The organism is Natronosalvus vescus, assembly GCF_023973145.1.
GTDB classification, from domain to species: domain Archaea; phylum Halobacteriota; class Halobacteria; order Halobacteriales; family Natrialbaceae; genus Natronosalvus; species Natronosalvus vescus.
On the sequence record NZ_CP099546.1, the window covers coordinates 3,470,277 to 3,585,019 of the forward strand.

106 protein-coding genes and 4 pseudogenes (1 of these 110 only partly in view) are annotated in these 114,743 nt (G+C 61.7%); 68 read left to right on the plus strand and 42 right to left on the minus strand.

The window, feature by feature from the left end:
- Both NGM68_RS16430 and NGM68_RS16435 read left to right on the plus strand, forming a co-directional pair.
- On the plus strand, positions 1-1,354 hold the 3' portion of the coding sequence (locus NGM68_RS16430) for a S9 family peptidase (RefSeq protein WP_252699304.1). 527 nt of this gene lie to the left of the window's left edge; the window shows 1,354 of its 1,881 coding nt (coding positions 528-1,881); the start codon falls outside the window, past its left edge; it ends in the stop codon at positions 1,352-1,354.
- A 126-nt stretch (positions 1,355-1,480) separates the two neighbouring features.
- Positions 1,481-2,536 (plus strand): lysylphosphatidylglycerol synthase transmembrane domain-containing protein, encoded by a 1,056-nt coding sequence (locus NGM68_RS16435; protein ID WP_252699305.1) that lies wholly within the window; start codon positions 1,481-1,483, stop codon positions 2,534-2,536.
- Positions 2,537-2,704: 168 nt separating this feature from the next.
- Here NGM68_RS16435 and NGM68_RS16440 read toward each other — a convergent pair whose 3' ends face one another.
- Positions 2,705-3,766, minus strand: a complete 1,062-nt coding sequence (locus tag NGM68_RS16440; protein WP_252699306.1) for an NAD(P)-dependent glycerol-1-phosphate dehydrogenase — start codon at positions 3,764-3,766, stop codon at positions 2,705-2,707.
- Between the two features lie 102 nt (positions 3,767-3,868).
- On the opposite strand from NGM68_RS16440, the gene NGM68_RS16445 reads away from it, so the two are divergent.
- Both NGM68_RS16445 and NGM68_RS16450 read left to right on the plus strand, forming a co-directional pair.
- Positions 3,869-5,992: a hydantoinase/oxoprolinase family protein gene (locus NGM68_RS16445; protein WP_252699307.1), complete on the plus strand. Its 2,124-nt coding sequence runs from the start codon at positions 3,869-3,871 to the stop codon at positions 5,990-5,992.
- Complete coding sequence (locus NGM68_RS16450) at positions 5,989-7,740, plus strand: hydantoinase B/oxoprolinase family protein (RefSeq protein ID WP_252699308.1); 1,752 nt, start codon at positions 5,989-5,991, stop codon at positions 7,738-7,740. The genes NGM68_RS16445 and NGM68_RS16450 overlap by 4 nt, the downstream gene beginning before the upstream one ends.
- A 174-nt stretch (positions 7,741-7,914) precedes the next feature.
- Here NGM68_RS16450 and NGM68_RS16455 read toward each other — a convergent pair whose 3' ends face one another.
- The gene (locus NGM68_RS16455; RefSeq protein ID WP_252699309.1) at positions 7,915-8,904 is read right to left on the minus strand and encodes an NAD-dependent epimerase/dehydratase family protein; all 990 of its coding nucleotides are present in this window, start codon (positions 8,902-8,904) and stop codon (positions 7,915-7,917) included.
- 108 nt (positions 8,905-9,012) lie between these two features.
- Here NGM68_RS16455 and NGM68_RS16460 point away from each other — a divergent pair, with 108 nt between their 5' ends.
- On the plus strand, positions 9,013-9,942 hold the full coding sequence (locus NGM68_RS16460; RefSeq protein ID WP_252699310.1) for a branched-chain amino acid transaminase: 930 nt from the start codon (positions 9,013-9,015) through the stop codon (positions 9,940-9,942).
- 375 nt (positions 9,943-10,317) lie between these two features.
- Here the strand turns inward: NGM68_RS16460 and NGM68_RS16465 are convergent, their stop codons facing one another.
- From NGM68_RS16465 to NGM68_RS16480, 4 genes and pseudogenes are all read right to left on the minus strand, one after another.
- On the minus strand, positions 10,318-10,488 hold the full coding sequence (locus NGM68_RS16465; RefSeq protein WP_252699311.1) for a hypothetical protein: 171 nt from the start codon (positions 10,486-10,488) through the stop codon (positions 10,318-10,320).
- A gap of 237 nt (positions 10,489-10,725) precedes the next feature.
- A complete protein-coding gene (locus NGM68_RS16470) occupies positions 10,726-12,081 on the minus strand; it encodes a sodium-dependent transporter (RefSeq protein ID WP_252699312.1) in 1,356 nt (451 codons plus the stop codon).
- Between the two features lie 175 nt (positions 12,082-12,256).
- Positions 12,257-12,613 (minus strand): annotated as a pseudogene (locus tag NGM68_RS16475) (DUF5789 family protein).
- 248 nt (positions 12,614-12,861) lie between these two features.
- Positions 12,862-14,229, minus strand: a complete 1,368-nt coding sequence (locus NGM68_RS16480; protein WP_252699313.1) for a metallophosphoesterase — start codon at positions 14,227-14,229, stop codon at positions 12,862-12,864.
- 397 nt (positions 14,230-14,626) lie between these two features.
- Between NGM68_RS16480 and NGM68_RS16485 the strand changes: the two genes are divergently transcribed.
- The 10 genes and pseudogenes from NGM68_RS16485 to NGM68_RS16530 all read left to right on the plus strand — a co-directional run bounded on the left by NGM68_RS16485 (position 14,627) and on the right by NGM68_RS16530 (position 23,606).
- Positions 14,627-15,406, plus strand: a complete 780-nt coding sequence (locus NGM68_RS16485; protein WP_252699314.1) for a basic amino acid ABC transporter substrate-binding protein — start codon at positions 14,627-14,629, stop codon at positions 15,404-15,406.
- Positions 15,407-15,413: 7 nt separating this feature from the next.
- On the plus strand, positions 15,414-16,130 hold the full coding sequence (locus NGM68_RS16490; protein ID WP_252699315.1) for an amino acid ABC transporter permease: 717 nt from the start codon (positions 15,414-15,416) through the stop codon (positions 16,128-16,130).
- Positions 16,127-16,861, plus strand: coding sequence for an amino acid ABC transporter ATP-binding protein (locus tag NGM68_RS16495; protein WP_252699316.1), 735 nt, complete (start codon positions 16,127-16,129; stop codon positions 16,859-16,861). The genes NGM68_RS16490 and NGM68_RS16495 overlap by 4 nt, the downstream gene beginning before the upstream one ends.
- Positions 16,858-17,880, plus strand: coding sequence for an amino acid ABC transporter permease (locus tag NGM68_RS16500; protein WP_252699317.1), 1,023 nt, complete (start codon positions 16,858-16,860; stop codon positions 17,878-17,880). Before NGM68_RS16495 ends, NGM68_RS16500 begins: the two co-directional genes overlap by 4 nt.
- Positions 17,881-18,007: 127 nt before the next feature.
- Entirely contained in the window at positions 18,008-18,646 is a 639-nt protein-coding gene (locus NGM68_RS16505) for a hypothetical protein (protein WP_252699318.1), read from the plus strand.
- Positions 18,647-18,763: 117 nt separating this feature from the next.
- A complete protein-coding gene (locus NGM68_RS16510; RefSeq protein WP_252699319.1) occupies positions 18,764-19,213 on the plus strand; it encodes a universal stress protein in 450 nt (149 codons plus the stop codon).
- 365 nt (positions 19,214-19,578) lie between these two features.
- A complete protein-coding gene (locus tag NGM68_RS16515; RefSeq protein WP_425493627.1) occupies positions 19,579-20,322 on the plus strand; it encodes an ABC transporter ATP-binding protein in 744 nt (247 codons plus the stop codon).
- A 239-nt stretch (positions 20,323-20,561) separates the two neighbouring features.
- Complete coding sequence (locus NGM68_RS16520) at positions 20,562-21,893, plus strand: ATP-grasp domain-containing protein (RefSeq protein WP_252699321.1); 1,332 nt, start codon at positions 20,562-20,564, stop codon at positions 21,891-21,893.
- A gap of 170 nt (positions 21,894-22,063) precedes the next feature.
- A pseudogene (locus tag NGM68_RS16525) lies at positions 22,064-22,273 on the plus strand (HTTM domain-containing protein); the annotation flags it as partial.
- A 181-nt stretch (positions 22,274-22,454) separates the two neighbouring features.
- On the plus strand, positions 22,455-23,606 hold the full coding sequence (locus NGM68_RS16530) for an acyl-CoA dehydrogenase family protein (RefSeq protein WP_252699322.1): 1,152 nt from the start codon (positions 22,455-22,457) through the stop codon (positions 23,604-23,606).
- A 263-nt stretch (positions 23,607-23,869) separates the two neighbouring features.
- Here the strand turns inward: NGM68_RS16530 and NGM68_RS16535 are convergent, their stop codons facing one another.
- Positions 23,870-24,457 (minus strand): glycosyltransferase, encoded by a 588-nt coding sequence (locus tag NGM68_RS16535; protein WP_252701445.1) that lies wholly within the window; start codon positions 24,455-24,457, stop codon positions 23,870-23,872.
- Positions 24,458-24,709: 252 nt separating this feature from the next.
- Positions 24,710-25,348 carry a metal-dependent hydrolase gene (locus NGM68_RS16540; protein WP_252699323.1) on the minus strand — a complete coding sequence of 213 codons (639 nt, stop codon included), beginning with the start codon at positions 25,346-25,348 and terminating at the stop codon, positions 24,710-24,712.
- Between the two features lie 259 nt (positions 25,349-25,607).
- Here NGM68_RS16540 and NGM68_RS16545 point away from each other — a divergent pair, with 259 nt between their 5' ends.
- Positions 25,608-26,882 (plus strand): DUF2238 domain-containing protein, encoded by a 1,275-nt coding sequence (locus tag NGM68_RS16545; protein WP_252699324.1) that lies wholly within the window; start codon positions 25,608-25,610, stop codon positions 26,880-26,882.
- A 42-nt stretch (positions 26,883-26,924) separates the two neighbouring features.
- Here the strand turns inward: NGM68_RS16545 and NGM68_RS18265 are convergent, their stop codons facing one another.
- Complete coding sequence (locus NGM68_RS18265) at positions 26,925-27,470, minus strand: DUF7344 domain-containing protein (RefSeq protein WP_311136042.1); 546 nt, start codon at positions 27,468-27,470, stop codon at positions 26,925-26,927.
- Between the two features lie 340 nt (positions 27,471-27,810).
- Here NGM68_RS18265 and NGM68_RS16555 point away from each other — a divergent pair, with 340 nt between their 5' ends.
- The gene (locus NGM68_RS16555) at positions 27,811-28,260 is read left to right on the plus strand and encodes a universal stress protein (protein ID WP_252699325.1); all 450 of its coding nucleotides are present in this window, start codon (positions 27,811-27,813) and stop codon (positions 28,258-28,260) included.
- A 97-nt stretch (positions 28,261-28,357) separates the two neighbouring features.
- Here the strand turns inward: NGM68_RS16555 and NGM68_RS16560 are convergent, their stop codons facing one another.
- Positions 28,358-29,575: a CBS domain-containing protein gene (locus NGM68_RS16560; protein ID WP_252699326.1), complete on the minus strand. Its 1,218-nt coding sequence runs from the start codon at positions 29,573-29,575 to the stop codon at positions 28,358-28,360.
- Positions 29,576-29,782: 207 nt separating this feature from the next.
- Between NGM68_RS16560 and NGM68_RS16565 the strand changes: the two genes are divergently transcribed.
- The 9 genes from NGM68_RS16565 (at position 29,783) to NGM68_RS16605 (ending at position 38,958) form a co-directional block, all read left to right on the plus strand.
- Positions 29,783-30,910, plus strand: a complete 1,128-nt coding sequence (locus NGM68_RS16565; protein WP_252699327.1) for an ion channel — start codon at positions 29,783-29,785, stop codon at positions 30,908-30,910.
- A 304-nt stretch (positions 30,911-31,214) separates the two neighbouring features.
- Positions 31,215-31,691, plus strand: a complete 477-nt coding sequence (locus NGM68_RS16570; RefSeq protein WP_252699328.1) for a DUF2267 domain-containing protein — start codon at positions 31,215-31,217, stop codon at positions 31,689-31,691.
- Positions 31,692-31,777: 86 nt separating this feature from the next.
- The gene (locus NGM68_RS16575; RefSeq protein ID WP_252699329.1) at positions 31,778-33,568 is read left to right on the plus strand and encodes a gamma-glutamyltransferase family protein; all 1,791 of its coding nucleotides are present in this window, start codon (positions 31,778-31,780) and stop codon (positions 33,566-33,568) included.
- Between the two features lie 281 nt (positions 33,569-33,849).
- On the plus strand, positions 33,850-34,683 hold the full coding sequence (locus tag NGM68_RS16580; RefSeq protein WP_252699330.1) for a universal stress protein: 834 nt from the start codon (positions 33,850-33,852) through the stop codon (positions 34,681-34,683).
- An 89-nt stretch (positions 34,684-34,772) separates the two neighbouring features.
- Positions 34,773-35,084 carry a lycopene cyclase domain-containing protein gene (locus NGM68_RS16585; RefSeq protein ID WP_252699331.1) on the plus strand — a complete coding sequence of 104 codons (312 nt, stop codon included), beginning with the start codon at positions 34,773-34,775 and terminating at the stop codon, positions 35,082-35,084.
- Positions 35,085-35,144: 60 nt separating this feature from the next.
- Complete coding sequence (locus tag NGM68_RS16590; protein ID WP_252699332.1) at positions 35,145-35,909, plus strand: CAP domain-containing protein; 765 nt, start codon at positions 35,145-35,147, stop codon at positions 35,907-35,909.
- A gap of 72 nt (positions 35,910-35,981) precedes the next feature.
- Entirely contained in the window at positions 35,982-36,803 is an 822-nt protein-coding gene (locus NGM68_RS16595) for a YihY/virulence factor BrkB family protein (RefSeq protein ID WP_252699333.1), read from the plus strand.
- Positions 36,804-36,879: 76 nt separating this feature from the next.
- A complete protein-coding gene (locus NGM68_RS16600) occupies positions 36,880-37,866 on the plus strand; it encodes a hypothetical protein (protein ID WP_252699334.1) in 987 nt (328 codons plus the stop codon).
- Between the two features lie 357 nt (positions 37,867-38,223).
- Positions 38,224-38,958 (plus strand): hypothetical protein, encoded by a 735-nt coding sequence (locus NGM68_RS16605; protein ID WP_252699335.1) that lies wholly within the window; start codon positions 38,224-38,226, stop codon positions 38,956-38,958.
- A 105-nt stretch (positions 38,959-39,063) separates the two neighbouring features.
- Here the strand turns inward: NGM68_RS16605 and nreA are convergent, their stop codons facing one another.
- Positions 39,064-40,365 (minus strand): DNA repair protein NreA, encoded by a 1,302-nt coding sequence (gene nreA, locus NGM68_RS16610; RefSeq protein WP_252699336.1) that lies wholly within the window; start codon positions 40,363-40,365, stop codon positions 39,064-39,066.
- 135 nt (positions 40,366-40,500) lie between these two features.
- On the opposite strand from nreA, the gene NGM68_RS16615 reads away from it, so the two are divergent.
- The 3 genes from NGM68_RS16615 to NGM68_RS16625 all read left to right on the plus strand — a co-directional run bounded on the left by NGM68_RS16615 (position 40,501) and on the right by NGM68_RS16625 (position 42,772).
- Complete coding sequence (locus NGM68_RS16615; protein ID WP_252699337.1) at positions 40,501-40,848, plus strand: winged helix-turn-helix domain-containing protein; 348 nt, start codon at positions 40,501-40,503, stop codon at positions 40,846-40,848.
- Positions 40,845-41,153, plus strand: coding sequence for a DUF7521 family protein (locus NGM68_RS16620; RefSeq protein WP_252699338.1), 309 nt, complete (start codon positions 40,845-40,847; stop codon positions 41,151-41,153). Before NGM68_RS16615 ends, NGM68_RS16620 begins: the two co-directional genes overlap by 4 nt.
- Before the next feature lie 491 nt (positions 41,154-41,644).
- Positions 41,645-42,772, plus strand: a complete 1,128-nt coding sequence (locus tag NGM68_RS16625) for a LolA family protein (RefSeq protein WP_252699339.1) — start codon at positions 41,645-41,647, stop codon at positions 42,770-42,772.
- Positions 42,773-42,938: 166 nt separating this feature from the next.
- Here NGM68_RS16625 and NGM68_RS16630 read toward each other — a convergent pair whose 3' ends face one another.
- The gene (locus tag NGM68_RS16630) at positions 42,939-43,901 is read right to left on the minus strand and encodes a transcription initiation factor IIB (protein ID WP_252699340.1); all 963 of its coding nucleotides are present in this window, start codon (positions 43,899-43,901) and stop codon (positions 42,939-42,941) included.
- A 162-nt stretch (positions 43,902-44,063) separates the two neighbouring features.
- On the opposite strand from NGM68_RS16630, the gene rnhA reads away from it, so the two are divergent.
- Entirely contained in the window at positions 44,064-44,657 is a 594-nt protein-coding gene (rnhA, locus tag NGM68_RS16635; RefSeq protein ID WP_252699341.1) for a ribonuclease HI, read from the plus strand.
- A 66-nt stretch (positions 44,658-44,723) separates the two neighbouring features.
- Positions 44,724-45,362 carry a DUF7108 family protein gene (locus NGM68_RS16640; protein ID WP_252699342.1) on the plus strand — a complete coding sequence of 213 codons (639 nt, stop codon included), beginning with the start codon at positions 44,724-44,726 and terminating at the stop codon, positions 45,360-45,362.
- 22 nt (positions 45,363-45,384) lie between these two features.
- Here NGM68_RS16640 and NGM68_RS16645 read toward each other — a convergent pair whose 3' ends face one another.
- Positions 45,385-45,744 carry a PadR family transcriptional regulator gene (locus tag NGM68_RS16645; RefSeq protein ID WP_252699343.1) on the minus strand — a complete coding sequence of 120 codons (360 nt, stop codon included), beginning with the start codon at positions 45,742-45,744 and terminating at the stop codon, positions 45,385-45,387.
- A gap of 188 nt (positions 45,745-45,932) precedes the next feature.
- Between NGM68_RS16645 and NGM68_RS16650 the strand changes: the two genes are divergently transcribed.
- The 6 genes from NGM68_RS16650 to NGM68_RS16670 all read left to right on the plus strand — a co-directional run bounded on the left by NGM68_RS16650 (position 45,933) and on the right by NGM68_RS16670 (position 53,759).
- Positions 45,933-46,466 (plus strand): inorganic diphosphatase, encoded by a 534-nt coding sequence (locus NGM68_RS16650; protein WP_252699344.1) that lies wholly within the window; start codon positions 45,933-45,935, stop codon positions 46,464-46,466.
- Between the two features lie 149 nt (positions 46,467-46,615).
- The gene (locus NGM68_RS18225; RefSeq protein WP_256469899.1) at positions 46,616-46,750 is read left to right on the plus strand and encodes a hypothetical protein; all 135 of its coding nucleotides are present in this window, start codon (positions 46,616-46,618) and stop codon (positions 46,748-46,750) included.
- Between the two features lie 152 nt (positions 46,751-46,902).
- On the plus strand, positions 46,903-48,246 hold the full coding sequence (locus NGM68_RS16655; protein WP_252699345.1) for an alkaline phosphatase family protein: 1,344 nt from the start codon (positions 46,903-46,905) through the stop codon (positions 48,244-48,246).
- A gap of 131 nt (positions 48,247-48,377) precedes the next feature.
- Positions 48,378-48,797, plus strand: coding sequence for a DUF371 domain-containing protein (locus NGM68_RS16660; protein ID WP_252701447.1), 420 nt, complete (start codon positions 48,378-48,380; stop codon positions 48,795-48,797).
- A 280-nt stretch (positions 48,798-49,077) separates the two neighbouring features.
- Positions 49,078-51,234, plus strand: a complete 2,157-nt coding sequence (locus NGM68_RS16665) for a PQQ-dependent sugar dehydrogenase (RefSeq protein WP_252699346.1) — start codon at positions 49,078-49,080, stop codon at positions 51,232-51,234.
- Positions 51,235-51,524: 290 nt separating this feature from the next.
- A complete protein-coding gene (locus NGM68_RS16670) occupies positions 51,525-53,759 on the plus strand; it encodes a DUF6517 family protein (RefSeq protein ID WP_252699347.1) in 2,235 nt (744 codons plus the stop codon).
- A 208-nt stretch (positions 53,760-53,967) separates the two neighbouring features.
- Here NGM68_RS16670 and NGM68_RS16675 read toward each other — a convergent pair whose 3' ends face one another.
- The gene (locus tag NGM68_RS16675; protein ID WP_252699348.1) at positions 53,968-55,080 is read right to left on the minus strand and encodes a transposase; all 1,113 of its coding nucleotides are present in this window, start codon (positions 55,078-55,080) and stop codon (positions 53,968-53,970) included.
- Between the two features lie 162 nt (positions 55,081-55,242).
- Entirely contained in the window at positions 55,243-56,568 is a 1,326-nt protein-coding gene (locus NGM68_RS16680) for an aspartate aminotransferase family protein (protein WP_252699349.1), read from the minus strand.
- A 116-nt stretch (positions 56,569-56,684) separates the two neighbouring features.
- On the opposite strand from NGM68_RS16680, the gene NGM68_RS16685 reads away from it, so the two are divergent.
- Positions 56,685-57,209 (plus strand): winged helix-turn-helix domain-containing protein, encoded by a 525-nt coding sequence (locus NGM68_RS16685; RefSeq protein WP_252699350.1) that lies wholly within the window; start codon positions 56,685-56,687, stop codon positions 57,207-57,209.
- Here NGM68_RS16685 and NGM68_RS16690 read toward each other — a convergent pair whose 3' ends face one another.
- The 5 genes from NGM68_RS16690 to NGM68_RS16710 are packed head-to-tail and all read right to left on the minus strand — an operon-like array spanning position 57,210 to position 62,316.
- Positions 57,210-58,028 (minus strand): ABC transporter permease, encoded by an 819-nt coding sequence (locus NGM68_RS16690; protein WP_252699351.1) that lies wholly within the window; start codon positions 58,026-58,028, stop codon positions 57,210-57,212.
- The gene (locus NGM68_RS16695) at positions 58,025-58,957 is read right to left on the minus strand and encodes an ABC transporter permease (protein ID WP_252699352.1); all 933 of its coding nucleotides are present in this window, start codon (positions 58,955-58,957) and stop codon (positions 58,025-58,027) included. The genes NGM68_RS16690 and NGM68_RS16695 overlap by 4 nt, the downstream gene beginning before the upstream one ends.
- Before the next feature lie 9 nt (positions 58,958-58,966).
- Complete coding sequence (locus NGM68_RS16700; protein ID WP_252699353.1) at positions 58,967-60,160, minus strand: M24 family metallopeptidase; 1,194 nt, start codon at positions 60,158-60,160, stop codon at positions 58,967-58,969.
- Entirely contained in the window at positions 60,157-61,269 is a 1,113-nt protein-coding gene (locus NGM68_RS16705; protein WP_252699354.1) for an ABC transporter ATP-binding protein, read from the minus strand. The genes NGM68_RS16700 and NGM68_RS16705 overlap by 4 nt, the downstream gene beginning before the upstream one ends.
- 39 nt (positions 61,270-61,308) lie before the next feature.
- Positions 61,309-62,316, minus strand: a complete 1,008-nt coding sequence (locus tag NGM68_RS16710; RefSeq protein ID WP_252699355.1) for an ABC transporter substrate-binding protein — start codon at positions 62,314-62,316, stop codon at positions 61,309-61,311.
- 294 nt (positions 62,317-62,610) lie between these two features.
- On the opposite strand from NGM68_RS16710, the gene NGM68_RS16715 reads away from it, so the two are divergent.
- From NGM68_RS16715 to NGM68_RS16735, 5 genes are read left to right on the plus strand one after another with little or no spacing between them, the layout of a single operon-like run.
- Entirely contained in the window at positions 62,611-63,915 is a 1,305-nt protein-coding gene (locus NGM68_RS16715; RefSeq protein WP_252699356.1) for an ArgE/DapE family deacylase, read from the plus strand.
- Complete coding sequence (locus tag NGM68_RS16720) at positions 63,908-64,789, plus strand: creatininase family protein (protein ID WP_252699357.1); 882 nt, start codon at positions 63,908-63,910, stop codon at positions 64,787-64,789. The genes NGM68_RS16715 and NGM68_RS16720 overlap by 8 nt, the downstream gene beginning before the upstream one ends.
- The gene (locus NGM68_RS16725; protein WP_252699358.1) at positions 64,786-65,751 is read left to right on the plus strand and encodes a CoA transferase subunit A; all 966 of its coding nucleotides are present in this window, start codon (positions 64,786-64,788) and stop codon (positions 65,749-65,751) included. Before NGM68_RS16720 ends, NGM68_RS16725 begins: the two co-directional genes overlap by 4 nt.
- Entirely contained in the window at positions 65,748-66,719 is a 972-nt protein-coding gene (locus NGM68_RS16730; protein WP_252699359.1) for a CoA-transferase subunit beta, read from the plus strand. The genes NGM68_RS16725 and NGM68_RS16730 overlap by 4 nt, the downstream gene beginning before the upstream one ends.
- A 37-nt stretch (positions 66,720-66,756) precedes the next feature.
- Positions 66,757-68,169 (plus strand): aminotransferase family protein, encoded by a 1,413-nt coding sequence (locus NGM68_RS16735; RefSeq protein ID WP_252699360.1) that lies wholly within the window; start codon positions 66,757-66,759, stop codon positions 68,167-68,169.
- Positions 68,170-68,210: 41 nt separating this feature from the next.
- On the opposite strand, the gene NGM68_RS16740 is transcribed toward NGM68_RS16735, so the two are convergent.
- The 6 genes from NGM68_RS16740 to NGM68_RS16765 form a co-directional block, all read right to left on the minus strand.
- Positions 68,211-68,462 (minus strand): UPF0058 family protein, encoded by a 252-nt coding sequence (locus tag NGM68_RS16740; RefSeq protein WP_252699361.1) that lies wholly within the window; start codon positions 68,460-68,462, stop codon positions 68,211-68,213.
- A gap of 6 nt (positions 68,463-68,468) precedes the next feature.
- The gene (locus NGM68_RS16745) at positions 68,469-68,786 is read right to left on the minus strand and encodes a HalOD1 output domain-containing protein (protein ID WP_252699362.1); all 318 of its coding nucleotides are present in this window, start codon (positions 68,784-68,786) and stop codon (positions 68,469-68,471) included.
- A gap of 324 nt (positions 68,787-69,110) precedes the next feature.
- Entirely contained in the window at positions 69,111-70,736 is a 1,626-nt protein-coding gene (locus NGM68_RS16750) for an AMP-binding protein (protein WP_252699363.1), read from the minus strand.
- A 201-nt stretch (positions 70,737-70,937) separates the two neighbouring features.
- Positions 70,938-73,847, minus strand: a complete 2,910-nt coding sequence (locus tag NGM68_RS16755; protein ID WP_252699364.1) for an ATP-dependent helicase — start codon at positions 73,845-73,847, stop codon at positions 70,938-70,940.
- Positions 73,848-73,941: 94 nt separating this feature from the next.
- A complete protein-coding gene (locus tag NGM68_RS16760) occupies positions 73,942-75,012 on the minus strand; it encodes a zinc-dependent alcohol dehydrogenase family protein (RefSeq protein ID WP_252699365.1) in 1,071 nt (356 codons plus the stop codon).
- A 108-nt stretch (positions 75,013-75,120) separates the two neighbouring features.
- Positions 75,121-75,774, minus strand: a complete 654-nt coding sequence (locus NGM68_RS16765; RefSeq protein ID WP_252699366.1) for a DUF7504 family protein — start codon at positions 75,772-75,774, stop codon at positions 75,121-75,123.
- A gap of 155 nt (positions 75,775-75,929) precedes the next feature.
- On the opposite strand from NGM68_RS16765, the gene NGM68_RS16770 reads away from it, so the two are divergent.
- Positions 75,930-76,772: a DUF7547 family protein gene (locus tag NGM68_RS16770; protein ID WP_252699367.1), complete on the plus strand. Its 843-nt coding sequence runs from the start codon at positions 75,930-75,932 to the stop codon at positions 76,770-76,772.
- 126 nt (positions 76,773-76,898) lie between these two features.
- Here NGM68_RS16770 and NGM68_RS16775 read toward each other — a convergent pair whose 3' ends face one another.
- Complete coding sequence (locus NGM68_RS16775) at positions 76,899-77,270, minus strand: PhlB family protein (protein WP_252701448.1); 372 nt, start codon at positions 77,268-77,270, stop codon at positions 76,899-76,901.
- An 86-nt stretch (positions 77,271-77,356) separates the two neighbouring features.
- Positions 77,357-78,520, minus strand: a complete 1,164-nt coding sequence (locus NGM68_RS16780) for a thiolase family protein (RefSeq protein WP_252699368.1) — start codon at positions 78,518-78,520, stop codon at positions 77,357-77,359.
- 163 nt (positions 78,521-78,683) lie between these two features.
- Here NGM68_RS16780 and NGM68_RS16785 point away from each other — a divergent pair, with 163 nt between their 5' ends.
- Positions 78,684-79,142 (plus strand): universal stress protein, encoded by a 459-nt coding sequence (locus NGM68_RS16785; protein ID WP_252699369.1) that lies wholly within the window; start codon positions 78,684-78,686, stop codon positions 79,140-79,142.
- 92 nt (positions 79,143-79,234) lie between these two features.
- Here NGM68_RS16785 and NGM68_RS16790 read toward each other — a convergent pair whose 3' ends face one another.
- The gene (locus NGM68_RS16790; protein ID WP_252699370.1) at positions 79,235-79,780 is read right to left on the minus strand and encodes a CDP-2,3-bis-(O-geranylgeranyl)-sn-glycerol synthase; all 546 of its coding nucleotides are present in this window, start codon (positions 79,778-79,780) and stop codon (positions 79,235-79,237) included.
- Between the two features lie 118 nt (positions 79,781-79,898).
- Here NGM68_RS16790 and NGM68_RS16795 point away from each other — a divergent pair, with 118 nt between their 5' ends.
- From NGM68_RS16795 to NGM68_RS16820, 6 genes are all read left to right on the plus strand, one after another.
- Complete coding sequence (locus tag NGM68_RS16795) at positions 79,899-80,735, plus strand: proline dehydrogenase family protein (RefSeq protein WP_252699371.1); 837 nt, start codon at positions 79,899-79,901, stop codon at positions 80,733-80,735.
- Between the two features lie 230 nt (positions 80,736-80,965).
- The gene (locus NGM68_RS16800; RefSeq protein WP_252699372.1) at positions 80,966-81,694 is read left to right on the plus strand and encodes a DUF502 domain-containing protein; all 729 of its coding nucleotides are present in this window, start codon (positions 80,966-80,968) and stop codon (positions 81,692-81,694) included.
- Between the two features lie 153 nt (positions 81,695-81,847).
- On the plus strand, positions 81,848-82,429 hold the full coding sequence (locus NGM68_RS16805) for an SHOCT domain-containing protein (protein WP_252699373.1): 582 nt from the start codon (positions 81,848-81,850) through the stop codon (positions 82,427-82,429).
- A 95-nt stretch (positions 82,430-82,524) separates the two neighbouring features.
- The gene (locus tag NGM68_RS16810) at positions 82,525-83,388 is read left to right on the plus strand and encodes a ZIP family metal transporter (RefSeq protein WP_252699374.1); all 864 of its coding nucleotides are present in this window, start codon (positions 82,525-82,527) and stop codon (positions 83,386-83,388) included.
- Between the two features lie 643 nt (positions 83,389-84,031).
- Positions 84,032-85,519 (plus strand): sensor histidine kinase, encoded by a 1,488-nt coding sequence (locus tag NGM68_RS16815; RefSeq protein ID WP_252699375.1) that lies wholly within the window; start codon positions 84,032-84,034, stop codon positions 85,517-85,519.
- A gap of 9 nt (positions 85,520-85,528) precedes the next feature.
- The gene (locus tag NGM68_RS16820) at positions 85,529-85,990 is read left to right on the plus strand and encodes a response regulator (protein WP_252699376.1); all 462 of its coding nucleotides are present in this window, start codon (positions 85,529-85,531) and stop codon (positions 85,988-85,990) included.
- A 33-nt stretch (positions 85,991-86,023) separates the two neighbouring features.
- On the opposite strand, the gene NGM68_RS16825 is transcribed toward NGM68_RS16820, so the two are convergent.
- Positions 86,024-86,905: an amidohydrolase family protein gene (locus NGM68_RS16825; protein ID WP_252699377.1), complete on the minus strand. Its 882-nt coding sequence runs from the start codon at positions 86,903-86,905 to the stop codon at positions 86,024-86,026.
- Positions 86,906-87,214: 309 nt separating this feature from the next.
- On the opposite strand from NGM68_RS16825, the gene hflX reads away from it, so the two are divergent.
- From hflX to NGM68_RS16860, 7 genes are all read left to right on the plus strand, one after another.
- Positions 87,215-88,543 carry a GTPase HflX gene (gene hflX / locus NGM68_RS16830; RefSeq protein WP_252699378.1) on the plus strand — a complete coding sequence of 443 codons (1,329 nt, stop codon included), beginning with the start codon at positions 87,215-87,217 and terminating at the stop codon, positions 88,541-88,543.
- Between the two features lie 156 nt (positions 88,544-88,699).
- Entirely contained in the window at positions 88,700-89,371 is a 672-nt protein-coding gene (locus NGM68_RS16835; protein WP_252699379.1) for a helix-turn-helix domain-containing protein, read from the plus strand.
- A gap of 530 nt (positions 89,372-89,901) precedes the next feature.
- The gene (locus NGM68_RS16840) at positions 89,902-90,414 is read left to right on the plus strand and encodes a halocyanin domain-containing protein (protein ID WP_252699380.1); all 513 of its coding nucleotides are present in this window, start codon (positions 89,902-89,904) and stop codon (positions 90,412-90,414) included.
- Between the two features lie 61 nt (positions 90,415-90,475).
- On the plus strand, positions 90,476-91,759 hold the full coding sequence (locus NGM68_RS16845; RefSeq protein WP_252699381.1) for a 4Fe-4S ferredoxin N-terminal domain-containing protein: 1,284 nt from the start codon (positions 90,476-90,478) through the stop codon (positions 91,757-91,759).
- Positions 91,756-93,135 carry an NrfD/PsrC family molybdoenzyme membrane anchor subunit gene (nrfD, locus tag NGM68_RS16850; RefSeq protein ID WP_252699382.1) on the plus strand — a complete coding sequence of 460 codons (1,380 nt, stop codon included), beginning with the start codon at positions 91,756-91,758 and terminating at the stop codon, positions 93,133-93,135. Before NGM68_RS16845 ends, nrfD begins: the two co-directional genes overlap by 4 nt.
- Entirely contained in the window at positions 93,132-93,341 is a 210-nt protein-coding gene (locus NGM68_RS16855; RefSeq protein ID WP_252699383.1) for a hypothetical protein, read from the plus strand. The genes nrfD and NGM68_RS16855 overlap by 4 nt, the downstream gene beginning before the upstream one ends.
- 101 nt (positions 93,342-93,442) lie before the next feature.
- The gene (locus NGM68_RS16860; RefSeq protein WP_252699384.1) at positions 93,443-94,540 is read left to right on the plus strand and encodes an Mrp/NBP35 family ATP-binding protein; all 1,098 of its coding nucleotides are present in this window, start codon (positions 93,443-93,445) and stop codon (positions 94,538-94,540) included.
- A gap of 183 nt (positions 94,541-94,723) precedes the next feature.
- On the opposite strand, the gene NGM68_RS16865 is transcribed toward NGM68_RS16860, so the two are convergent.
- Both NGM68_RS16865 and NGM68_RS16870 read right to left on the minus strand, forming a co-directional pair.
- Positions 94,724-96,208 carry an outer membrane protein assembly factor BamB family protein gene (locus NGM68_RS16865; RefSeq protein ID WP_252699385.1) on the minus strand — a complete coding sequence of 495 codons (1,485 nt, stop codon included), beginning with the start codon at positions 96,206-96,208 and terminating at the stop codon, positions 94,724-94,726.
- 184 nt (positions 96,209-96,392) lie between these two features.
- Positions 96,393-96,737: a cupin domain-containing protein gene (locus NGM68_RS16870; protein WP_252699386.1), complete on the minus strand. Its 345-nt coding sequence runs from the start codon at positions 96,735-96,737 to the stop codon at positions 96,393-96,395.
- 147 nt (positions 96,738-96,884) lie between these two features.
- Between NGM68_RS16870 and NGM68_RS16875 the strand changes: the two genes are divergently transcribed.
- Together NGM68_RS16875 and NGM68_RS16880 are read left to right on the plus strand one after the other, a co-directional pair.
- Entirely contained in the window at positions 96,885-97,481 is a 597-nt protein-coding gene (locus NGM68_RS16875) for a DUF7998 family protein (protein ID WP_252699387.1), read from the plus strand.
- Between the two features lie 72 nt (positions 97,482-97,553).
- A complete protein-coding gene (locus tag NGM68_RS16880) occupies positions 97,554-98,930 on the plus strand; it encodes a hypothetical protein (RefSeq protein WP_252699388.1) in 1,377 nt (458 codons plus the stop codon).
- 128 nt (positions 98,931-99,058) lie between these two features.
- On the opposite strand, the gene NGM68_RS16885 is transcribed toward NGM68_RS16880, so the two are convergent.
- The 4 genes from NGM68_RS16885 to NGM68_RS16900 all read right to left on the minus strand — a co-directional run bounded on the left by NGM68_RS16885 (position 99,059) and on the right by NGM68_RS16900 (position 102,495).
- Positions 99,059-100,087 carry an LLM class flavin-dependent oxidoreductase gene (locus NGM68_RS16885; RefSeq protein WP_252699389.1) on the minus strand — a complete coding sequence of 343 codons (1,029 nt, stop codon included), beginning with the start codon at positions 100,085-100,087 and terminating at the stop codon, positions 99,059-99,061.
- A gap of 160 nt (positions 100,088-100,247) precedes the next feature.
- Positions 100,248-101,120, minus strand: a complete 873-nt coding sequence (locus tag NGM68_RS16890; protein ID WP_252699390.1) for a DMT family transporter — start codon at positions 101,118-101,120, stop codon at positions 100,248-100,250.
- A 174-nt stretch (positions 101,121-101,294) separates the two neighbouring features.
- Positions 101,295-101,951: a metal-dependent hydrolase gene (locus tag NGM68_RS16895; RefSeq protein WP_252699391.1), complete on the minus strand. Its 657-nt coding sequence runs from the start codon at positions 101,949-101,951 to the stop codon at positions 101,295-101,297.
- A gap of 184 nt (positions 101,952-102,135) precedes the next feature.
- Positions 102,136-102,495 carry a rhodanese-like domain-containing protein gene (locus NGM68_RS16900; RefSeq protein ID WP_252699392.1) on the minus strand — a complete coding sequence of 120 codons (360 nt, stop codon included), beginning with the start codon at positions 102,493-102,495 and terminating at the stop codon, positions 102,136-102,138.
- Positions 102,496-102,842: 347 nt separating this feature from the next.
- Here NGM68_RS16900 and NGM68_RS16905 point away from each other — a divergent pair, with 347 nt between their 5' ends.
- Complete coding sequence (locus tag NGM68_RS16905) at positions 102,843-102,998, plus strand: rubrerythrin-like domain-containing protein (RefSeq protein ID WP_252699393.1); 156 nt, start codon at positions 102,843-102,845, stop codon at positions 102,996-102,998.
- A gap of 73 nt (positions 102,999-103,071) precedes the next feature.
- Here NGM68_RS16905 and NGM68_RS16910 read toward each other — a convergent pair whose 3' ends face one another.
- Entirely contained in the window at positions 103,072-103,389 is a 318-nt protein-coding gene (locus NGM68_RS16910) for a CGCGG family putative rSAM-modified RiPP protein (RefSeq protein WP_252699394.1), read from the minus strand.
- Positions 103,390-103,500: 111 nt separating this feature from the next.
- The gene (locus tag NGM68_RS16915; RefSeq protein WP_252699395.1) at positions 103,501-103,728 is read right to left on the minus strand and encodes a DUF2249 domain-containing protein; all 228 of its coding nucleotides are present in this window, start codon (positions 103,726-103,728) and stop codon (positions 103,501-103,503) included.
- A 138-nt stretch (positions 103,729-103,866) separates the two neighbouring features.
- Here NGM68_RS16915 and NGM68_RS16920 point away from each other — a divergent pair, with 138 nt between their 5' ends.
- A complete protein-coding gene (locus NGM68_RS16920) occupies positions 103,867-104,190 on the plus strand; it encodes a winged helix-turn-helix domain-containing protein (RefSeq protein WP_252699396.1) in 324 nt (107 codons plus the stop codon).
- 3 nt (positions 104,191-104,193) lie between these two features.
- Here NGM68_RS16920 and NGM68_RS16925 read toward each other — a convergent pair whose 3' ends face one another.
- Both NGM68_RS16925 and NGM68_RS16930 read right to left on the minus strand, forming a co-directional pair.
- A complete protein-coding gene (locus tag NGM68_RS16925) occupies positions 104,194-104,595 on the minus strand; it encodes a MoaD/ThiS family protein (protein WP_252699397.1) in 402 nt (133 codons plus the stop codon).
- 93 nt (positions 104,596-104,688) lie between these two features.
- Positions 104,689-105,906 (minus strand): hypothetical protein, encoded by a 1,218-nt coding sequence (locus NGM68_RS16930; RefSeq protein ID WP_252699398.1) that lies wholly within the window; start codon positions 105,904-105,906, stop codon positions 104,689-104,691.
- Between the two features lie 210 nt (positions 105,907-106,116).
- On the opposite strand from NGM68_RS16930, the gene NGM68_RS16935 reads away from it, so the two are divergent.
- Positions 106,117-106,371, plus strand: coding sequence for a hypothetical protein (locus NGM68_RS16935; RefSeq protein ID WP_252699399.1), 255 nt, complete (start codon positions 106,117-106,119; stop codon positions 106,369-106,371).
- 326 nt (positions 106,372-106,697) lie between these two features.
- Here the strand turns inward: NGM68_RS16935 and NGM68_RS16940 are convergent, their stop codons facing one another.
- Complete coding sequence (locus tag NGM68_RS16940) at positions 106,698-107,900, minus strand: hypothetical protein (protein WP_252699400.1); 1,203 nt, start codon at positions 107,898-107,900, stop codon at positions 106,698-106,700.
- Positions 107,901-108,181: 281 nt separating this feature from the next.
- On the opposite strand from NGM68_RS16940, the pseudogene NGM68_RS16945 reads away from it, so the two are divergent.
- Together NGM68_RS16945 and NGM68_RS16950 are read left to right on the plus strand one after the other, a co-directional pair.
- Positions 108,182-108,673: pseudogene (locus tag NGM68_RS16945) on the plus strand (CapA family protein); the annotation flags it as partial.
- Positions 108,649-108,768: pseudogene (locus NGM68_RS16950) on the plus strand (YjbQ family protein); the annotation flags it as partial. The pseudogenes NGM68_RS16945 and NGM68_RS16950, both read left to right, overlap by 25 nt.
- A gap of 100 nt (positions 108,769-108,868) precedes the next feature.
- Here NGM68_RS16950 and NGM68_RS16955 read toward each other — a convergent pair.
- On the minus strand, positions 108,869-110,518 hold the full coding sequence (locus tag NGM68_RS16955) for an outer membrane protein assembly factor BamB family protein (protein ID WP_252699401.1): 1,650 nt from the start codon (positions 110,516-110,518) through the stop codon (positions 108,869-108,871).
- Positions 110,519-111,245: 727 nt separating this feature from the next.
- Here NGM68_RS16955 and NGM68_RS16960 point away from each other — a divergent pair.
- The 3 genes from NGM68_RS16960 (at position 111,246) to NGM68_RS16970 (ending at position 114,697) form a co-directional block, all read left to right on the plus strand.
- Positions 111,246-112,055: a helix-turn-helix transcriptional regulator gene (locus NGM68_RS16960; protein ID WP_252699402.1), complete on the plus strand. Its 810-nt coding sequence runs from the start codon at positions 111,246-111,248 to the stop codon at positions 112,053-112,055.
- Between the two features lie 167 nt (positions 112,056-112,222).
- Positions 112,223-113,056: a class I SAM-dependent methyltransferase gene (locus tag NGM68_RS16965; RefSeq protein WP_252699403.1), complete on the plus strand. Its 834-nt coding sequence runs from the start codon at positions 112,223-112,225 to the stop codon at positions 113,054-113,056.
- A 120-nt stretch (positions 113,057-113,176) separates the two neighbouring features.
- Complete coding sequence (locus tag NGM68_RS16970) at positions 113,177-114,697, plus strand: SagB/ThcOx family dehydrogenase (RefSeq protein WP_252699404.1); 1,521 nt, start codon at positions 113,177-113,179, stop codon at positions 114,695-114,697.
- The last annotated feature ends 46 nt before the right edge of the window (positions 114,698-114,743 follow it).

Below are 114,743 nucleotides of genomic sequence, written 5' to 3' on the forward strand. Positions count from 1 at the left end.
TCAGGACCTCTACAGCCTCGACCTCGAGAACGGCGACTGTACTCACCTCACCCCCCACGAGGGGGACGTTCGCTATCAGAGTGCGTCCTGGGCACCCGACGGCGACGGGTTCTATCTCGTTACCGACGAGGGAGCAGACACCCTCTACCTGGCGTATCTGGATCTCGAGACCCTCGACCTCGAGACCGTCATCGACGGCGGCGAGTGGAACGTCGACGGGATCGCCCTCGACGACGAGACCGGGCGATTCGTCACCTCCCAGAACGTCGACGGCTACACTGAACTCACCGTCGGCGAACTCGCTCACGACGACCCGACGGCGTTCGAAACGCTCCCCGAACCCGACCTTCCCGGCGGTATCTCGGGTGGCGTGAGCTTCGGCCCCGACGCCGAACTGTTCGCGTGTTCAACGACCGGCAACACGGTCAACACGAACGTATTCGTCGTTGACGCCGAAAGCGGCGAAACAGAACAGTGGACGCTCGCACCGACGGCTGGCATCCCACCCGAGACGTTTCGATCGTCCGACCTCGTCCACGTCGAGAGCTTCGACGGCCTCGAGGTACCAGGCTTTTTGACGCTTCCCGACGGTGGTGGTGCAGCCGGAAGTGGCTTCCACGGGGACGTGGGCGGGGACGGCGACGGTGAGAGCGAGGACGAGAGCTACGACGACCGCCACCCCGTCATCGTCGACATCCACGGCGGCCCCGAGAGCCAGCGACGCCCCTCGTTCTCGAGCGTCAAGCAGTACTTCTTGAACCGCGGCTACGCTTACTTCGAGCCGAACGTCCGGGGCTCCTCGGGCTACGGCAGCGAATACGCGAGCCTGGACGACGTCGAAAAGCGCATGGACTCGGTTGCCGACATCGCCGCCTGTGTCGACTGGCTGGGCGATCACGAGGCAATCGACCCCGACCGCGTGGTCGCCATGGGCGGCTCCTACGGCGGCTTCATGGTACTGGCGTCGCTCACCGAGTACCCCGACCTGTGGGCGGCAGGCATCGACATCGTCGGCATCGCCAACTTCGTCACGTTCCTCGAGAACACGGGCGACTGGCGGCGCGAACTCCGGGAGGCCGAGTACGGCAGCCTCGAGGACGATTGTGAGTTCCTCGAGTCGATCTCGCCGATCAACACCATCGACTCCATCGACGCGCCGCTATTCGTTCTCCACGGCGAGAACGACCCACGCGTACCCGTCGGCGAGGCCGAACAGGTCGTCGAGGAGGCCCGCGAACAGGGTGTCCCCGTCGAGAAATTGATTTTCGACGACGAGGGCCACGGCTTCACCAAACTCGAGAACCGGATCGAAGCCTACGGGGCGATCGCCGAGTTCCTCGAAGAGCACGTTTAATCGACACGCCTCGGTTCCGGGTAGTTAAACAGCGACACGAACACGTCGCACCGCTATCGGACAACATTATGATACTAATCGTCTCGTTCCGGTTACTTCACGTCGGTCGACGCCGTCCGTGTCGGTATGCACTATCGGCGCGCGATCGCTGGCCTCTCGATCGCGCTCGTTCTCGTCGGGTTACTTGTCTACGGCGTTGGCTGGGAAGACGTCCTCGAGGCGCTTCGGGCCGCCTCCCCGGCCTACGTCGGTGCCGCGTTTCTCTCGGGTGCGCTCGTGTTGGCACTCCGTGGTGCCGTCGTCGATCGCTTGCTCAGGCCAGTGGCCGGTAGCGCAACCGGAATCGCCTTCGTCGCCGCGTTCCTGTCGGGGTATTTCGCTCGGAGTGCGCTCCCCTGGGGGCGTTCGACGGGATCGCCGGTCATGGCCTTTCTTCTCGCGAAAAACTCCGATTCGCGGTTCGAGGACAATCTCGCCGTCGTCGCACTCGCAGAACTCTTCGTCTTCGTCGGTAGCCTCCTCGTGGCACTCGTCGGCGCGGTTGCCGTCTTCGGCCACGCCGAATACGATCTCTGCTGGACGATCGGTGACGGCCTCTCCCCAGCGGCCATCAGCGACACGACGACCGGTATAGTACTCGTGCTCGGAACGGTGCTCTTCGCCGGCGTCGTTTTAATTTATGCACGCAGCGGCAGCGACCTCGAGACCGTCGCCTACGCGTTCACCCGGCGGGTGGACGACGTCGTACAACCAGTTCCGCGCGTCTCGAGGGCTGACCCTGTGAGCTACCGTCTGGACGGATTTATCCGGACGCTCGAGACGGTGAGTGCTGCACGGCGGACGCTGGTGATCGCTCTCACCATTGGGTTCGTTAGCTGGCTCGTCAACGTACTCCCGCTGTATTTCGCGTTGCTGGCGCTCGGCGTCGAGGGATCGCTCCCGCTGGCGATGCTCTGTGCGCCGCTGGCGGCGTTCGGTGGCGTTATCCCCCTTCCCGGTGGCACCGGTGGAATCGAGGCCGCACTCGTCGTGTTGCTCGTCGCGATCGGGGGCCTCCCGGCCGATCTTGCCACCGCCGTCACCCTCCTCTATCGGCTGACGACCTACTGGCTACACCTGACACTCGGGGGCTCGGGGGCGCTCTTTCTGTCCGTTCGTGGCGATCGGACGCTCACGGTGTGACCGAGATCAGCTGTCGGCTCTCCCAGGCCCAACCCTATACCCACACCCACACTGACGTCGACTCGAGCGACCACAACCACCTGTTCGGAGCCGGATATACATCCAGGAACGCCTCCAAGGCGATGTGCACTCGACAAACAAAAACGAAAAACGAAATCGGACAGGCGATCACTCGATGACGCCCGTTTTCGTCGCCACCTCCCGAGCAGCCCGTTCGTCCATCCCGTCACCCAGAATCGTGTATCGATCGCGGATCGCGTGACAGGTTGTCAGCGCCTCGATCACCGTTTCGTCGTCGATGTCCAGTTCCGCCGCCGTCGTCGGAGCGTCGATGCTCGCGAGGGCGTCCCGAATGTCGACCCAGATACCCCGCTCTCCCCCGTGAAGGTAGGCGATCATGATCGCGCCGACGCCGACCTGGTGGCCGTGCAAGGCTGCCCCCGGCGCGAGCCGATCGAGCTGGTGTGAAAAGAGGTGTTCCGCGCCGCTCGCCGGTCTCGAGGAGCTAGCGATGGACATCGCAACCCCAGAGGAGACGAGCGCCTTCGTGACGATCCACGCCGAGTCCTCGAGACCCGGTTTGATCATGTCCGCGTTGCCGACGAGAATTTCGGCGGTCATCTCCGCGAGCGCAGCGGCATATTCGGAGTACTCGACGTTCTTCAGGCGGTGAGCCAGCCGCCAGTCCATCACGGCCGTGTAATTCGAGATGATGTCCGCACAGCCGGCCGTCGTGAGTTCCCAGGGGGCATTCGCCAGTATCCCGGTGTCAGCGATGACCGCGAGCGGCGGTTCGGCGGCGACGCTGTGGCGGGTGTCGCCGTCCGGAACCGATCCGCGGTTGCTGACGATTCCGTCGTGGCTCGCCGCCGTCGGAACCGAGATGAACCCGGCGTTCAGGTGGTCGGTCGCCATCTTCGCGATGTCGATCGCCTTCCCACCGCCGACGCCCATCAGGTACGACACGTCTTCGGCCTCGGCCGTCTCCAGGACGGTTTCGACCGCGTCGAAACTGGCCTCTTCGACGGTGACGATCGCCGGCTCGATACCCCGTTCCCGGAAGTCCGCCGCAATCGGTTCGGCGGCGAGTTTCCGCGGGGTGGGGCTGGTCACGAGCAGCGGTCGGCCCTCGAGGTGGAGGTCGTCGACGACAGCGACGGTCTCTGAAAGGACGTCGTGTCCGACGACGACGTTCCGCGGGAGTCGAATCCACGTCGACTTCTCGAACATGGTTCAGACCTGGTTCGCCACGGTATAAAGGCGTTCCCTCCCACGACGTCTCAGCGGATTCCGACGGACGGTTTTTAGCCCCCTCCCCTCCACGGGAGTGATATGACCACACCCACCGGCTGGCGCGTTGGCGTCGACGTCGGCGGTACTTTCACGGACGTCGTCACCGTCCGCGATGGGACGATCCACGTCACGAAGACGCCGTCGACCCCCAATGTACCCGACGAGGGCGTCGTCGACGGCCTCGAGGCGCGACGCCGACACGGCGTAGCGAACCGTGATACCCGCCAGGACGCCCAGGACGCCCAGGACGAATCGGGCCTCGAGTACGGCGACATCGACTTCTTCGCGCACGGGACGACCGTCGCGACCAACGCCGTCCTCGAGGGCGAGTGGGCCGACACCGCGCTCGTCACCACCGGGGGCTTTCGGGACGTCCTCGAGATCGGCCGCCAGGCACGTCCCGACATCTACGATTTCGACGTGACGAAACCGGAACCGATCGTCCCCCGCGACAGGCGCTACGAGGTCACCGAACGACTCGACGAACGCGGGCGCGTCGAGACGCCGCTCGAGCCAGAGAGCGTAAACGCTGTCGCCGACGCACTCGCGGATACAGACGTCGATAGCATCGCCATCTCGCTGCTGTTCTCGTTCGAAAACACCGACCACGAGCGACGGGTTCGTGACCGCCTCGAGGATGTGGGTATCGACGCCTCGTTCTCGCTCTCGAGTGACGTCCTCCCCGAAATTCGGGAGTACGAACGGACGCTCGCCACGGCCCTGAACGCTGCACTCAAACCCGTGATGGACGCCTACATCGGTCGCCTCGCCTCGAGCATCGACGACCTCGGGGTTCCCGCTCCGCTCCGTATCATGCAGTCGAACGGGGGACTCATCGACGCCGACCAGGCCCGTAACCGACCGATCAACACGCTCCTTTCGGGACCTGCAGCGGGCGTCCAGGGGGCGGCCCACGTCGCCGGACTCCAGGGTCTCGAGAACGTCCTGACCCTGGACATGGGCGGCACTTCCTGTGACGTGTCGATGATCCGTGACGGCGAGCCCGTCGTCTCGACCGACGTCACCGTGGGCGACTATCCCGTCGGCGTCTCCATGGTCGACGTCCACACGATCGGTGCTGGCGGCGGTTCCATCGCCTGGATCGACGCTGGCGGTGCGCTCCGCGTCGGCCCGAGGTCGGCGGGTGCGGTACCCGGCCCGATCTGCTACGGACGAGGCGGCGAGGAGCCGACCGTGACCGACGCCCATCTGCTCCTCGGTCGGCTCGATCCGGAAGCATTTCTGTCGGACGCTCTCGAGGTCGACGTCGACCGCGTCGAATCGATCGTCGCCGAACGGATCGCCGATCCGCTCGGGATGAGCATCGAGGAGGCCGCCCAGGGGATCCTCGATGTCGCCAATGCGAACATGGAACGCGCCCTCAGGGTCGTGAGCGTCGAACGGGGACACGACCCCCGCGAGTTCGTCCTCGTCGCCTTCGGCGGCGCGGGCCCGCTCCACGCGAGCGCTCTCGCCGATGGACTCGATATCCCGAGAGTGGTGGTTCCCAGAACCGCGGGCGTCCTCTCCGCACTGGGTCTGGTGCTCACCGACCGCATCCACGACGCCAGCACCTCGATGGTCAGACGGCTCGCGGACGTTTCGTCAGAGACCCTCGAGGCCACATTCGAACGGCTCGAGCGCGAGGGGTACGACCGATTGGCCGGTGACGGAACCGCGGACGACGGCACTGACGAGAACGGTCGAATCGTCCTCGAACGCGCCATTGACCTACGATATGTCGGTCAGTCGTTCGATCTGACGATTGCGCTCCCCGACGAACCGGTGACACAATCGGTACTCGAAGTCGCCACCCGACGGTTCCACGAGCGACACGAGCAACGATACGGTCACGCCTCACCCGACGAATCGATCGAACTCGTCACCGTCCGACTGCGAGCTCGCGGCCTCGTCGATACGCCGACGCTCACAGCATCCAATCGAGACGGTGATCCGGACGATGCGATCCGGGAGGAACGGCCAGTCGGATTCGACGAACGAACCCACGACACGCGAATCTACGATCGCGATCGACTGCCAGCCGATGTAGCTCTCGAGGGGCCGGCGATCGTCGAGGGGGCAGAGAGCACCGTCGTCATCCGGCCGGGCCAACACGCGACCGTCGACGAGTACGGCAGCCTTCTCGTGGAGGGAGAGCGATGAGCGACTCTACCGACCCCACCACTGACTCGAGCGGCAGTCGCCGCATCGACGCCGTCACCCTTGAGGTGATCCGCAACGCCTGCAGCGCCATCGCCGAGGAGATGAACGCGAACCTCATCAGAACGGGGTACTCCCCGAATATCAAAGAGCGGCGTGACTGTTCGTGTGCCGTCTTCGACGACAATGGGAGACTGCTCAGTCAGGCTGAGAACATGCCCGTCCACCTCGGCGCGATGCCCTTCTCCGTCGAGGCTGCCCTCGAGCGTTACTCCCCGGAGTCGCTCTCGCCGGGCGATGCGATCCTGGTGAACGACCCGTTCCGTGGCGGAGCGCACCTTCCGGATCTGACGCTCGTGACGCCCGTGTTCGCCGACGACGATATCCCTGAAGACTCAAGCGGTGACGACCGACTACCGCTCGTCGGCTTCGCCGCCAACCGCGCTCACCACGCCGACATCGGCGGCTCAACGGCCGGCAGCGTCGCCGCCGACTCCACGGAGATCTACCAGGAGGGGCTCCGAATCCCGCCGGTGAAACTGTACGATGGGGGCGACCTCGTCGAGGACGTTATGGAACTCCTTCTCGCGAACGTCAGAACGCCCGACGAACGACGAGGCGACATCCGGGCCCAGCAGGCCGCGAACGAAACCGGTCGGGAACGATTGCAGGAGCTCGCGAGTAAATACGGGCTCGAGACGCTTTCAACAGCCATTGCCGAGATTCACGACTACTCGGAGCGGCGAATGCGGGCCGAGATCGACCACCTGCCTGACGGCACCTACGCATTCTCTGACGTCCTCGACGACGACGGCCAGGGAACGATCGACATTCCGATCGAGGCGACCGTCACCGTCGACGGCGACACGATCGGGGTCGACTTCGAGGGGACGGCTCCCCAGACCGCGGGGGCGGTGAACGCGGTGTTTGCGGTCACCGCCTCGGCGACGTACTACGCCGTTCGGTGCGTGACCGATCCGGACGTTCCGCCGAACGACGGCGCCTATCGGCCGATCGAGATCGACGCTCCCGAGGGAACGGTCGTCAACGCGAGTCCGCCCGCTGCGGTCGTCGGGGGAAACCTCGAGGTCTCCCAGCGAGTGACGGACGTAATCCTCGGTGCGCTCGCGGCCGTCGCGCCAGAACGGGCGGTCGCTGCCGGACAGGGGACGATGAACAACGTCACCTTCGGCGGTACCGATCCGCGTGATGGCACCCCCTACGCCTTCTACGAGACCCAGGGTGGCGGCTTCGGCGGTCGGTCGAGCGGCGACGGGATTGACGGCGTCCACGTCCACATGAGCAACACGATGAACACCCCGGCAGAGGTGCTCCAGACGGCGTACCCACTCGCAGTCGAACGGTACGAGTTGCGCCAGGATACCGGCGGTGCCGGGAGACACCGGGGCGGGCTGGGACTGCGTCGTGATATTCGTGTCCGCGACCACGAACCAACGTTCAGCCTCCTTGCCGACCGCCGCCGACACGCTCCGTACGGAATCGACGGCGGTTCCAGGGGCGGGCGCGGCGACGACAAACTGATTCGAGACGGCGAAGAGTACGACCTCGAGCCGAAGATCAAACGGGTTCTCGAGGCAGGCGATATCGTGAGCATCCGAACTCCGGGTGGCGGCGGGTACGGCGATCCGGCTGAGCGCGATCGCGAGGCGATCGAACGTGACCTCGACCTCGAGAAGTGTTCGCTCGAGGCGGCTCGAGACGGGTACAGGTTCGAAACCTCGAGCGAATAACCGCCCGTGGGTGAGATCGGTGGAGCCCAGAGATGAGCGGACAGGTGACCGAAGGTTGGGCCGGGCCGGCTGGTCACGCACTCGCTGCACCGAACCCGGACAACGGACTATGTCATAGGCGGTTTGGCCCCGCTATCGCATATAAACAATTGGGTCGGCTGGAACGTGACGTGCTCAGAGCGTATCGAGGATATCGAGCACGCGCTCTTCGGCCTCGCGTCCAGGGTCGTGCTCGCTGCCATCGCGCTCGCTTTTCAGGTGTTCCTCGAGCGTCCGGGCCATCGCCTCCTCGAGCGGGGTGGACTCCCAGTCGAGTGCGGCGAGTTTGGCCGTCGAGAGGACGTGCGGGTAATCCCGGTAGAAGATGTAGTCGTCCGTCAAGAGGCCGCCAGCCTCGAGTTCGCGGGGGCCGGCGTGGACGAGTTCGACGTCCGCATCGGCGACGTCGGCGATCAATTCGACCATCTCCTGGAGGGTGACGAGACGGCGATCGCCGATGTTGTAGAATTCGCCTGGGTCGCCGCGCTCGGCGACGATTCGAAGCGCGCTGGCGACGTCCTCGACGTAGGCGCGGTGCCAGATGTTGGTTCCGTCGCCGGGGACGATCAGTCGGTCGTACTCGAGGACGCGGTCGAGCCAGAAGTCGAGCCGTTCGGTGTAATCGTGGGGGCCGTAGACGATGCAGGGGCGAACGGACATCGCGTTGACTCCCCGTTCGGCGGCGGCGACCACCGCTCGGTCACCCTCGGCCTTGCGGTTGCCGTAGGTGTCCCCCGATTCGTCGGTCTCCTGTTCGGTCGTGCACGGACGCATCGGCGTCTCGTCCTCGCGTTTCGGGATCTCCTCGCGGCCGTAGGCGTCGCCGCTCGAGATGGAGACGTAGGCGTCGCAGTCGGCGAAAATCTCGGTCGCTGCACGAACGTCCCGCGGGTAGTAGGCCACGCAGTCGAACACCGCGTCTGGGTTCACGTCGGCCGCGGCGGCCTCGAGCGCCGAGTCGTTCGTCCGGTCGCCCTGAACCTGGGTGACGCGGTCGTCGTCGGCGAACGGATTATCGTAATTCCCCCGGTTGAAGATGGTGACGTCGTAGTCGTGGGCGAGCAACTCCTCGACCAGGTGGCGGCCGATGAATCGGGTGCCGCCGATGACGAGTGCGGTGTCCATAGGTGACTCTCGTCCGTCCCCCGCAAAACGGTGACGGAGTCGGCCAACCGCTCGAGTTGGCTCGCGGAATCGCGAACGTTCATTACGGAGGGTTCCGTCTCCCCGGGTATGGGATTTGACGAGATGGACGTCGAAACGATCTGGATGGACGGCGAGTTCGTCGACTGGGACGACGCCCAGGTGCACGTGCTCACCCACGCCCTCCACTACGGAAGCGGCGTCTTCGAAGGCGCACGCTGTTACGAGACCGAGAACGGGCCAGCGCTCTTCCGCTGGGAGGAGCACCTCGACCGGCTCTTTGCCTCCTGTAAGCCCTACGAGATGGAGATTCAGCAATCCCACGAGGAGTTGACGACGGCGACAAAGGAACTCATCCGACGACAGGATCTCGCCTCCTGTTACGTCCGCCCGCTCGCCTTTTACGGCTACGAGAGCCTCGGCGTCAGTCCAGGGGACTGCCCGACCCGGACGATGATCGCCGTCTGGCCCTGGGGTGCCTACCTCGGGGAGGACGCACTCGAGAACGGCATCGACGTGATGGTGTCGTCCTGGCGGAAACACGCCTCGAGCCAGATTCCGACGAACGCGAAGACGACGGGGTTGTACGTCAACAGCATGCTCGCTGGCGAGGAAGCCCGTCGCAACGGCTACGCCGAAGCGATCGTCCTCAACAAGGAGGGGAACGTGGCCGAAGGGCCGGGCGAGAACCTCTTCCTCGTTCGTGACGGCGAGATTTTCACGCCCGGGCTCTCCGAGTCGATCCTCGACGGCATAACGCGCGATTCGGTGATCCGGATCGCCCGCGACCTGGGGTATACGGTGCACGACACCGTCTCGATTTCACGCGGGGAACTCAACACTGCCGACGAGCTGTTCTTCACCGGCTCGGCCGCCGAAGTGACGCCGATCAAGCGGGTCGACAACGTGACGATCGGCGAGGGCACTCGTGGGCCGATCACCGAGGAGATCCAGACGCGGTTCTTCGACATCGTCGAAGGGCGCACCGACGAGTACGAGGAGTGGTTCGAGTACGTCTAGACGCTCTTTAACTAGGGTTCTGCCAGTGACCGGATCGACCTACGATCAATCTGGGCCTACTGTGACCGGCCTCTTCATCTTCGACAATACCGATGCACTACTGGCGAGAGCGTCCACTCGAGCAGTCGATTCCGCTTTGCGACCATCGTGTGAAATGCTCGGGTACCGGCCGATTGCTCGAGCAGTGAGCCACTGTTCCGATCACCGTCGAAGAATTTCGTGAGGCTCTGTTGAACCCTTAGCTGGTGATCGGTTTCAGGAGTCGTGCTGAATACAGAGCGCGAATGTGGCACAGACTGAGGCGGGATCTGCGAGGGTTAGTGATCGGTCAGTACAGGGTATACAGTAGCCAGTATCAGAACTCATCTAGGAGGTCTACTTATCCATAGCGGACATTACCTCAATCCCGAAACCAAAAATCCCAATAATGAATCCGATCAGCATGATCGTCGCTGCAGTCTCCATTCCAGATGGACCAATAAACACGGAGAAGCCCCCAAACAGCACAGTGAGGATACCAAATCGTTGTAATGCTGCTCCAGCCATTGTAGGTTCAGTAAGACTGACTAAGTAAGTACATTCTGGTTGACCTACGCATGACTTTGGTTTCAGAATCCTACATTGGATACTGCTGTTCAACAAACAGCTGTATGTACCGGTTGGATTCGCCTGAAGGTGTGAAATGAACGTGGGCGCCGTGCTGAACTCACCCTCTAAATTCAGCACCCAATTCGTATCAACCGTTGAAGATTACACAGACCAACTCGAGGTGTTCCGATCAGGTCACAGATCCTCGAGCCACTCTGCGAAATCGGTCTGGAGGAACTCGACGTAATCGAGCACGCCGAGGAGCAGTGAGACGAAGAGGACGATCAAGACTGGGACGCGAACGGCCCAGATCCAGTACGTCCCGAGGTTCCCGAGCGGGCCGATACCGCGTCCGAGTTCCTCGATTGCGTCGTCGGCCCAGAACCAGGCGACGTATGCCGAAATGAGCAGGCCACCCAGCAACAGCAGGATGCCGTCGGCGAACCCGTCCAGGAGGTCGAGGAGAACGAGATCCCAGGCGGGGAGCAGGCCGAGGACGAACAGGCCACCGCAGACGGCGAGGGTGGCTGTCAGTCGATCCATGCCGCGTTCGTCGATGGCGTAGGAGACGACGACCTCGGTCAGACTGATCGCGCTCGAGAGCGCTGCGATGGCGACGGTACCGAAGAAGATGGCACCGATGATGCCACCGAGCGGAAGTTCACCGAAGGCCGCAGAGAGGCTGATGAAGATCGCACCGGCACCTGGATCTCCCGGGTCGACACCGGCAGTGAAGAGAATCGGGAAGACGACCAGGCCGACGACGACCGCGATGGCGGTGTCGAAGCCGATGATCACCACCCCGTCTTCGGCCAGGTTTCGGTCAGAGCCGAGATAGGAGGCGTACGTGATCATGATCCCGAAGCCGAGAGACAGCGTGAAAAACGCCTGTCCGGCAGCGGCGGGCAGGACGGTCGTCCAGTCGGCGGCGAGTTGCTGGAAGTCGGGTGAGAGATAGTAGCTGTACGCTTCCGAGGCCCCCTCGAGGGTGAACGCCCAGAGGGCGAGGCCGACGGTGATCGCGATGATCGCCGGCACCATCACCTTCACCGCGAGTTCGATCCCGCGACGGATGCCGAAGCCGACGATGGCGACGACGATGAGCAAGAACAGCGCGTGGAAGGCCATCGCCTCGACGCCCTGTGCGAGCTCGAGGAACTGCCCACCGGCCCCGTCGACGTCGCTCACGTAGTCTCCCTGGAGACCGAGAATCGTATAGCGGATCGTCCAGCCGGCGACGACGCTGTAGTAGGACATGATGACGAACGTCGTGACGACGAAGATCCAGCCGACGTATCGCCAGGCACCGCTCCCGATTTCTCGGAGCGCTCCAACCGGATTCCGCTTGGTGTGCCGCCCAATGACGAACTCCACGAGAATAACCGGGAGTCCAATTAGCGCGACGAACAGCAAATAGATCAGGAGAAATCCGGCCCCGCCGCTTTCGCCGGTGACGAACGGGAATCGCCAGATGTTTCCCAGTCCAACTGCGCTGCCGACGGCTGCCAGGACAAAGCCCGTCCTGGTGGCCCAGGTTTCGCGTTGACCCATATGCTGGCCACCACAATGGGCCTTTTAAACGCTTTGGGACCTGTTAATTCTTCACATTCAACCAACAGTCTCGAGTGTGAGAATGTGTTGTGTGCACCACGACCGCTTCGATCGACCTGCGTTCTGACGTACGAGAACGCGCTCTCTGAACCGCGCTGGATCGCCCTCGAAAACGTCATGACTGATCGGCACTGCCCTCGTCGAGGGATCCCTGTTTCTCCGCCCCGAGTCGCTCGAGGTCGCGTTCCGGATTTGCCTCGTTGCGACCGCCTGCCTTCCCGGTGAGTTCCCCCTAGACGGCCTCGCGAACCTCGACAGGGGACTCGAAGGTTTCGCCGGCGAGGCGGTCGAAGACGCTGCCGAGGGACTCCGTCTCGTTGGGAAGGTCGATCGAATCCAGGGCGTACTCGGTCGCGCGTTCCTCGCTGCTGACGGGGTATTCGACCTCGCCAAGGTGACGCTCGACGTCCTCGAGGATCGATTCGACGGTGTCGGCTCGGTCGCGTTTCCGGGCTTCTGCTCGATCCTGCACGCGGTCTCGGCTGGGTTCCTCGTCATGGCCAGCGCTATGACGGTCGGTCGGAAAAGCGAGTGGCTGGCAAGCGCGTGTGTGGGTCACGGTCTCGAGATACCGCTGGTGCTCGACGCCTCGAGCCCCTATCTGGTGTGTTTTCCTCGAGCCGTCACTGGTACGTTCCCGACACAGCTGCTCGGGCCATCATCGATTCTCGAGATAGCAGGAAGGGATGGAAGAGGAAGCAACACTGGACGAGAACGGTCTCAGCGAGACTGTTCCGTGGTGGCCTCTGCGGTAGCCGCTCTGGTGCCCGATTTTGACGTTTCGACGACGTACCGACCGGGGAGTTCGGGGTTGGGCTCCCTCCCGACGGTGAAAAAGCGCTCGGTGCGTGTCAGTTCCTCCGAGGCCGGACTCGATTTCGTGAACTGTTCGAAGCCCACGGCAACGCCGTCGGCATCTGCTTCGGCTGCGGGCGCGATCCGAACGGCTGCGAGCTGGTAGGACGGATAGAACACCGGCGGCAGGATACCGATGATCCCGTCCCGACGGTGGAGTCGTTTGAGCCACGTTCCCGAATTGACGAGGACGCCGCCATCGACCTCCTGAATCCCCGGTCGGTGGGTGTGGCCGTAACAGAAAATCGTCGTCTCCGGACGCTCGGTAAAGATCTCTCGAGCGGCTTCCTCGTAGGGGGCTTCGGGGTCGACGGTGAGGTCGGTTTCGAACACGCCAAAGCGGTTGACGGTCTTTCTGACGTCCCGGCGGATGAAATACAGCGGAATTCCCACGAGCAACAACAACCCGGCGACGGCGATGTTGATCGCGAAGAAGAACCACGCGGCGGTGCCGGCTCTGCCGAACTGCCCGAGGAACGTCGTCGTCTGCTCGATCGGTGCCGACCAGACGCCGGCCAGATCCAGTCCGACGAGAATCGCGAGGAGGGCGCTGATGTTGAACAACAGCAAGAACGGCACCAGCGAGTAGCGCAACAGCGGATTCATCTCACGGTAGAAGTACTTCGAGAAGAGCCAGACGGGCATTCGTTCGGTCGGGGTGACCGCCTGGACGTCCTTCAGCCAGTTGTACCGTCCACGATCGGAGAGCTGACCGGCACGGCTGGTGACGAGGGTGTTGTAGAAGTAGCCCAGGGGCGTCGCGTGTGGGTTCCCCCAGTCCTCGATCCGGTTGTTGTCATCGCGCTGGTGGCCGTGTTCGAAGTGGATCACCTGCTCGCCAACCGCCCGCGTGGTCGACTGTTCTTGCACCAGGTCGACGTTGTACGCAGCAAACCGATCGACGTACTCGTCGTACGCCGCCAGTTCGTGGTCGTGATTGCCCGGCATCAACGTGATGTGTACGTTCTCCCCGGTTGCCCGAAACTGCTCGAACAGCTCCGGATACGTCCGCTCGAGGACGTCGAACTTCTCGAGACCGTCGACTGTCGTAAACTCCCAGAGACCGAACGCGTCGCCGTTGATGATCAACTCGGCGTCTTCGTCGGTCTTCTCGAGTCGCTCGAGGAAGGCGAGCAGTTCGTCGAGAAACTCGACGTCCTCGAGTTGCTCGTCGCCGCCGATGTGGAGGTCGCTGATGACGTAGTAAACCCGGTCATCGGTATCGGGGGCCATTACGTCCACATCTCCGTTCCCATTCAAAGAATGTTGCCTTCGATAGTGGTTCGAGTCAGCCCGTACACAGGATGTCCCTCGTACTGGATGGGTAGTGACCGACGTATCCCACCCGGTGGACTCGAGTGATGCTGGTGATCGTGTGCATCCGGCTGTTGCCCGGGTCGTTTCAGGGGCACTCTTCGAATTTCAACGGGCGTACGAGTCTGGGCACCGGTTCACGACCGCCGTCGTGTCTCCAGTGGCGTCTCCTCTAACGGCCACTCCGAAGATGTCGTGACACACGCGTCTCGAGAAGCTTTGCAGATCGGTCGGACAGGGTGATATTGTTCGATACCACGCAATTAGGGGCGTGCTAGTGCGAAACGTTGAAACGTGACTCATACGACGTTAGAGTATGACTCGCAGATTCCAGATGGATCGTCGCGCCTACCTGCAGACCGTGGGTGCCGCTGGTGCAACGGCCGTCGTCGCCGGCTGTCTCGGAGACATCGGCGGCGGCGAGGACGTCATCGTCCCGGGAACCGCCTCGGGCTTCCCACCGTTCGAATTCACCGAAGACGGTGAACTGGTCGGGTTCGACATCGACCTCGCCGAAGAGGCCATCGACCGAGCGGGCTACGAGGTCGGTGACTGGACCGACATCGAGTTCGACTCGCTCATCCCGTCGCTCACGGAAGACGATATCGACCTCATCGCGGCCGCGATGACGATCACCGACGAGCGAGCCGAGACGATCGCGTTCTCCGACCCGTACTACGAATCCGACCAGGCAGTCCTCGTCCACGCCGACGGCGACCTCGATCCGAACGACGTCGAGGATCTCGAGGGAGCCATCGTCGGTGCCCAAAGTGGCACGACCGGTGAGGGCGAAGTCGAGGCGCTCATCGAGGACGGCATCGTCGACGGCGACGACTTCCGCCAGTACGACAACTACACCCTCGCGGTGCAGGATCTCGAGAACCAGAACGTGGACGCCATCGTCGTCGACATCCCCGTCGCCGAAAACTTCGAGGAGGGACGGGATGTCGAAATCGCGTTCGTCATCGAAACCGGCGAGGAGTTCGGCCTCGGCATGCGCCAGGACGACGATCGAATCGGGGACATCAACGACGCCCTCGCCGAGATTCAGGACGACGGAACCTACGAGGAGCTCGTCGAAAACTGGTTCGAGTGAGGCATAGATGGACGCCGTCGTACTGGAAGTGAGCGACTGGGAGTTCGTCTTCGCCAACTGGGAATTTCTCCTGGAGGGGACGATCGTCACCATCTTGCTCACGCTCACCAGCCTGTCTCTCGGCTTTCTCGCGGGCTTTCCCGCCGGTGCCATCGAGGTGTACGGATCGGGCTGGCTCCGCGAGGTCGTGAGTACCGTCGGCGTCGTGCTTCGGGGGACGCCGATCGTCGTTCTGATCGTCCTCTTTTACTTCGGACTGCCGATCCCGCGTCTGGGATCGATGCCGCTGCTGGACTTCGACCTCAAGGCGTTCGCCGCGGCAACGCTCGCACTGGGGCTCCGGAGCGCCGCCTATCAAGGGCAGGTGTTCCGTGGGGCAATCCAGTCGATCAGTTCCGGGCAGATGGAGGCCGCCCGCTCGGTCGGCATGAGCGAGCGACAGTCAATTCGCCACGTCATCTTCCCGCAGGCGATCCGGCGGTCGATCCCCGGCTTCCAGAACGAGTTCACGATCGTCCTCAAGGATACGAGCGTCGCCTTCGCAATTGGCCTCGCCGAATTGCTTACGCGAGCAGAACGGCTGTACCTCCAACCCGGTCGAGATACGGCGGTGATGGAGGTCATCATCGTGATCAGCGCGATCTACTTCGTGTTGACGTTCACGACCAACCGGACGCTCGATCGGCTCCACGAACGCTACGCGGTTCCCGGAGGGAACGAATGAGTCTCTTACGTGTCGAACACGTCGACAAATCCTACGGCGACGAGGCGGTACTGCACGACGTCAGCTTCGAGATGGAGCGCCAGGACGTCGAAGTGATCGTCGGCCCGAGCGGGTCGGGGAAATCGACGATGCTCCGGTGTATCAATCGGCTGACCGAGATCGACGACGGCGCGATCTACCTCAACGACGTCGAGATTCACGACATCGACGAGAACGACCTGCGGCGTCGCGTCGGGATGGTCTTCCAGGACTTCAGCCTGTTCGCCCACCGGACGGCCCTCGGGAATATCACGCTGGGGTTGACCCAGGTGCTCGAGCTCTCTTCAGAGGAAGCCGACGCCAGAGCCCACGACTACCTCGAGCGCGTCGGTCTCGGCGACCAGGTCGACTCCTACCCGGCAGAGCTATCGGGCGGGCAACAACAGCGGGTCGGCATCGCGCGAGCGCTGGCGATGGATCCCGAACTGATCCTCTTCGACGAGCCGACGAGCGCGCTGGATCCGGAGCTGATCGGCGAGGTACTCGAGGTTATGCGGGATCTCGCCGAGGAGGGGATGACCATGCTCTGTGTCACCCACGAGATGGGCTTCGCCCGCTCGGCCGCGTCGACGCTCACGTTCCTCGATAAGGGCCGGATCGTCGAGCGTGGGCCGCCAGAGTCATTGTTCGACGACCCGGAACACGATCGCACTCGAGCGTTCCTCGGCGACCTCACGAGCGTTCATCAATGACGATGGAGGAGGCGTATCGCGGCAGGGCGGTCGGCACCCTTCCGGGACGGAAGCGGCTCGTCGTCGGGGCGGTCGGCGTTCTCTTCTGGGCGTGGCTGCTCGCTCGCTGGGCCTACCACAACTCGATCCTCGATTGGGTGTTCTCGGGTCTTGGGCTCCCGAATCTCATCCGATCGGATCTGGGCGTTCGCCAGCGAGAGCCCTGGATACCCGCCGCTCCGTTCGAAGCCGCAGCTGAGTCGGTTGCTGGCGTGGCGGTGACGCTCGGCCCCGCGGGAATTCCGCTCGAGTGGGTCGCGTGGCTGTTCGAACTCGCCGCGTTCGCCGCGGAGTCGGCACCGGCGCTGGCCGCAGGGGCGTTCATCACGGTCTACCTCACCGTCCTCTCGATGTTCTTTGGCCTGTTCATCGCCGTGCCAGCGGCCGTGGCGCGGATCTACGGCGGCCCCGTTCTGAGCCGCGTGTCGCTGGCGTACACCGAACTCATTCGGGGAACGCCGCTGCTCGCTCAGCTCTTTTTACTCTACTTCGGGCTGCCGCTGGCGGGCTTTTTCGATAGCTTCGGATTCGTCGGCTACGGCGGGATTCCGCGGGCCGCCATCTTCGTCGCCATCGTTGGCTTCACGATCAACTCCTCGGCCTACCAGGCGGAGTACATCCGGTCGGCCCTCCAGTCGGTCGACCCCGGGCAGCTGACGGCCGCCCGTTCGGTCGGCCTCTCGAGGCTCCAGGGAATCCGCCACGTCGTGTTACCCCAGGGACTTCGCTTCGCCATCCCGGGCTGGACCAACGAGTTCGTCTACCTCATCAAGTACTCCTCGCTCGCGGCGTTCATCACCGTCCCCGAACTCTTCCGCCAGGCCAGAAACATCGGCTCGAGCACGTTCCAGTTCACCGACATCTACATCATCGCCGCGCTGTTTTATCTCGCACTCGTGTTGACGACAGCGCTCGCGATGGGGCGACTCGAGCGCGCGGTGTCAATTCCGGGGCTCGGAACCTCCTCTCGACGGGGGTGAACGCGCCTCGAGCGGCCAAGGCAAATCGATGCTCCGAGCGCAGTAGCGCCAACTGGTTTGGTCATCGATTCAATTCCTGTTGGTGAGAACGAAAGAACCAAACACGACCTGTTCGAATCGGTACAGTATGCCCTCCAGACGCACCCTTCTCGCCACCGCCACGGCAACGGTGGCCGCCGCGTTCGGCGGCTGCACGGTGGTTACCGGCAGCGACGGGACGCACACACTGAAGCCTGACCGGCCGGCACTCCCAACTGTCGACGCGACGGTCGCTGCGAGCGATTCCGTCGAGTGGCGACCGGACGAAGGATACGTCGAAGTCACTGCGCTCCTCTTCGAGCACGACGACGGCTCAGGGTTCACCCTCTCGACCCGGTGTCGCGTCGAATCCCACGACGAGGATCGACCCCACAGCCGATTCCGTGCGACTCACGACTGGTCACGCATTCTGGGTGAGATCACGGCGTTCGATTCGAACGCACAGCGAACGGACAGCAATCCAGCGTTCACGTACGCGAATCGAGAACAGCGGGACGAGCTCGAGTGGGAACTGTCGATCGACGACCCGGAGCCGTACCCACGGGTGTATCGATTTGCCAGCGAGTTCGATCCGGTAGTCGTTTCCGCGGGCGATCGTATCGCGCGAACGACGCTGGTTGCGGAGTACGAGAAGGATCGGTTCTTCGGCGGGACGTGCCAGACGGGAACGACCCTTCAGCTGGAGTACGGGGAAGGGGCGGCCGAGGACTGGGAACCCAGTGAGTAGTGCCAGCTACCGTCGCGTCTCGAGGCGCAGTACGGTACTTCGCGGTCGAGACCTCACCATCGTCTCTCGCTCTGTTCCTGGCGTTATATGGTGTTAGACGCCGTATAGAGCACTGCTATGTACGATAATATCGTGATCCCCACCGACGGAAGTACCCCGGCTCGGGCGGCCATCGACGAAGGACTCGCCCTGGCCCGTCTAACCGACGCGACCGTCCACGCGCTGTTCGTCGTCGAACCGATTCCGCTCGGGGGGTTCGGTGCCGGGAGCTCACCGGCCAGTGCCGAGTGGGACACCGTCGTCGAGAAACAGGAACAGGAAGGGCAGACGGCCGTCGACGAGGTCGTCGAGCGTGGCGCGGAGCTGGGCGTCGACGTACGGACATCGATCGAGTACGGCAAGCCAAACGAAGAGATCCTCGACTACGTCGAAGGAAACGGCATCGACGCCATCGTCATGGGTACCCACGGTCGCTCCGGTGCCGGTCGGCTCGTGCTCGGGAGCGTGACCGAAAAGGTCGTCCGCAAAAGTGACGTGCCGGTGCTTACAGTGCGAATGGGTGACTGAGCGAGAACTCGAGGGGATGAGACGAGGTGGAAAGGGAACGCAGAGAGAAAGGATCATTGGCCGGACGGTACTAGCCTCGAGTGGCCGATGACGACCCACTCGCTCCGAACCGGACTCGGCATCCGGTAATGACGAGCCCTATGAGTGCCGAGGCCAGTTTTCTATCGATTCATTCCTGAGAGAAAGTAATCGGCCGCCAGTCAAGCGACGTCCCTCCCCCATCTTCGTTGCAAGCAATCTCCTGTGGTTGTACTCGCCTGACTCTGACGCTCGCTCGAGGAGGGGTGCCCTGTTAAATCACGTGAAACGTCTCTTCGTCGCTCACTGCCGTTCGCGGTCACTCTCACGGACAATGACCCAAAAATATAAGTCATGGAAGTGGCTGGCCGGAAGTGGTACCGGACGATGCGGTGCTCGCACTGGAGGGAGTCGACAGCGGCTACGGTGATCTGCAGGTGCTGTACGATCTTACACTCCACATCGAACCCGGGGAAATCGTCTGTCTCATCGGACCGAATGGGGCGGGAAAGTCGACGGTACTCCGCACGGCCTTCGGATTGAACCAGCCCTGGGTCGGCGACGTCCGGTTTCGGGGTGAGTCAATCGGGGGCGTCGAGCCGGCGGAACTCGTCAGAAAAGGACTCGGATTCGTTCCCCAGACCGAGAACGTGTTCGGGTCGCTGACCATCGAAGAGAACCTTCGGATGGGTGGGGTCGCTCGAGATTCGGGGCTTTCAGCCGTTATCGGGTCATTGTACGAGCGATTCCCTATGCTCGAGGAGAAGCAACAGGCAAAGGCCAGAACGCTATCGGGCGGCCAACGACAGGTGCTCGCCCTCGCGCGGGCACTCGTTATGGAACCCGACGTGTTGTTCATCGACGAACCGTCAGCCGGCTTAGCACCGTCGATCGTTGCGGACGTCTTCGATAGCGTTCGGACGGTAAACGAGATGGGGACGGCTATCCTGATGGTCGAGCAGAATGCCCGCGACGGACTCGGCATTTCCGATCGTGGGTACGTTCTCGATCAGGGGACGGTTCGGTTCGAGGGAGCCGCGAACGAACTGCTCGATCATCCCGAGGTCGCCGAACTGTATCTCGGTGGGTAAATGATTCGCGATTGGGTTTCGGGAGAGCAATGTCCAGGATACCCGCCCCTGCGGACGTTGGACAAGAGGATCCTGACCACTGAACGCTCCACTCCCTCGAGTGATTTCTCTCGAACGGCCCAGTAGGGTCAACTTGTTCGTGTCGAGTGGGATCGACCCTGATTCGACGCGAGCGTTCGATGGCGGCCAGGTGGTCAGGTGAATACGTTATGCCCGTGAAACACGTATAGTAGAGCACCATGGCCGAACACCCGGTTCGGGTCGGCGTCCTGAGCTTTCACGATAGCAAGGAGTCGAAGGCGATTCTCAACGCCGTGGAGGATTTCGGACACGAGCCAGTCTGGCTTCGCGAAAAGAACGTCCTCATCAGGTTCACGAACGGTCAATTCGTCCTCGAGCCCGACGTGGACGTAGTGGTCAACCGGTTACTGTTGTCGACGGCGAAACAACCGACGGAAGCAGTTGGATTCGCAAACACCATCGCCCGGTTTCGGCCGATGGTAAACGACCCCGATGCGGCGGCACTCGCATCCCACAAGATCGCGTCCGCCGCGGCGATGGTCGACGACGACGTGCCGGTACCCGAAACGGCCCTCGCACTCGGGACGACCATGCTCGGACAGATCAGTCCCACGTTCGGCGATGAGTTCGTGTACAAAACAACCGTCGGTACGCACGGTGGCGGCGCGTGGAAGGTTCGCCAGACCGATCTGATCACCGGAACCGTCGGCACGCGACGGGCGTTCCTGCAGGAACTCGTTCACACCGACCGCGAGCGTCCACGAGATCTCCGGGTCTACGTGGTTGATGGCTCGATCGTAGGCGCGATGTACCGCTACGCCGCCGACGACGACTGGCGGACGAACATCGCTCGAGGCGGCCATGCGGAGGACGCGACCGAAACACTTCCCGATGGAGTCGATACCATCGCGAAACGGGCGACGGACGCAGTCGGTCTGGACTGTGCCGGTGTGGATCTCATCGAAGGGAATGACGGGTGGTTCGTCCTCGAGGTGAACCCAACCGCTGGATTCAAAGGCCTCTTTCAAGCGACGGGACGGAGTCCGGCCCCTCACATCGCGAAACTGGCGATCGAGCGGGCCGGCGGGTCAGTCGACACCACGTTGGTAGCGATGTTGCAATCGACGCTCGATGACTCAATCCCATCGTGTGTGCCAATGACCGTCGAGCCGATCGAAGGCGAATCACCGACGATCGGGCTCACGGAACGGGTCGTCATTAGCGGCACCACCGATACGAAGACGGTGATCGGTCGCGCTGAACCGGTGGCGTCGCAGACGCGTATCGATCTCCAGCTCGCCGCCGCAATTGGGGCCGGCCCCATACAGGTCAGCGACGCCGGTAGCGATCAAGACGGGCGGAACGAACGGAAGCCGATCGTCGACGTGGTCGTCGGGATAGCGGGAACCGAGCAAACTGTAAACGCACAGGTCGAAGATAGAGCCGAGGCAACGTATCCACTGTTGCTCGGCCGAGACGTGCTCGCCGACTTTCAGATCGACGTCGGGACTCGGTACCAGGACGGATCCACGGAAACGCTCGGGAAATGATCGAGATGGGCGGGAGGAACCGCTCCGCTCATTACTCGATTGGGCTAAACCACCACTCGATTGGGCTGAAACTGACTCTCAGCTAACGCTCACTCGAGTCATCGGGTCGCCGGATCCAACGACCTGCAGACGGCAAAGCATATGACACCCGACGAGACGGTTACACACGAATGACGGAGTCGGTGCGAGCCAGCGTTCACCGGACGGGAGCCAGTTTTCGCGCGTTCCTGGTAGGATGCGTACGGATCGACACGCGGACACTGGCCGTCTTTCGAATCGGTGTGGCTCTCTTGATTCTGGCCAACCTGCTGCTCCGGGCGCGAAACTTTTCGTTCTTCTACACCGAGAACGGCGTCGTTCCACAGGCCCTCGCAACGCAAAATCGCCACCAACGGTTTTCTCGTCTCGGATCGTCGGAGCGCCGACTCGAATGAGAGCAGAAGCGATAGCATCCCGCGAGCTAGGATGCAGGAGAAAAACCCGACAACCGCTTTGCCTTCTTCTCGATACATTCACCCTCGGTTCCAATATGCACTTCCCGCCTGGAACCGACAACCGGATATGGACGTCCTGGATGAGAGCCTCGTTCCGGAACACGCCCGCGACGTTAAAGCGGAGGCTCGAGACTTCGCAACGGAGTACATCGAACCGAACGCCGAGGAGCACTTCGTATCCGGGGAGTACCCGACGGAAATTCTCGAGGCGGGCCAGGAGGCAAATCTGGTCGCACAGGATATCCCGGAGGGGTGGGGCGGACGCGGACTCGACTTAGCCCAGTTGCTGGCGGTAACCGAGGAGTTCTATCGTGCTGACGCGGGGATCGCACTCACGCTCCAGTTGGCGAGTTTCGGGTGTGAAATTACCTACAAGTTCGGCAGCGAAGACCAGTGTGAGGCGTACGTGAAGCCGGTAGCACAGGGCGACCAGATCTCCGGCTTGGCCGTCTCCGAGCCCGAAACGGGCAGCGACCTCGCCGGGATGCAGACGAGGGCGGAGAAAGACGGCGACGAGTGGGTGCTCGACGGCGAGAAGTACTGGATCGGGAACGGCGTCGAAGCCGACTGGGTGACGGTGTACGCGCGTACCGGTGACGACGAGGACAACCGCTACGGGAACCACTCGATGTTCATCGTCCCGACCGACAGCGACGGATACCAGGCCGAACACATCCCCGAAAAGATGGCGATGCGGGCCTCGAAACAGGCACACATTTCGTTCGACGACTGCCGCATACCCGGGGAGAACCTCGTTGGCTACGAGGGAGCGGGCTTCATGATGCTCGCGGATTTCTTCAACCACGGCCGGGTCATCGTAGCGGGGCACGGTCTCGGAATCGCTGCCGCCGCTATCGAGGAAGCCTGGTCGTTCACGCACGAGCGCGAGGAGTTCGGTCGGACGATCAACGAGTTCCAGGCCGTTCAGCACGGGCTCGCTGATATGCTCATGGAGTTCGAAAGCGCCCGAGCGCTCGCTTGGCGGGCCTGTGAAAAGGTGCAGGCCGACGATCACCCCGGCTACTGGGCCGCACTGACGAAAACCAAGGCGACGGAGGCTGCGGTTTCGATCACCGAGCAGGGGATGCAGTTCCACGGTGGTCGCTCCGTCCTGAACGATCGGCGAATCGCCCGACTCTACCGCGACGCCCGGGTGCCGGTAATCTACGAGGGGGCGAACGAAGTCCAGCGGAACCTGATTTACCGGCAACGGCCGTGAGTCGGAGTTGGAAAGATCCTCATTTCTGAGGGCAGTGGTTCCGCAAAACCCGTCAGGACGGATGTTTCGTCCGAGAGTTCGCGTTCTAAAGTTCGCCTTCACTGCGGGGGCTCGAGAAGCATCGACATCCGACTCAGTTCCAGTGTACACACGAAATGGGGCAACTCGAGCGGTAGGAGGCGTCTCGACGTGAGAGATGGCCCGAGCGGTATGAGTCGTCTCGAGCGGTAGGAACGGAAATATCGTAGGAGGGACTGCCGCCATCAGTACTCGGCTCGGACGCGCTGAGCGTCGAGCCGAGTGTAATACCACAGCGTTCCGGTCAATCCCTGTTCGGCGATTCGTCGGCCCGACGTTTCCACCAACACTTCGGGACAGTACTCCGTCGACACCGTCGCGCCAAGCTCCCTGCTCAATGCCGTATCCTCGTTCGGCACCGTCGGAAAGCCGTCGAACCGGTCGAACGTCCGGTGGTGGACGAAGAAGTTGAATCCCGGGAGTACCGGTCGCTCGAGTCGGGGAAAGACGTGATTGATCGTCAGCTCCACGAGCTTGGCTCGACTGGGGCCGGTTACCCGACATCGGGCTGAGGCCACAGTCAGGTCGTTCGCCTCGACGAACTCGAGCATAGTCGGGAGGTAGTCCGGTCGGACTCGTGTATCGGCGTCGACGAACGCGAACCACTGACCGCTCGCGTATTCCGCCCCGCGATTCCGTCCGGCGGCGATACTCGAATCGGATCCCTCGATCACTGTGGCGTCGTACTCACGAGCGATCGCCACGGTGTCGTCGACCGAGCCACCGTCCACGACGATCACTTCAATCGGGACGGTCGTCTCGAGGCTCTCGATGCTCGAGAGCGCACGACCGAGGTACGGTGCTTCGTTTTCGCCGGGATGATGAAACTGACTACTGGTTCGGTCATCGTCATCAGGTTGTCGTCACCACACGTGTGATTTGTCGGTGACATTGAGACCGTAATTCGAGTCTTGCTAAACGGATCGAAGAGATCCAGTGCCAAGGAGTTCTGGAAGCTTTATCCGCCGGGTGGCTCAGCGGAGCGACCCGACTCGATGCAGTGGTTCTGGTTTCATTTTCCATGTTCATCTCTCGCGAAAGCGTTCGAGATCGGCCTCGTCCATCGGGAGCACCTGATCCGGAATGGCGTCAAATACCGGTTCCGGGATTCGCTCGAGCACCCTCTCGGCAACGACGACCAGCGGCTTCCGAACCAGCACGTACCCGACCGACACCGCGAGCAGTCCCAGTACGACCGTATCGATCGGGTCGCCGAAAACCAGTGCTGCCGGGATGACGAGCAGGCCCGACAGCAGCAGATCCTCGGGTGCACCGTCGTACCGGATCCAGCGTCGGGGCTCGAGCCACCGATCGTGGTAATGGCTGTACACTGCCCGATCGGACGTCCCCTCCCAGGGTTTGAGCTCGAGTCCGCCGCCGAAGACGTCCATGGTGGAGTGCATACCGGCTGCGAGGACGAAGATCGAGAGTCCGATCGTCGTCGGCGTTGTGACGAGGATTGCAACGACGGCGCTCACGGCTCCGAGAACCCAGTAGTAGATCGGGAAGTGGAGGTTTCGCCGGTGTCCCGCGTAGAGGTCGAGATCGGGAAATATGCCCCCGGCGATCGCGGCGACGGCGATCACGAACGCGAACTCCGGCAGGACGATCGCAACGATGGCGGCGACAGCGAGGGCGGCGAACGCGTGAGTCGTGGCCATCATCGTCGGGTAAACTGTCTTCGAACGGGAGTCTTAAAGGAGTCTCGCGTGATCGCGCAAGCGAGCAACGGGTGGCTCACGGTACACGTCGCACCACCAGTTTCACGGTACACGTCTCGCAACCAGTTTCAGCGTACACGTCTCGCCACCAGTTCATCACCCCTACTCTGCAAGCCTCGGGCTTTACCCACGACGGACGGTACGAGCGTATCATCGGTCGTACTGCCCGTCGGATTGAACGAACCCATTGTCAAGCGAAGCGATGTCACGTACTCCATCTCGAGCCTTACACGGCGAAAAATCGAACGCCTACCTCTCCTGGGTCGCGATCGCCGTCGTCCTCCTGATCGGCGGCTACGCGATACTCGAGCAACTCGTCCACGAAACGCTGTTCGCAGCGACCGTCGTCACCGTCGCACTCGTGCCAATGATCGTCCTCGAGACGAGACGGGCAGCCCTCCCCTGGGAGGTGACTGTGGTCGCCGTTGCACCGTTGCTTGCGGCGATCGCTGCCCCCGACCTCTTGACTCGACAACTCGTCATCTATGCCGGGGCGGCGATACTCGCACTCGCACTGACGCTCGAGGTGCACGCCCTCACCGAGGTTCGCTTCGAACGATGGCTCGCCGTGACCGTGGTTGCGATGGTCTCCGCGGCGATCGCGGCCATCTGGGCGATACTCACCTGGGTACAGGATCTCGCTGCGGGGACGACAATTCTAGCCGGGAATACGGAACTCATGTGGCTACTGATCACGGCGACTGTCGCGGGGATCATCGCTGGCGTCTGTTTCGACCTGTACTATCGGGGGTTCCCCGGCGAAGAACTCGTCTCAGCGCCCGTCGATGGCGTCGAGGAGCATGTGTTCGCGATCGAAGCGGACATCGACGGTCACCCGCCGCTGGAAGAACGCCTTCCCCTCTCCGGGCGCGTCCAGTTCGGCCTCATCCAGACGCTCCGTCTCGGTATGGTCGCTATCTTCGTCTATGGGCTCTTCAACCTCGACGTCGGTGTGATATCTAATGCCGGCGGGATGCTCGCGATCACGTTCGTGCCCACGATGCTCCGTCGTCGCTACGACCTACCGTTCGACGCGGGGCTCACCCTCTGGATCACGCTCGTCGTCTTTTTGCACGCGATCGGCTCGTTTTACATCTACGATCGATCGTTCTGGTGGCACAACCTCACGCACCCGCTTTCGGCGACGCTCGTCGGTGGACTGGGATACATCGCGATTCGTGTCATCGATGAACACCGTGACGAGATCCACGTCCCGCCAGAACTGGTACCTGGATTCGTCGTCGTCTTCGTCCTCTCCTTCGGCGTGTTCTGGGAGATCGGCGAGTTCGGGTTCGACCTCATCGCAAATGCCACCGGCCTCGAGATGCCCCTGGCCCAGCACGGCCTGGACGATACGATGACGGATCTCGTGTTCAACACGTTCGGCGCCGTCGTGGTCGCCGTCTGGGGGCTCCCCTACCTCACCAATCTCACCGACGTCGTGACCGACCGACTGGAGGACTGGGTCGATCGGTGAGACGCTCGGTGGTACGATGGTTTCCTGCGCGCCTCACCGCGGTTAGCTTTTGTCGGGTTGCTCGAGCATACGGGCGACCGTCACGAACGCCTCGAACTTTGGCGGCGCACCCTGCACCTGCACGACCTCTTCGTCCGGGCAGTACTGGATGAACTCCACCTCGTCGGTTTTAGGGAGGTGCGTGTGTTTCAGATCGATCGCGATATTGTCGAACTCGTCCCACGATAGTTCCGACCCGGGTGGGTTCTCTTCCCAGTCAGCGATCACAGCGACCAGTTCTTCGACGGCGACTGGGCCGTCTTGTTCGTGCAGATAGTAGAGCGCATATCGACGCCGCTCGTCGCTGAGAAGAGTGAAGACGGTGTCCAGCGTGACCATTTGCCGGTAAGAGGCAGACAACCAATTTAGCCCCATCGGTTTATAAAGTATAATTGTCACCATCTCACAACGAGAGGCCGACCGGGCAGTCCATACAAGTGCAAGGTATACCCGTCTCGTCGTGTCGTAGGCCTCCTTGAAGTGCACGCCGGTTGTCGGATCGACGGCCAGCGGATAGTACTCCAGATCGACGATGAATGGAACGAGCACCTCGTGAAAACGGCTGCATTCGATGGCTTACAGAACTCACCGAACGGCTGCTCGGGGCTGACGAGCGACGATGCACGTTTGGACATCGTGCTCGACCACCTACGGGATTACTTTTACGTCCAGGACAGTTCGTGATTATCTCGAGTGTTCGTCGACCTCGTGGATCGCACTCAGCAGTACTCTCGAGAGTCCCACAGTCGGCCCGAGTGACTGGACGACCACCAGGTGGCTCAGGGTGGTTGACGACCACCAAGCGTCCCAGGTGCTGGGCGACCACCAGGGGTTCGAAGTGTACGAAGGTGTGTACGAACTTTAACTCGCTACACCTCGTTCGTCTCTCATGGAGTTCCTCGTGGCTGTCGACGGCTCTAAAGCGGCCAGAAACGCGCTCACCTACGCTGGCGATATTGCGGAAGCGATGGACGCCTCGATCACTGCCGTCCACGCCATCGACCCGGCGGTTTTCGAGGAGGGTGGCACCGAACCGATCACTGGGTTCGCAGATGCCGGTCGGCGTCTGGTTATCGAAAGCATCGAAGCTACCGAAGAACGCGGGCTCGCCCTGCTCGATGAATTCGAGGCGGTCGCCGAAGACGAAGAGATCTCTATCGAGACGTCGTTGCTCTACGGCGACCCTGTGACGGCGGTCACCGATTACGCCGAGGACGTCGACGCCGACACCATCTTCGTGGGCCATCGTGGTCGATCGGAGCGTACCGACCTCATGCTCGGAAGCGTCGCCAAATCGATCGTCGAACGGGCAACCGTCCCGGTCACGGTCGTCAGATAACGGGGGAACGAAGGGGGCTCAACTGTCGGTTGTAGTCTCTTACCGATGAGGCCCGATACGGTCTGGTCTCACTGGTAAACAGTTACAACCGATCGTATCACGCCTCGAGCAGCCAGCCGAAGCGTTTCTCCCAGAACTCCGGGGCAGGTGGCTTTTTCGTTCGGCCGTAGGTTTTCTTGTCCCTGATCTGGCGCTCGAGGGTATCTCGGGCCTCGTTGATCGCCTGACTCGCACCATATCCTTCACCTGAGGCGATGTACAGACCGCTATCGGTGTAGAGACGAATGCGCGCGAGCAACAGCGGGACGCCACGACGAGTCTCGTCGTGTTCGTGGAGGTGTACTTTCGCGTCAAGCACGTTCATTCCGTGATCTCGATCGTCGAACTTCTCGATCACGGCGACGATCCGATCGTAACTCACGTCGTCGATGAGGTCAGTTCCGTAGATCTGGACGCCGCGGTTCCCGCCGGCCTCCCACGTGAGCGAATCGAGGACGTCGGTTTTCGTAACGATGCCGTGGGGTAAACCGTCCTCGGTGACGACCAGCGACGAGGTGCTAGCGTCGAACATCTCGGCGACGGCAACGTCGAGTGTTTCACTCGGGTCGATCGTTCGCACCGGGGAGGCCATGACGTCTCGAACCGGGAGGTCGAGCATCCGGCTCTGTTCGCCCTCTCGAGCGCCGAATCCCCCGCCTCGGGTACGAGCGGCGCTGGATGAGATCTTCCCGCCGAAGGGATCAGTTCCGCTGGCGTCCCCACCCTGGCTTTTCATCTCGGCGCGAACCGTGAGGTCGGTAACGTCGTATAGGCTAAGGACACCGACTGCAGCATCGTCCTCAACGACGGGGAGGTGGGTGATTCTGTGTTCCCGGAAGACGTTGAGGGCTTCCCCCAGGCGTGCATCCGGCTCGAGCGTGACGAGATCCGATGATTGAGCCTCGGCGACCGTCGCGGCATGGAGGAACGATTCGACTTTCCGCAGGATTGCATCGACGGTGACGACGCCGATCAGCTCCTGGCCCTCGAAAACCGGCAGCAGCTGGGAATCGCTGTCGATCATCAGTTGTGCCACCCTGCGGATGTCCTCCCCAGGCGCTAGCTGCGGGACGTGCCAGACGAGTGAGCCGAGTTTTTCGCCAGGTTGCCGGTGGGAGGTCGCGAGCTGTCTGCGGGTAACGATTCCTTCGTACCGTTCCCCGCGGACGACGACCCCTCTGACGCCCGACTCTTCGAACGTTCCGACGAGTTTCGAAACGGGTGTCTCCGGGGTGAATTCGATGTAGTCCTCCGAAATGATATCTGTAATCTCCATGGTTTGTTTGGTGTGTCCGGCTACTCAGGGGGCAGTACGACCGATGCCGTGACAGCAGGTGTGTCTCCGCCACTAAGAAGTAGGGCCTGAACAATCGTTATCGTTGTGCTCATTCCCGAATTCTCGGAACTGTAACGGGACGGGCCGGGAACGGTGACGAGGTCGGCCACCGTCTATCCTTTAATCTGGCTGATGTAGACGTACACTATGAACCGCTTCGTCCGCCACTCGAGACTTGACAGCCACGGTACTGTACTGGTCGTCGTCATCATCGCCGTCGTGTCGATCGCCACAGGGCTCGCGGCGATGGTAACCGAACCGCTTCTTGCCGGCGAAGGCTACGTCGGAACGCTCCAAACCGCCACGGGGTTTAGCGCCGTACTCGTCGGGTTTCTACTCCTCGCAGCTGCCTGGGGGATGCGTCAGGGATATCGTATCGCCTACGTCGTCGCCCTCCTCATGATTCTGCTTTCGGCGGCACACGGCATCGCACAGACGCGTCCCATTTCGATTCCGCTCGTCGTCCTCTCGACTATCGCCATCGTGGTGCTCCTCCGACGACAGCGACGCGAGTATACGCGCTCGTTCTCTTTCACACCAACCCAAATCGGCGCACTAATCGCAATCAGTGGGGTCGTCGTGTACGGAACGGTCGGTGCCTACGTCCTCCGAACCGACCTGGAAGGGGTGGAAACGGTGCTGGATGGATTGTACTTCACGCTCGTCACGGCGAGTACCGTCGGGTATGGCGACGTATACGCGACCAGCGAGGCGGGACGGCTGTTTGCCATTACGCTGATCCTCCTCGGGCCGGTGAGCATCGTCGCCGTCGCCGGGACGCTGTTCGGCCCGGCTCTCGAGTCCCGTCTCAGGCGCGCCGGTACCCGGATACGGGCGACTCAAGCAGAACGAGTGACGGACGGAGAGCGCGTCCTGTTGCTGGCACACGTCGAGAATGGCGAGCAAGTCGTGAATCACCTCGCGGATCAGGCGTCGCTCACGGTTGTCACGCCGGGGGAAGACTGGGCGCACGAACTCGAGGCCAACGGTATAGAAGTACACGTCGGTAACCCGGCAGACGACGATGTCCTCGAGCGAGTCACGGACGCAAAACAGGTTGCCATCGTCATTGCAACCGACGCAGAGACAACCCCGTACGCCGTGCTTGCTGCCCGCCGATTCGACCCCGATGCTCGAGTGGTTGCCGTCACGACAGTCGGTCACGAGGCGGATCTGGCCGAGATGGGGGCTGACGTGACGATCGATCCAGTGGGTCTGCTCGCCAGAACGACGGCCACCGCTGCGCTGGGAGGAGACGCGGATTCGATCCGGTGAGGTTCCCGCTCCTCGAGCGACCCCGGCCAGTACCAGCGCTTCATGAGGGTCGGTGGCGTCCCGCCGAACCGATCGCCAATTCTGTACCCGGACGATAGATGGGAAGCGATTACAACTCCGACAATAGGATTGCTGTACGTCATATTCGTCGTAACTACCTCCCGTTGTCGGGTGCGTCGGGAAACCGGTTCCACAAACCGTAACAGTGGAAAGGGTGTTCAATAGCCACCTATTGTGCGCATACTCGGCCTTGCACAACGTGCCATCCGGATTGACGGTGCTGCCTCCCGAACGAATGGACGCCATGAATTTCGACGAGTTCACGGGTACGATCCAGCACCGTCTCGAGTTTCCGGACACTGGCCGAACGCTCCGGGCGATTCGGGCGACGCTCATGACACTGGGCGAGCGAATACCCGAAGGGAACGCCGACGATTTCGCTGCCTCGCTCCCAATGGAGATAAAGTGGTACATGACTGGAGCCGTCCACGACCACGGCCAGCGATTCGACTGGAACGAGTTCCTCGACCGAGTCACCGAGATCGAAGGTGAGGGCGTCGACAAACCCGAGGCCGCCTACCACGCTCGAGTCATCATCGACCAAGTGGAAACGCTGGTACCGCCCTCGGATTTCAGGCAACTCCGCGATCAACTCCCGGAGAGCGAGGACGACGAGAACTGGCGCAAACTGTTCGAGGTCGTCGATGCAGGGGGATGGGGCGATGCTGAAGAAGCCCAGACCGGTGGTGGCCCACAACCCGATGCGGCGACTGAGGAATAGCCCGTTCCTGTCGTCGAGGTGTTTGCAGACGGGGTCGGACACACCACCCCGCACCATTTTACCCTCGGTGCTGGTAGGCCGTTCGCATGGATTCGACTCTCCGCCGACGTGAGTTTCTGGCTGGGAGCGGTGGGATTGGAGTCGTGAGCGTGGCCGGACGTGTCGGGCACTCGAGATCGGAAGCGGACGACGCCCCCTCTGGAGACCCCAATTCCGTCGCGGTCGTCTCGCAGCATCACCTCGCCACCGAGGCGGGCCTCGAGGTACTCGACGAGGGTGGGACGGCTGCCGATGCCGCAATCGCCGTCGCTTGCACCCTGAGCGTCGTCGAACCCTGGTTTTCCTCCGCGTTGGGCGGTGGCACCTGGGCACTGTACTACGATACGGAATCGAACGAGGTCACCAGCGTGGACGGCGTCGGCCCAGTCGGTTCCGAGGCGACACCTGAGGATTTCGAAGCCCGGGCCGATACCGCTGGGATACACCAGTCGATCGTTCCCGGTGCCTGGGATGGATGGATGCAGTGGCTCGATCGGTACGGTGTTCTGGAACTCGAGGACGTGCTGGCTCCCGCGATCACGATCGCCCGGGACGGGTACCCCGTCAGCCCGGAGATGGAACGCTGGCTCGAGCGACGGGCCGACCTGATCGACGACCGACCAGCGGCGGCGAGTATCTACAAACCGAACGGTGACATCTTCGAAGAAGGTGAGACGGTCACCCAGCACGAGATGGCGGACACGTTCGAGACCCTCGCCGATGTGTACGCCGACCATCGTCAGAAAGGGCGGAGCGACGCGATCCAGGCGGCGAGAGACCACTTCTATCGGGGGCCGATCGCGGAGGCGATCGTGGCCTACTCCGACGAACACGACGGCTATCTCACGAGTTCGGATTTCCACGAGTTCGAGTCCGAGATCGTCGATCCGATCTCGATCGAGTACCACGACGACGTTCGCGTGTACCAGAACCCCCCGAACAGTCAGGGGATCACCCAATTGCTGGCGCTGAACGTCCTGACGGAGTACGACCTCTCCGAACTGGATCCGGACGATCCCGATGCCGTGCACCTCCAGGTGGAGGCCATAAAGCTCGCGTTTGCCGACCGATACCAGCACGTCGGCGATCCCAATCGGGTCGACGTTCCCGTTGCCCAGTTACTAGACGACGACTACAGGCGAAGCCAGGCTGACCGAATCGACATGGAACGGGCAATGGAGTGGCCGATCGACTCCGGTCTGTCCGATGCATCCGACGAACTCGACGAACTCGACGAGCGCAGCGAGTTCGACCACACGACGACCTTCCACGTCGTCGATGCGGACGGGAACGCCGCCGCCGTGACGACCAGTCTGGGCGCGCAGTTCCTCGTTATCGGGGATACGGGGATCCACATCAACAACCGCATGCGGATGGTCGCCCTCGAGGACGATGACCCCAACCTGCTGACGCCCGGGTACAAGGTGCGCCACACGTCCAATCCATACATGGCTCTCCGGAACGGTCGACCCTACATTCTGGGCGGAAACACCGGCGTGGATACGCAACCGCAGGGACAGACTCAGCAGTTTCTGAACGTCGTCGAGTTCGGACTGAACGCACAGGAAGCAGTTTCCCGTCCACGGTTCGTGAGTACAGCGTTCCCGTCCACACAGTATCCCTACGAGGTCGAAAGCACCCTCCAGATGGAGTCGGCGTTCCCCGCGGACGTAATCGAGGAACTCGAGGAACGTGGTCACGACGTCGAAGCGGGGAATATCTCCGTCGGAACGGCGACGATGATCGTGGTCGACGACTCTCGAGAGCGGATTCACGTCGGCGCAGAACCACGAATCTCGACCGCTGCGGGGAGCGTGCCGGCGTCGGTCGACGAATAAGCGGTGCGTACGGTGGACGGTTCGTCTTTCTCGCTCGAGTATACCAACCCAACTGCCTCACGGAAGCACGATCACGGAAATGAAGACGAGGATACTGACCAGGCCAACCAGGCTGACCAGGCCAACCAGGCCAACTAGGCCAACCAGTGCCATCGGTAGCCCCCCGTTCGTTCGCAGTGGATCAGTTCAGTACGGATCGCTTCGGAAGGCCCGATCCAATCGACATAAACGAGATGTTACACCTGAACAGAACCAATAGCGTGGTCGACGTAGGAACTGCCATGTACGATGACGTCCTCATCGCGGTCGACGGCAGTGACGTTTCAGCGACGGCGGCGACGGCGGGTATTGCACTCGCCAACACCCTCGAGGCACGGGTACACGTCCTCGCAGTCGTGCAGGACGGACGAGACGACGTCGAAACGCGACGAGCACAACGGACGGCCGACGTCGAGGACATCGCCGCCGAAGCAACTGCGGCTGGGTGTGAAGCCGAGTGGGCCGTCCGAACCGGTCGACCCGCAAACGAAATTCTGGCCCACGCCGACGAATACGACGTGGACGCGATCGTCGTCGGCACCCACGGCCGTACCGGTTTCAGGCAGGTACTCCTCGGGAGCGTCGCCCTCGAGGTGATCCGCGATGCTCGACAACCGGTGGTGACAATCGGCCCCGAAGCGACGTTGGCCGACGACCGGTGGCAACTCGACGAGATTCTCCTCGCAACGGACGGTTGGCCGGGATCGGCGGCGGCGACGAACCACGCGCTTTCGCTTGCCGAGGCGTTCGATGCTACCCTCCACGTGCTGTACGTGACCGCCGCCAGTTCCGACCTTCCGGAACTGCAGTCGGCGTTCGAGGAACACGGCGAGAGAGCGACGATGGACGTCCTCGAGCGGGCCGACGCTCGCGGCATCGAGGCGAAGCGAACGATCGCGGAGGGGTCGGCACACGAGACGATCCTCGAGCACGCCGGTAGCGACGCAGTCGACCTGCTCGTGATGGGAACGGAGAGCAAATCACGTCTCGATCGATTTGTCGTCGGCAGCGTCTCCCAGCGTGTGGTACCCACCGTACACGCCCCGGTTCTCACCGTGCGAACGATCGAGTCCTGACCCTCGTAATCGACTCGTCGTGACTGAACGCAGGTCGACGATCCCGGGGGGGGGGGATACTTTTGACTTACAGCGTGATTGTGCGAGGTATGGCTCGAGACATCACCGTGTTCGGTCGCTACACGTACCTCGCCACCGAGGTGTTCTGGGGAACGATCGCGTTTCTCCTGCTCCGTCGGGCGGGTGCGCTCAGACGCGCCGCTGTAACGATCCTCACGCTGTACCCGATTGCCTACGTCTGGGACTGGTACACCCTCGAGGTCGGCGTCTTTGACATCACCCTGCGAACGGGGTACGAGGTGGGTGGCATCCCGATCGAAGAACACCTGTTTGCGGTCGTCGTCCCGGGACTCGTCATCGCCTTTCACGAGACCCTGTTCGGGGCGACCGCGTCAGAGTGACCGAGCAGGGACACGTTTACCAGTCGACTGACTTATCACGGGCTGTGACGGAGTACGCGTATGACCCGTGATTGTCGAACCGATCCAGCGAGCGGATCGAAGTCGTCCATCACTGTCGGTAGCCCCACTTCTCGAGGGAGTTCGGGTGTTGGATCGATACTGATTGCCATCGGTTTCATCGGTGCGCTCGTTCTCGCGGGCATTTTCGTCGCGCCACAGGCGCTCGCCTACGTCGAGGACGAACTGGGTGGCTCGGCGATCGATCCACCGGCGTTGGGTGACCGTACCCCTGAACACGTAGATCAGAACGATCCGGGCGAGACTCGTTACAATACTGAGGCCGAGACGGTGTCATCGGTCGCCGTCGAAGATCGGGTTCACGAGCTGGTCAACGAACGGCGGGCCGAACACGGACTCGAGCCGATCGGCTTCGACGGGACGATCGCGTCCGTCTCCCGTGCCCACAGCCAGGACATGTACGAGCGGGAGTTCGCCCACGTCAACCCCGACGGGGAGACACCGCACGACCGGTTCGACGCCGTCGCCGACTACTGCCAGGTTTACAGCGAGAACATCGCGCGGACGAGCGTCGGGACGCTGGTCGAACGATCCTACGACGGCGAGCGAGTCGAGTACCACACTGCCGACGAACTCGCAGAAGGGCTCGTCGAGCAATGGATGAATTCGCCCGAACACCGCGCGGCGATTCTCGGAGAACAGGAGGCAGTCAGGGAGGCTGGTGGCTGGGATCGCGGCGGCGTCGGCGTCTACATCACCGACGAGGGTCGCGTGTTCGCCACCCATAACTTCTGTACGGTTCGGTGAACGGCCGGATGCGTTCGTCCTCGTGCCTGATGACTTCGAATACTCTTAGTAGCGGACGTTGAAGCCAGGCGTATGGCCAGTCACTCGGATCGAGACGTACGTGAACTACTCACTGCAGTCGCACGGACGGCCTCCGACCGCGACATCACGTTCTTCGCCGCAGGATTCGCCTACTACGCCTTCGTGTCGCTGATCCCACTCGTCCTCCTCGCGATCGTCGTCGGCTCGTTTCTCGGCGGTGAAGCGATTGCCGAACGCCTCATCGTCCTCGCCGGCGACTTTCTGCCAGCTGCCGGCGAAGACCTCGTGCTCGAGATCCTGACGACGGAATCGGGTCGTGCAGAAGCGACCGTCGTCGCCCTCGCGGTGGCGACCTGGGGTGCCCTGAAGGTCTTCCGGGGACTCAGTCTCTCCTTCGACCAGGTGTACGACACCCCCGTCGAGGATTCCTTCGTCGAGCAGATCATCGAGGGGGTTACGGTGATTCTGGTCGGTACCCTGGCGCTCTTGCTCATGATCGTTCTCGGTGCGTTCATCGGTCTCGTCCCCGATTTCGTTCCGTTCGCGGGCCTGCTGGGCTGGCTGGCGCTGCTCGTTGGCCTCGTCCTCGTCTTCGTGCCGATGTACTACGTGTTGCCGCCGATCGACATTCCCCTGAGGGAGGCGCTTCCGGGCGCGATCTTCGCCGCTATCGGCTGGGTGATTCTTCAGGGGGGCTTTCAGCTCTATGCCGCCAACGCAGGACAGTATCAGGCCTACGGGGCGATCGGAGCCATCCTCCTGTTCGTCACCTGGCTGTACTTCGCCGGTATCTTGATTCTGCTCGGGGCCGTGATCAACGTCGTTCTGTCGAAGCGAGAGGTGGCAGTCGGCGACGGAGGAACCGACCGGTAGCGAGTGACGATTGTCCGATAATTTCTGCACTTCCCACGGAGAAACCTTATGGTCGCTCGAGCAACACACGCCTATCATGAGCGAACACGGTGCTGAGTCGACGGGGGAAGGAACTGAACGCGAGTCGGCAGGGGAACAGGCCGAACGCGAGTCGGCAGGGGATGAGCCAACCGACGGTTCCGGAGAGGCCACTCCAAACAGTCCGGGTGGCGGGCCGAAACGGGTGGTCTCGAAGACGAGCGTCGACGACATTCTCGCCTCGTTGGACGACACTGCGAGCAGCGATCCATCGCCGGCCGTGTCACGGAGGTCAGCGGCGGAACCGACGACACTCGAGTCGACCCACGAGGACACCGACTCGAGTAGCGAGGCGAACGCCGACACAGCGGCTGCCGAAGCTGACGGTGATCCAACGACCGATGCTGAGACGGACGTCGACGAACCGTCGGGGGGCTCGAGCGGTCTCGGCGGCGAGGCACCGGGATCGAGTGCAGTCTCAGCGGAGACGGACTCGATCGTCGATCCATCCGGTGAGCTGGATTCGGGATCAGGGTCTGGATCGACATTCGCTGTCGAGGACGAGCCGACAGTCGAAGTCGATGGCGAGTCCGGAATCGACACTGGGGAAGTCAGCGGGGAGCCGAAACCATCATCGGAACCGACACCGCCAGTCGAAGACGAGCCGGAGGCAGACGCTGCACTCGCGGATCGGATCGATCGCGGGTCGGTCACGGGTGCAGACGTCCGGGCTGCCGAGGCCGGCGAGGGTCGGGAAGCCACGCCAGAAATCGACGACATCGACCTCTCCCTGGACGACCTCGAGGGGTCGGGGTCGGCGTCGGTTTCTGACGCTGCCGACAGTGGCTCCGATGCCGGCCCACTCGCCGGAACACTCGAGCCATCCGTCGACCGAGATGACGACGACTCCGCGGAATCGAATTTCGTCGCTCGAGCCGATTCCGGAACTCGAACCGGTGATGACGATGGTGACGGCGACAAGGAGGATGCAGACGAGTCGTCGGGTGGTATCGTTGGTCGCATTCGGCGACTCTTTTCATCGTAATCGGACGATGATCCGACGCCTCACAGACACCCGTCTCGAGCCCCCGTCTGTTGGAACCGGTCGTAGATCGGCGTCCTGTGCTCGTCGAAATACTCGAGGTTATCGCGTTTCCTGCACGGGGTACGGTGGTGGGGGTGCATACCCCAGTGTGTCGAGTGTTCCGGAGTGGGTGGCGATGCTGCCTCGAGGCAACGTACTGTTCCCTCGTGAGCCGCCTGCAACGACGCGAATCACCTGAGCGTTCTCAAATATGTTATCGCTGCGCGGAATAATCCGATCCTACTCGGAACGTCAACCAGGAGACACGCGTGTGCAGGCCCTACTTGCATGCGTATCCCCCGCATTGGGTGGGGCACTATGTGCCCACAATTCACGGCCAAAGACGTCGGCAAACGCGTTCACGACGAAAACGGCGAGGACATCGGCATGGTCACGGACGTCGATCAAGGCGTTGCACACGTCGAACCGGATCCGGGAATCACCGACAGTATCAAAGCGGCGCTTGGCTGGAGTTCCCCCAGTGGTGATACGGTAACCCTCAGGGAATCGGACGTCTCTCGCATTACCGATGACGTTGTCCATCTCGGTGGCCAATCACAGAGCGATATGGGGACGAGCGGTCGACAATCGGCGACGGGGGGAACCGACGACACGGACGTACTCGGTGGGGGATCGGCGAGCGACATGGCGACCCGCGGTCACGAACACGAGACTGCAACCGGCGACATGCCCGAGGAAGAGGATGACGGAATCCTCGGTAGCGATGACGATGGCGGCCTCCTTGGAGACGACGATGACGGCGTTATGGGAGACGACGATGATTCGATCTTCAGTGACTCGAACTCGAGCGAACGCGAACGCCATAGCGGCGACGAAGGGCTGATGGACGAAGGTCGCGAAAACGACGTCGACAGACACGCCGACGAACCACGGACGGGCGAGCCACGGACGGGCGCTGGTGAGGAACCAACGCACGGCCACGATCACGATCACGATACGGACTCGGACATAGATCTCGAGAGAGACGAATCACCGCTCGAGGACGACAGTGATGACGAATCACGTAGCCGCGCTGACCGTGACGACGAATAGGAGGTTGGTGGATGAACGGCAATCGGTACAGGTGAGCGAAGCTCGTTGAGAGAACGAGTGACTAATTAATCCACCCACGCGCGAATCTGTCGCTTGAGCACCCGATCACTCGGATCGAGTGAACGCTGCCAGATTCGACTGTAACCCTGCCGCGAGCGAGGACTTTCGCTGGAGGCGGGCCAGCGACACCGGTAACTGCGTGGAGACGGTTCGAACGGCGTCGTGGAACGTCTCGGCCGTCCCGAACTCGCCGTCGAAGGCGTTTCGAACGCTCTCTCTGACCTGCCAGACCCCCACCGGTGCCCAGTAGTCGTCGCTCACCTCACGCAACACCAGACACTTCGCCTGCCGTCCGATCGACTCGAGGTGCTCGAGGACGCCGACCCGCGCGGCGTAGTAGGCGCCGGCGGTTTCCTCGACGTAGCTCGAGCGCCCCTCGTAGCCTTCAGCGGCGCTCCCCATCCAGATGTTCCCTTCGGGGTCGGGGTTCCAGATGCTGCCGGGCGCTTTCATCTCGACGAGTTCGTACTCCCACGTGCCGGGCGCGAGGATGACCCAGTAGCGGTTGCCCATGTACTCGTTTGCCCACACCTGTACCTCGTCGATGCTTGGGGCGTTTTTGATCCGACCGCGAAGGAACTGCCCGACGGTGTCGTCGACGGCGGTGATCGACCACCGTGTCGGGACGAGTCTGCGCTGGGTGGCCTCCCCGAGCGCGCCCGCCGAGAGGATCGAGTTGATCTCGTAGACGTCGAACCCGCGGCGATAGAGGTACGTCATCGCCCCCTGGGCCTGCCAGTCGTCGTCCTCGAGGGTCTTTTTCACTGGCCTGGGGACGTGGGGGTTCTCCCGGAGGTCGGCCGAGCGGGCCGTCGCCCGCGGGCCACGGGGCGTCGCCACGTCGGTTCCCGCATCCAGTCCGAGATCCGGGGTGCCCTCGAGGCCGATCTCGAGGTCGACGGGCCGATCCGAGATGGCGACCTCCCGCTGGACGCCGACGAAGCCGTCCCAGACGTCGTGTACCGACGGGGCGAGCCGGCTGGCGATACCTGGCGCGTCGACGTTGGCGCGTTTGCTGGAGTTGAGCAGGCCGGTACGTCGCTGGAGGACGTCTCCAATGCCGTACCCCTGCTGGTACCACGCGCCGTCGGTGACGTAGGAGGCGGCGTCGTCCTCGTCGCCGACCGGTGAGAGGACGCCGACCGGAATATTGGGATAGCTCGAGCGGCCGACGAAGATCGACGGGGCCGTCGAGCCGACGAGGGAATCCCCCGAGAGCGACCGCTCGAACTTGCGCTCGAAGTCCTCGAGGTGATCCGTGATGGCGTAGGACTTCTCTTTTGCGAGCTGACGCCGTTTCGCTTCTTCGTCCGGCTCCAGCTCCTCGATGTAGTCGTCGAGGCGCATAGTCGTTCTTCGTTCGTAGGGGCGGTATGGCTTTGAATGTTCGTCTCGCCATCGACGGCACACAAACGGGGCGGATGTTCTGACCCAGAAAAACCGGGTTGCTTTTGATACTCGTGGCGGAACGATGGATCAATCGTGAGTGAGGACGCACCACTCTCTGACATCCTCGCCCTACTCGACGACGAGTACGCCCGCGCGATCCTCACCGAAACGAGCGTCGAACCCATGTCCGCCAGCACTCTGAGCGACCGCTGTGATGCTTCCCTCCCGACGATTTACCGCCGACTCGATCGGCTTCGGGAGTGTGGACTCATCAGCGAACAGACCGAACTCGCACCGGACGGCAACCACTACAGCGTCTACGAGGCCAGCCTGGAACGACTCGAACTCACCCTCGAGGACGGCACGCTCTCGCTCGAGGTCACACGGCGGGAGGAAGACGTTGCCGACAAGTTCACCCGCCTCTGGGAGGGGATGCGATGACCGACGTCGTTCGTCTCGATCAGGCGTCGATGTTCGAACTGGCGACGGTGGTGAGTCTGTTGCTCGTGGCCGTCGTCGGGACGATCATCGCGATTCAGGCATACCGGGGCTATCGCCGAAACGACAGCGATCCGATGCTGTACCTGGCGATTGGATTGGCATTTCTGACGCTCGGTCCGTTCGTGATCAACGTCACGTTATCGTCCGTTGGCGGCGTCGATCAGACCGTTACGGTGTTTCTCGAGAACGTGAGTCGGCTGATCGGACTCGTTTCGATCACGTATTCGCTGTACGGGGCTGGCTGAGGAAGCCGCATTCGAGGGTGAGCGGCTGGGGGTGGTTCGACGGCGATATACTGATTCTGGGTGGAACGACTATATTGACTTAAAGAGAAGTTGGTTTTTTCTCAACGTGAATCTGCTTGCGGGTATTGATATATAACGGGCCAGTACCACCAGGTGCAGGACGTCACCGGCACCGCTGTACGATCCGGATCGGCCCTCCACTGCATCCACCTCACCCGTCGCACGTGCCTCTGACATCACGTCGACTGACCGACCGATCCGGTTTCAGTGAGACTGGTGGCTGACGACGCCGTCGACCGCCGATCGAGCGTTCGCGCCATCCGTCCGTTGCCGTGACGAACCCACCTATTCCTGCACGGTGAATTGATGCCAGTTGCAACTGACGTTTTTATCCCATATAGAAATGCTTAGGATAGTGAATAATAGAATGCGTAATTATGAGACGGGGCCGTGCAGGAATGCTGTTGGTGGGGGTAACGATCATGGTAGTAATGGCCGGGTGTACGGCAGTTCTCCCGGGGGAGGGACAACCCGATGGAGGGACTCTCCTCGAGGACGCGCTCGATTCGGCCGACGACACCCCAACCGTCGTCGGTGAGCGAACGGTCACGTTCGACGGAAGCGAGACCACCCACACGACTCGAGAACGTGTCTGGGAACGACAACCGACGGCGACACGGTCGGAAGTCATCTCCATTGAGGGCTTCGACGGCGGATACACGAACGACCTCATCGTTCGAAATGGGTCGACGGTCTGGCTGGCCGACACGGAGACCGGTGAGGTCACGAGCCACGACCTGGAATCGAACCACACCGGTCTGTCATTCGACGACCGACTCGAGCGCTACGAAGTTACCTACGAAGGAACCGATACCGTCGCGAATCGATCGGCACACGTCGTCTCCGTCGAACCTCGCGAGGAAGCGATCGAACAGGGAGTTGGGTTCCTGGTCGGCGATACCCACTATCTGTATCCGCTCGAGACGAGCCCATACCCCGAAACGGACGTCCGGGAACAGACGCTCTGGCTCGACGAGGAGTTCGGCTATCCACTCAAGGTCGAACAGACGTATACGGACATCGACGGAACGACTCTCGAGGTGACAGTCTCCTACGACTCGATCACCTTCGGTGCTGACCTCGAGGATGATCTTTTCGACCCGCCAGTACCCGAAGATGCTGAATCTGATGGGAGTGAGACTGACGAGAACGATACCGGAGAAACGGAGAACGACTCGGGTACAGAACCCGAAACCGAATACGTCGAGTTCGACTCACGTGAGGAAGCCGCGTCCTATCTCTCCTTCGACGTACCGTCGGTTACGTTCCCGGCGGCGTACGAACGGCAGAGTATCGCCGCCGACACCTGGGACGGCGTCCAGACCTACCACGAGGAGTATCTAATCGGTGACGACATGTTCTGGTTCAGCGTTTCGGAAGGCGACTTACATCCGGAGGATCCCGACTGCGAGGGAGTCAGCGAACTCGAGGCGAGCGTGACCACCGTCTACGAGACGACGCTGGTAACCTGGACGTGTGGGGAGCTGACGTACGAGGTGAGTAGTTCGATCGACGAGGACGACCTGCTCGAGCAGGCAGAACGGATCGGGTGTCAGTGACGGGTGTGGCGGACTACGGTAGCCGTTCTCGAGGGAACGACGATAGGCCGTTGTCGATGGAATACCGACAATCGTTGACTGGAAATCACCGACAGCAACTGAGCTGCGGACAACGAAAGCCGCGGCTACCGGGCGTCAGCGGTACGGAGAAATGGATGGGGTGGCGTTAGCCGTGGATTCCCATCGCTTCGATCTGCTCTTGATACCGGTTGCGGATCGTCACTTCGGTCACCTGTGCGACGTCGGCGACCTCTCGCTGGGTCTTTTTCTCGTTACAGAGCAGCGACGCCGCATAGATTGCAGCGGCGGCGTAACCGGTTGGTGACTTCCCCGAGAGGAGTCCTTCTTCGGCCGTTTTCTCGATGATTTCGTTGGCCTTCGTCTGGACTTCCTCCGAGAGTTCGAGTTCGGAGCAGAATCGAGGGACGTACTTTTTCGGGTCGACCGGTTTCATCTCGAGGCCGAGTTCCTGTGAGATGTACCGGTACGTGCGACCGATTTCTTTGCGTTCGACGCGGGATACCTCGGAGATCTCTTCGAGGCTGCGCGGGATGCCTTCCTTTCGACAGGCAGCATACAGTGCCGACGTGGCGACCCCTTCGATCGATCGGCCACGAATGAGGTCTTCTTTGAGCGCTCGTCGATAGATGACCGAGGCGACCTCACGAACGGATCGTGGGACGCCGAGTGCCGAAGCCATCCGATCGATCTCAGAGAGCGCAAACTGCAGGTTTCGTTCGCCGGCATCTTTGGTTCGGATGCGTTCTTGCCACTTGCGCAGTCGATGCATCTGACTGCGCTTTTTCGAGGAAATGGATCGACCGTAGGCATCTTTGTCCTTCCAGTCGATCGTCGTCGTTAGCCCCTTATCGTGCATCGTCTGGGTCGTCGGTGCACCGACTCGGGACTTGTTCTGTCGTTCCTGGTGGTTGAACGCCCGCCATTCAGGGCCGGGGTCGATCTGTTCTTCCTCCACGACGAGCCCACAGTCTTCACAGATGAGCTCACCCCGGTCAGAGTCCTTAACGAGATTATCCGATTCACATTCGGGACAGGCACGTACCCCCTCCTGATCTTCGGTCTCGTCCGTCTCGCGCATTCGCTCCCGCTGGCGGGTAGACCGTGTCATCGCACTTTTATAGTAGTAGCATAGGTATATATAAGTCTTTGGTAGCTATTTTCTATGTCTGACGCGGATACCCTGAATTCGGCCGCCTCGTCCGAGTTTTCGGTCGGTTTTCGATACGGAACCGCAAAGGTTTTACTCGGTCTGTTGCGACAACTGGGTCATATGCCGGTTATCGAATGTGACGTCGACGTGGCCCGCGAACTACTCGAGGACGCGGGTGTGACGGTCGAGGATGGAAACACCCAACACGAGCGCTGGCGGGCGTCTCGTGGGGGTGCAACGGCCGTTGGCTACGAGAGTAAGGTCGTCGTACAGGGGTCAAATCCCCGTGATCTCGAGGCGGTTATTCGCGACGGTGGAGGGCGAGCACACGTCTACTTCGACGGTGGCGCGCGCGGCAATCCCGGCCCCGCTGGCATCGGCTGGGTGATCGTCACGAGCGAGGGAATCGTCGCCGAGGGAAGCGATACGATCGGTCACGCGACGAACAATCAGGCCGAGTACGAGGCGTTAATCGCCGCTCTCGAGGCTGCTCGGGACTATGGCTACGACGAAGTGCACGTCCGTGGGGACTCCGAGTTGATCGTCAAACAGGTGCGAGGGGAGTACAACACGAACAATCCCGAACTCAGAGAGCGGCGAGTCACCGTTCACGAACTGCTCTCGGCGTTCGACGAGTGGACGCTCGAGCACATCCCGCGAGACGTCAACGAGCGGGCTGACGAGCTGGCGAACGAAGCGATGGATCGGAGTTAAACAGAGCTCTCGACGGACGTAGTTTCCAACGACTTCTATAGCCTCGACTTCGTTGTCTCGTGACGAATGACTGATCACGACGCCCACGGCGGTGAACCCACTGTCGAGAGTGCCGACGAAGCCGCCCACAACGAACTCCCGGCAAGGATCATCGAGGAAGCCGAGCGGCTTCGCCGACTCGAGCGAAACGCAATTGACGAGGGCGAGCAAGTGGCCTACGCCGACCGCCGAGAGGCGATGCTCGAGGAGTACGGGTTCACGGATCACGTTCGACTCGACGACGCCAACGAAGTACTCGTGTTACACCCCGTGGAGTGGCACGATCCCGAGGAAGGTGTCATCCGAACGGATCGAATCGAGGATCTCTCGCGTGCGATCGAAATCCCCCTCGAGGGTTCCGGCGATCCCGACGACTGGGACACCGTCGACGAACAAAATCGGGCGCTCGCGGCTGCGGTCCGCGAGGAACACGGCGACGTTCACGGCGATACGGCCGACGCGCTCGCCGATTTCATGGGGAATCACTACGCCAAGCCAATCCCCTCGGCCTCGACCGCCGAACTCGAGGAGTTCTGTACGGAGTACTTCGTTCGAAACGCCTGGCCCTCGAGCGAACAGCGCGCGTGTCTGGATGACTCTCTCGAGCGTATCTTCGAGACGGCCGAGAAACCGGTGCCCGAATTCCGGTCTGAACCGTCTCTGTGATGTCAGAACGGGTGTCGTTCGGTTAGTAGCTGTTCTCGACGATTTCGGCGATCTCGTCCGCACGGTCGTCGCCCGTGACGACCTTCGAGAGCGTCCACTGGATGCCGTCGAGGACAGCGTCGTAGCCTTCCTCGGTCAGTTCGTACTGGTTCGTCCGCTTGTCGAGTTCGCTCTTTTCGACCAGACCGAGGTCGACGAGTTCGTCGAGGTTGGGGTACAGCCGACCGTGGTTGACCTCCGTCCCGTAATACTCCTCGAGCTCGCGCTTGATGGCGAGCCCGTACATCGGTTCCTTCGCGAGGATAACGAGAATGTTCGTTTGAAACGCGGTGAGTTCGCGTGCGATACTCTGTTCGCCGGTGATTGCTTGTGCCTCTGACATAGTCGTGCAAATGTCACCAAGATATTTAAGAGTTACCAACTATTCGATTTACGGAAGAGATCTGGTGGGTAGATCGCCCGATAGCGGCCGTATTCGTTACGAATGTGGATCTGACACACACCTGATCTCGAGTGAGTATCCGGGCGGATTACGAAAGTACTTTTTGATCGACCGCAGACGTGACGTGTATGGTTAATCTCTGGGAAGACCTCGAGACCGGACCGAACGCACCGGAAACGATCTACGCCGTCGTCGAGTGTCTCAAAGGCGAGCGCAACAAGTACGAGTACGACAAGGACGTTCCGGGCGTCGTCCTCGACCGGGTACTCCACTCGAACGTTCACTACCCCTCTGACTACGGATTTATTCCGCAAAGCTACTACGACGACGAGGATCCGTTCGACGTCCTCGTTCTCGTCGAAGATCAGACGTTCCCCGGCTGTGTCATCGAGGCCCGTCCAGTCGCACTGATGAAGATGGACGACGACGGCGAACAGGACGACAAGGTCATCGCCGTCCCGGAGGAGGATCCACGTTTCGATCACATCCAGGATCTCGAGGACATTCCACAGCAGACCCGTGACGAGATCGACGAGTTCTTCGCGACCTACAAGAACCTCGAGAAGGGGAAGGAAGTCGAAACGCTGGGCTGGGAGGACAAACAGGCCGCCCACGACGCGATCGAACACGCCCAGGAGTTGTACGAAGCGCACTTCGGCTGACCCTATATTCGGGTTCAGTTGGTGCCTTTTTGAGTTGCTTGGCGCTGTGTCATCCCGGTGTGATACCCTCGAGTTATCACGATGGGTCGACACCATGCATTATGAGCATGGGTAATTTTATTGGGGTTGTCGCCGTATCTCTTACCGAGATGGCAACCAACCAGGACACGACCCACGGCCAGCAACTGACCGCCGACAGACGGCCGTCCGGAACCGGGATGGCGCACCTGACAGTTGTGCCGACGAATTTCGATCCTGACGAGTCTCAAACTGACCGAGACTGAGACTGCGTATCTCCAGTCGATCTGACCGCCACCGTATCGATTCTCGATCGAGCAACGTGTGTCGGTCGAGTAACGTGTGGGCACCGTCTATCGTTCTCGAAAACAGTGTCTCGAGACGAACCTTCTTGTAGCCGGTCGGGCTAGAAGCAGCCATGGGTTTGTTCGACCGATTGCGTGGCGATGGGAACCCGCGCGTCGCGTTCATCGGGATCGACGGAGTGCCGTACAGTCTTCTCAAGGACAACCGCGATAGATTCCCCAATTTCGCCGCCCTCGCAGATGAGGGGACGGCCAGCGAAATCTCGAGTATCGTCCCGCCGGAGTCGAGCGCCTGCTGGCCTGCCCTCACCACCGGAGTTAACCCTGGTGAAACCGGTGTGTATGGCTTTCAGGATCGAGAGGTCGGGACGTACGACACCTACGTCCCGATGGGTCGTGAGGTGCAGGCGACCCGCCTCTGGGATCGCGTCACCGAAGCCAATCGACGGGCGACCGTCCTCAACGTCCCCGTCACGTTCCCGCCACAGCGAGACGTCCAGCGAATGGTCTCGGGCTTTCTCTCTCCCGACCTCGAGAAGGCCGCCTTCCCGGACGACGTTCGGAAGTACCTCGAGTCGATCGGCTACCGTATTGACGTCAACCCGAAACTGGGTCACGAGACGGACAAAACGGCGTTCATCGAAGACGCCCACGAGACGATCGACGCCCGATTCGAGGCGTTTCGTCACTACCTCGAGGAAGACGACTGGGATCTCTTCTTCGGCGTCTTCATGACGACCGATCGGGTGAACCACTTCCTCTTCAAGGACTACGAGCGCGACGGCGAGTACAAAGACGAGTTCCTCACGTTTTACGAGAAACTCGACGACTACGTCGGTCGCATTCGAGACCTGCTCCCCGACGACGTCACGCTCATCGTCGCCTCCGATCACGGGTTCACCAGCCTCGACTACGAGGTGCACTTCAACGAGTGGCTCCGGGAGGAAGGCTGGCTCAGCTTCGACACCGACAGCCCCGAGGAACTCAACGACATCGCCGACGAGACGAGAGCCTACTCGTTCATCCCCGGGCGGTTCTATCTCAACCTCGAGGGGCGCGAACCCCGTGGCTCGGTCGCCGAAGAGGACTACGACGACGTCCGAGACGAACTGAAGGCCATGCTCGAGGGATTCGAGAGTCCCGACGGCGAACCGGTCGTCGACCGCGTCGTCGAGAAGGAGACGGCGTTCCGTGGCGAGCATGACGATATCGCGCCTGACCTGGTCGCCATTCCGAACAAGGGCTTCGATTTCAAATCCGGGTTCAAAGCCGACAACGATATCTTCACGACTGGCCCGCGAAACGGGATGCACAGCTTCGACGACACGAGTCTCTTTATCGACGATCCGGACGCGTCGATCGACGAGGCCGACCTCTACGACATCGCGCCGACGATCCTCGAACTGATGGACGTCGAATTCAAACGGTCGGCGTTCGACGGTGCGAGCCTGATCTGACGCCCAGGGCCGAGTCGGCCATCCGACGGGCGGATCGGTTTCGATTGCGTTTTGAGGTTCCTCACGTTCACTCGAGTATGAGCGACGACGAGGCTAGCGGTTATGACGAGCAGACCACTGGCGACGAGGAACTGACCGAAGTGATCCACGCACGCGGTCACGAGCACGTCTCTGCCCAGCACGCGAGCACGTTCGAGGTGACGACCGACGACTACCTGACGCCGGCCGGCGACTGCATTCTCGCGATCGAAGCCGACCGTGTCCCCGCAGACTTCGACCCGGCGTTCGTCGAGGCGTGTCGGGACGAAGACGCGACGATCACCGTCACCGTCGAAGCGGACGGGCACAGCGACACCGTCACGGGACGTGGCGACCCCAACCTCGAGTTTACGAACGACCGAAGTGCGGTCGGCCGCACGAGCGAGTACGTCGACGATCGAACGATCCTGCTCGAGGCCGATTTCGCCGCCGAGGGATTCGATCGGAAACTGGTCGCGGCGCTGGGGGACGGGGCTGCGGTGACCGTTACAGTGTCGGTTACTATCACGTAATCGTCCTCGAGAACCGCAGATCGTGTACGAATCGGTTCCACCGTGCATCGATCGCGGCACCTCTCGAACCGTGACTGTGATGAAAATGAGTGATTAGGTGAAACGACCAGCGAACATCGATGAGTTAGAAGTCGAGCGCCGTTCGGTACCGTCGTCGATGACACCGGTCAATACGTGGCTTCTCGATCACAACGATTGGCTCGAAGCGTTGAACCGGTGATTACCGACTGGAACGATTGCGGCCAGCTATCCATTTTTGAGTTGACAGTATGGTGGAGACATGACAGACAAACACGTACCACTACAGTCGCCGACGCTGGACGGCACCAGTCGCCGGCTGTTTCTCAAGCTCACGGGCGCGGCTGGCGTGATGGCTGGCCTCGGCGGCCTGGCAACCGCCCAGGAGGAGACGGCGATCGAACTGGGCGGCGTCACTTCCGGCTGGGAAGGGAGAGCACCCCCCGAGATCGAGGGCGAAACGAATCCGACGTTGTCCCTCGAGCCGGGTGAAACGTATACCATCACCTGGGAGAACGTCGACGGCCTCCCCCACGACATCATCATCCTCGACGCAGAGGGCGAAGAAATCGTCGGCACGGAGATCATGGACGACCAGGGCGAAACCCAGACCCTCGAGTTCGAAGCGACCGAGGAGATGTCGGAGTACTACTGTTCGGTACATCCGACGACGATGCGCGGTGACATTCAGATCGGTGACGCCGAGGACGACGAGGCGGAAGACGAGGCGGCTGACGAGGAGACCGACGTCGTCGGCGAGGGGCCGACGGTCGGTCTCGAGCGCGTCGCTGACGGCTTTGTCTCGCCGGTCGGCTTCGAAGTCGCACCGGGCGAGGACGACCGATACTACGTGCTCGATCAGCCTGGGCAGCTCTACGTGGTCGACGGCGACGGGGGCGACCCCCAGGAGTTCGTCGACCTCTCGGATCGGATGGTCGAGGTCGGCGACGCGACCGGCGGCGGCTTCGACGAACGTGGTCTGCTCGGTGTGGCGTTCCACCCAGACTACCAGGAGAACCGCCGGCTCTTCGTTTACTACAGCGCCCCGCTTCGCGACGAACCAGCAACCGATGACGATGATACCGACGATGAGTACGAGTCGGACGATGCTGCCGACGAAAACGGCGATGACAACGAAACCGAAGCGAACGGAGAAGATAACGAAAACGGCGAGAACGACGAGGAGGAAGGATACGACCACACCGGCGTACTCGCGGAATTCACCGCAACCGAGGACTTCGAGAGCGTCGATCCGGACTCCGAGGTGACGATCCTCGAGGTGCCTCAACCGCAATTCAACCACAACGGTGGCCCGCTGATCTTCGGACCTGACGGCTATCTGTACTGGGCGCTGGGGGACGGCGGCGGAGCAGACGACATCGGGTTCGGCCACGTCGAGGACTGGTACGATGAGAACGAGGGCGGGAACGGCCAGGACACGACGGACAACCTGCTCGGGAGTATCCTCCGGATCGACGTCGATGTGGAGGGTGAAAACGGCGAGCCGTACGGCATTCCCGAGGACAACCCGTTCGTCGACAGCGACGATGGCCTCGACGAGTACTTCGCCTGGGGGCTTCGCAACCCGTGGCGGGCCTCGTTCGACGACGAGGGCCGATTCTTCGTCGCGGACGTCGGACAGGTGCTGTTCGAGGAGGTCAACATCGTCGAAAACGGCGGTAACTACGGCTGGAACGTCAGGGAAGGTATCGAGTGTTTCAGCACGGATACGCCTGACGACCCGCCCGAAGAGTGCCCGACGACGACCCCAGAGGACGTGCGTGGCGGCGAAGAACTGATCGATCCCATTATCCACTATCCACAGCGGGTCGACGGCGAGATTCTCGGTATCGCGGTGATCGGTGGCTACGTCTACGACAACGACACCGTTCCGGAGCTACAGGATCACTACGTCTTCGGCGACTGGAGCGACGCGTTCGAAGCCCCCTCTGGGACGGTCTTTGCGTCGCCAACCGAGGAGTACGAGCCCATGGCGGGTCGAACCGAGGACGACCTGTGGGAGATCGACCGCCTTTCGGTGGCCAACGCACCGGGTGGCGAACTCCACCGGTTCATCCTCTCGTTTGGCCAGGATCACGACGGCGAACTGTACGTCCTGACGACGGCACGGTACACCGACGGGGAGACCGGTGAAGTGTTTCGAATCGTCGCCGAGGAGGACGGCGAGGAGATCGAACCACCGGAGAATCCGATCGGGGTCGACGACGAAGAGGAGGAAGACAGAGAGGAAGAAGTAGACGAGGAGGAAGTCGAAGACGAGGAGGAAGAAGCAGACGAGACGGAAGATACCGATACAGAAACGGATGAAGACGAGGAATCGAATGACGACGGCACAGAGTCGGATGAGAGCACCGAGACGGAGTCCGATACCGACACGAACGACGAAGACAGCGAATAGCCACTCGCGGCTCGAGTAACCCCCCGGAACTCACACTTTTTTCGATATACGATCGGAGTCGCGTCCGCTTCCGTCTCGAGGCACCTCACTGCATAGTCACCCCGCTCTCACGCGTTCACGGTGACGCTTTCCCGGGTTTCTCGATCGAGCCTTCGCTCAGTGAGGATACTGCCGCCGGACGAACAGGTTACTTTGAGGAAAGCTATGCGATAACGTTCGTGTTGCCTTAGAGATATTATCGGACACTGCAAGGGCCACGTATGAAAAACAGTTCAAAGCGTGGTCAAGTCGTGAACTCGTCCGCTGAATCGGTGAAGCGACGACGGTACCTCGGTCTATGTGCTACCGCCCTGACGGCTTCCCTCGCAGGATGTTCGGCGTTGACCGACCACGAGTTCGTTGCCAATCGGGTTTACCTTCCCGAGTCGAGCGCTCACGGCTACGATGAGGTGGTCGCGGAGACGATTGCGATCGAGGAACAGGAGTCGGTCGGCGGGATGAACGTGCAGGTGAGCGTGACGAATCACCTCGTCGCCTATCAGGAACTCGGTAGTGACGGCGACGACAGGGGCGGAGCGGAAGACGGGTTTTCGGATGCGTCGGCCATGCACGAACTCCTCGGATCCGAGGGCGGCGTCGCCGTCCCCGCGAACGCGATGGGGATGGCGGCGGGAGCGCCGCCGTTCGCCTCGAGCGAGGAGGAGTGGGTGGTCGATCCGAGTCAAACGGCAGTCCTCGTTCCCGAGGGATCGCCGCGCTCGGAGGAGGATTCCGTAAACGCCGAACCGGGGGTTCCGCTCGTCGTGACCTCGCGCCCCGAGCTCGAGTCGGTGCTCCCGCTACCAGACGGACAATCCAGCATCGAACTGCCGGACGCTCGAGCGGATCGGATGGAGCTTCCGGACGGACGAAGCACGGTCGGGCGGCTCGAAGAGAGTGCCTGGCCAGATTCATTCGAAGCCAAGTTGGACGGCGTGTTGTTCCCCGGTGATCACTTCTTCCCCGGCGACTCATTCATCCCTGGCGATTCCTTCGATGCGGTTCGAGTGGCGTACATCCCTGGGGATTCGTTCTTCCCGGGCGACCACTGGATCCCCGGCGACTCATTCATCCCTGGCGATTCCTTCGAACCCGAACGATGGAACGCGGAGCTGTTCTCCGCGGGGGACACAATCGAAGCCGACGTTGTCGTCGCGCCGCCGCACGTCTTCGCGCCGGCCGTCGAAGTGAACGCCCGCGCCGAACTCCCCATCGAAGAACTCGAGATCGGCCGCCTCGACGGAGCGCCGGTCGGTGCGACGCTGATCATCGGGGACAACGGAGACGTCGCGCCGATGGCGGCGTTCCCGGGCGACATGTGGTTCCCCGGCGATCACTTCACGGTCACGGAACCCGCCGTGTTGATGCCGCTCGACGAGTTCTACCCAGGTGGCATGTGGGACGAGGAACGCTATCCCGCGGGGTGGAGCGACTGGATCGGCAAAGGCTACTCTGGGGATGCGTACGACGAAGGATACGGCGTGTTCTTCCCCGGTGAAGAGGCGGTCGGACGACTCTACGATGATCGAGAGTCGGTCGGGAGGCTCTACGGCGAAGAGGCTGTCGAGCAGCTCAACGGGGAAGAGGCAGTCGGGAGACTCTACGTCGCCGAACCCGGAGCGAAGATTCCGGCTGGGCCGACCGTCATCTTTTTCCCCGGCGGCATGTGGTTCCCCGGCGGCACGTGGTTCCCTGGTGGCACGTGGCTGGAGGAGGCGTTCCCCGGCGGCATGTGGTTCCCCGGTGACACGTGGTTCCCCGGTGACATGTGGTTCCCAGGCGATTCGTACCTCGAGATGGAACTCGGAGCCGGATTCACGAGCGCCGTCGAGTTCTCCGAGGAGTTCCCTGGCGAGACGTTCATCCCCGGCGACTCCTTCACCCCGGTGGGCGCGGTTCACTACTCAATGGGAACAGACGAACTGCTGGCGGGCTACGCCGCCGCTGGTGCCGACACAGCAGGAACTCCCTGGGAAGCGATGGCGATGACCGGCGGCGACCTCTCCGACCTCGACCCGAGGGCGGGCGAGATGACCCTCGCTGGACTCTCCTCGCCGGCAGCGAGCGTGGCGGGTCAGTCGCTCAATCCAATCGCGAACATGTCGCCGTCGGAACTCCTCACCGACGGAGAGGCTCGGTCGTTGCTCGGACAGGCCGGCCTCGAGGGTGCCGACGGCAAGTGGATCCGAGGGCCCGACAGAATTCACACGGCCGAGACCCAGGTGGCCGACTTCGAGAGCCCCCACCAGGTCGAGACGTTCGCCGGGCTGACAGGGTCGGAAGACAATCCGACAGTCGTGATCACCCGAGTCGGCCTCGTCGAGAGCGATGACGACGTGGTCGTGCTCTTCTCGAGCAACGGGTGGGGTGTCGACCAGACGTCCCGCGAGTACGTCGGTGACGACGGGTACGTGACCGAAGCCGCCTTCGAGGACGATACCGAGCACGTCCTCGAGGTGTTCGGTTCGTTCGTGTACGACGGTTGACATCCCCCCGCCCTTACCAGTAGTTGCCGATTCAACGCAGTCAGCTGAGCGAAGCTGGTCGATCGAACGTCTTGGATTGTGGCGCTCCGACGATCGTTACGACACAGCGAGAAAGAGAGCGAAGAAACGCCGCTGCTGGCGGCGTTTCTGAGCGTTTCCACTCGGTGGCGGCGTTCTGACCGATCAGCTCGGTCGGACTGATTACCGCCTATCCGTAATCGGTCACAACGACGAATTCGCGGAAGAGACGCGTCGAAATCTGCGGTTTCTTTGGCACAGCACCGGCTGAGACGAGCACATTTGCGAGGATCCACAGATTGTACATCGAAACTGCGAACAGGAAGTAAAAGAGCCGCACCGAGAACGTCGGTGACGACGTTCGCGGGAGGAAGTCACCGATCTGGCGATAAGAAGTTTCAATTCCCCAGCGGCGGCGGAACGCCGCCGCGTACGCTCTCGCCGACTCTGTCTTGAGCTCGAGGTTCGTCACGAACCAGACGTGCTCGTCTTCGGTTGATCGATGTGGAACGGCAAACACGGTTACTCCGACTGAAGCGGTCGGCTTGCGTTTTCGTTGCATCCGATACTCGTCGACGACCGTCTCAGCGCCGGCGCTGAGACGGGCTTTCATCCCTTTACTCGGGCGTGCACGGACAAGATAGTCGACGTCGAGCTGTTCGAGTTCCGCAACGACGTGAACCTGGTAGAAGCCTCTGTCGAGATAGACGTGTCTAATCGAGACGTACTCTCGTGCCGTTTCGAGCAGCGAGCGAACGGCGTCGCGCTTTTCGCGGAAGCCGTTCGCCTCCAGCGCCAGCACGTCAAGCGTGAATCGCGTTCCTGGTGCGACGACACAGATCGTCGCAAAACAGTACGTTCGATTGGTTCCCTGGTCGGGATAGGTGATCAGGACGTGGTCAGTGTCAACGTCGCCGTAAAACCGCCATTCGTGAAGATCGATCGCAACATCGACACACTCGGGTAACAGACGTAATTCCCGAAGAATCTGGAAGAGATCGTCGCGGACGCCATCGAACTGGTCGTCGATGGCGTCCGCCTCCAGATTCCGGAGGTGGTAGAGCAGTGATTTTGCGAGCCCGTTGCGAGCCGTCGACGTAACGTCGACGGACTCGCCGTCATGGAGTTGGCACGTTTTCCCGGCTGTATTGGCGAACTCCTGTTCGAAGGCACCACGAGAGAGGACTTTCTGGAAGTCCTCTCTCGTATAGCTCCCACAGGGTTTGATGTCGAAATCGAGCGCTGGATAAACGACGGTAGATGCGGCGCGACAGACTTGTTTTGCTTCGGCCGTCTTGACCATAGCCACCCTACCAGCAACGCCGCAAACTAGGTTCGGCAACTACTGTGAAGGGCGAGGTTTTGCGCCTGCTCATCCCATAAATTGTTCTGTGGTTCCCCTCGAGGAATCTCCAGCACGTCCGGCATTTCGAAGAAGCGACGAACGAGAAGCAGTCGGTTCGGGTTATCGCTCGGCCTCGAGCGCCGCTCGGAGACCGTCGAGCCCGCGCTCGAGTTCATCCTGCGTTATCGATAGCGGCGGCTGTAGGCGCATGACGTTCTTGTAGAAGCCCCCGACGCCCATCACGATGCCAGCGTCGCGGAGGTGTGCGGACACGCGTTTCGCGAGCGCTGGATCAGGAGCTGGTGCGACGCCGTTCGGCCCCGTCTCGTCCGGGTCGACGAGTTCGACACCCTGCATCAGTCCGAGTCCGCGCGTCTCGCCGACGACGTCGAACACCTCCTCGAGCGCCTCGAGTTCCGCTGCCAGCCAGCCACCCCGTTCGCGAGCGTTTGCAGTGATGCCACCCTCGAGTTCCTCGATCGAGGCGAGCGCCGCCGCGCAGGCGACGGGATTCCCCCCGAACGTCGAGAGGTGGTCGCCAGACTCGAAGGAGTCTGCGATGGCCGCCGGGGCGGTGAACGCGCCGAGCGGCAGCCCGTTGGCGATTCCCTTCGCCTGGGTCAGGATATCGGGGGTGACGTCGAAGTGCTCGCAGGCAAACAGCTCACCCGTGCGCCCGTAGCCCGTCTGCACCTCGTCGGCGATGAGCAGCGCGTCGTGCCCGTGCGCGATCGATTTGACGCGCTGGAGGTAGTCAGCCGGCGGAACGACGATACCGCCTTCGCCCATCACGGGTTCGACGATAATCGCCGCGAGGTCGCCGGACGTGTGGGCGTCGATCACGCGTTCGATGTCCGCCGCGGCGCGTTCGGCGAACACCTCGTCCGAGCGATCCCGATGCGGTGACCGGTACTGGTACGGCGCCGGTGCGTGGGTAACGTCGTTGAGCGTCGGGGCCATCCCGTCCTTGTACGCGCGGTTACCGGTGAGCGCGAGGCTACCCAACGTTCGGCCGTGGAACGCCATCTCGAGGGCGATCACCTCTTTCGACCCGGTGTGCTTGCGGGCGAGCTTGACGGCGCCCTCGACGGCTTCGGTACCCGAGTTACAGAAGAAGGTCTTCTGGAGGTCGCCCGGGGTGATTTTAGCGATTCGCTCGGCCAGCTCGGCGACCGGCTCGTTCGGGTGGACGTACGAACAGCCGTGGACGAATCGCTCGAGCTGGTCTGTGGCGGCGCTCGCGACGGCCTCGTTTCCGTGGCCGACGTTGACGACCGAGATGCCCGAGAACAGGTCGAGGTACTCGTTGCCGTCGAAATCCGTGAGCGTACAGCCGGATGCCTCTCGAACCGGGACGTCGAGTGACTTCCAGATCGGCATGAGGTACTCGTCGTAGGCGGATTCGATTCTCTCGTTGTCTGATTTGGTAGCTGATGATTTTGTCATACGATGCTAATCATTAACCCACTATTGATTAACGATGATAATCAACAGTATATACCTGACGGAGATTGCCGTCACTACCCGGAACGTAGATGTGCCTTCCGTCAGCACAGTCAGCTATGAGTAGAAAACCAAAACCGGATGGCGTCAACTGGGAGTTCAAGGAGCGTGATCTCAAAATACTGCGCGAACTGGCTCGGGATCCACAGATCTCGAGTCGGGAACTCGCAGCGGTTCTCGAGGAGAAGTACGGTATCGACGTCTCTCACGTTACTGTGAGCGAGACGATCAGGCAGATGCGAGAACGGGATATCTTCCGCGAGGCAATCCTTCCGAACGAACAGTTCTACAACTTCGCGTTGTTCGAGTTCAAATTCAATCCCGAACACTTCGGCGAGCACTGGGAGGAGGCGATGGAGTACATCATGGACGACGAACACACGATGATGTACTTCATCTCGAACGGCGAGTACCAGTGGAAGACCATCATGATGTTCAGAACGCGCGAAGCGGAATCGAAGTGGATCCACGAATTCTACAAGCAGTACGGGAACGTCGTCTCGAACGTCCGCAACTCCGTCGTTCACAACCTCCTCAAGTTCCGTACCGATCCGGAGATTTTCGAACTGCTCAACGATACCTGATTACCGACCGCGGTGCAGTGCACGTTGAATCAGCAATCCGACGATCGGGACGACGATGGTTACCACGAGCACGAGCGTCGCGAGCACGTTCACCTTCGGCGTGATCGTCGTCCGCACCATCGAGTAGATCACGACCGGAACCGTCGTCGTCTCCCGCTGTACCCAGAACTGGGTCGCGGTGAACTCGCCGAACGAGATGACGAACGCCAGCACCATCGCCGTGATCAGCGCCGGGGCTATCAGCGGCAGGGTGACCTCCCGGAACGTGGTGAGTCGATCCGCACCCAGCGTCATCGCAGCGTCCTCGAGCGTCTCGTCGAACAGATAGAGTCTGCTACGGACGATCAGGAACGCGTAGGGCAACGCGATCAGCGTGTGCATCACGACCAGCCACCAGATGCTGCGGCCCCACCCGATCTCGCTGAAGAAGATCGTCGACGCGACGCCGACGATAACCGGTGGGACGATCATCGGCGTCAGCAAGGCGATCGCCAGCGCCTTCTTCATCGGGAACGGCTTCCGAACGAATCCCATCGCCGTGAGCGTTCCGATCGCGCCCGCCAGAATCGCCGCTGCGATTCCGACTTGCGTGCTCACCCAGACGGCGTTGAGGAACACGTCGTCCTCGAAGAACTCGTAGTACCAGTACAGGGTGAGACTCTCCGGCGGGAACGTCGCGATCCGCTGTGGGTTAAAGGAGTTGATGACGACGACCGCCAGCGGCAGAAACATGCTCAGGTAGACGAGTGCCGAGACGAGCTTGATCGTCGTCCAGTTCCACGAATTGCTGACCTCTCTGGCGTACTTCCGGACGCTCATAGCTGCGTTCCCTCCAGGGCTTCCTCGAGGTCGGCTCGCCTGGTGAACAGGTAGAGCGCGATTACGATCAGGCCCACGTAGATGATCGACAGCGTTGCGGCGAACGGCCAGTTGAAGTCCTGGGTGAATACCGTCTCGATGACCGGGGCGATCAGTCGATCGCCGGTTCCGCCGAGCAACTCGGGGGCGAGGTAGGCGCCCGCAGAGAGGATGAACGTGAACAGGATTCCCGACACGATCCCCGGCCAGGATAGCGGGAAGGTCACCTCCCAGAACGCCCGGGCGTCACTCGCCCCGAGCGTCTTCGCCGCCTGGATGACCTCCTCGTCGATCGTGCTGACGATGGAGTACACCGGTAACACCATGAACGGCATGATGCTCACCGCCAGCCCGAGTATCATCCCGTGCGTCGTGTACAGAATGCTGATCGGTTGACTGACGATACCGATCCAGAGGAGGAAGTCGTTGACGATACCTTCGCGTCCCAGGATCGGAATCCACGCGTAGGTTCGGATCACGAGCGGAACCCAGAACTGTACCACGACGAGACCGAGCAGAATTGGCGTCCAGCGGCTGTTGGTTCGTCCAAGGAAGTACCCGAGCGCGTAGCCGAAGGGCAACACGATCAGCGTCGTGGCCACCCCCACGAGGATCGAGCGGATGATCACCCACTGGTAGACCGTTCCGCCGGCGAAGCGCCGATAGTTCTCGAGCGTCGGTTCGTAGATGATCGTCCCGAACTCGCCGGCCCGGAAGAAGCTGAAGGCGACGATGATCGTCAGGGGGACGAACAGGAAGAACAGCACCCAGAGTAGCCCCGTCCCCGGCGAGAGGAGGTAGCCGAACCGCTCGCTCTCCATCAGTCGCTGTTTGATCGATTCCGTTCCGTCGTGACCGTCTGCGGTCGGTGTCGCTGTGTTACTACTCATTCGATCACCTTACACGAACTTCGCATGGTCTGGGTGTGGGGTTCGCGAGAGAACCTCGTGCCCGCTTTCGGTGACGAGCACCATATCTTCGAACCGTACGCCGGCGACGCCCCGCCGGAACAGACCCGGTTCGATCATGACGATCGTGTTCGCCTCGAGCGTGACCGACTGGGTCGGCCCGATGTACGGGGGTTCGTGGGCCACGACGCCGATGCCGTGGCCGATGATCCCGTCGGTCATCCACTCCTCGTAGTCGAACTCGACGAAGACGTCCCGGGCAGCGCTGTAAACGTCGCGCCCGGTCGCGCCGGGTTCTATCGCGTCGATCGCCGCCTCGTGCGCCTGAAACGTCGCCTGATACATCGAGCGCTGCTCGTCGCTGGGCGTACCGGGAAACGCCATCCGGGCCAGTTCACTGTAGTACCCCTTCCACATCGGCCCCTGGTCGAGTTGAACGAACTCGCCTCGCCTGATCCGCTTCTGGGAGGGAAACTCCTGACAGCGTGACCACCGCCCCCCGGAGCTAACGATCGACGGGAGGGCGTAGGCTCCGGCCGCCCCGGCCGAGATCATGGCGTCCATGATCGTCCCTGAGACCTCACATTCGCGAGCGCCGACCTCCACGGCATCGATGCCGGCCTCGATCGCGAGCTCTGCGATCTGTAGCCCTTCCTCGATGAGGGCGATTTCGGCCGCTGACTTGTGCGTTCGTGCCCGAAAGAGCAGGTCGCCCCCATCGGTCAGCTGCGCGTTCGGGAGCGCCGCTTCGAGCTTTCGGACGAACCGGTACTCCATATGCGGGTCGAGGGCGACGACGCCGTCGGCGACGCCGCGCTCCTCGAGTACCGCTGTGAACGTGGTGGCGGCTGTAGCCGACGCTGTCGAGAACGAGACCACATCCTCGAGCCAGTGCCGTTCCTCGAGATCCGCGGCCAGGCGCGGGGCGGCGACGAACGTCGGTTCGCCCTCGCGGGTGACGACTGCGCCGTGTTCGGCAGACAACGAGAAACTGTCGTACGGGCCGAAGCCGACGAGGTATCGGAGGTTGTCCGAGCGGTTGACGATCAGGGCGTCGACGTCGGCATCGGCCATACGGGTCTGTATCGTCTCGAGGTTGGCGCGGGCGATCGGCTCGAGTACCCGAAACAGTTCCTGCCGCTCGTACTCCCAGTGGCCGGGTTCGCCGTGGTGGCCGCCGGTCATTGGGCCTCCACTGGCGAGGTATCGTCGCGCGAACTGGTGATTGTTCCATGAGCTGGCGTGTAAATTACGTTCGATGGATCGATCCCGAGCCACACGTCGTCGCCGGGTTCGAGCATCCGATCGGTGGCGTTCCCGCTCGCCTGAATCGTCGTCTCTAGGTCGGGAACGGTGACGAAGTAGACGGCGTCTCGACCCTGGTAGTCAACACTTTTGACGGTTCCCTGGAAGACGTTCTCTCCCGCGAGACGATCAGCTTGCAAGGTGACGAGTTCAGTTCGGAAGAAGGAGGCAACGCGGTCGCCGTCGGCAAACCCTTCGCGGCCCTCGACGGCAAGCGTCGCGCCGTCAACGTTGATTTCGGGTTCCCTGCCGAGTGAAAGCGTGCCGTCGATTCGACTCGAGCTCCCGAGGAAGTCCGCGACGAACGGCGAGTCGGGTCGTTCGTACGCCGTTTTCGGATCGGTGAACTGCTCGAGTTCTCCGCCGTTCATCACCGCAATTCGGTCACCCATAGAAAGCGCCTCCGTCTGATTGTGAGTGACGTATATCGTCGTAATACCGGTTTCACGCTGGATGCGCTTGAGTTCGGTACGCATCGTTTTGCGGAGCTTCTTGTCGAGGTTCGAGAGCGGTTCGTCCATCAACACGAGGTCGGGGTCGAACGCGAGCGCACGAGCGACGGCGACGCGCTGTTGTTGGCCACCGCTACACTCGTGAGGATAGGACGCTTCGTAGCCCTCGAGGTCGATCATCGAGAGCATCTCCGACACCTTTCGGTCTCGCTCGTCCTCGCTGGCGCCACGCATTTTCAACCCGAACGCGATGTTTTCGGCGATCGTCTTGTGTGGAAAGAGCGCGTAGTCCTGAAAGACGACGCCGATGTCTCGTTCGTAGGCGGGGAGGTTCGTGAGGTCACGACCCCGGAGCGTAATCGAACCCGAGGTCGGGGTCTGGAGGCCAGCGACGTTGAGCAGCGTCGTCGTTTTCCCGCATCCGGAGGGACCGACGACCGTGACGAACTCGCCCTTCTCGACGGATAGCGAGACGCCATCGACCGCCACGGTGTCGCCAAACACCTTTCGTAAGTCTTCGATCTCAAGAAATGCCATGATGTGTACAGGGTGTGTCGTTAAATGAGGTGTCGTCGATTACGCCGACTGGATGCTCTCCCACTCCTCGGACCACTCGTCGGAGTGTTCGTCCTCGTATCCCGGGTCGAGGAAGGTGAGCCGTTCGCCTCCGGAGGGATCGTAGTCGCCGAGTGCTTCGATGTCGTCGGACGTCACGTCGGTCGCCGGCGGGTAGCCGAGCGTTTCCGCCAGCGGAACCATTACGTCATCGCCCAACAGATAATCGAAGAACGCCAACGCCGTCTCTCGCTTGTCGTCGTCGAGATCGGCAACCATCACCCAGTTGTCAGACCAGCCGTAGGCGCCTTCTTCCGGAACGACGTAATCGAGGTGGTCGTGACCGTCGTCGATAGCGGCTTTGATTCGCCCACCCCAGGCTTCCCCGACGTACGCCTCGTTCTCGGAGAACATTCGGACGTGTTCGTCACCCGTCGTCCAGTAGTTGGAGATCAGATCGCGCTGTTCACGAACCGACTCCCAGATCGCCGCCATTCCCTCATCGTAGGAACCGTTCTCCTCGATGTCGTTCGGATCCATCCCGAGGTACAGCGCAGTCGTAAACACGCGGACGAAGTCAGTTCCCTGCATCGTGATGTTCCCGTCGTTTGCCTCGTCCCAGCACGCCTCCCAGGAGTCCAATTCACCGAGTTCGTCCCGGTTGTAGGCCATGCCAACGGTTCCGTACACCGTTGGAACGCCGTGGACATCGTCACCGGCGTCGTAAATCGGGTTCCTGAACGTCTCGAGGAGATTGTCGTAGTTCTCCAGTTCGTCCGGGTCGATCGAATCCCAGACCCCTTGATCTGCACCCATGTACAGCGTGTTCGCGGAGGTGATCGAGACGTCGGCGTCGGATTGGCCTTGCTGGATCTGCTGATAGCCATCGAACTGATCGCTGATCTGGTGAACGTCGACTTCGACGTCGTGTTCGTCTTCGAACCCCGAAAACACCTGCTCCTGATAGGTGTCGATGTAGTGTCCACCGGTGACCTGTGCGACGAACGGTTCGTCCGAGTCACTTCCCATGCACCCGGCCAAACCCGCAATGCCAACGGCACTTGCGCCACCGATCGATCGTAACACGTGTCGACGACTCCGCCCAGGTTCGCCGGTATTGGTATCCATCCCCATCTTCGTTCGGACTTTTCTCATTGTACGACGATAACATGGAACAGCTACCTAATAAAACTTGGTAGCTAAATGTTCATTAACACCAACCGCAATAAACTAATACCGGCATAAAGCTTAACACTGTTAGAGACAATTGGTGACTGATGACACGACAATACGCACGTTCGCCGCGACCGCTGGAGGGGTCGAATGCGACCCACTAGCGTCGATCCAGCTGTGCTCGAGCGGGTCGAATCTGCCGTCGGGGACTGTAGCGATGAACTCCTCTCATTCGCTACCGATCTCGTGGCGATTCGAAGCATTCCAGGGAACGAGGGCCCCGCCCAGGAACGCGTCCGGGAGCGCCTCGAGGCGTTCGGGCTTGCAGTGGAGGAGATTCATCCAACCGACGTCCAGGGCCTCGAGAGCCACGAGGAGTACATCGAGCCCGAGACGCCGTACGGGGATCGACCGAACCTGCTCGCCACTCGACCGGGAACGGGCGACGGGCCATCGTTGTTGTTCAACGGACACGTCGACGTCGTTCCCGAGGGCGACCGGGACGCCTGGTCGTTCGATCCCTTCGCCGGCTCCGTCGAAGACGGGCGGTTGCTCGGTCGCGGTGCATCGGATATGAAAGGCGGCGTCGCCGCGATGATCTACGCGATGGCGGCCCTGGAGGGTGCCGGGATCGAACTCGCCGGCGACCTGTCGATCAACACCGTCATCGAGGAGGAGTACGGTGGTTCGGGCGGGACGCTCGCGAGCGTCCTCGCGGGTGTCGACGCGGACGCGGTCGTCATCCCCGAACCCACGGACTTCGATACCTGGATCGCAAACGATGGCGTCTCGTACTTCCGGGTGACCGTCGAGGGGAAGGGCGCCCACGCTGCCGAAACGGATTCGGGCGTGAACGCCGTCTCGAAACTCTTGCCGATCTATCACGCACTCGAGACCCTCCACGACGAGCGCAAGACGACCGTTCACGACGAGCTCTTCGAAGAGTGGCACGAACACACCGTCTCGCTCAACCTCGGGACGATCCGCGGTGGCGAGTGGGTCTCGAGCGTTCCCGACGAGGCGTCCCTCGAAGCACGGATCTCACACGCACCCGCGGAGACGCGCGCGGAGATCCACGACGTCGTCGAGCGGACAGTGAGTGAGGCCGCCGCGGGAGATCCGTGGCTCGCGGAACACCCGCCCGACGTCGAGTGGTTCGGCTGGCGCGGGAGTTCGGCGAAGGTCGGCCCGGACGAGCCGATCGTCGACGCCGTCGAACGCGTCGTCGATGACGTTCTCGGACGCGAAAGCCACGCCAAAGGCTTCCCTGGCGGTATCGACACCCGATTTTTCGTCAACGAGGCCGACACGCCGGCGATCTGTTTCGGGCCGGGCGCGTACAACATCCACGGCACCGACGAGTACCTCCCCGTCGAGGAACTCGAGGAACTGACCCTCGCGCTCGCGATCCTCGCGATGGAGTGGTGTGGGTACGAGGTGGACGACGGTGAGTGAGGGTACCGACGCGGCTCCGCGACGGTACGACGAACTCACCTGGCCCGAGATCGACGAGGCAGCAGAGAGGGGAGCGACAGTGCTCGTCCCCGTCGGTGCGACCGAAGATCACGGCCCCCACCTCCCGCTGGACGTCGATCGTCGAATCGTCGAGGCCATCTGTGAGCCAGCTGCCGCCGCACGCGAGGATGTCCTCCTCTTTCCGACGATCGACCACGGGTACCTTCCCCACCACATGGACTACCCGGGTGGGATCACGATCGGCTGGCGGACGTTCGTCGACTACGTCATCGACGTCTGCGTGTCACTGGCCCACCACGGGTTCGAAAAGATCGTGCTGGTCAACGGTCACGGCTCGAACCACCACTTGCTCGAACTCGTCACCCGCCAGGTAATCCTCCAGTACCCAGACGTCCACTGTGCATTCCTCTCGTGGTGGCAACTCGAGGAGGTTCGGGACGTCGCCGCGGCCGTGCGCGAGGCCGGCCCACAGGGGTCAGCCCACGCCGGAGAGATGGAGACCTCGATCTACCTGCATCTGTACCCCGACCGAGTCGACATGGACGCCGCCGTCCGGGACGTTTCCTATCCCGAGAGTCGCCACTTCAACAACCTCGACCTCGCTGGCGAAACTCGCCCCGAGGACTCCACGCCCGTCACGATGATGGAGTGGTGGTCGACGATCTCGGAGACCGGCGTCATGGGGGATGCAACGGCGGCTACCGCAGAGACCGGCGAACTGTTGCTCGAGGCCGCTGTCGATGGACTCGATTCGGTTCTCGAGGAGTTCGCCTCACATCCGATCCGGGAAATCGATGACCACCACACCCGCCCCACGAACGACCGCGACTACGACCCTTTCAGACCACGATGACACACCCGATCACTGGCACCGATCACCGAGACGGAACCGATGACGATCCGAGCGGACGCGAGAAGGTCACGGATCTCGAGACCGCAATCGCCGACTCCGTTCACGACGGGGCGAGCGTCGCCTTCGGCGGGATGGGTGGACGCGATCCCGAGGCGGCCGCACGCGAGATCGTCCGTCAGGAGAAGTCCGGACTCACCGTACTCGACGACGCGCGAACGACTCTTCTGGACATCATGGTCGGCGCCGGGTGCGTCGACGAGTACGTCGGCTCCTGGGTCGGAACGAGTCTCATCTCGCAGGGCCACAACATCCGGAACGCCGTCGAGAACGACGTCCCCCACCACCTGCAGATGCGCGACGTCTCGAACTTCGGCTCCTCGTTGATGTTTCTCGCGGGCGCGATGGACGTCCCGTTCGTCCCCACCCGGTCGATGCTCGGCACCGACATTCCCGAACACAACGACGCTCTCGAGATTATCGACGACCCGTTCGGATCCGGTGACAAGCTAACGCTCGTACCCGCGGAACGCCCGGACGTCGCGATCATCCACGTCCAGCGGTGCGATCCGCTCGGGAACGCACAGATCCACGGGAACGTCGTCAACGACCATCTCAAGGCTCGCGCCGCGGAGCACACGGTCATCACCTGCGAGGAGATCGTCTCGACCGATGAGATCCGCGAGTCGCCCGAGTTGACGCGCATCCCGTTCTACACAGTCGATGCCGTCGCCGAGGTGCCGTTCGGCTGTCACCCCTGGCACTGTTACGGCCGCTACTACGCCGACCTACCGTTCTATCGGGAGTACGGCCTCAGATCGCAGAATCGCGACGACTTCCTCGAGTGGGTCGAGGAGTGGATCGTTCCCCACGAGGACTATCTCGAGAAGATCGGTGAAGACCGACTCGAGACGCTCGAGCGGATGGAACGCGAGATCAACGATCCTGCGGAGGTGAGACGATGAGCGAAGAGATTCCCACGGCGGACGATCCCGAACAGCCTGGACGATCCGGGAGCGAACGGGAAGCCGCGACCGAACCGGGCAACCCCCTCGGCGTCGATCGACCCCACGAGACCGCCGAGGACTACACGCTCACCGAACTCCTCGCCGTCACGGCGGCCCACGAGATCGCCGATCACGAAACGGCGTTCATCGGCGTCGGCATGTCGTTGATGTCGGGCGTCCTCGCGAAGTACACCCACGCGCCGAACTGCCAGCTCGTGACCGAGTCGGGGTACATCGGCTCCGTCCCACCGGGGGTCGTCCAGTCTATCTCCGACAGCGTCCTCGGCGTCGACGCGCTCGTGGCGACCGATCAGTGCGAAATTTTCACTGATAACCAGCGCGGCGCATTCGACGTGGGCATCATCGGCGCGGGACAGATAGATAGTCGCGGCAATACGAACTCCACGGTAGTGATCGGTGACCAGAGCTACGACCGACCGAAGGTACGCCTCCCCGGTTCCGGCGGGAGCAACGACATCATGACCTCTTGCGGTCGAACCGTCGTGATGATGCGCCAGAAGCGCCGGGCGTTCACCACCGACGTGGACTACACAACCGCACCGGGCCACCTCGAGTACCCCGGCCACCGCGAGGAACTCGGCTTCGTCGGCAACGGCCCCTGTGCAGTCATCACCGACATGGCGGTCTTCGGATTCGACGACGACGGCGAGATGCTACTCGAGAGTACACACCCCGACGTCTCCGTCGACGACGTCCACGACGAGGTGCAGTGGGAACTGCGAGTGGCCGACGACGTGGGAACGACCCGAGAGCCGACGCGGGCGGAGGTCGCGATGTTGCGAACCATCGATCCGGCCGACGTCGTGCTCCGGGGCACGGACTACGTTTACGAAGTGGGTTTCGAGGAGTGGAGCGAAACCGTCCTCGAGCACTGGCGTCGACTCCAACCGATTCAGGACGAGTGAACGCGAACCGATCGACAGAGACCAACACTGAACACGCATGACAGACGACCCAACGACACGAGACCGACGATCGAGAAACCCGACTCCGGGAACCGACCTCGGCGGCATGTTCCCGCGCGTCTTCGAGAAGGACTACGTCACCATCGTCCGCGGCGAAGGCCACACCGTGTGGGACGCCGACGGCAACGACTACCTCGACGCCATCTCCGGCAACCAGAACGTCGCCATCGGCCACGGCGTCCCCGAGGTCGCACAGGCGGCGAAAACACAGATCGAGACGCTCGAGTACACCTCGAGCATGCTCTTCGCGAACGAGCCTGCTCAGGCATTCACCGCGAAGATCGCGGACTTTACGCCCGACGGATTCGAGCATACGTGGCTCGTCTCGAGCGGCTCTGAGGCCAACGAGAGCGCGGTGAAGATGGCCCGCCAGTACCACGTCGAGCGCGGTAACGAGCGCAAGTACAAGGTGATCTCCAGACGGCGGAGCTACCACGGCAACACCGGCATCGCGATGGCGCTGTCGGGCTTTCCCGCCCGGAAATCGATGATGGAACCGCTGTACGAGGACTTCCCGAAAGCGCCGAGCGCCGCACCCTACCGCTGTGAACTGTGTGGCGGCGAAGCGGGTCGAGACTGCGGTGTCCGCTGTGCAGACGCCGTCGAACGACTCATCCAGGACGAAGGGCCGGAAAACGTCGCCGCGTTCATCGCCGAACCCGTGACGGGTGCAGCGAACGCCGCCGCGAGCCCCCACGACGGCTACTTCGAACGGATCCGGGAGATCTGTGACGAGTACGACGTCCTCTTCATCGTCGACGAAGTGATGACCGGGTTCGGTCGAACCGGAGAGAACTTCGCGATCGAACACTGGGACGTCACCCCCGACATCATCACCAGCGCGAAAGGGATGAGCGGCGGCTACTCACCGATCGGTGCGACGATGCCCCACCGCCGCGTCTCCGACGTGTTCGAGGGGCTCGAGAACGGCTTCATGCACGGCCACACCTACTGTTTCAACCCGACGTCGGCCGCGATCGGGTTGGCCGTCCTCGAGTACATCGAGGATCACGACCTGGTGGCGAACGCCCGGGAAGTCGGAGCGTACCTCGGCAAGCGCTGCGAGGAGTTCGACGAGTACGAATTCGTCGGCGACGTGCGCGGCAAAGGGCTCATGCGGGGCCTCGAGTTCGTCGCCGATCGCGTAACGAAGGAACCGCTCGCTCAGACCGGCAGCGAGTTCCAGTCCGCGTTGTTCGAGGCGGGACTGGACAACGGCATTCTGACCTATCCGAGTGGAAGTCACGTCGACGGAACGCGCGGCGATCACACGCTCATCACGCCACCGCTGACGATCGACCGGGGTGTGGTGGACGAACTCGTCGAACGGATGCACGCGACGGTGACGCAGGTCGATCGGGAACTGTCGCTGTCGACCGCTCTCGATTGAGCCGCGATCCGCTCGGCTCGGCAGTCGGCCACACAGTGTAGTCACCGAATAGATCCAGCGTCGGCGTCGGGAATAGCTGACGATGAAGCGCGATCGAGCGCCCTGTGTAGTCCCTCGAGGAGCAATTGCAGGCTTTCTTTGTGGCGGGTTTTGCTGTAGTGGATCGACGTCGGCGAAACGCCATAGCGATCGTACTGCTCGAACGGATCGGCAGGGATCGTCTCGTGCGCAACGATGTACGCGCGGATCTCCAGTGTCAGGGCGTGCAGGTGGATAAGTTCCTGTTTTCGCATGTTCCGTCACTCCCGTGAGGATTCCCCAGAGCGTTCAGTCGGTAGTGCGCCATCGCGGACGTGAATACGGCCGCTATCACTGACTGCAATGGTATATCCCTCGTAGGTAAACTCGATGGACAGCCGGCAATCGTGTTCGCCAGCGTGTGACAGGAGCTTCGAAACCGATTCGGGGTCGACGGAGTCGTACAATGAGTCGAGTTCGGATGGGGAAACGCCGTCGATCGCTGCGACCGCACGTACGAGTTGGGTCGTCACCGCGTGCGGTTCGTCGTACGCCGCGTGGATTTCGATGCCACCGTCGGCAACTGCGTTCGGGGTCATGGGACAGTAGAAGGGCCATCAACTTCCTACGAAAGTGGTGGTACCAAACACTTCGGTGAAAGACCTGTTTCACGCTGTCGGGGACTGTTCGTTTCGTGAAACGGTAGTATATTTGAAGGGAACGGTGCCCGAGCGGAACGGATTTCAGGGCGGTAATTCGGGAGGTAACAATGCCAGGAATCGTGATGTCGGTCTCGATCTCGTGGCAGTGTCCGATGCAAAGGTGTTCCTCTCGTCGACCCCCACCTCGAACTGACAGCCGTCTGCCACCGAGATGGACAACCGTCCGCAACCACGACGGGCAGTGAAGCCCACAGTAAGCGTTCAGCCAATCCGCCGGTCTCTGTCCCCCCAGTAGTAATCTCGAATCGACTGCTTGTCGAGTTTCCCCAGTGGCGTCGTCGGAAGGTCGTCGACAATTTCGACCGACTTCGGCTTTTTGTACCCGGCGAATCGGTCGTCGGCGAACTCGAGGAGGTTGGACTCGTCGATGTGTTCATCTTCGTGTGTGACGACGAGCGCGTGGACTGCCTCCCCCCACTCCTCGTGTGGCACGCCGATCACAGCGACGTCGGCGACTGCTGGATGGTTACCCAGAACAGTCTCGACGTCGCTGCTGTAGACGTTCATGCCGCCGGTGACGATCACGTTGTGAAGTCGATCGAGCAAGTAGAGATAGCCGTCCTCATCAAATCTACCGATATCGCCGGTGTGTACCCAGCCGTCTCGGAGTACCTTCGCGGTCTCGTCGGGCCGGTCGTGGTACCGTTCGAACGAGTACGGCGAGGAAACGGTGATCTCTCCTCGCTCACCGGCAGGCTGTTCCTCGTCGGTGGTTGGATCGACGATTCGAACGTCGACGAACGAACAGGGTCGGCCAGCCGAGCGCAACAACCGGGCGTCGCCATCGCCATCGTCATTCCCATCGCCACCGCCGTTTCCATCCCTATCGTCGACCGCTCGAGCGTGGTCGCGTCGGTCGAGCGTCGTGATCAGATTTGGCACCTCGGTCTGTCCGTAAAATTGGACGAAGATGGAGCCAAACCGAGCGAGTGCGTCCCGAAGCCGATCCGACTGCATTGGCGCAGCCCCGTACAGGACGTGCTCGAGGGATGGGACGTCGTCCCCGGTTACGCCGGCGTCTAACAGGCGATACAGCATCGTGGGAACGAGAAACGTCCACGTCACGTCGTGGGTCGTAACCGTCTCGACCAGTTGTTCGACCTCGAACCCGCGCTGAATACAGACGGTTCCGCCGGCAAGCAGTCCTGACTGGAGAAACGTGCCACCCGAGTGTGACAGCGGCGTCGACACGAGGCCGGTATCCGTCTCCGAAAAGCCGAGTTCGGTGAGATGGGCAACGAAGTTCGCCGAGAGACACGACTGGCTGTAGAGGACGCCTTTTGGCTCGCCGGTCGTGCCACCGGTGTAGAAGTGTCCGGCGATCGATGCTGGTTCGGCTGACACGGTGGGCGGTGCCCCGCTCTCACCTCGGTGCTCGAGATCTGCGAGGGTTTGCCAGCCGTCCGCTGGGTCGTCAGTGTCGACGACACACCTGAGTGTGAGTGGGAGTTCGTCCGTCGACCCGTCGATGTCGGACACGAGTGAGGGTTCACAGAACATCGTATCAGCACCCGAATCGGTCAGCATGTACGTGATCTCGGTGGTCGACAGGGAGGAATTGATCGGGAGGCGTGCCCCACCAGCTTTGTAGATCGCGACGTCGACGACCGGGGCCTCAAGTCGGTTCGACAACGCGGTTGCCACTCGGTCTCCCGGTTCGATCCCCGCGTCGACGAGCGCGTGTGCGATCGCGTTCGACCGCCGGTTGAGCGCTTCGTAACTGAGGGTGTCGCGACTCGTTATCAGCGCCGTTCGATCGGGACGACCCGTGAGCGCCCGTGAAAACAGCGTCGGCAGCGTGGGTGGAAACTCGCTCCCAGTGTCCATTGGTGGCACTTTCCGTCACCGAGTATTAAATCCACGCTCCGGGGGTGGTAACGACCCGTCGGTGGCACTGCTCGAGGCGCTCTACTGCGTTCCAGTATCGGTTCACGGACGTGTTCCAGTATCGACTTACAAACGCGTGTTTCGCGGCATACTCACCGACCACTATTCGCGTGGGAGACACTCCACGTCGACGGTGGGACACTACTCGCCGATATGGCGGACACGCTGGCCGTCACCGATCTCCTCGAGTACGTGTTCGTGAAACGCCTGCAAAACGGCGCCTTCGTCCTCGGCCAGCACTACGTCGCTCGCCGACAGCGTCGCCAGCCCGAACGCCCGCGGCGTCGGCGAGTCGACCAGCCGTCGGGACACCTCGAGGTCGCCCGACTCGAGCCGTGAGACGACGTGTTCGACCTCCTCGACGTGCAGTTTGTCCTCGAGCAGTTCGCGATACGTCTCCTCGATCACCGCGAAGTCCTCGAGACCCTCCGCGAAGCCGAGCAACATTTCGCTCGAGACCTGCTGTTCGCTCGCGGATTTCTCGTAGCCCTTGTAGCGTTTGAGGATCATCAGCGATCGCGTCGCGTTGATCCGGAAATAGCGCTGGAGGAGGTCGGTGCCCGAGAGCGCCGCTCGTAAATCGGCTCGCACCCGATCGGCTTCGAGGTCGTCGATGATCCCCTCGAGATCCACCTTCCGGTTCAGGGGCATCGAGAGGACGAACCCGTTGTCGGCGACGGCGACCCGGACGTCGGCGGTCGCCTCCTGGGCGCACCGGTACGCCAGCAGTCGCGAAAGGCCGTCGTTGACCCGACGACCGTAACAGGCGTGGACGTAGTAGTGACGCTCGTATTCGTCTCGATCGCGTTCGACCTCGATCGCGAGTCGGTCGACGGTACTCAAACTCTCCGGATCGGCGTAACGACACTGATAGTCGACGAGTCGCGAGATGGCCCGGACGCTCGAGTCGTCGAGCGGGAACCCGCGAAGCCATGCACGGACGCGAGCGGAGCCGCCGGTTTCGTAGTGCTCGAGGAGGGTATGTTGGAACGCCAGGATCGCATAGCCCATATCGGTCGACAGCGGGAGCCGTTCTGCGTACCACGAGGGAACGGTCGGGCGGGAGGCGGTACGATCGACGTACACCTTCGATCCGCGCCGGTAGCGATACTCGAAGTGGTCGCCGCCGAGGACGAACACGTCGCCCTTCTCGAGCGTGTCGAGATACCCCTCGTCGAGTTGGCCGACCCACGCGTTGTCCGCCCGGGTGTGGACGCCGCAGGTAAACGAGTCGGGGATCGTCCCGATGTTGGTCATGTAGATCACTCGCGCAAGCCGACCGCGTTTGCCCATCAGGGACTCACCGACGGGGAAGGCGTCGTAGTAATAGTCGCCGTCGGGTGGATCGTTCTCGTCCCGCCAGACCTTCGCGTAGACGTTCCGATCCTCGAGGCCCGCGTATTCGGCCGTGAGATACGCCATAAGGTGCTCCCACTCCTCGTCGCTGTATTCTCGATAGGGGTACGCACGACGGAGCGTCTCGAGAATCTCTACTTCCGGACGTACCTTCGCGATAGCCATTCCATAGACGTGCTGGGCGGCGACGTCCTGGGCGTTTTCGGGAATCGACACCGAATCGACGAACCCCTCCGCTGCCCGTTCGAGCATGACCGCACACTCGAGGAGTTCGTCCCTGTCGAGGGCGATTACTCGACCGGTGACGGTCTGGCCGACGCGGTGGCCGGCACGGCCAACCCGCTGGAGGAGTGCGGCGACCGATTTCGGCGAGCCGACCTGTACCACCAGATCGACGTGGGGCATGTCGATCCCGAGTTCGAGACTGGTCGAGGACGTTACCACCGACAGGTCGCCGTCCTTGAGCTTGCGTTCGATTCGCTGGCGAACGTCCGTCGAGAGGCTGCCGTGGTGACAGCCGGAGTTGTCCTCGTCGTACGCCTCGAAGCGCTCCCGGAGGTTGTGTAACACGCGTTCAGCGCCCGAACGAGTGTTCGTGAAGACGAGGGTGTTGGTGTGTTCCTGGATGTGCTCGTGGAGGAGTCGATAAAATCGCTCCTGAACCAGGTCTCGTGGCGTGTTGATCAGATCGTCCGCGGGGCACTCGAGCTGGAGGTCGAACTCGCGAGCGAAGCGAGCGTCGACGATGTCGTAGTCTCGAGGCACCCGGTCTGTGTCGTCGCCGATATCTGCGTCAGCGGGTTCACAGCCGACCAGAAACTCGGCCACCCGCGAGAGCGGTTCGATCGTCGCCGAACAGCCGATCCGCGTAATCTCGTGGTCGACCATCGTCTGGAGGCGCTCGAGGCTCACCGACAGGTGGGTGCCCCGCTTGTTCGCCGCCAGCGAGTGGATTTCGTCGACGATGACGTACTCGACGGATCGCAGCTTCTCCCGGAACTTCGGGGCGTTGAGCAAAATAGCGAGCGTCTCCGGTGTCGTGTTGAGGATATGTGGCGTCGTCTCGAGCATCGCCTGTCGCTCGCTCGACCCCGTGTCGCCGTGGCGAATCGCGTGGCGAATCTCCCCCATTGATTCGCCCCGATCCGCGGCGATCGATTCGATCCCCTCGAGTGGCACCTCGAGATTGCGATGGATGTCGTTGGCCAGCGATTTGAGTGGGGAGATGTAGAGGCAGTAGACGGTGTTCTCGAGGCCGCCCTCGTCCTCGCACTCGTCTCCATCTTCGTCCTTGACCCCGCCTTCGTTTCCATTTCCGTCCCCGCGCTCATCTCCATCCCCTCCCTCGCCCTCGCACTCGTCTCCATCTCCGTTTCCGTCTACGTCCAAGTCCGCTTCATCGCGGTCACGTCTGTACAGTTCGTTGATGATCGCCGTAAACGACGCCAGGGTCTTTCCGGAACCCGTGGGGGCACAGATCAATGTGTTCGTCCCGTCGTGAATCCGCGGAATGGCGCCCTTCTGTGGCGGCGTGAAGAAGCCGCCGTTCTCGGGAACGTATTCGCCGAAACGCTCGAGCCACCACGAACGAATCGCGGGCTCGAGCAGGTCGAACACCTCGCGGTCGTCGATCGAAGTCGTTTCGGGATCGAACGGCAACCCGTCGGCGGGGAGCGACAGGTCGTCCTCGGGCATTATACTGCCCTGGGTACCGGGCGCCTAAGAGGGTTTGGCCACCGGAGTGAAAGTGAACGGGTCGTCCGACGTCGCCGAGCGTCCAGGGTCGTGTTCAAAACTCCGTGACGACTTCGATCCCTTCGGTATCGTAGGTTGTCATCGCCTCGAGGCGATCCGACACGTCCTCGAGCCTCACCCGTCGGGTGACGAGCACCGACGGGTCGAGCGCGCTCGAGTCGATCATCCGTAACAGTTCGCCGTAGCGCGAAGGCGGCATTCCTCTAGAGCCGAGGAACGTGATCTCCCCGAAGATCATCCCGTCGACGGGTAACGGTACCTCACCCCGTTCGACGTCGGTCGTCAACCCGAGCTGGACGTGCGTCCCCCGCGGCCGGAGACACTCGAGGCTGTTTCGACAGGTTTCCGCCCGTCCGAGGGCGTCGATCGAGACGTGTGCGCCGCCGTTCGTCTCGGATTCGATCACCGACGGAACGGTCGTCGTCTCGTCCAGGTCGCTCGCATCGAGGGTGACCCGCGCCCCGACTCGAGCGGCTCGCTCGAGTGGTTCCTCGCGAACGTCGACGGCGATGGGGTTCGCGCCGAGGGCATCGGCGATCTGGACGGCGGCCAGACCGAGACCGCCACAGCCGTGGACAGCGACCCAGTCCCCGCCGCCGACGTCGGCCCGGTGGGCCAGGGCGTGAAAGGCCGTGACGTACCGACAGCCGAGAGCGGCGACGGCATCGGCCGGAACGCCGTCGGGTACGCGAGCGACGTTGAAATCGGCGTGGGGGACGTGGATGCGTTCGGCGAACGCACCCGGCACGCTGGCTTCGAACCCGAGTGCGTATCCGTCCGTACAGACGTTGCCGTGACCGGCCCGACACTGGGGACACGTTCCCTCACCGAGGCTGAACGGGATCGCGACCCGATCACCGACGGCAACTGAAGAGACGCGCGAACCGACCTCGACGACTCGACCTGCCGGTTCGTGGCCGAGGATCTGCCCGATCGGTACCTGGTCGTCCGCCCACTCGCCGTGTCCCTGCCAGGCGTGCCAGTCGCTCCGACAGATTCCACAGGCTTCGACCGCTACAATGACGCCTTCCGGCGTGAGATTGGGGTCGTCGACCTCACGGACGACGAGTGGATCGCCATACCCCTCGAGTACTGCAGCGCGCATGCTCGAGGGTTGGTGGCTAGCGAGTTAACCGTTGTCACGAACGTGGGATCCTGTCGATATCACGTATCTAACACGAGCAAGTGACGAGTTCGAAGCGAGCTGGTACGGTTACAACTCGAGCCAGTCGCTCGTTGTCGGCTGATCGTGGAGGTGCCAGCGTTGTTCGGTTCGTTCACCACGAGTGCGAACTTCGACGATCGCATCGAACAACGGCTCCAGGAGATTGACGGCATCGTGATCGCGCGCTACCGGGAGATGGTAGTGGCCCATCCCGTGGGCGTTTTTGACGCTGACACTCGTCAGGTGGAGGAGTTTGAACACGGTTTCGGTGTCATACTCGTTTAGAAGCGGGACTAGCGAGTCGACACAGACGCGCAATTCTGCGGGCTCGAGTCCGTTGGCCTCGGCGTCGATCTCACGAATTGCGTCGATGAAATCGGCGCCAAACGTCCCGAGCGGGTTCTGTGATGTGTCGGTATCGGCGATCGTCGGGCGATCTGGGTACGCGACGACGTGCGTGTTGGAACCTGCGTGGTCGTGGTGACAGGCTTGGCTTCGATAGGTTACCCCTTCCCCGGTGACGGTGAGACGATACCGATCGCGATCGGAGAGATCACCGAGCAAGCGTTGGCAGATCGCTTCGTGGGCGACCGTCGCGCTCGCCCCGACGATCAAGATGTTGCTCCCCTCCCGCTTGAGGCTCTCGAGCGTCTGGGCAAACGTCGAACTGTCTGACCCGTCGACACCTGGCTCAGTCTGCATCCACTTTCACTATCACAGCCTACGACCATAAATATTCCGGCAAATTGGAGCTAAGATTAGTATTTTCTGTTAGAATATGTTCGGGTGTCGGTCCATCGAACGGGCACCATCGTGGGTATCGGCCGTTTTTTGACCGATGGGCACGCAGTAGGGGTATGGACGACCGGAACGACGACCTCGCTGCGGCAATCCGTGAGTTGACCGCAACCCTGGAGTTACTGCGGGAGGAACTCGACGCACAGGGGCCGCGACGACCGCCGTTACGGCCGCCAACCCCTCGAGAGGTAACTCGGTTCGGCGACGAAATCGCGATTCCGGCGCTCATCGCACTGCTCGAGGCAAACGTTCGAGCGCTGAAAGCCCTCCAGCGGGGGCTCAAGGTCGCTCGTGCCGAACGCACGGCCCGCGGTGCAGCGACCGACGCTGCGGGTGATGCGGCCGATCGAACGAAACGTCGCTCGAAGGAACTTCGGGAGGCGACGCTCTCACATCTCGACCGGGCGCTGAACGAACTGCAGGATGCGGTTTCCGGCGGCTCGATCGAGACAGACGACCGCACACGAACGCTGCTCGAGGACGCCAAGCGCCTGCGAGCCGATCTGGATCAGCGACTGGCGTCGCTCGAAGCGGAGACGCACTCACGCGAGAGTGAATTCGACGGATCTGCTACCCGGATCGATATCGAATCCGGATCCGCTCAGTCGGACGATACCACCGACGTGGACGACCACCGGACGAACACGGCAGACGTCGACGTCGACGCCGAACTCGAGACGCTAAAGGATCAGTACGCCCCCTCGAGTGACGAGACTGACGAGAGCGAGGAGGCGAATGGCGAGGCGGGCGAATCTGAGTCGAGCGCGTCTGCAGACGACGGCGATGGTGCCAGTGATGTCGCTTCCAGCGGTGACGGCAATGACGGTACCGACGACGACAGCACCGACGGTACCGACGACGACAGCGACGACCCGGATACGACTGCCACCGGCAGTCGGTGACGTGAACGGGCTGTGCGTGACTGGTGGTCGGTGAGGGTCGACCCCTCGAGTGCGGCGAAGAAAACCATATAGAGGCCGTATATCCGTCGAATCAGAATTCCGTTTCGAGTCGAACCCCAAAATGGGTCAGACCGGCTCGAACCGGAAGCCGTCCCAGGCCTGGCTCTCGGTGAGTTTGATGCCGACACCCGGCTCGCGGAGTTCCTCGGCGTACACCGGCTGGACGGTGTCGCCGGACTCGACGTCGCCCGTCGTGAGCTGGCCGAGCGCCCGTACGGGTGGGTCGTCCGGGTCGGTGAGTTCCTCGAGGTCGAACTCGACGATTGCGAGGTGGTTCGGTTCGCGGACGCCCGGCGGCGTGGCGGTGCTGGTCGTCCAGGTGACGACGGTAGCGGTGTACTCGCTGAGGTCGACCGTCTCGACCGGTTCGTTGCCGTCGAGGCCGAGATGGTGTCGGGGGAACCCGATCGTTCCATCGGCGTAGCGAACGGCCTCCATCGGTGGTTGGTCGGGTTCGTCGTCGATTCCGCTTGCTCCGTGGTCTCCGCTTGCTCCGTCCGCTCCGTCCGCTCCGTCCGCACCCGTCATGCGCCCACCTCCATGATCGTCGTGATTACACAGTTGCCGAACCCACCCACGTTACAGCACAGGCCAACATCCGCGTCGACCTGTCGCGGGCCGGCCTCGCCGACGAGTTGCTCGTAGATTTCGACGCCCTGAGCGACCCCGCTCGCCCCGAGTGGATGGCCCTTCGACTTGAGGCCGCCGGAGGTGTTGATCGGGAGGTCGCCAGTGTCGCGCTCGGTTTCCCCCGCTTCGACTAGCCTCCAGGCGTCGCCGTGGTCTGCGAAGCCGAGGCCCTCCATCTGCAGGAACTCGAGGATCGTGAACATGTCGTGGAGTTCGGCGACGTCGACGTCCTCGGGGTCGTAGCCGCTCATCTCGTAGGCCGCCCGGCCGCTCTCGACGACGCCGTTCATGATGGTCGGATCGGGTCGCTCGTGGACGACGTGGGTATCCGTCGCGCCGGCGACGCTCGAGACGATGGCGTATTCGTCGGTGTACTCCCTGGCGACCGACTCGGAACAGAACAGGAGCGCTGCCGATCCATCGGTGATCGGACAGAAGTCGTAGAGTCGAAGGGGGTCAGCGACGATGGGTGACTCGAGCACGGTCTCGAGACCGACTTCCTTTCGAAACTGGGCGTGGGGATTGTCGACGCCGTTTTTGTGGTTCTTGACGGCGACCTTCGCCAGGCTCTCTCGCGGGGCGTCGAAGCGCTCGAGATAGTGGCGGGCGGTCATCCCCGCGAAGGAGGGGAGGGTGACGCCGTGTTTGTACTCCTCGGGGTGGGTGATCGAGGCGATGATGTCCGTCGACTCGCCGGTCGTCCGGTGGGTCATCTTTTCGCCACCGACGAGGAGGGTCATCTCGCTGGCTCCGCTGGCGATCGACTGCCAGGCGGCGTAGATGCCCGCACCGCCGCTCGAGCTGGTCTGGTCGACGCGCTGGGTGTACGCCGGCAGGAGCCCGAGGTCGTGGGCGAGCATGTTCATGATGCCGCCCTGCCCTTCGAACTCACCACTCGACATATTGGAGACGTAGCAGTGCTCGACGTCGCTCGGCTCGACGCCCGCGTCCTCGAGACACGCGATGCCGGCCTCGGCGAGGAGGTCTCGGATCCACGCCTCCCGCTGGCCGAATTGGGTCATCGACGCGCCGATGATCGCAACACGGTCGGTGTCCATGCGCGGACAGAGTACGCTCATTTATTTATATGATGAGGATCGGGCAGCGTTCGAACTACAATACTTCAGTTAGTGTAGTGTTTAAACTACAGTATCTCAAGCGTGAAACCTCGCCCTTCTGGGTGGCGAAGAGATCAAGAGACTGGTTGTGGAGCGCACCCGTATGGTGATCCTCACCACCGTCGACCTCGAGCAAGCGCCGGAGCGACCCATAACCGTCGGCTACGACCTCGCGACCACCTACGACGACACGCTGGTCGTGCTCTCGGTACTCACGGAGAGCGAGTACGACGAGCGCATCCAGAGCCGGGAGGAACTCCCCGACGAGTTCGAAAATCAATTCACGCCCGACCAGGCAGTCCAGTCCATCGCGAGCGAGGTTCGCTCCATCGTCAACCGTGTCGTCGGCGACGGGCACACCGACCGCGTCGAGACGCAGGGGGCGATCGGTGACCCCGCTCCGACGATCATCGAGGCGTCCGACGAACTCGATCCGCGGTACATCGTTGTCGGTGGCAGAAAACAGGCACCGGCGAAACAGGCGATCTTCGGGAGCGTCTCACACGAGGTGATGCGTAAGGCAGATCAACCCGTCGTGACGCTCGTCGAAGAGACCGATTGAGAGAGGACTGTCATACCGAAGTGCTGGCGATCGGTCATTTCAGGGGAGATCAGCGGTAGGTGACGACAACGATCAGCGCTGTGGAGGTGACGCTACCAGGGCTCGTTTTTCAGCCCCAATTTGTACGCGATCATGTTCGTCCCGACGTGCAGAATTGGCGTGAGCACGACGATGACGAGGATCACTCCCAGGGTGAACCAGGTCAGGAACCAGTCAGTTGCGAGCAGCGCCGTCAGCGGTAGCGACACGACGACGAAGTCGAGTTGATCGAGTCCCGGAAACATTGCTCCCCGCTGCCGCCCGGTTCGGCGCTTGAGAAACGACGCGAGTATGTCACCGAGCATCGCCCCGCCGGCCAGCCCGAGTGCCGCCCACGGGGTAAACGTCGGCACCTCGAATCCGAGTGTGCCACTGACGTCAGCGGCGATCATCGTCAGCCCACCAGCGAGAAGCAACCCGGCCACGATTCCGGCGGCGGTTCCCCGCCAGGTCTTCCCGTCACCCAGCAGACGCCGCCCGTTCAGCTCTCGACCCCCATCGATCGGTCGGCCACCCCCGGCGAGAACGGCTGCATTGTTCGGCACGTATGCGGGCAACATCACCCAGAAGGCGACACCGATCGTCTCGAGTACTGCCATATCGGCCCGAACGAGGTGCTGGCTCTTAATCACGGGTGGTTCCTCCAGCGGTTGTCGGATACCTATCGACCCGGACGAATCACAAACTGCCAAATAAGAGGACTGCACACGTTTAACTATGATCCCGCCTGTTGCGAGCCGATTCGTTGCCGGAGAGGAACCGGCAACCGCACTCGAGCACGTCCGATCGCTAAACGAACGGGAGATCAAAGCCATCGTCAACCTGCTGGGCGAACACTACGATTCCCGAGCGCCCGCCGAGGACGATGCAGCGGAGTATCGCACGCTGGTTCGGGACATTGCCACGTCGGATCTCGACGCCTGTATCTCGGTCAAACCCTCCCAGATCGGCCTCGACCTCGGCGAGGACGTATTCCGCGCCCTCCTCGAGGAAATCGTCGACGAAGCCGCCCAACGCGACGTGTTCGTCTGGATCGACATGGAAGATCACACGACAACGGACGTCACCCTCGACGCCTTCGAGGAGCTGACGACCGAAAACGACGGCGGTGTCGGTGTCTGCGTCCAGGCGAACCTCGAGCGAACCCGCGAGGACGTCGAACGGTTGGCCGAACTCCCGGGGAAAGTCCGGTTCGTCAAAGGGGCCTACAACGAACCGGCCGAAATCGCCTATAAGGACAAAGCCGAGGTCGACCGCGTCTACAGGGAGTTGCTCGCGTACGCGTTCGAGCACTTCGAGGATGGCGTCGCCGTCGGCAGCCACGATCCGGAGATGATCGAGTACGCGACCTCCCTCCACGAGGAACACGGTACTCCGTTCGAACTGCAGATGTTGATGGGGGTTCGCGAGGACACCCAGGAGGAACTCGCCGCGGAGTACGAAATGTGGCAGTACGTTCCCTACGGCGGCCGCTGGAAATCGTACTTCTATCGCCGCGTGATGGAACGCAAAGAGAACCTGCTGTTTGCCGCTCGAGCGGTTCTCGGTCGCTGAGCGGCTGAATGTACAACCGATCGACGGCCCTGTGCCGTCGGATCAACGGCCTCGTTGGAAGTGACCGACTGTTCCATTGCGAACGATCGACTGTTTCCCTGTGACCGACCGACTGTTCCCTTCTGATCGACCGACGGTACGTGACGACGCCCCCACTGAATCGACCCAAACGTCTCTGTGGCCGCTGACAAAGGGAAGGGCTGATAACCCCGTAGTGTGACTCCCATCACATGACCTCGTGGAAACGGGACTTTGCGAGCGGGCTGATCGTCCTCGGCCCCATCCTCATCACCCTTTACATTCTCTACTGGCTGTACGGGATCATCGCCGGTGTCACGCCCGGGCTGATCCTCGACGCCGACGTCCTCACGCCGCTGATTCCGGACGGGGCGTTCGAGGGGGCTGGCCGTACTCGCGAACAGATTGCCCAGTTCCTCCGCGTCGTCGTCGTCCTCACAGTGTTCATCATCCTCACGCTCTCGATGGGGTACCTGATGCGGACGACGGTCGGTGGGCTACTCGAGCGCGTCCTCGACAATCTCGCTAACCGTGTTCCCGGCCTTCGGGTCGTTTACAATGCGTCGAAGATGGCCGCCGAAACTGCCTTCGGTGAACAGGATTCCCTTCAAAAACCCGTCAAGCTCGAGACCTGGAACGGCCTGCGGATGACGGCGTTCAAGACGGGGAAGACGACCGACGACGACCGGGAAGTGCTCTTTTTGCCGACCTCACCGAATATCACCACCGGGTTCGTTATCGAAGTCGAGTCCGACCGGATCACGGAACTCGATGAGGACGTCGAAGACGCACTCACTCGCGTCCTCAGCGCCGGATTCGGTGATGCCGACCGTGGCCGTGGGATGGATGCTGGCATCTCCATCGACGTGATCGACGAACGGATGGCGAGTTCACCTGACTCGAGCCAGGAGGACGCCAAAGCCGAGGCCAACGACGACTGATCCCGGCACTAACGATCGCTTCGAACTGATCCCGACACTCACGATCGACTCGAGCCCCGGCACCAGGCACTGCCGAACGCCGAACGCCGGACGAACGGCGACGATTCCCAAAACACCTACCAGTCAGCGAAGCGTAGTACTCGTCGAACGTCTGTGTCAGAAGCCTCGCCATCGTACCTCCCTCGTCACCACCGCAAGCTGGTCACTCTCAGCGGCTGTTTTGGAGCCGTGCTCGGGTTTCTCGCGTTCGCCACACTCGGCGCACTCGGCGTTGGCTGGATCGGCTACGCGATTGGGGTTGTCGCTGCGATCGGGCTGGCCTGTCTGCTCCCGATGCTGGTGACGTCCCCGGTCTTGATGCGGGACGCGACGTCTACACAGGGATCCCTCGAGAATGCGCACCCGACCCCGCTCGAGCGGGCGTCGGCCGCAAAATCCGATTCCTCCAACACGGATCGCGATGGGCAGTCCGCACCCACGTCGACGGTGGATGCACAGAATCGACCTACCGTGGTGGACGTCTACGACCTCCTTCGGGAGCGATACGCCCGCGGTGAGCTTTCGGACGAGCAGTTCGAGCAGAAACTCGAGCGGTTGCTCGAAACTGACACGCTCGAGGCGAGTCGCGCGCTCATCGAGCAAGCACACGCCGATGAGGAGCGACCCGGTCGAATACGAACAGCACAGTCGGCGACTACCGATCGACAACAGCGCCTCGAGCGAGGCTCGAAGTGACGGCCGATGTCTCCCTGTCCACGACTACGTCGAGCCGAACCGGTGAAAACTGCGCGCAACCAGCCTCAAAGGAGCCGACTGCCGTGTGAGATACGATGGTAACGATTCTCGAGGTCGTCCTGATCGCGACGCTCGCCGGCTGTGCGACCGGGGTTGGAGCGCTCCCGGTGTTGATCACCGACCGGGTGAGCCACCGTCTGTACGACGGGGCGCTCGGGTTCGCCGCCGGGGTCATGGTCGGCGCGGCCGTCTTCGCGCTCGTCGTGCCGGGTCTGGAACTCGGGACGCCATTCGAAGTCGTCGCCGGGCTGGTCGCCGGCGGAGCGTTCTTGCTGATCACGAACGCCGCGCTCCCTCACCTCCACCTTCGGTTTCGTGAACACCAGCGGGAACTCGAGGGGACGACGCTCGTCGAGCCGGGGGTCGATCCCGAGCCACAGGTGGCTCGAGACGCTGACGGAGTCGGAGACGTTGACGATGCCGGCGGGGAGGAGGAACGTGATTCCGACGACCTTCGGCGTGCACTCCTGGTCGGAAGTACCGTCACGATCCACAACGTGCCCGAGGGGTTGGCCGTCGGCATCGCGTTCGCCAGCGGGGACGCGGCACTGGGCTTTGCCATCGCCACGGCCATTGCCATCCAGAACGTACCCGACGGATTCGCAATGGCCGTCCCTGCGGCTCGAGCGGGCGTCTCCGCCCCTAAAACGATCTTTTACACGACGCTTTCGGGTGGCGTGCCGGAACCGATCGCTGCCGCGGTCGGGTTCGCACTGGTCGCACTCGTCACCGGCGTTTTCCCCGTCGCGGCGGGGTTCGCTGCGGGCGCGATGATCGCCGTCGTGTTTCGGGAACTCGTACCCTCGAGCCACGGCCACGGCTATGCGGATACGGCGACGGCAGCGTTTCTGGCCGGATTCGCGGTGATGCTCGTCGTCGATACGGTGCTCGCGGTGTGATAGGGCATGGTGTACCAATGTACCGCCGAGCGCCTACCCCGTGGCGAACGCTCGGCAGTACGTGTCTACAACGATCCCTCTTGAATGGACGATGCTGGTCGTCGGCACTCCCGGTGAAGGCGAAGCCAACGGCCCGAGACGGCGATACGCTGACGCTGAATCACTCCGATTCGTCGTCGGTGTCGTTCTGAGCCGTCAACTCCTCGAGTCCCGGCGCTCGTCGCCTGACGACGAAGAGGACGACGCCGATCAGAATCAGGGGAATGACGATCATCACGACGAATATAAAGAGTATGACAGTGAGTTCGGGCAAGCCGGGTATACTCGCTGGAGTAACGAGACCGATCGCTGCAGCGAGCCCGGACTGGCGACCGTGCACGGTGCTAGCGAGAGAGCGCATGATACTCGAGTATCGGTTCAGCGATCACAAACCGGTTGCGGTTCACCGGTTGGCACCTGCTATGGTTTGCCGACCTGTAGTGTCGTATTTATTGAGTGTCATTCTGGAGACGCATCGCTCCAATTGAAGTCGGTGTGAACCCACCCCAGTAATCAATTGATCAACGTTATATTCTCAGCATCGCCATATTTGTCAGTGGGTTGGGTCGAAGGATTCTTATCGGTTACTCCCGTTGTCCCGATGATGAGTCAAGAGTCAAATCGGGGCCTCCAGCAGGGATTTCGACCAGAGACACCCCACAGCGCAGGGTCGCTGACCGTCGAATCCGGATTAGAAGCGCTTCGGACGAGCCCCGAGTTTGACGGGACGATCGAACCGCTCGATGGACTCGACGAATTCGAAACCTGCGAGCATATTGCGTTGTTCTATACGTCTCTCGAGGAGCGATTCGCCACTGTTACGCCGTTTATTCGTCAGGGTCTCGAGCAGGGCGAACGCGTCATGTACGTCATCGATACGCTCTCAGAGTCTACGGTTCTCTCGGAACTTCGTGGTGGAGACGTCGACATCGACGGTGCTGTCGAATCGGGCCAACTGACGTTTCACTCACTCGAGGAAACCTACCTTCGGTCTGGCCAGTTCGATTCCGATGATATGCTTTCGCTCTATGCCGATTGTATCGAGGAAGCGAAAGCGGAGTACCCTGGGCTTCGCGTCACCGCGAACACGAATTTTATCCTCGACGAGCATGCGACGATCGAGGAGTTCATGATTTATGAAAGCAAGGTGAACAATCTCTTTCAGGGAGAGGATTGTATCGCACTATGTCACTACGATTGTAATTCGATTCCGCCCAAAACGCTCGTGGACGTCATCCGAACGCATCCACACATCGTGTACAAAGACACGATCTGTCACAACTTCTATTACACCCCACCTGAGGAATTCTTCGATACAAATACGTCGATACGAGAGGTCGAACGAATGCTGAACACGCTGGTTGATCGCTCCGAGGCACGAGCCGAACTGAACGACACGATCCAGGAACTGGAGGAATCGAACGACCGACTCAAGCGGTTTGCGTACGTCGCCTCACACGATCTCCAGGAGCCGTTGCGAATGATTTCGAGCTACCTTCAGTTGCTCGAGTCCCGGTACGCGGACGAGCTCAACGACGAGGCATGCGAGTTTATCGATTTTGCCGTGGACGGTTCCGATCGAATGCGAGAGATGGTGGAAGGGTTACTGACCTACTCCCGAGTCGACATGGACGACTCGGCGTTCGAACCGGTCTCGTGTGAGGACATCGTCGATGACGTGCTGACCGACCTGCAGGTTCGAATCGATGAGACCGATGCAACGGTTTACGTCGACGCGTTGCCTCCCGTCGAGGGCAACGCACAGCAACTCGAGCAGCTCTTCTCGAATCTCCTCTCGAACGCGATCAAGTACAGTGGTGACGAGCCACCGCAGGTAGAGATCACCGCCGTTCAACAGGGCGATCGCTGTGTCTTCTCCGTTTCCGATAACGGGATCGGCATCGATCCGGCGTACGTCGATCAGATCTTCGAGATATTCAATCGCCTGCACTCGAACGAGGAATACCAGGGAACGGGACTCGGTCTTGCACTGTGTCGAAAGATCGTCAATCATCACGACGGAGATATCTGGGTCGATAGTGAGCCAGGGGATGGGACGACGTTTTACTTCACCCTCCCGCACTCCACGTAAGACCGTACCATGGACGACGAACCGCTGGAGGTGCTGGTGATCGAAGATAACCGTGGCGACGTTCGGCTGATCGAGGCTGGATTCGCCGAAAGTAGTGTCGACTGTTTCGTAACCGTCCTTGATAATGGAGAAGAGGCCCTCGACTATCTGTTTCAACGCAACGGGTACGAATCGACGGAACGACCGGATCTCGTCCTGCTGGATCTGAACGTGCCAAAACGGGACGGCAGAGCGGTTCTCGGACAGGTACAGGATGACTCTGATTTTTCCGCAATTCCATTTATCGTTCTTACCGGTTCGCAATCCAATAATCACGTTCTCGAAACGTATCACCTGGGGGCAGCGGGATATTTTGTGAAACCAGTTGACCCAAACGAGTTCATTTCACTCGTGGAAACGATCGCTGTCGCTCGCGTCTCGTCAGAGACAGTTCCGTCAGGAGAGTATGCGGATATCGATAGTATCACGTAAGCGTCCGTACCGCTCACTGTGGTACTTCGAATGTCACTCGAGTCCGAGGAACGACTCCGCGTTCTCCCAGAGGAGTTTTCGTTGAACGTCCTCGGGGAACTCGAGGGCACCGAACTGCTCGAGCCAGGGGTCGGGCTCGAGCATCGGGTAGTCGGTGCCGAACATGACCTTGTCGGCGAGCAGCGTCTTCGCGTAGTGGAGCATCTGGTCGTCGATGTATTTGGGCATCCAGCCCGAGAGATCCATGTAGACGTTCCCCTTCTGTTGGCAAATGGCGAGCTGTTCGCGTTCCCAGGGGAAGGCTGGATGGGCGATCAGGATCTGGAGGTCGGGGAAGTTCGCGGCGACGTCGTCGATCAACATCGGGTTGCCGTACTTGATTTTGAGGCCACGACCGCCGGGGGCACAGGCTCCGAGCGTCGAATTGCCGCCGTGGAAGACGACCGGAACACCCAGGTCTTCGATCGCTTCCCACAGCGGTTCGTGATCGGGGTCGGACGGGTCGAATCCCTGGGCGATCTGCTGGAATTTGAATCCCGAGAGATCGAGATCCTCGACACACCGGATGGCCTCCTCGACGCAGTCGTCTTTCAGCGGGTCGACCGACCCGAACCCGATGAAGAAGTCGGTGTAGGTGTCGCGCACCTCGGCGACGTAGTCGTTCGGAACCGGCGGGTTTCCGGTGTTCGTCTCGGCGTCCCAGCCGAGGAGGACTGCGCGGCCGACGCCCGCCTCTCGGTACTCCGCGATCATGTTCTCGTAGGTGTCGGTCTCGAGGTCGGCCCCGAATCGCTCGGCTGCGTCGCGCATCATCTCGCCGCCAGCGTCGTGGAGGAACTCGCTGGTCGGCTGGTGAGCGTGGGTGTCGATCGCTCGTGGCTCGTCTTCGGCCTCGAGCGCTGCCGGGCGTGTCATACTGGAGGGTCGTCAGGGGACGGTAAAAATTGCGCCGGTTCGTATCGCGTGTGTCGGTCGTCGACGCGAGTACGAACCTGGTGATTCGCCACGGCATTCAAGAGTCTTCCCGACGTACTCGATCGTATGGACAGCACCAGTCGAACGGAGGTGACCGGCCGGCATCCCTGACGTGGCTCCCTCCTGGTGGCTTTCGGGGCTCGCTCAGTACGGTTCCTCGAGACGATTCGTTGGCGATCGCTCGAGCGGCTGCTCTCGTCGATCGACCTGGTTCAGCGACGTGGCCACCGACCACACACAGCTTCTTGCATGACTCCAGACACGAATTCGGATACGGACGACGACACACTCGCTCTCGTCGCGAAACGCGTCGATTCGGGGGTGGCGGAAACGGAAGAGATCACGGATCTGGCTCGAGCCGCCGGCTACACGGTCGTCGGCGAGGTCACCCAGGTCAGACAGGCCGACCCAGCCCTCCAGATCGGGGAAGGAAAAGCGACCGAACTGGCCGAGACAGTGGGGCGAACGGGCGCACAGACGGTGATCTTCGACAACCGGCTCGGCCCCTATCAGACGTACAATCTCGGTCAACTCCTCCCTGAAGGTGTCGAGGTGATCGATCGATTCACGCTCATCCTCGAAATCTTCGGCCAGCGCGCCCAGACGCGAAAGGCTCAGTTGCAGGTCGAACTCGCCGAATTACGCTACGAACTCCCACGGGTGGAAGCGAAGGTGAGCCTCGCAAAACGCGACGAACACCCCGGATTCATGGGGCTGGGTGAGTACGACGAGAGCCGCGAACGGGACATCAAAGCTCAGATCAGCCGGATCACGGACGAACTCGCCCAGATCGAACAGGCCGAGGAACACCGACGCGAACGTCGCCGGGATTCGGGGTTCGACCTCGTTGCCCTCGCTGGGTACACCAACGCCGGGAAATCCACGTTGCTCCGGCGACTGGCCCGCGACCTCGAGGTCGACGAGAACGAGGAACGCCACCCTGATCTCGACCCGACTGCCGAATCGCAGGACAAGCTGTTTACGACCCTCGGGACGACGACCCGACGGGCAGACATCGAACCACGAAACGTCCTCGTCACGGATACGGTCGGGTTCATCAGCAATCTCCCCCACTGGCTCGTCGAGTCGTTCAAGTCGACGCTGGATTCGGTGTATCGGGCTGATCTCGTCTTGCTCGTCGTCGACGTGAGCGAACCGGTCGAGGAGATTCACGAGAAACTGGTCACCAGCCACGACACCCTTTACGAGCGGAACGAGGCACCCATCGTCACCGTCCTCAACAAAATCGACCGGGTGAGTGAGGAGGAACTCGCCGAAAAACGCGAGGCACTCTCGGGACTGGCGCCGAATCCGGTCGCCGTGAGTGCGCGCGAAGGAAACGACGTCGACTCGCTCCTCGAGCGCATCGACGCGGAACTTCCCGACTGGGAGGAAGAACACCTGGTGTTGCCGATGACCGACGACACGATGAGTCTGGTTTCCTGGATTCACGATCACGCGACCGTCGACGACGTCACCTACGGCGACGACGACGTCGTCATCTCCTTCCAGGCGCGCCCCGCGGTGATCTCCCGGGCGCGGTCTCGAGCGAGCGAGTTGCAGGCTCCCGAGGCGTAATGAACGTGTGAGGAACCGGCGAGGAAATTGCGATCTGCACCACTGACGCGAGCGCGAACCAGGCGCTCGAGACGGAGTATATATAGATAGGGGGTCGTTCCTGGGCGAATATATTCGGGAGAGGGTGTTAGGGGGTACGGAGACGAACGTGTTCGTATGGCTCAAGCGACGCTCACCGTCACGCTCCCCGAGCGGCTGTGGGTACAGGAAGTTTCGACCGCCCACCCGGAAGCAACGTTACACGTTCTGGCTGGCGTCCCCGGCGCCGAGTCAGGGTTCGCACTGGTTCGAATCACCGGGCCGAGCGTGGCCGAGGTACTCGAGGCGATGGACGACCACAAGCAACTGACCGAAATCTCGCTCATCCAGTGGAGCGACAACGAGGCGACGGTGCACTTCGAGACGACAGCACCGCTGCTGTTGTTCTCCTCGCGGAACTCCGGGATGCCGATCGAACTACCGGTGGAAATTCAAAACGGTGAGGCGACCATCGAGGTGACGGGGTCTCGAGATCGCCTGTCACAGCTCGCCGATCAGTTCTCACAGTTCGGATTGCAGTACCGTATCGACAACCTCCAGGAACGGCTGCACGACAGTCAGTTGCTCTCGGAGCGCCAGCACGAACTCCTCGTCGCGGCGGTCGAACAGGGCTACTACGACACGCCGCGACGGTGCTCGCTCACCGAACTTGCCGAGTGCCAGAACATCGCAAAATCGACGTGCAGTGAGACGCTCCACCGAGCCGAGGAAGCCGTCATCAAGCAGTTTGTCGACAACCTCGCCAACGTAGATACCCAGTCGGGCAAGGAAAAATCGCTCGCGCAGTAACGACTGTTCGGCTGAATGTCAATCACGCACCCGACATCGGAGATCATCGGTTCTCCTGTTGACTGCTCTCGCTTTCGTCACGTCTCGATTGGTTCTCGCTCGGGGAACGACTCGAGAAACCGACGAATCATCGTACCCACCTGTACGCGCCAATCCGCAAGCAATCACAGGTTGGGACTGAGTTCATGACGAAAATACGAGGGGGTGAGACTGCGCTACGAGTCGTCGTTCGATATGAGACCCGGTCGAAAACGGTGACGCGCCGGCCGAGAAGATGACGGCGGTCATGTCCAGAACGCGCCGTTGGTGCGATGTGAGTCGACCATCCCCATCTCGATGATCGTCAAGGCGGGTGTTCGATCATCGGTACGGGGATAGCCGTTCGGAGTATATCCGAAGCCGGCATTCGATCGTTCACAGCGGATCAAACAATAGTTTGTGACGAACATAATCGGGTGGGTTCCCAGGGGTTGGAAATCACCGAGGATGACCTATCCCGTACAGTACGTATCCGTCTCCGAGGCTCTACAATGACTGGATACGACACAAGCAAGCGGCGATTTCTGCAAGCGACCGGTAGCGTTCTTGCCGTCGGCGTACTCGCCGGTTGTCTCGGCGGTGACGACGATAACGGTGGGAACGGCAACGGCGACGACAACGGCGGGAACGGCAACGGTGATGACAACGGCGGCACCGACGACGAGTACGACTTCGGCGACTGGTTCGACAACGTCGACAACTACGACGGCGTCGAGGATCACACCGGCGAAGACGAGGTGACCGTCATGAACGGCACCGGCCCGAGCGGCTACCAGTACGATCCGCCAGCGATCGTCGTCGACCCCGGTACGACCGTCGTCTGGGAGTGGACGGGCGACGGCGGCGGCCACACCGTTACCGAGGACGACGGCGAGTTCGACAGCGGCATGCTCTCCGACGCTGGCGAAACCTTCGAACACACCTTCGACGACGAGGGGACGTACCGCTACTACTGTGAACCACACGTCAACATGGGACAGAAAGGCGTCGTCGTCGTCGAATAATTCCAAGAGTCATGAATACGACAATCACTCGACGGAAACACACTCCGGGGTGTCAGCAGCGATGAGTGTGGACGACATCGAGGCTACGGACGACGTCGACGCTGCGGACACACTCGATGCACTGCACACCGACGAATGGGAAGCCGAGATGCGCGACCTCCTCGAGGACGGCGATGCGGACGTCGACCTCGGGATGGCGATGGCGAAAGACGCCCAGCGGCTCGTCGCCGGCGAGCTTACCGAAACCGAGTTCGCCGAGCGATATCACGACGCCGTCGTCGAGGAGTTCGACGTCGACGACGCACAACTTCCGGAGGCGCTGGCATCGCTCGATGTCGAGGACGCTGACGATCTCGACGACGCCGCACTGGCCGACCGGCTCGCCGCCCTCGAGGACGGCGACATGGATCGCCGTGAGGTGATGAAGAAGATGGGGGCAGCGGGGATGTTCCTCGGTCTCGGCACCTGGGCGACGGTCGATGGTACCGACGAGCCGAACGCTCAGGTCAGTACCGCTGATACGGACGGCCCTGGCACCCAGTACGGCATGGTCATCGACCTCGAGAAGTGTGACGGCTGTCTCGCCTGCGTCGTCGCCTGTAGCCAGGAGAACAACACCTCCGCGGGCGCGAACTGGATGTACGTCTTCACGTACGAGGACGACCACCAGGACGGCGAGAACTTCCTGGTTCGAACCTGTCAACACTGTACGGACGCGCCCTGTGAGAAGGTCTGTCCGACCACGGCGAGACACACCCGGACGGAAGACGGGCTGGTGCTCACCGATTACGACGTCTGTATCGGCTGCCGGTACTGCCAGGTCGCCTGTCCGTACGGCGTGAACTACTTCCAGTGGGGCGAGCCGGATACGCCAGGATCCGAACTCGATCCGAACCACGTCTACGACGGCCGTGATCGCCGCGTCGACAGCCGGCCACCCAAGGGCGTGATGGGTAAGTGTACCATGTGCCCCTCCCGCCAGGACGGCAAGATGGGCGAGGACAAAGTCGGGACGACCGCCTGCGAGGACGCGTGTACGATGGACGCGATCCACTTCGGCGACATGAACGACCCCGACAGCGATCCGAACCAGTACCTCGAGCGGGTTCGAAGCGAGAACCCAAACGACCGCGAATACTACCCGAACCGAACCCCGGACACGGTCAACACGTTCCGGCTGCTCGAGGAACTGGGCACCGACCCGAACGTCGTCTTCGTCGGCAACGAGCCGGGCCCGAACGCGAAGCAGGTCGACGGGCCGGTCGCGTACGAGGACATCGGTGAGGTCGACCGCCGGAAAGAGGTGCTCGACGACGGCACGTTCGCCGGAGGTGTCTCACCGTGAGCACCAGGACGCCGAGCAGCGCCGACATCCTTCGACCGCTGCAGAACACGTCGAAACGGTTCTATCTCGTTTTCGCCGTAGCGGCGCTCGCGTTCGGCCTCTTTCTGGCCGGCTGGATCTACCAGTTGCAACACGGCCTGATCGTTACTGGACTGGCCGACTGGGGCTCGAGTGGCGGCGTCACCTGGGGGCTGTACATCGGCGCGTTCATCTGGTGGGTCGGCATCGCCCACGGGGGGATCATCCTCTCGGCGGCGGTTCGACTCCTGAAGATGGATCGGTACATGCCCGTGGCCCGTCTCGCCGAGTTGTTGACGATCGCTGGCCTCTCGGCGGCTGGCTTCTACATCATCGTCCACATGGGTCGGCCCGACCGGATGGTGACGAGCATTCTGGGCAACTATCACGTCACCGTCCACAACTCGCCGCTGGTGTGGGACGTGACCGTCATCACGCTCTACTTCGTGATGACTGCGACCTACCTCTTGTTGACCCTCCGGTACGACGTTACCCGGCTGCGTGAGGGACTTCCCAACCGGTTTGCCCCTCTCTATACGCTGCTGACGCTGGGCTACACCGAGAAGGAAGACGAGGTCGTCGAGCGGATGGTCTGGTGGCTCGCGCTCGCGATCATCATCATGGCGCCGCTGTTGCTCCACGGCGGGGTCATCCCGTGGCTGTTCGCACTGATCCCGACGATGCCGGGCTGGTTCGGCGCGATTCAGGGGCCACAGTTCCTGACGATCGCACTGACCTCTGCGATCAGCGGCGTCATCATCCTCTCGTTCGCCTTCCGAACGGCCTACGACTGGGATCACATCATCACCGACGACATTTTCCGGGGACTCACCCTGTGGCTCGGGTTCTTCGCGATGTTGTTCCTGTGGCTGCAGCTTCAGCAGCTGGTCAGCGGCGGATTCGCCGCCCCGCTCGACCAGGCAGCGACGTTCGATTCGAAGGTTTCCCACCCAGCGTACGTGATTCCGATTGTGATGGTCGGACTCACGCTCGCTTACATCTTCGCACAGACGGTTCGACCGTCGCTGTTCACTAAAACGCGTGCGATCGTCGCCGCCGTGGCGGTGCTCATCGCGACGCTCGTCGAGAAGGTGTACTTCGTCGTCGCAGGCCTGATGTACCCGACGTTCGGCCTCTACGAGGCCACGCCGGGATCGTACTTCCCGAGCCTGATCGAGATCTCGTCAGTCGTCGGAACGATCGGTATGGTCACGCTGTTCTTCTTGCTCGTGGCGAAAGTGATCCCGGTCGTCGAACTCCACGCGATCGAACACCTGAACGAGAAACGCGAGAGCGAGCACGAAGGCGACTCGGAACCGCTCGCTGAACCCGCGACTGAACCGGAGGTGACGGCATGACCACCGGCTTCCCCGGCCCCGGAACGGTGCTCATCTTCGCCGTCATCCTCGTCCCGGTGTACGTGATGATAGCCGCGTGGTTCTTCGGCAAGCCCCGCGATACGAAGATGGCCGCACTCGGCCTCGGCTACCTCGTCGGCCTGACGACGCTGCTCTGGGTCGGCATGTTCATCAAGACGGTGGTGATCGACGTCATCTTCTTCTGACCGTCACCGCTGTTCGAGATTCCGACGTACAGCACCGCTCGAGGTATCGCCTGCCAACTATCCCCGACTATCGACCCTCCACACTTACCAACCCACCACCCATGACACTCACTGCAGACACACTCCGAACCCGCCTCGCTGACGTCGTCGACCCGACGCTCGAGAAAGACATCGTCTCCCTCGGCCTGATCAACGACATCGCGATCGACGACGACACCGTCCGCATCTCGCTGGCGTTCAACTCGCCGTACGCACCGACCGAAATGACCATCGGCAACCGCATCCGTGAGGTCATTTCCGACCTCGACGAGGATCTCGAGATTGACCTGCGCGCTCACGCAGGTGAAGCCCAGGGCTTCGACGAGGAGATCCTCCCGCGAGTCAAGAACGTCATCGCCGTCACCAGCGGAAAAGGCGGCGTCGGGAAGACGACCGTCGCCGCGAACCTCGCCGCCGGACTCGAAAAGATGGGCGCTCGAGTCGGTATTCTCGACTCGGACATCCACGGGCCGAACGTACCACGGATCCTCCCGATCGAGGACGAACCGGGCGTCACGCCGAACGACGAACTCGTCCCGCCGCGCTCCGACGGCGTCCGCGTGATGAGCATGGGCTTTCTCACGCGCAACCAGGACGACCCGGCGATCCTCCGGGGGCCGATGGTCAACAACATCATGACCCAGTTCCTCCAGGAGGTCGAGTGGGGGCTCCTCGACTACCTGATCGTCGACCTCCCGCCGGGAACCGGCGACGCCAGCCTGAACCTCCTCCAGATGATGCCGGTCACCGGCGCGGTCATCGTCACGACGCCCCAGCAGATGGCCGTCGACGACACCAAGAAGGGACTGCGGATGTTCCAGGAACACGATACGCCGATTCTGGGTATCGTCGAAAACATGTCCACGTTCCAGTGTCCGAGCTGTGACGACGAACACGACCTGTTCGGCCGCGACGGTGGCTCGTCCATTAGCGACGAGTACGACGTCGAGTTGCTCGCGAAACTCCCGCTCCACCCCGATTTCGGAGCCGATGATGCCGAGATCCCGCTCGTCAAAGACGAGGAGAGCCCGGTGCAGCCAGCGATTCAGGAACTCGTGGAGACGGTCGCCGACCGAATCGGCACCGTCAACCGGAAACGAGTTGGCGAAGCTACGGGGGTCGAGACGGCGGAGTCCGTGCCGCTCGAGGCTGATCAGTAACGGATTAGAAGCGAATTCGTCGACCTTTCCGTTTGTGAACCATCGTTCGCTCCTGCCGATCACACGAACACGAGCGAGGAACGTCCTGATCGAGCAGCGTCGTCGCGGGTTCGAACCGTGAAACGCGAGAACGTAGCGGGAACGTGATCAGGCTACCGGATGTGGCCGCTCTCTCACCCCTCGTTACTCGTCCGGATCCGCCGCGGTCTTCTGCCTGCGAAGCCACTCGAGACCGAGAGCACCGCCGATGAGCCCTGTGCCGGTCGTGAATCCTGGCGACCCGTCCGCGTCATCCGTCGACTCGGTGGCGGCGGATTCCTCAGTCCCCTCGGTGTCGGAATGTTCGTCTCCAGACTCGTTTTCGTCCTCGGGATCGCTCGTGTCCGCATCACTGTCGGTTTCGTCGTCAGCAGGACACTCGCAACTGTCGTCGCTGTCATCCGTATCGTCTTCCCCAGTGTCGTCGCTGTCGTCTGCATCGTCTTCCCCGGTGTCGTCGCTGTCATCCGCATCGTCTTCTCGATCGTCCTCTGCGTGCAGCTTCCACAATTCCCCGCTTCGACTCACATAGACGGCGTTTTCGTCGGCGACGATGGCCGTCTCGGCACCAAACCACTCACGCTCGTCGAAGACGTATCGCCACAGTTCCGCACCGGTCTCGAGATCGAACGCCATCACCCGATCCTCGTCGTCTTCCTCGTCGGGCATATTCACCGAGTCGGGCCCAAAGGCTGTGATGACGGTGTCTTCGACGAGCTCCGGCAAACTATGGTATGCCTCGAGCGTCCACGCAAGTTCCGCACTACCGGAGAGGTCCCACGTCGAGAGGCTCCCGTTTCTCCCGGTGGCGAAGTACGTCTCATCGGTAATGGTGTGGGTGAGCGTGATGGACGTGCTCCCGACCACCTCCTGGGTGGACATCTCGTAGAGATACGTGGCGTCGTATCCCGGGAAGATGCCGACGTGACCGGATCCGGCGGTGAGGAGGGTTACCGACTCGTCGTGGTCGACCGTGACCTGGGTCTCACCCGTTGCCGGATCGAGGCCAGCGAACATCCCGGCGCGACCGGTCGCGTACGACGAATCGAACACGTAGACGGCGTCCTCGGCGACGTCACCAAGCCGCAACTCTTCGGCCGTTTCCTCGCCATCCTCGGTTTCCACTGTCACGCTCTCTCGTTCCCAGCGGATCGACCCGTCGTCGGCATCGAGCGCGTAGACGGTGTCGTCACTCGAGATATAGACCGTTCCGTGGCCGATCGCCATCTCGAGGCTGCTGATTTCGCTCTGCCACCGAATTTCGCCCGTCGCTACGTCGAGAGCCTGTATCGGGTCGGCGGCCACGTACAGCGTGTCGCCGTCGATAGCGACCGATCGCCCGGCCCCGATATCGTCGGTTTTCCACGTCAGGGAACCGTCCTCGGCGTCGATTCCGTACACCCGACCGTCCGAGAGGGTGTAGACCCGGTCGTCGTCGGTTACGGTCGCGCTGATGGTGTGTGGGCCGTCGTATTGCCAGGCAACCTCCGTCGGCCGATTGCCGTTCGAACTATCGTCTCCGTTCCCATCCCCTCCATCTGCTGCAGTTGCACCGATCGGTGCGAGGACACCGGTCGTCGAAAGCGCTGCACCCATCGCGAGCACATTGCGGCGATGCCAGTCAGGCATATCGTGCTCCTCTCCCAATTACCTCATTATTATCCGGAAACTATGCCGACTTGAGTAATGGAAAACTGTTTCATCTGTTTGGACAAGTACGAATACCAACAGGAGAATCGGTGGCCGAGACTGAAACTATCAAAATGCGTGGGACGGTTCGACCGTCGATCCACCCACGTAGCGACGTGAGTGCCTACTCGTCGGTCGCTCGAGGGGCTAACACCAACAACGCTGTACTGTCCTCGAGCGCCTCCGGAGAGACGTCCTGGTTTCCGTCGAATCGGACGACTTCTCCGGCTGTCACCTCATGAACCGTGTCGCCGAGCGTGACGTCTACTCGGCCCTCGAGGAGGTGAAACACGATCTGTTCCTCGGGGTGCTGGTGGGCCGGAACGGATTCACCAGCCTCGAGCGAGAGCCTGATCGTCAGCGGGTCGCCCTCGAACACCCGTGCGTGGGGAGCCCCCTCGAGGGCGTCGAGTTCTGTGCGTTCGGTCGGCGTGACAGGATACGTCGTGTCGGAATCGGAGGATGCCATACACCGGTATTTGGACGGATCCCGGAAGGGCCTTTACCCGAACTGATTCGGCGAAGATAATCGTTCCATGTCGTTGCACCAGATCCCCACGCTCAGCCGAATATGTCCGGGAGTAGCCATAGCCACCCGCGTCTCGTCCCTCCGAATATGGTCGGATTCTCCTCGTTCCGCCGCGGCGCCGATTCGCTCTTCGACGACTACGACGAGTTCGTCCCCGAGAACGTTCCCGAAACGGGCCCGTTCCTCGAGGAACAGGACGTCTTGGCCGGTGACGAACACGTCGCCTTTCACCAGCTAACGCGTGATCTCTTCGAGGAGCGAAACGTGTACGACATGACGTTCAACTATAACCTCGCTCGTCTCAACCTCGATACGCGACATCCGAACGCCGGCTACCGGTACGCCGTCGATCGCGACGACCCGTCGATTCTCCGCGCCGAGTTCACGCCGACGACGCCGTTCTGTCCCCAGGCACACACGCTCACCATCGGCTCGTTTCGCGCGTGGAACGCCCTCTCGGATCGACACGCGTACGACCTCGTTTGCGTTCGTCTGGCGCCGATGCATCACCAGAGCCAGTCGATCGACGAACGCCTCGCGAAACTCGAGGCGGGTTTCCTCGAGACTGGATCGGTGACCGACGACGGCGCGGGCAGGAACCGTCCCGCAAATGAAGGCGGATCGGACGCCGAACACGCGGCCCGTTTCCGTGATGACGGCGAAAATGCTGACGCCCCGTTCTGACCGACGAGATTCCCTTGGAGATCGGAATATGTTCGGAGACACCTCGAGATAGCTGGCGACCGTACCTCGAATATGAGCGCACTCCCCGGATCGATCGACGCGGATCGAAGTCCGCCGCTGACGATCCCACTCAGACACTTTCTCGTCGGTCTCGCCGTCCTCCTCGCGGCCGTGGTGCTCGGAACGGTGAGCGCTATCGATAGCAGCCTCATTCCGGGTCATCAGTGGCTCGCGTACGTCCACCTGCTGCTCGCGGGGTGGATCTGTCTCACGATAATGGGTGCGATGACGCAGTTCGTCCCCGTCTGGTCTGGCGTCCCGTTGCACTCGAGGCGGCTGGCCAACGCCCAGCTGTGGATCGTCGTTACGGGAGTGGCGACGCTCGCCCTTACATTCCTCGCGGGGAGTTACCGACTGCTCCCCGTCGGTGCCGTCGTCATGCTCGCGGGGTTCTGGCTGTTCGTCTACAACGTCGGTCGGACGCTCCTTGTCGCACGTCCCTGGGACGTCACCGAGCGCCACTTCGCGATCGCGCTCGGGTTTTTCGTCGTGCTGACTGCACTCGGCGTCACGCTGGCGATCGGGTTTACGCGACCGCTCTTTGCCGACCTGCCGGTGAGCCAGCAGTCGGTGCGGATGGGACACGCGACGCTCGCCATCTACGGCACCGTGCTCACGACGATCTTCGGTGCGCTGTACCAGCTGGGGACGATGTTCACACAGTCGTCGCTCTACGGCGTCGATCACTCCATTCAACGATTCGAGGAGTACGCCTTTCCGGTGGGTGTCGTCTCGTTGACGGCTGGTCGGCTCTTCGAACTGGCGGTACTCGCGCAGATCGGCGCCATCCTCGTGGTGGCGACAGTCCTGGCGTTCAGCGTGTTGCTCGCCCGCCGACTGTACACAGCACAGGTACCGTGGACGCCGATGCTGAGTCGGTACGTCGTACTGACGGTCGCGATGGCCACGTGGGCGCTCTGGAGCCTCCCGACCTGGATTCACGACCCACTCGCTCCGAACACCCTCTTTGGCCCACCGGGAGCGTTCTCCCTGCTCGTCCTCGGCGTAATCGGCTTCGTCATCCTCGGCACCCTCTATCACATCATCCCGTTCATCGTCTGGGTACACCGCTACAGCGACCGACTCGGCCTCGAGGCAGTGCCGATGATCGACGACCTCTACGACGACCGACTGGCGGCCGTCGACTTCGTCGCGTTGACCATCGGACTCGGTTTGCTCATCGCGAGCGACGTCTTCGCGGTGCCATCCACGGTTGCGGTGGGTGGCGGCGTCCTCGTCAGCCTCGGCGTCGCCATCTTCGGCGCGAATATGGTGCTCGTGCTCCGCCGTCACAGCAACCAGCCCATCCGACGTATCCTGTTCGGCGGGCCGGAACCGGCGTCCGAAGCGGCCGCGGACAATGGGACGGTTCGATCAGGCGTCCGGTGATCGACCCGAGAATCCCTTCCTTCCTCGCGGTTTTTTTGCCGAAAACCCCACGGTTCAGTCACGTCTCTCTCGAGCGGTGTTCGGCGGCCGCGGTCGACCAGCCTGCCAGACGATATCCACATCCGGCCCTAGCGCGGGGTCAGGCCCACCGCGTCTGCGAGTAATTCGTGTGACCGGAGGACGTCGTCGTGATCGGCGATGATGTTCTGGACGACGACGTCGTCGACGTCGACGCGCGCCGTCAACTGCTCGAGCAGCGACCGTATCGTGTCCGGGCTCCCCGAAATCGCTCGCGGCCACGAGTCCTCGGGGAGTGGATCGGGTGTTGGATCCGGTACACCGCCGAGTTCCTCGATCGCCGTTTCGACGTCGGGCGTTTTGCCGACGATCCCGCGTTGCATCCGCTGGTAGGTCGCCTCGGCACTCGCTCGAAGTCGGGCCGCGTCGTGATCGGTTTCGGCGCACACGGCGTTCACCGCCAGCATTCCCCGAGGCTCGTCCGGGCCAGCGTTGTGTTCCGACGGGGTGAAGTGTTCGCGGTAGGTCTCGAACGCCCGTTCGGCGAACATCGGACGGATGAACGCCGCAAAACAGTAGCGAAGGCCGAGTTCGCCGGCCATCTTCGCGCTCGAGGGACTGGAACCGAGCACCCACATCTCGGGAACGGTGTCGCCCGAACGGGGGAGCGACAACTCGCTGTAGTGATGGTCGTCGTCGAAGCCGCCGAAGAGGTGGTTTACCGTTTCTTCGATGTTCTCGGCGTGTCGTTCGTCCGGGTTCCGCTGGCGTCGTTCGGTACCGAGGGCGTGATCGGCCGCCGGGACGCCGGTCGCTCGTCCGAGGCCGAGATCGATACGACCCGGCGCCAGGGCGTCGAGCGTGGCGAACGTCTCCGCTACCTTGAACGGCTGATAGTGATTCAGGAGGATCGTTCCGGAGCCGAGTCGGATGTCGGTGGTCTTCGCGGACAGGTGTCCCAGCAATACTTCCGGGGTCGTGCTCGCCACGGACTCGGCCATCGCGTGGTGTTCCGCTACCCAGAACCTCGAGTAGCCGAGTCGGTCGGCCGTTCGCGCGAACTCGACGGTGTTCTCGTAAGCGTCAGTGGCAGTGCCCACGTCGGGAACCGGTGCGAGGTCGACGATGGAGAGGTTCACGATGGGTAATCGGGGTGCCAGCCGGAATAACGAAGCGGTAGCGGCGATCGGTTCGAGCGGGCGATCCCAGCGAATCGGTCACGAGACGGCGCTGTTGTCTATCGAACTGATTACCGTAGAGGATTGCCTGTGTTTTCAGCTATCGGCAATTGGCCCAGCGCTACAGCGCGATCAACGTCACCCCGACGACCGCGAGCACGGCCGCCAGGAGACGAATGAGAAAGTGGCGCTCGCCGAGCAAGATTCCGCCCAGAACGACGGCGACGATCGCCTGCGTGTTGATGACCGGCGAAGCGATGCTCGCCGGAAGGATGACGAAGGCGAGCGTCGTGACGTGTTCGCCGACCGCGACGATAGCACCGCCGAGCGCGAATTTGGGGAGATCCGGACGGACGTTCGCTGGTGGGTTGCGTACCGCGCTCGGGAGGAGGACGAGCAAGACGCCGAACAGGAGCAACGGCACCCACAGCGATTCGGGGATAGCGAGTTCTTGCAGTGCGACCCGCTTTCCGAGGTCACTGACCGCGTAACACATCGCACTGAGGAGCGCAAGCTGTGCCGGTCGCGAGTGAGCCGCCTTGGCGAACGGTTTGAAGAACCCACCCGGATCGTAGTTAGCGACGTACACTGCGGCCGTCGCAACGACGACGCCGAGAACCTGCAACGGTGTCAGCACCTGTCCGAGTAGCAGAATCTCGAGGGGGAGGACGAACAGCGGGACGATCTTGTTGATCGGAGTGACGTACGAGACGTCGCCGGCGCCGATGGCATACAGAAACAACACGAACGCCGCCGCCGTCGTCACAACAGTCAGCGCGAGGACGCCGACTTCTGACGTGCCGAACTCGGCGAAAATGTGCCTCGAGACGTCCGTTCTCGTCAGCGTCACCGGCAGGTACCACGCGATCGCGAACGCGTTGATGAGTACCGTGAGCACCGCCGGGGAGTAGCCCGAAAAAGACCGCTTCAGGACGTAGATGTAGAAGCCCCAGACGAAGGCCGCGGTGATCGCAAACCCGAGTCCGGGATCCATTGCGGTGTCGAACGAATGTGTGACACATCAGTCGTTCGGTCGGCTGCCTGGCGGTAGTTCGACAGGCACTCGTCACAGAACCGGTTGCTGAGACGTGATCTGGAGTAATCGTGATAGCGCGACAGGTGGCCCTCGAGCGAACAGCGACAACTTCGTTACCAGTGCTATCGTGATTCAGTACTCGGATACGGAGTCGACCCCAGAACCACCCGAATCCGTTACGTCGACGTCCTCGAGGTACCGCGCCGGCAGGTACGCCCGCACCGGCGTCGGTACGAATCCGACGGCGACGGTCGCGAGGTCGGCGAGCACTCGTCGCAAAACGGTGTAGGTCGTTGCGACGACCAGTGCTGTGAGCACGACCCACTGGAGCACCCCCTCGATGACGAACAGCAGCGGGATTGCGAGTACGATCGAGGCCATCAGATCGCCGGGTGAACCGTCGTACCCAACCACTCGACGGGGCGCAATCCAGGTACCTCGGTAGTGATCGTACACCGCGCGATCGGAGGTTCCCTCCCACGGGCGCAACTCGAGGCCGCTTCCGAATACGTCGGTGACGCAGTGGAGTGCGGCGGCGAGGAGGAACACGGCAACGGCGACGGTGGCCATGGTCGGAATGAGGAGTGCTGCGATGACCCCGCCGACTGCGAGAACGCTGTAGTACACCGGGAAGTGGAGGGTCTTCCGGTGGCCGGCGTACATATCCAGGTCTGGAAGGATGCCACCGAGAAGCCCTGCAGCGAATGCGACGGGGGCGAACTCCGGCGCTACAGCTAGGAGTGGCAACGCGAGGGCCATCCCACTGAGTGCGTGGGTTGGAAGCATCATCGTGACCTCCTTGAAGGGACAAAACACCTTGAGTGTGTCGCGAGTCAGTTGTACACACAGTGCAATATTCCAGACCACGTGGATGTACTGCTCACACTCGTCATCTGTCGATCCGATTCGGGTCACTCGAGTGATCGCCTCGACGCGATACCGACGTCGCCACAACATCGACCCGATCCTGTCCTCACCAGAACATCGACCACAGTTTGTAACGCAACGACCCCTTCTGGTAGCCACTCCAGCCGCTCATTCCCCCAGCGAGCGTGGCCGCCTCGTATCCCTCGGTCTCGAGAATTCCGGTCGCTCGTCTGGCGACGACGCCCATTTTGCAGACGACAACCACGTCTCGATCGGTCGGTATCTCCTCGAGCCGGTCGCGGAACGCGGCTTTGTCACCTTTCCTCAACTCGTCGTAGACAGGGAGGTTGTAACTGCCAGCGATCGCATTTGCCCGGTGCAATCGCCGTGGTCGAATATCGAGGACGAACAATTGCTCACCGGACTCGAGGCGGTCGTCCAGCTCGTCCGGACGAATGGTGTTCATTAGATCTATATTGTATTCTGGACACAAAGCTACAGTGTTTGAGCCCGGCCTGATTCGTCTCGAGACGCTAATCGACGGAATCCTGGTAGTATGAATTATATATGCCAGAGGGATAATGTGCATTGGTTCCGGTACTATTATTTCTGTAGTTAGTGTAGTTACCAAAGCGCCCTTCTGCCACTCTCATTTACGCACATGTCTGTACAGCGATCGCTCCACGATTGTTCGAGCGACGGTCGTCCGGAATCGCCAGCATCGGAACGCTTCGACCCACTAATAGGCAGAAATTAGCAAAACAATTGTCATGTATCGGTTGATACTTGCGGCTCGCCACGGTAACACACAGTATGCCACACGATCAAGACATCGAAGGGGATACCTCAGAGATCAGTTCGGAATACGAGTGTTTGCAGTGTGGACTGGTAGTAACCGCCCAAACACACCCTGGCGAATGCTCGAAGTGTGGCGGTGATTTCCAGAATCGGGCGAAGTCACTCGAGTGAGCCACGTCGACGAGCGAGACACTGCGATTACGTGTCCACGGCTCTGAAATTACCGCCACTCCCCTATCGATACTCAATCCCGTACGTACACCCGAGTGACGTGGCCGCCACAGCCACACTGCTCGACGTACTCCCACTCGAGATCGATCTCCTCGGCCGTGTCCTGAAGCGTCTCGTATAGATACGTCGACGGATGGCCGTGTTCCCCGTGGGTAACCAGGTTGACGTGATTGCCTGGGGAAGTGTGTTCGATCGCCTCGAGCGCCTGTCGCTCGAGGAGACTCCGATCCTCGGCGTGGTGTGGGTGCTCGAGGTTCGCCGACCACGAGGTATCGTGGAGGCGGTCGGTAATCGGTGCCACGTCGCTATCGGATTCGGGTGTGCTCGTCATACCTGTGGATTAGCGCTCGGAGAGGAAGGGATCCTTCCCGAATCGGTTCGGGCGTATTCTCAAGATGCGAGACCGCTGCTCTCGCCATACTATCGCCGTTGGGTCTCGTTCTCAGGCGTGTTCGATTCGGATCTCCCACTCGCTCGCGTCGACCTCGGTCGTGTCGTAGGTGAACCCGCGCTGTTCGAGGACGGTGTACAGCGGTTCCGGTTCGAAGCTATTCACTAACAGAAAGGTTTCGCCGGTCTCGAGCGCATCGAGTTCGGCCATGATGTCGCTGAACGGTTCGCCGTCGATCTCTCGAGCGTCGAGGACGCGGTCTGCTTCGTCGTTTGCCATCGTCGCTCGCTACGTGAACGTCACGAGTATATATTCCGACGATCATCTTCGCCACCGGCTCCGTCAGCGTACGAGTCCGAATATATTCGCGACGAACTACTGGAATCTGGGCCGCGACCCTTCGAATACGTCGATACTATGGCTGCTGAATCACCGATGGCATACCCAGAAGCGGACGTCGACCGGGTACTCACCGCATTGAGCGATCCCGCCTGTCGAACACTCCTGTCCGAGCTCCTCGAGCCCCTGACGGCCCAGGATCTCGACGATCGGTGTGATCTCTCGACGTCGACCGTGTATCGCAAACTCGACCTGTTGACCGAGAGCGGCCTGGTCGAAAAACGGGTTACGCTCACTCCCAACCACACACATACGACCGAGTACCGGATCACGTTCGATGAGCTCACCCTCTCACTCGACGACGATGGTCGGCTCGCCTGCCCTATCGGGCTGGGTAAGTAACAGCTAACAACAGAAGAAAAACGGATTCATCAACGCGACCCGGTCGCCCTCCTCGAGGCGCGTCTCGAACCCGTCGTAGTGTTCGTTGAACCGGCCGTTGACGAAGATCCGGGCGTACGCCCGGGTCTGATCACCCTCGGGGTTCTTTCGCCAGGTGCCAGGTAGCTCGTCGGGAGCCGGGGCCCATCCGTGTGCGGTCGACTCCGCTTCCGTCTCGGCGATCAGTAACTCCTCGACGTCGTACTCTTCGAAAAATGCCTCGAGGAACTCCCTGAGAGTCGTTCCCTCGAACGTGTACTCGAAGCGATGATCCCCGACGGCCGTCCGCACGTGACCCGTACAGACCACCTCGACGGTCGTCAGTGGCGATTGTGGATCCTCGCTCGCGCTCGCCCGTGTTCCCATAACCGAAGAGACGGCAGCCAGCAACAAACAGCCCCTCCCGAACGTATTCGGGCGACGTTCCGTGACGAGAGATGCTGGTGTCGAGCGCGTGGATCAGCGACGCTCGAGAAACACGGTGAAGAGAATTGCGGCGTAGACGAGCGCGCCGACGAGAACGAGCGCCGAGCCGAGCCGCTCGATCGCACTGGACTGGCCGATCAGCCCGCTCGCTTCGACGAGCACACCCACGCCGAGCAGCCCCATCGATATCGCGGCGGTTCGATCGTCGATCCAGGAACTCGAGGCGATAGCTGGTGGGTAAAACTGGTAGGTGACGCCAACAATGCTCAGTCCGAGAAAGCCGAGGAGGGCGAGCCGATAGTGTGCGTCGAACGGATTGCCGGGGACGGACAAAACGTCGAACGCGAATGTCAGGCCGAGAGCGACGGCGAGGACGCCACAGATGACGCCGCCGTAGACGCCGTAGAAGCCCACGCGACGTTTATCGCTTCGGTGGAACATGTCGACGTACGCGACGGCGAACCCGGTGATTGCCAGAGCCTGGAGGAACGCCCCGAGATGGAACAGGCCAGTTCCGAGGAAGTCGACGACGAGCAGGGCGGGCGCGACGGCACCCGCGGGGAGTACGACCGAGACGAGCCACAGTCGCGGGCGAACGACCAGAAACCGCGGAAGGACGCGAAAGCCGATTGCAAAGAGTAAGAGCGTTGCCGCGCCGACTGCGAGCAGGTGCGTCGTTGCTGGCTCACTCGAGGGGACGAACGGCAGTTCGTGACCCAGTTCGTGAGCGGCTGTGACGATTGCCCCGGCAAGCAGGTAGACGGCGACGAGGGGGACGGCCGCGTTCGCGAGGCGGTCGACCCGCCGTCGATCCTCGTTGACGTCGCTCGTGCCGGTCTCGCGGCCGATTGGATTGTTACGGATCGTCCAGCCGATCGATCCGACGAACACGAGACAGCCGGCGAGCCAGAGGACGGCTCCGATCGAACCGAGGGTGATCGTGGATCCGGCAATCGAACTCGAGATCGGATCGACTCCCGCCGCGCTCAGGGCCAGCGCCGCCGTTCCGACGACCGTGAACGGCAGTTGGACGGCTGGCGCGCGCGGGAACGCCAACTGCGTCTCGAAGTACGACGGGATCAAGCTGTATCCCTTGCCGAAGACGATGTGAAAGACGAATCCGAAGAGGCCGAGGACGACGCCCACGCGTCGGGGTGCCCCGGCGACGGCTGCGAGTTGCCAGCATACGAACCAGATAACGCCGCTGGCGACGAATCGACGCGTCCAGCGGGAGATCGTTGCTGTTGTCATTACGTTCTCGTTGAGGGGCAAGAACCGTCAATACACGTGATCGTTCGTCGGTCAGGGGATCGAGTGGATCGTCGTCGTCTCGCGTCTCGGTTCAGGCGTCGTCGGCCAGGAGTTCGACTCATATACGATTCTTGGGTGGCAACCCGACACACCTTCCCCAGAACATGTTCGCCGGTAGCGTCTGTACCGTGGTCGGACATGGCCTTCTCAATGGCCGACGATCAGGCAATATCCTCGAGGGACGGACGGGCCACCGCAGAGTCCTCGAGCGAGGTGACCGATCCCGAGCGATGGGAAGCAGTTGCCAGCGACATCGAGCGTCAACAGGTCACGACGGCGTGTCAGCGGCTCGAGCAGGATTCGTCGCTCTCTGACGCCCAGCGAGCGACAGTCGAACGGTTGGCAGCGACCATCGTCGAACAACTGACACCAGCGGCTGGTCGGGTGCTGACAGAGCGGAAATAGCCGCCAGTCCGTCGTTTTGCTTCAGTACTTGTCAGAGACTGTCAGATAATCGATGATAGAGCGTAACTGTTGCAACACCAGTAAGCCCACCTCGACCTGATTGCTGTGGTGGGATTACTTGTTGTCTGAATGGTGCTTCACATATACTCCTGATCTCAGAGTCTCTACTCGTGGTCGTCGTAACCCGCGACAACTGCTACCGCATCCGGAATCGACGTAGCCAGTTCTTCGATTTCACGGTAGCGTAGTCGAGTTCGCTCGAGTTCGAAAGCCCATTCGTCCGCCGAATCGTCGTTGATCGCGTCGAGGTGTCGGTCGAGTCGTCGTTACTGCCGCTCGAGTCGCTCCACGAGCGTCGCGCACAGGTGGCGAACGAGCGGGTCGTCTCCGTCCGCGCGGATACGCTCGTCGAGCGCAGCGGCGGCGCGGTCTTTGGCGTCGCGAACGTCTGCCCCCGTCGTGTCGAACTCGGGGATGGAAGCGCCAGGTTGCCGTGTAGCAGGTACGTCGTCGAACTCCGGGAGGATCAGGGTGTAGGTGTGGTGTTCCACCTTTCGACGCACTGCGAGTGCGACCAACCCCTCCTCGTACGCGTCGTCGGGCCCGCCGTAGCTTACGGAGTGCTCCCGAATCAAGATGTCGGGTGCATGGGAGTTCACCTCGTCCGTACCGTCCTGGGTCTCGAACTCAACTTGCTCGACAACCGCGTCCGATTGCTCGTTGAGCCCTTCGTATGCGTCATCGAGTTCCTGTTCGACTGAGTCAGCGGTCGAGTCCTCTCGTGCGGTCTCTTCGAGCGAGTCGCGAAACCGGACGACATCACCGATACGGGCACATGCACTGGCTGCACGAGCAGCGGAATTCTGTGGTTCGACGATATTAGCGGATCCCTCACCGTACACGTATCTTTCACCCGTCCGGATCGAACCGCGAACGTCGTCCAGCCACTCGTTCAATTCGCCGTATGCGGTGACGGCCCACGAGAGCGTGTGTGCAACGTACGTGAGGTCGTCGCGGACGGTCTCGTACTCGTCGTACAATGCCTCGAGATCAGCCAGTACGTCGTCTCGCTCGCGATCACCGCGCTGGAGATCCGCCAGGGCAACTGCCTGCTCTGCGCCGCCCAGTGCTCTTCGGAGGTCGTCGAGAATCTCGAGTCGTTCCGTCGTCGAAAGTTCCCCGAACGACCCGCGTCGTTCTTCGACGTCCTCAAGTGTTGCTTTCGCCAGTTCGAATTGACGTCTGGAGTTCGCAATGATTTCCCGGTCGTCGGCCTCGATATCTTCGTCAGGCCACCGCTCTCGAACTGCGTCAACGCGCTCTGCAAGTGCGTCGATGGCATCAGTGAGATGGTCGTCCGTCGGGCGGAGATGTGTGGGGGATGAGACGGTGGGATAATCGATTGCTTGCGCCGCGTGCAACGCGTCGCGATCGGACCAACGTCGCAGACGGCGGCGCTGATGGTATCCTCCGAGTCCAACCGCGGCCAGTCCGCCTCCGAACCAGACGAGAACGCTCCGTCGATCCATTGTTAAATACAGTAATTGGGGAGGTGATAATTGCTTGGAATGTCCTCTCTTCGACTCATGTGGCCTCTCGATTGTAAGATCAGCCTTTCTCGGAGTCCGATCAGCTATAGTAACAACTGCAACGATGTACACACTGATCGCCGACACGACTGGCCATCAGATGTGCATCGATGTGCAGTGACTACGATATTTAGTGGCAGAAGTAGGTGCAGTAACTGTGACCAGACCATCCCACCCAACCCCCGATCCGCTCGCACGTATTGGCGGTGGGGCCGATTACTATGGGATTGACACCGCCACACCGGATCGGTCTGACCGGCGACGTCATGCTGGGCAGACTGGTCGATACGACGCAGCGACAACGCACCGTCGATGCCGTGCGGGGAACGATGCTCGAGCGACTTCGCCCCCTCGACGGCCTGTTCATCAACCTCGAGTGCTGTCTCTCGGCGAGGGGGAAGCCCTGGCAGCGAACTTATCGCCCGTTTCACTTCCGCGCGGATCCCGACTGGGCGGTGCCGGCGCTCGAGCGCGCCGAGGTCGATTGCTGTGCGCTCGCGAACAACCACGTTCTCGACTTCGAAGAGCCGGCGCTGTTCGACACGCTCGAGGCTCTCGACGACGCTGGCATCGCGCATGCGGGGCCGGGCCGGACGATCGATGAAGCGCTCGAGCCAGCGTTCGTATCAGTCGGCGATCTCGACGTGGCGTTCTGTTCGTTCACCGACAGCGTTTCGGCGTTCGACGCGACCTCGCTCTCGGTACCTGGCAGTCGATCCTGTTCGTCGACTGTGACGGGCCCCGGACGCGTCAACTTCGGGTAACGATCGTTCCCGGTGGCCCGGTGGCCTCCTGCGGGTCGCTATGAGTAGTGTAGTTCCGACAGCGATAGTTACTGAACCCTGGCTGCGTGTTCATCGCGCCGAGCGGTTGCCGCCCGTTTCGTACGGACGTGTCGAGAGGGTTCGTTACTCGCTCGAATCGTCCTCGGCCGTCTGTCGACGGAGCCACTCGAGGCCGATGATCCCGCTGACGACACTTGCGCCGGCCGTGAAACCGGGCATACCGTCGTCGGTGGTCTGGGCCGCCGATTCGGCAGTTTCGTTGGCTCCTTCATCAGTGTCATCGGTTGTTTCATTCGTACTCCCATCAGTGCCATCGGATTCGGATCGATTTGTGCGCTCACTATCGTCAGTGTCGTTGTTCCCGGGACAGCCGCCGCTGTCCTCATCGTCGGTCTCGTTGTCATCATCGGTCTCGTCTGGGCAACTGTCCCCGTCGGTCGATCCGGACGCATCGTCGTCCTCATCACCGTCATCCGCATCCCCCTTATCGCTCTCATCACCGTCATCCGCATCTCCATCATCGTCCGTCTCGTCCGAATCAGTCGTTCGAAACGCAGCCAGCCCCCGACCAGGCCCACTCGGAATCCCACTGGCGTAGAGCGTTCCATCGGCGATAGCAAGCTCCTCCCAGTGAATCGGGCCGTCACTGTCGCGGAACCAGTCGACGTCGTCGTACTCGACCGTCCACAGTTCCGAATCGCCGTCCTCGTCGAACGCAGAGAGAACGTGTTCGTCCGTCTCTTCGTCACGTCGCCCGACGTAGACAGCATCAGCCGTGGCGACGGGCAATCCGGCGTCCGTTCCGGAATCCGTCGCTGCGAACCACTCGGTTTCGCCAGTCTGCAGATCGACACCACCGGTGGCGTACCATCCCTGAACGTAGAGCCGATCGTCGGTGATCGTCACGCGCCTGACACCCTCGACACCGCCGGTGGTTCTCCATAGTCGATCACCGATCTCGATATCGTACAGACCGATCCTGTCGATCCCGCCGTCTGAAAACTCGGGAACGGCCACGTACTCGTCGTTCGCGGCGAGTCGATGGGGTGCTGCCCCTTCGAACCTCGACCCCGTTCCGTCGTCAGTGTCACCGGAATCGTACGTCCAGCGCTCACTTCCGTCGATGGCGCGACGGGCGAAAATGTAGGATGGGCTGACGACGAAAACGGTCTCGTCGGCGACCGCAACGGAGGTGTCCTCGAAAAGAGCCTCCTCGTCCGGGGTGAACGTCCAGCGCTCGACGCCAGTCTCGGCGTCGAAGCCCGTCAGTGTAGAGTCGACTACGGTGAAAACGAGTCCGTGGGCAACTGCTGGCTCCGGTACGGACTCCTCGACGAACCAGCGAACGTCTCCGGTCTCCGCATCGAGCGCAGTCAACCGCTCGCCACCGACGTACACCGTGTCGGAGGCAACGGACAACCCGCCTACTGCGTCGATGTCGTCCGTGATCCACCGCACCGAGCCGTCAGCAGCATCGATCGCGTGGACGCCGTTTCCCGCCTGGAGGTAGACGATATCATCGACCACCGCCGTCGAACCGGTGTGCTCGTAGCGCCACGCGAGTTCGACCGGCGGTTCGGGCCCAGGTTCGACAGGGACGAAACCCGTATTTCCCGACCGGCCGTGATAGGCGGGCCACCCAACGGAATCGGTGTCGGCCTCGACCCTCGAGTCGCCCGCGACGGACGAACTGATCGAAGCGAGTAACCCGCCGCCAGCGAGCACGCTGGTGGCTGCGAGCAGTGCACGTCTGGTTGGGACTGGACGAGACATATGAAGCAGGTACAGACCACTCTATATTAGTGCCAGTTTGCTAGAGACTGTTGTCGTATGTGCAATTGTGAGATTGTGGTTCGATGGTCGGCGTTTCTCGGAACCCGTAGCGGTTCCGGTCTTCGACGGTGATCTCGACCACGGGATCGTGCAGTCGACCATGTTCACCGACTGTGACGGGCCACTGATGGGTCGGTGTGGAATCGTGCACGATATCGGTGTAGTGTAGATCCCAAGCGACCAGCGCAGTTCCCAGGTGTATTATATACAGTGGTGCATGAAGTTGTTTCAGGATGCATCGAATCCGGCTTTCGGTATTCGTACCGGCTATGAACGGATGGTCTGTGCTCCTCGTATCTCAGTTTAGCTACTCGGGCAGATTGTGACGATGAGGAACCTAGTAACTCCTGATACGAGGTCAATATGTCCACCTGTCGAGGGGTTCGATGAACACCCTTTCTGATTACGCTGTTTCGATGTGTGAGGCAGTTTAGCGCTGTGGTAGAATGATGTAGACCACAATTTCGATCGAGTTGACCAGCGAAGCTACAGACTGCATTCATCACATTGAGTAGAACTTCGAGGGGTGGTGTCCCACTGTAGTAACAACTGAAACGATTTTACACAGCGGTCGCCGATCTGCCAGGCGATCAGGTGTGTATTGACTTTCAGTTGCTACTAGAGAGGCCAGCTATACGATTATTGCACGTCATCACTTAGCATACACATGGATACACCACTCGAGGAAATCGAGTACCTCGTCAGTTCGGATCATCGCGTCGGGGTGCTCAAGGCACTGATGAGAGAGCACTGTGACAGAGACGACCTGCGTACCGCAACAGGGGCCTCCTCCCCGACCATGAGCCGAATCCTCGCGGATTTCGAGGATCATCAGTGGATCGAACGAACGGGGCAGACGTACCAACTGACCGGTCTGGGTGCGTTCGTTGCCGATCAGTTTGTGGAGTTCGAGCAGGCGATGGCGTACCAACGGCGACTCCGCGAGGTCTGGTCGTGGCTGCCACACGAAATCGACGGATTCAGCGTCGAGTTGTTCACTGACGTCGTGATTTCCAGGCCAGGCCCTGGATACCCGTACAAACCTGTCGAACGACTCACGGAGCTCATCGCTACAGCGAATACGATGCGTGGATTTGGCATGGCGTTGCTCAAATCAGGTAATCTGGAACCGTTTTTCGATCAGGTTCAGAATGGTTTGGAGTGTGAGTACATCTATCCGCCCGCGGTTTTCGACGAACTCCTCACGTGGGACGAAGAACGAGTCGTGGAAACGGCCACACGAGCGAACTACACTGTCTTACTACACGACGACCTTCCGCTCGACGACCGGTGTGGGATCTGTCTCTTCGATGACCGAGTTAGCATCTGCTGCTATGACTCTGAGACGGGAGCGTTACAGTCGCTTGTCGACACCGGGAGTGACGAGATGCGTGCGTGGGCGGTGTCCTACTATGAACAGTTTCGAGAAGCGGCTCAGGTGCCCGATAACGAACTCGACCTGCTCTCGCGTCGGTAAACCACGACTGGGGTCGGGGCTTCCGCCTCAATTCGCTGTGACCTGAGTTGATGATCGACGTCACTCGACACGGATCGGTTCCAACGGTCGGTCTTTCACGGATTGAAATATTTCACTAGGCATTTATACCTCCTGTGGTGGCGTACCCGCTCTCGTGGTGAATTTGAATGAGCGAACACGCAAATCAATCGTCAGGCTGGCAACTCGAGCAGAGTGCCTCCGAGGCCTACGAACAGTACCTCGTTCCGCCTATTTTCGACCCATGGGCCGAGCGATTGATCGAGACCAGTGGAGTACACGAAGGAGACCACGTCCTGGACGTTGCCTGCGGTACCGGTATCGTGGCACGCCGCGTCGCTCCTCGGGTAAGTACGTATGGCGCCGTCACGGGAATCGACATCAACGAGGGTATGATTGCAGTTGCAACAGAGTCCGCAAGCGACATCGAGCCCTCGATCGAGTGGCGGCAGGGTGATGCAACCGAATTACCCTTCCCCGATGAGCGTTTCGACGTCGTCTACTGTCAACAAGCCCTCCAGTTCTTCGACGATCCTGGGGCTGCACTCGAAGAGATGCAGCGAGTCCTCCGGCCTGGTGGTCACGCGTCACTGAACGTCTGGCGACCGCTCGAGTACCACCCAGCCTACGTGACGCTCGCCGACGCATTAGAGCGCCACATTGGTGACGAAGCTGGGGACATAATGCGCTCTCCGTTTCCTTCATGGAACGCCGAGGATCTACGAACGCGCATACAGGATGCGGGATTCGATGACGTATCAGTCACCATCGAGATCGGTTCGGTACGCTATCCGTCGATCGAAGCGTTCGTTCGTCGCGAGGCGGCGAGTTCTCCATTAGCTGAACGGATCGCGGCCGTCGGGCGGGACGTACGGAACGAACTGGTTCACGGACTCGAGGATGCGTTACACCACTACACTGACGATGAGGGTATCGTCTCCCCAATGGAATCGTACGTCGTCACCGCAGGTCGATCGCTGTGAGCGACCCACCACCGAAGTCGTGAGGTTCCGTCTCAATTCGCTGTGAATCTCAGTGAATCGACGAACCCACCGATCTGCACTACACCTCAGATTGATTGGGCATGCCGTAGAGGATACCGTATGATCAGCGCCCTCGAGTACCACGAACGCACCAAACACTCTCCACAGGGCGTTCGGGAGAGTGGTTACCAGCTCGATTTCGACAACAAGCCCCGTCCGTTTAAGAGCTACGAGGATCTCCCACGGCGAGCGTTGTCCGATCGTGTTCGGCTAACTGGCATTCCGGCACTGTCGACGATCACACCCACCCACGCCGACTTCTCACACGAGCGCCCGGTACCCGTGGACGACCTCACGGCGCTGTCGTACTTCTCGACCGGGATCACGAAACAGCTCACCCGCCAGGATCGCGAACTGCTCTTTCGTGCCGCGGCCTGTACCGGGGCGCTGTACCATATCGATCTCTACGCAGTCTGTGGCGACCTCGAGGGACTGGAAGCCGGCGTCTACCACGTCGATCCCCGATCGCTATCGCTCGACGTGCTTCGCGAGGGGGATTACCGGGGCATCCTTGACGCCGCTAGCGACCACGACGGTGTTTCGACCGCGCCGGTCACGTTCGTCGTGACGTCGACCTGGTGGCGAAACGCCTGGAAGTACCGAGACCGTGCGTATCGCCACGCTTTCTGGGATTCGGGAACAGTGCTCGCCAACCTGTTGGCGACCGCGGAGTCGCTTTCCCTGCCTGCGGAAGTCGTTCTCGGGTTCGCCGACGAACCCGTCGCCGAACTACTGGGTGTCGATCCCGAGCGAGAAGCGCCGCTCGAACTCGTCCCCGTCGGCACGGGAGATCACGTGCCCGACGCCACTCGTATCGATCCGATCGATCCGGCGACATCGCCGCTGTCACCAGACGAGCGGGAGTTCCCGCTCATCCACGACGCCTGGCGTGCGAGCACGCTCGAGAGCGGCGGAGAAGCCCGCGACTGGCGTTCTCGCGCACGAGAGCGGTCGATCGGGCGACGGGAAGGCGGCGACGGCGACCGGATCGAACTCGACCCGGTCGATTACGAAACGGAGTCGAAGCGGCCACTTCACGAGACGATCCGTCGTCGCGGATCCTGTCGCGCATACGAGCGGGAGCCGGTGAGCTTTCGAAAATTTTCGACGGTGCTGGATCGCGCTACCCGCGGTGTTCCTCTCGATGGCCGCGGATCAGATTCGCCGTCGCTCCAGTTCGTCGACGCGTACATGATCGCCAACGGCGTCGACGGTGTTTCACCGGGTTCCTACCACTACCATCCCGAAGCGGGTGAACTCGAGCGCCTGACCGACGGCGAGTGCCGTAGCGAGGCTGCACACCTCGCACTCGATCAACGCCTCGGCGGGGAGGCCGCCGCCTGTCTGTACTTCCTGACGGATCTCGATGTCGTCGTCGACCGGCTCGGGAATCGGGGATACCAGCTGGCTCAACTCGAGGCTGCGGCGACGGCTGGCCGCTGCTATCTGGCAACCTACGCACATCGGAATCTCGGCGGAACCGGGCTGACGTTCTACGATGACTTCGTAACGACGTTTCTGTCACCCCGAGCTGACGGACAGACGCCGATGTTTCTCTATACGCTCGGGGAACCGGCATAGAGTCGGGTTGCTTCGTAGTCGGGCCCAGGCGAACGGAATTCTCTCC

Excerpts from the sequence above, each read along its gene's own strand:
- NGM68_RS16870 (WP_252699386.1), bottom strand. The coding sequence starts at position 96,737 with ATGGCATCCTCCGATTCCGACACGACGTATCCTGTCACGCCGACCGAA.
- NGM68_RS16560 (WP_252699326.1), bottom strand. The coding sequence starts at position 29,575 with ATGGAGATTACAGATATCATTTCGGAGGACTACATCGAATTCACCCCG.
- NGM68_RS16960 (WP_252699402.1), top strand. The coding sequence starts at position 111,246 with ATGGATACACCACTCGAGGAAATCGAGTACCTCGTCAGTTCGGATCAT.
- NGM68_RS16650 (WP_252699344.1), top strand. The coding sequence starts at position 45,933 with ATGGTTAATCTCTGGGAAGACCTCGAGACCGGACCGAACGCACCGGAA.
- NGM68_RS16605 (WP_252699335.1), top strand. The coding sequence starts at position 38,224 with ATGTGCCCACAATTCACGGCCAAAGACGTCGGCAAACGCGTTCACGAC.
- NGM68_RS16875 (WP_252699387.1), top strand. The coding sequence starts at position 96,885 with ATGGTCGGATTCTCCTCGTTCCGCCGCGGCGCCGATTCGCTCTTCGAC.
- NGM68_RS16770 (WP_252699367.1), top strand. The coding sequence starts at position 75,930 with ATGGACGACCGGAACGACGACCTCGCTGCGGCAATCCGTGAGTTGACC.
- NGM68_RS16915 (WP_252699395.1), bottom strand. The coding sequence starts at position 103,728 with ATGGCAAACGACGAAGCAGACCGCGTCCTCGACGCTCGAGAGATCGAC.
- NGM68_RS16735 (WP_252699360.1), top strand. The coding sequence starts at position 66,757 with ATGACAGACGACCCAACGACACGAGACCGACGATCGAGAAACCCGACT.
- NGM68_RS16725 (WP_252699358.1), top strand. The coding sequence starts at position 64,786 with ATGACACACCCGATCACTGGCACCGATCACCGAGACGGAACCGATGAC.
- NGM68_RS16640 (WP_252699342.1), top strand. The coding sequence starts at position 44,724 with ATGACTGATCACGACGCCCACGGCGGTGAACCCACTGTCGAGAGTGCC.
- NGM68_RS16470 (WP_252699312.1), bottom strand. The coding sequence starts at position 12,081 with ATGGGTCAACGCGAAACCTGGGCCACCAGGACGGGCTTTGTCCTGGCA.
- NGM68_RS16625 (WP_252699339.1), top strand. The coding sequence starts at position 41,645 with ATGGCCGGGTGTACGGCAGTTCTCCCGGGGGAGGGACAACCCGATGGA.
- NGM68_RS16750 (WP_252699363.1), bottom strand. The coding sequence starts at position 70,736 with ATGGACACTGGGAGCGAGTTTCCACCCACGCTGCCGACGCTGTTTTCA.
- NGM68_RS16880 (WP_252699388.1), top strand. The coding sequence starts at position 97,554 with ATGAGCGCACTCCCCGGATCGATCGACGCGGATCGAAGTCCGCCGCTG.
- NGM68_RS16600 (WP_252699334.1), top strand. The coding sequence starts at position 36,880 with ATGAGCGAACACGGTGCTGAGTCGACGGGGGAAGGAACTGAACGCGAG.
- NGM68_RS16760 (WP_252699365.1), bottom strand. The coding sequence starts at position 75,012 with ATGCGCGCTGCAGTACTCGAGGGGTATGGCGATCCACTCGTCGTCCGT.
- NGM68_RS16495 (WP_252699316.1), top strand. The coding sequence starts at position 16,127 with ATGAGTCTCTTACGTGTCGAACACGTCGACAAATCCTACGGCGACGAG.
- NGM68_RS16675 (WP_252699348.1), bottom strand. The coding sequence starts at position 55,080 with ATGGTCAAGACGGCCGAAGCAAAACAAGTCTGTCGCGCCGCATCTACC.
- NGM68_RS16440 (WP_252699306.1), bottom strand. The coding sequence starts at position 3,766 with ATGTTCGAGAAGTCGACGTGGATTCGACTCCCGCGGAACGTCGTCGTC.
- NGM68_RS16820 (WP_252699376.1), top strand. The coding sequence starts at position 85,529 with ATGGACGACGAACCGCTGGAGGTGCTGGTGATCGAAGATAACCGTGGC.
- NGM68_RS16890 (WP_252699390.1), bottom strand. The coding sequence starts at position 101,120 with ATGGATCCCGGACTCGGGTTTGCGATCACCGCGGCCTTCGTCTGGGGC.
- NGM68_RS16645 (WP_252699343.1), bottom strand. The coding sequence starts at position 45,744 with ATGTCAGAGGCACAAGCAATCACCGGCGAACAGAGTATCGCACGCGAA.
- NGM68_RS16705 (WP_252699354.1), bottom strand. The coding sequence starts at position 61,269 with ATGGCATTTCTTGAGATCGAAGACTTACGAAAGGTGTTTGGCGACACC.
- NGM68_RS16620 (WP_252699338.1), top strand. The coding sequence starts at position 40,845 with ATGACCGACGTCGTTCGTCTCGATCAGGCGTCGATGTTCGAACTGGCG.
- NGM68_RS16835 (WP_252699379.1), top strand. The coding sequence starts at position 88,700 with ATGGCTCAAGCGACGCTCACCGTCACGCTCCCCGAGCGGCTGTGGGTA.
- NGM68_RS16970 (WP_252699404.1), top strand. The coding sequence starts at position 113,177 with ATGATCAGCGCCCTCGAGTACCACGAACGCACCAAACACTCTCCACAG.
- NGM68_RS16455 (WP_252699309.1), bottom strand. The coding sequence starts at position 8,904 with ATGGACACCGCACTCGTCATCGGCGGCACCCGATTCATCGGCCGCCAC.
- NGM68_RS16920 (WP_252699396.1), top strand. The coding sequence starts at position 103,867 with ATGGCTGCTGAATCACCGATGGCATACCCAGAAGCGGACGTCGACCGG.
- NGM68_RS16910 (WP_252699394.1), bottom strand. The coding sequence starts at position 103,389 with ATGACGAGCACACCCGAATCCGATAGCGACGTGGCACCGATTACCGAC.
- NGM68_RS16855 (WP_252699383.1), top strand. The coding sequence starts at position 93,132 with ATGACCACCGGCTTCCCCGGCCCCGGAACGGTGCTCATCTTCGCCGTC.
- NGM68_RS16925 (WP_252699397.1), bottom strand. The coding sequence starts at position 104,595 with ATGGGAACACGGGCGAGCGCGAGCGAGGATCCACAATCGCCACTGACG.
- NGM68_RS16570 (WP_252699328.1), top strand. The coding sequence starts at position 31,215 with ATGAATTTCGACGAGTTCACGGGTACGATCCAGCACCGTCTCGAGTTT.
- NGM68_RS16900 (WP_252699392.1), bottom strand. The coding sequence starts at position 102,495 with ATGAACACCATTCGTCCGGACGAGCTGGACGACCGCCTCGAGTCCGGT.
- NGM68_RS16460 (WP_252699310.1), top strand. The coding sequence starts at position 9,013 with ATGGGATTTGACGAGATGGACGTCGAAACGATCTGGATGGACGGCGAG.
- NGM68_RS16965 (WP_252699403.1), top strand. The coding sequence starts at position 112,223 with ATGAGCGAACACGCAAATCAATCGTCAGGCTGGCAACTCGAGCAGAGT.
- NGM68_RS16755 (WP_252699364.1), bottom strand. The coding sequence starts at position 73,847 with ATGCCCGAGGACGACCTGTCGCTCCCCGCCGACGGGTTGCCGTTCGAT.
- NGM68_RS16695 (WP_252699352.1), bottom strand. The coding sequence starts at position 58,957 with ATGAGTAGTAACACAGCGACACCGACCGCAGACGGTCACGACGGAACG.
- NGM68_RS16585 (WP_252699331.1), top strand. The coding sequence starts at position 34,773 with ATGGCTCGAGACATCACCGTGTTCGGTCGCTACACGTACCTCGCCACC.
- NGM68_RS16690 (WP_252699351.1), bottom strand. The coding sequence starts at position 58,028 with ATGAGCGTCCGGAAGTACGCCAGAGAGGTCAGCAATTCGTGGAACTGG.
- NGM68_RS16710 (WP_252699355.1), bottom strand. The coding sequence starts at position 62,316 with ATGGGAAGTGACTCGGACGAACCGTTCGTCGCACAGGTCACCGGTGGA.
- NGM68_RS16715 (WP_252699356.1), top strand. The coding sequence starts at position 62,611 with ATGCGACCCACTAGCGTCGATCCAGCTGTGCTCGAGCGGGTCGAATCT.
- NGM68_RS16795 (WP_252699371.1), top strand. The coding sequence starts at position 79,899 with ATGATCCCGCCTGTTGCGAGCCGATTCGTTGCCGGAGAGGAACCGGCA.
- NGM68_RS16655 (WP_252699345.1), top strand. The coding sequence starts at position 46,903 with ATGGGTTTGTTCGACCGATTGCGTGGCGATGGGAACCCGCGCGTCGCG.
- NGM68_RS16810 (WP_252699374.1), top strand. The coding sequence starts at position 82,525 with ATGGTAACGATTCTCGAGGTCGTCCTGATCGCGACGCTCGCCGGCTGT.
- NGM68_RS16860 (WP_252699384.1), top strand. The coding sequence starts at position 93,443 with ATGACACTCACTGCAGACACACTCCGAACCCGCCTCGCTGACGTCGTC.
- NGM68_RS16685 (WP_252699350.1), top strand. The coding sequence starts at position 56,685 with ATGAGTAGAAAACCAAAACCGGATGGCGTCAACTGGGAGTTCAAGGAG.
- NGM68_RS16845 (WP_252699381.1), top strand. The coding sequence starts at position 90,476 with ATGAGTGTGGACGACATCGAGGCTACGGACGACGTCGACGCTGCGGAC.
- NGM68_RS16530 (WP_252699322.1), top strand. The coding sequence starts at position 22,455 with ATGGACGTCCTGGATGAGAGCCTCGTTCCGGAACACGCCCGCGACGTT.
- NGM68_RS16800 (WP_252699372.1), top strand. The coding sequence starts at position 80,966 with ATGACCTCGTGGAAACGGGACTTTGCGAGCGGGCTGATCGTCCTCGGC.
- NGM68_RS16700 (WP_252699353.1), bottom strand. The coding sequence starts at position 60,160 with ATGACCGGCGGCCACCACGGCGAACCCGGCCACTGGGAGTACGAGCGG.
- NGM68_RS16445 (WP_252699307.1), top strand. The coding sequence starts at position 3,869 with ATGACCACACCCACCGGCTGGCGCGTTGGCGTCGACGTCGGCGGTACT.
- NGM68_RS16450 (WP_252699308.1), top strand. The coding sequence starts at position 5,989 with ATGAGCGACTCTACCGACCCCACCACTGACTCGAGCGGCAGTCGCCGC.
- NGM68_RS16785 (WP_252699369.1), top strand. The coding sequence starts at position 78,684 with ATGGTGATCCTCACCACCGTCGACCTCGAGCAAGCGCCGGAGCGACCC.
- NGM68_RS16740 (WP_252699361.1), bottom strand. The coding sequence starts at position 68,462 with ATGCGAAAACAGGAACTTATCCACCTGCACGCCCTGACACTGGAGATC.
- NGM68_RS16815 (WP_252699375.1), top strand. The coding sequence starts at position 84,032 with ATGAGTCAAGAGTCAAATCGGGGCCTCCAGCAGGGATTTCGACCAGAG.
- NGM68_RS16930 (WP_252699398.1), bottom strand. The coding sequence starts at position 105,906 with ATGACAACAGCAACGATCTCCCGCTGGACGCGTCGATTCGTCGCCAGC.
- NGM68_RS16840 (WP_252699380.1), top strand. The coding sequence starts at position 89,902 with ATGACTGGATACGACACAAGCAAGCGGCGATTTCTGCAAGCGACCGGT.
- NGM68_RS16955 (WP_252699401.1), bottom strand. The coding sequence starts at position 110,518 with ATGTCTCGTCCAGTCCCAACCAGACGTGCACTGCTCGCAGCCACCAGC.
- NGM68_RS16665 (WP_252699346.1), top strand. The coding sequence starts at position 49,078 with ATGACAGACAAACACGTACCACTACAGTCGCCGACGCTGGACGGCACC.
- NGM68_RS16500 (WP_252699317.1), top strand. The coding sequence starts at position 16,858 with ATGACGATGGAGGAGGCGTATCGCGGCAGGGCGGTCGGCACCCTTCCG.
- NGM68_RS16575 (WP_252699329.1), top strand. The coding sequence starts at position 31,778 with ATGGATTCGACTCTCCGCCGACGTGAGTTTCTGGCTGGGAGCGGTGGG.
- NGM68_RS16940 (WP_252699400.1), bottom strand. The coding sequence starts at position 107,900 with ATGGATCGACGGAGCGTTCTCGTCTGGTTCGGAGGCGGACTGGCCGCG.
- NGM68_RS16780 (WP_252699368.1), bottom strand. The coding sequence starts at position 78,520 with ATGGACACCGACCGTGTTGCGATCATCGGCGCGTCGATGACCCAATTC.
- NGM68_RS16580 (WP_252699330.1), top strand. The coding sequence starts at position 33,850 with ATGTACGATGACGTCCTCATCGCGGTCGACGGCAGTGACGTTTCAGCG.
- NGM68_RS16680 (WP_252699349.1), bottom strand. The coding sequence starts at position 56,568 with ATGACAAAATCATCAGCTACCAAATCAGACAACGAGAGAATCGAATCC.
- NGM68_RS16435 (WP_252699305.1), top strand. The coding sequence starts at position 1,481 with ATGCACTATCGGCGCGCGATCGCTGGCCTCTCGATCGCGCTCGTTCTC.
- NGM68_RS16545 (WP_252699324.1), top strand. The coding sequence starts at position 25,608 with ATGTCACGTACTCCATCTCGAGCCTTACACGGCGAAAAATCGAACGCC.
- NGM68_RS16730 (WP_252699359.1), top strand. The coding sequence starts at position 65,748 with ATGAGCGAAGAGATTCCCACGGCGGACGATCCCGAACAGCCTGGACGA.
- NGM68_RS16745 (WP_252699362.1), bottom strand. The coding sequence starts at position 68,786 with ATGACCCCGAACGCAGTTGCCGACGGTGGCATCGAAATCCACGCGGCG.
- NGM68_RS18225 (WP_256469899.1), top strand. The coding sequence starts at position 46,616 with ATGGCAACCAACCAGGACACGACCCACGGCCAGCAACTGACCGCCGAC.
- NGM68_RS16485 (WP_252699314.1), top strand. The coding sequence starts at position 14,627 with ATGACTCGCAGATTCCAGATGGATCGTCGCGCCTACCTGCAGACCGTG.
- NGM68_RS16935 (WP_252699399.1), top strand. The coding sequence starts at position 106,117 with ATGGCCGACGATCAGGCAATATCCTCGAGGGACGGACGGGCCACCGCA.
- NGM68_RS16825 (WP_252699377.1), bottom strand. The coding sequence starts at position 86,905 with ATGACACGCCCGGCAGCGCTCGAGGCCGAAGACGAGCCACGAGCGATC.
- nreA (WP_252699336.1), bottom strand. The coding sequence starts at position 40,365 with ATGCGCCTCGACGACTACATCGAGGAGCTGGAGCCGGACGAAGAAGCG.
- NGM68_RS16505 (WP_252699318.1), top strand. The coding sequence starts at position 18,008 with ATGCCCTCCAGACGCACCCTTCTCGCCACCGCCACGGCAACGGTGGCC.
- NGM68_RS16465 (WP_252699311.1), bottom strand. The coding sequence starts at position 10,488 with ATGGCTGGAGCAGCATTACAACGATTTGGTATCCTCACTGTGCTGTTT.
- NGM68_RS16895 (WP_252699391.1), bottom strand. The coding sequence starts at position 101,951 with ATGATGCTTCCAACCCACGCACTCAGTGGGATGGCCCTCGCGTTGCCA.
- NGM68_RS16555 (WP_252699325.1), top strand. The coding sequence starts at position 27,811 with ATGGAGTTCCTCGTGGCTGTCGACGGCTCTAAAGCGGCCAGAAACGCG.
- NGM68_RS16540 (WP_252699323.1), bottom strand. The coding sequence starts at position 25,348 with ATGATGGCCACGACTCACGCGTTCGCCGCCCTCGCTGTCGCCGCCATC.
- NGM68_RS16510 (WP_252699319.1), top strand. The coding sequence starts at position 18,764 with ATGTACGATAATATCGTGATCCCCACCGACGGAAGTACCCCGGCTCGG.
- NGM68_RS16520 (WP_252699321.1), top strand. The coding sequence starts at position 20,562 with ATGGCCGAACACCCGGTTCGGGTCGGCGTCCTGAGCTTTCACGATAGC.
- NGM68_RS16590 (WP_252699332.1), top strand. The coding sequence starts at position 35,145 with ATGACCCGTGATTGTCGAACCGATCCAGCGAGCGGATCGAAGTCGTCC.
- NGM68_RS16775 (WP_252701448.1), bottom strand. The coding sequence starts at position 77,270 with ATGGAGGCCGTTCGCTACGCCGATGGAACGATCGGGTTCCCCCGACAC.
- NGM68_RS16595 (WP_252699333.1), top strand. The coding sequence starts at position 35,982 with ATGGCCAGTCACTCGGATCGAGACGTACGTGAACTACTCACTGCAGTC.
- NGM68_RS16765 (WP_252699366.1), bottom strand. The coding sequence starts at position 75,774 with ATGCAGACTGAGCCAGGTGTCGACGGGTCAGACAGTTCGACGTTTGCC.
- hflX (WP_252699378.1), top strand. The coding sequence starts at position 87,215 with ATGACTCCAGACACGAATTCGGATACGGACGACGACACACTCGCTCTC.
- rnhA (WP_252699341.1), top strand. The coding sequence starts at position 44,064 with ATGCCGGTTATCGAATGTGACGTCGACGTGGCCCGCGAACTACTCGAG.
- NGM68_RS16865 (WP_252699385.1), bottom strand. The coding sequence starts at position 96,208 with ATGCCTGACTGGCATCGCCGCAATGTGCTCGCGATGGGTGCAGCGCTT.
- NGM68_RS16905 (WP_252699393.1), top strand. The coding sequence starts at position 102,843 with ATGCCACACGATCAAGACATCGAAGGGGATACCTCAGAGATCAGTTCG.
- NGM68_RS16565 (WP_252699327.1), top strand. The coding sequence starts at position 29,783 with ATGAACCGCTTCGTCCGCCACTCGAGACTTGACAGCCACGGTACTGTA.
- NGM68_RS16790 (WP_252699370.1), bottom strand. The coding sequence starts at position 79,780 with ATGGCAGTACTCGAGACGATCGGTGTCGCCTTCTGGGTGATGTTGCCC.
- NGM68_RS16480 (WP_252699313.1), bottom strand. The coding sequence starts at position 14,229 with ATGGCCCCCGATACCGATGACCGGGTTTACTACGTCATCAGCGACCTC.
- NGM68_RS16490 (WP_252699315.1), top strand. The coding sequence starts at position 15,414 with ATGGACGCCGTCGTACTGGAAGTGAGCGACTGGGAGTTCGTCTTCGCC.
- NGM68_RS16630 (WP_252699340.1), bottom strand. The coding sequence starts at position 43,901 with ATGACACGGTCTACCCGCCAGCGGGAGCGAATGCGCGAGACGGACGAG.